The following is a 113,208-nucleotide window of genomic DNA, read 5'->3' as shown; positions in this document are numbered from 1 at the left end:
GCATTCTGCCCTTTATCACCACCCTGGCGATGCTGCTCGCGGCGCGCGGCCTGGCGCTGCTCTTTGCGGGCAACCAGTCGGTCAGCGTCGATTACGAGCGGAACTTCACCACCTTCGGACAGGGCAACCTGCTCGGCGTGCCCTACACGGCGCTGGTGCTGTTCGCCGCCTTCGCGCTCGGCGCGCTGATACTGCGCTCCAGCACCTTCGGTCGGCATGTGCTGGCCGTGGGCGGCAACGAGGAAGCCGCGCGCCTGATGGGACTCAACGTCGAGCGCATCAAGGTGCTGGTCTACACCCTGTCGGGCGCCCTGGCAGGCCTGGCAGGCGTGATTCTGGCCAGCCAGTTCGGCGCCGGGCAACCGACCGAAGGACTGGGCTGGGAACTCACCGCCATCGCTGCGGTCGTGGTGGGCGGCACCCTGCTGACCGGCGGCCTGGGGTCGGTGGGCAGTTCCCTGGTGGGTGTGCTGCTGCTGGGCATCATCTTCAACATCCTGAACTTCGAGAACGGACGCGGCACCATCAGCCTCAGCGCCTACTGGCAAAGCGTCATCCGCGGCGCGTTTCTGCTGCTGGTGGTGGTGCTGCAAAATCAGCTGACCCGGCGCCGAAGCTGACCAAAAACGGCAACGTCGGCCCTGCAAATGCAGGGCCGATTTTTGGGGCGCGTTTGCCCGCGCAGTTTTTCACGCCGCCGGGCAAACGCCGGACCGTAAGCTGAAGGAACCGGGGCAGCCGGGTTACCCTGCCCGCCCACGGATGCCATGACCGGACCAGCTGATTCTCGCCGCAATGGGGTCGCCCTGTGTCTCTCGGGCGGCGGTTACCGCGCGCTGCTCTTTCACCTTGGCGCGCTGAGGCGCCTGAACGAAGTGGGCCTGCTCACCCGGCTCGACAGCGTGTCGAGCGTGTCCGGGGGCAGTATCCTGGCGGCCTTTCTGGCGACGAAGCTGCCCTGGCCGCAGGGCGCGGCGCTCTCGACCGCCGAGTTCGACACGCGCCTCGCCATGCCGGTGCGCGCCCTGGCCCGTCAGGACATCCGGACACCCGCCCTGCTTCGGGGAATCCTGCGGGCCCTGAGCTTCGGACTCATCGGGCAAAGTGCGGTCGAGGCGCTGGCCGAGCGGCTGGAAAGTGAACTGGGCACTGCAGAGCTGACCGGCCTGCCCGTCCGGCCGGACTTCATCATCTGTGCCACTGACCTGGCCTTCGGGGTGCTCTTTACGTTTCGCCGCTCGCGACTGGGCAGTTACCGCGCCGGGTACCTCAAGGGCCCGTCGTTTCGCCTGTCACGCGCCGTGGCGGCCAGCGCCTGCTTTCCACCGATCTTCGGGCCACTGCATCCGAAACTCGATTCCCGGCAGCTCAAAGGCGGGTTGCGGCTGCCCGCCGGGGAACGCGACCGCCTCGTGCGGGGTTTGACCCTCAGCGACGGTGGCGTGTACGCCAACGACGCGACCGAGGCCGTCTGGAAGAACCACGCGACGGTCTTTGTCAGCGATGGTGGCGGTAGCCTGGACTTCGCCGAGGACACGCAGGGCCCGACGCGGCTGCTGAAGCTGCTGTCCCGCTACGTGATGATCGTCGACGCGCAGGCTCGCGCGGTCCGCAAACGCATCCTGATCGGCGCCTACCAGAACGGTACGCTTTCGGGTGCCTACTGGAGCGTGGCCGGCAGTCCTCAGCGCTATCAGCCAGGCGCGCCCGGATACGGGCCAGAGGTGGCAGAGCGGATCCGGCGGATTCGCACTGATCTCGACGCCTTCAGCAGCGCCGAAATCGCCATTCTCGAGAATCATGGGTACTTCCTGGCGGACGTGGCCCTGCGTAAACACGTTCAGGATTCCCTGCTGGGCCTTGACCTGGCCGCGCCGCTGCGCGCGCCGCATCCTGAGTGGATGCACGATCAGCGCGCACTTCGCGCTCTCCGTGGGAGCCACAAAACGGTGCTGCTGGGACGCAAAAGGTAACTGACCGGGTGGTCGGGCACCCAGGGTCGCGCCTGCCGGCAGGCCTTCACCACACGAACGGCCACTTCGTGTACCATGAACATGAATCCAGCAATTTGCTCGACGCGCGTGCCATTTCTGGCCGCGGCCCCGTGCATCCGGCTGGGTGAGCGCTTTCTCCCGGGTGAAGGAGAAAGCGCTCAGTTGCGTTCCTGTTCACGCTGAAGGTCAGCCGGACAGGCAGCTTTCCTCTGTCCGGCTGACCTTCAGGGCTGAGCCGCTGCCAGGGCGCCCGTGTCGACCGGCGCGCCCGTCTTGTCCTGCACGTCCTGCACGCTCACGCCGGGCGCGAGCTCCACGAGCTTCAGACCGTCCGGGGTCACGTCGAGCACGCACAGGTCGGTGATGATGCGGTCCACGACGCCCTGGCCGGTGAGTGGCAGGTTGCACTCACCGAGAATCTTGTGCTCTCCGTTCTTGGCAGTGTGTTCCATCAAGACGACCACCCGCTGCACGCCCGCGACGAGGTCCATCGCGCCACCCATGCCCTTGACCATCTTGCCGGGAATCATCCAGTTGGCGAGGTCGCCTGCCTCGCTCACCTGCATGGCGCCCAGAATCGCCAGGTTGATGTGCCCCCCACGAATCATGGCGAAACTGTCGGCACTCGAGAAAAAGCTCGCGCCCGGCAGGGCAGTCACGGTCTGCTTGCCGGCGTTGATGAGATCGGGGTCGACGTCGTCTTCGGTGGGAAACGGGCCGATGCCCAGCAGCCCGTTTTCGGACTGCAACACCACGTCCATGCCCGGCGGGATGAAGTTGGCCACCAGCGTGGGCAAGCCGATACCGAGGTTGACGTAGTAACCGTCGCGCAGTTCCTGCGCGGCACGCTGAGCCATTTCATTGCGGTTCCAGGGCATTACCGGACCTCTGCTTTCTGGACCTCGGCACTCTGGCGTACGGTGCGCTGCTCGATGCGTTTTTCGGGAACGGGGTTCAGCACGAGACGCTGCACGAAAATGCCCGGCGTGTGAATCTCGTCGGGATCGAGTTCGCCGACCTCCACGATTTCCTCGACTTCGGCGACTGTCACGCGACCGCTGGTGGCGACCATCGGATTGAAGTTGCGCGCGGTCTTGCGGTACACGAGGTTTCCGGCCTTGTCCGCCTTCCAGGCTTTCACCAGGGCCACGTCCGCGCGAATTCCACGTTCGAGGATGAACGTCTCGCCGTCGAAGACCTTGTGCTCCTTGCCGTCGGCCACGACGGTGCCCACACCGGTCTTGGTGTAGAAGCCCGGAATGCCCGCGCCACCCGCACGCAGGCGTTCGGCCAGCGTACCCTGCGGCACGAATTCGAGCTCGAGTTCGCCGGCCAGAAACTGACGTTCGAATTCCTTGTTCTCACCGACGTAACTGCTGACCATCTTCTTGATCTGGCGCGTGCCGAGCAGCAGGCCGAGGCCCCAACCGTCGACCCCGGCGTTGTTGCTGACCACCGTGAGGTTACGGGCACCACAGTCACGCAAAGCCAGAATCAGGGCTTCGGGAATCCCGCACAGGCCAAAGCCTCCCACGGCGAGCAGCGCGCCGTCCTCCACGAGGCCGTCAAGCGCTTCGGCGGCACTGGCGTAAAGCTTGTTCATGTCTCCTCCAGGTGGATCGTGGTCTTGATTCAAGATAACAAACGAGCGTTCGGTTGAGCGGCCGCCTCGGCCTTCAAAGGCAGCGTTCCCAGAAAATCCTCGAGGACTTCTCTGAAGCGCTGCGGCGCTTCCTGCGGAAAACCGTGGCCGCACTCCTCGAAGATCACGCAGCGGGCGTTCAGGGCCCGCGCCTGCACCCGCACCAGCTCGGGCGTGGCCAACTGGTCGAGCCCCCCACCCAGCACCAGGGTCGGCAGCTTCGGCAAGTGCGCCACCTGCCAGCGCTCCAGTGCCCGGGGATTGCCCGAGTAATGCTCCGCCTGCATGCGCCCAGCATCCACGACCAGCTGCGCAAAATTCGCGGGGCGCCCACTTGGAAACAGCGCCGAGAAGCTCGCCTCGACCAGCGCCGGGTTGTGGCGCATCAGCTCCAGCACCGGGTAGTTCTCCTCGGGCGTCTTGAGGCCGCTCAGCGGGCAGCTACCCGCCAGCACCAGGGCTGCGTAGCGCTCAGGAGCGCGTGACGCCAGCTCCAGCGCCACCGCGCCGCCCAGCGAGTGACCCAGCAGGGCGGGCATGTCGAGGCCCAGCTCCTGCACGAGCGCTTCCACGGCGTCCGCATACGCCCCGATGTCCGGCGGACAGCTCACGGGAGAGTCGGCAAAACCTGGCAGATCGGGCGCCAGCACCTCATGGCCGCCCGGTGGATGCTGCACCAGGTCACACCACCAGGCTCTGGAGGCGAAGTTGCCGTGCAGGGCGATCAGCGGCCGGCCCGCTCCGCCGCGTGACAAAGCCAGCGACGCGCCCATCAGGCTTCTCCGTCCTGCAGCAGCGCACGGAGCGCTGGCGCGAACAGTGCCGTCTCGTTCACGCAGGCGAGGTGTCCCTGCTCACTCTCGATTTCCAGGTGGGTGTGCCGCGCGCCCGCTTCACGCGTGACCTGCGCGAAGTCACGCATCTCGGCGCAGGGAAAGAACTGGTCGCCGCGCACGTTGACCGTCAGCAGGCGCACCTGTGCCTCTTGCCAGCGCCGCGCGAGTTCTGCGGGAGGGGCTACCGCGCGCAGGTCGTGGGTGGTGACGAGGCGCGCGATGTCGAGCACGTGCGCCAGCACCGCGTGCGAAGCGCGCGCCGGCAGGTAACTGGCAAGGTCCACGCCCGTGCGGCCAAAAGAAGCGTGCAGCCCGTCGGCCCCCCAACCGAACAAGGTGATCAGCCGCAGCGCCGCCAGAATGCCCCCGCTGCGCGCCACGTCATGCAGCAGCGGCGCGAACACCTCGCGCAGCACCACGCCCGCGTAAGGACTTGTCACGATGGCGGCGACACGCGGGGTCAGCTCCGGTTTTCTTGCCGCCCACTGCAGGGCCTGCATGCCCCCAAGACTCGGACCGATCACCGCGTGCCAGCGCAGCGCGCCAAACGAGCGCAGCAGGGCCCACTGCACCGCGACCAGGTCCGCGAAATCCCAGGCAGGAAAACGCGCCCCCCAGGGCGTACCGTCCGGATGCAGGGTGCCCGGTCCGGTGGTGACCACACGTGCGTCAGCAGCCTGCACGTTCGACGGGGTGTTCATGCACACCACGAAAAACCGCTCGGTGTCCACTGCCTTGCCCGGCCCGATCAGGGCGTCCCACCAGCCGGGTGCGTCGTCCCCGGCCGAGCGGCCCGCCGCGTGCGAGGTGCCGGTGTAGTAATGGCAGACCAGCACGGCATTCGTCCGCGCGGCGTTCAGGGTGCCGTACGTCTCGACGCCCAGTCGCAGGGGCACCGGCACACCACCGAGAACGGCCGTCGTTTCGAAGGTGAAAGTGTCCAGCCCGAGTGACGCCGCGGGGCTCACGGACGATGAATTCATGACCGCCTTTCCGGAATTTGCGGGCAGGCACGCTCCGGCACGACCGTCAGCGGGCAAGGCCACCACGGCGCGCGTCGCCGGAGCAAAAGAAAGGTCGGCTTGCGAGGCACGCGGCCACTGTAGGGGGTCGGTGTTACGTCACCGTAACACCGACCCCCTAGACTGCCTGCGAGGAGAAAACAATGAACAGACTGGTCATCACGGGCGTGTTGCTCGCGCTTTCGAGTGCGGGTGCAGTGAAGGTGGGCGTGCTGCTGCCCCTGTCGGGCGCCAGCAGCGTATCGGGTCAAGCAGCGCAGAGCGGCTACCGTCTGGCACTCGATGAAATCAACGCCAAGGGTGGGGTGCTGGGCAAACCCCTCGAAGTGGTCTTCGAGGACGACCAGTCGGCGGCGGCCAAGGCGGTGCCGGCCTTTGTGAAGCTGCAGACGGTGGACAAGGTGGACTTTATGGCGGGCGGCGTAGCAAGCGCCACGTCCATCGCGCTGTCGGGCCCGGCCAAACAGTATGACACCTTCATGGCCTGGATCGGCGCGGCCGCCGTGCCCGTAGAGGACGCCTTTGCCGACCACGAGTACTTCTTTCACTACCATCCGTGGTCGTACTACAACTTCCAGGCGATCAACGAGTTCTTCCGCTACCTCAAGCGCACCAAGGGCGCCAAGAACATCGCCATCGCCTATGAAGACGGTCCCTTTGGATCGGCGGGCATCAACGACACCGTCGCCGCCTTCAAGAAGGCCGGCTTCAACGTCGTCCTGACCGAGAAGTTCAAGACCGGCAGCGGCAGCTTCGGCCCGATTGTCAGCAAGGCCAAGGCCGCCAAGCCCGACATCTTCTACTGGATCGGCTACGACACCGACGCCCTGCCACTGGAAACAGAGATCAAACAGCAGGGCCTGGACGTCGGCATGGTGTACGGCACCCCACCCTCCTGGCCGGTCGGCTTCGAGAAGAACAGCCTCTCCGACGGAGTGGCGGGCCTGAGCCTCTGGCTGCCTTCCTCACCGCAGAAAGCCTCGCGCGAATTCGTAGCGGCGTACAAGAAGAAATTCGGCAACATCACCGAGGAGTACTTCGCGCCGCTCGCGTACGTCAACCTGATCTCGCTTGCCGAAGCCATCAACAAGGCCGGCAGCACCGACAAGGCCAAAGTTGCCGCCGAACTGGCCAAAACCAACATGGACACGCCGTTTGGCAAGCTGACCTTCAGCAAGAGCAACAAGATCAAGTACCAGGGCTTCAAGGGTGAGAACTGGCTGCATTTCCAGTTCCTGGGTGAAGGTCGCGCGCCGATTTATCCCATCAAGTTCGCCAGCAAGCCGCTGGTGTACCGCAAGTAAAGGAGCACGCAGAGCGCGAAGGGCGGAGCGCCAGTCGTTGTGCTCCGCCCTTCGCGCTGAAGCGGCACGCTTATGGAACTATTCCTGCAAACCTTACTGAACGGCCTGCTGCAGAGCGGAATCTACGCCCTGGTGGCTTCGGGTCTGGCGCTTGCGGTGGGCGTGGTCGGCATCGTCAACTTTGCCCACGGCGAATTTCTGATGGTCGGCGCTTTTCTGTCGTGGGGCCTGCTCGCCTACCTCGGCATGGACCCCCTCATCGCGCTGCCAATCGCGGCGCTGGCGATGTACGGTGCAGGCGCCTTCACGTACCGCACCACCATCCGGCACGTGCTGCTCGCACCGGAGCTCAACCAGATGCTGCTGACCTTCGGGATCAGCATCCTGCTGCAAAACCTCGCGCTGCTGCTGTTCGGCGGCAACACCCGCACGGTCAGCACGCCTTACCAGGGCCTGAGCGTCAGTCTGGGTGAGCTGTCAGTCGGCTTTCCCAAGCTGCTGGCCTTCGGGCTGGCCGCGGCCCTGCTGGGCGCCCTGTACTTCGTGTTGTACCGCACCACCCTGGGGCGCCAGATGCGCGCGGTGGCCCAGAACCGCCGGGGCAGCGCCCTGATCGGCATCGACGTGGACCGCGTGTACCTGATCGCCTTCGGTGTTGCAAGTGCGCTGGCGGCGGTGGCCGGGGTGCTGGTCAGCATTCTGCTGTTCGCGAGCCCCACGGTGGGCCTGGTCTTCGCGCTCAAGGCCTTCGCGATCATCGTGATGGCCGGCCTGGGAAACCTGACCGGCGTGCTGTGGGCCAGCGTGGTGCTGGGCGTCTCCGAGGCGCTCGTGCAGACGTACGTTCCCGGCGGCGGCGGCTGGAGCGACGCGGTGTTCTTCCTGCTGATCTTCGTGACGCTGGTGGGTCGCTCGTGGGGCGGGGTGCGCCGATGAAAGGGAACGTGACTCGGTCGGGAACGCCTGCGCGCCGCCACGCCGACGACTCCGGCACCCTGCGCAGCCTCGTTCCGCTGGGTGTCCTCTTCGCGCTGGCGCTGGTGTTTCCCTTTCTGCCGTTTGGGGACCGCGCCGAATATTACCTGCAGATCGCTTTTTTTACGGTTGTCGCCGGCATTCTGGCGCTCAGCTGGGACATTTTGGCGCGCAGCGGTCAGGTGTCGCTGGCACACGCGGCTTTCTATGGCCTGGGCGCCTACGGCTTCGCGCTGCTGGGCAAGGTAGTGCCGTGGTTCGTGGCGATGCCCGTGGCTGCCCTGCTGGCCGCCCTGATCAGCGTGGTGCTGGGCGCGGTGACCCTGCGCCTGAGCGGGATGTATTTCGCCATTGCCACGCTGGCCTTCACCGAAGTGGTCCGCACCATCGTCCAGAATTTGCCCGACGAGGTCGCGGGCGGCGCCAACGGCCTGCTGGTCCCGGCGCTGCTGGGCGGCAACTCACGGGCGCAGTTCTACCTGGCGCTGTTCATTCTGCTGCTGACGGTGCTGGCCAGCTTATGGGTGCGTTTCTCACGCCTGGGCTTCGCGTTCGCCGCGACCCGTCAGGGTGAGGAGGTCGCGCGGGTGCTGGGCGTACCGGTCGTGCGCTTCAAGCTGATCGCCTTCGCGCTGTCGAGTTTTCTGGCCGCCCTCGCCGGGGTGCTCTTCGCCGGCAAGACCTTTTTCATCTCACCCGGCGACACCTTCAGCATCGCCACCAGCATCGCGCCGCTCACGACCAGCATCTTCGGTGGGCTCTACACCACCCTGGGCCCGATTCTGGGCGCGGTGGTGCTGAGAATTGCCGAGGAGGTACTGCACAACTACATCAAGCAGGGGTATCTGGTGGTGTACGGCCTGGTGCTGATCCTCTCGATTCTCTTTTTGCCGCGCGGCTTGATGGGCCTGCTGCGCCGCCGGCACGGAGGTGACGTATGAGCGCGCCCACGGCTTCGACGGTGCCGCTGCTGCGCGCCCAGAATCTGGCAAAGCGCTTTGGTGGCCTGATGGCCGTGGCCGACATCAGCTTCGATCTGTACGGGGGTGAAATCCTGGCGGTCATCGGTCCGAACGGCGCGGGCAAGACCACCCTGCTCAACCTGCTTTCGGGCCTCTACCGTCCGACCACCGGGCAGCTGCAGCTGATGGGCCGCGACGTGACGAACCTCAGCATGGAGGAACGCTGCCACCTGGGGCTGGGGCGCGCGTTTCAGATCGTGCGTCCCTTTCCCGAAATGACGGTGCTGGAAAACGTCACGGTGGGCGCGCTGTTCGGCAAGAGCGGTACGTCACTGGGAACTGCGCGCGCTCAGGCCTGGGAGCTGCTGGAGTTCACCGGCCTGAGTGCGCACGCCGACAAGCCCGCGCACGAACTGACGCTGCTGCAGGACAAGCGCCTGGAAGTGGCGCGGGCCCTGGCCACCCAGCCCAAGGTGCTTTTGCTCGACGAGGTGATGGCGGGCCTGCGTCCCGGTGAATCGCAGGAAGCGGTGGAACTGGTGCGCCGGGTGCAGGCGGGCGGGGTGAGCGTGCTGTTTATCGAGCACATCATGCCGGTGGTGCGTGACCTGGCGCACCGGGTGGTCGTGATGGACGCCGGACGGGTACTGGCGCAGGGAACTTATGCGCAGGTGGTCCGTGAGCCCCGCGTGATCGAGGCTTACCTGGGCAGCGAGATGAGCAGTGAAGTGGGAGTGGAAGCGGAGGTGGCGAGTGGAGCTGGTCATTGAGAACCTGCGCGCCGGATACGGCAAGGTGCAGGTGCTGTGGGACGTGAACCTGCGCCTTGCCGAGGGCGAATTCGTGGCGGTGATCGGCGCCAACGGCGCGGGCAAGACCACCACGCTGCGCGCCGTGTCGGGTTTGCTGCGCCCTGGCGGCGGGCGGGTCACCCTGAAGGGCCAGGACCTGACGCGCCTCTCTCCTACCCAGATCGTCAAGCTGGGCCTGGGGCACGTGCCGGAAGGCCGTGAGCTCTTTCCCGGCATGACCGTGCTGGAGAACCTCGAACTGGGCGCCAGCATCCGGGATGAAGCGCGGACGCGCAAAAACGAGACCCTGGCGCAGGTGCAAGAACTCTTTCCACGCCTGGCCGAGCGGCGCTCACAACTGGCCGGTACGCTGTCCGGCGGTGAGCAGCAGATGCTGGCGGTCGGACGGGCCCTGATGAGCTGTCCCAAGGTGCTCTTGGTGGACGAGCCGAGCCTGGGCCTCTCTCCGCTCTTGACCCAGACCGTGTTCCGGGCACTCAAGGCCGTGAACGCCACCGGGGTGGGCGTGCTGCTGGTCGAGCAGAACGTCATGCAGAGTCTGCAGCTGGCCGAGCGCGCCTACGTGCTGGAAAACGGCCGGGTGGTCAACGAGGGCCTGGGACGCGACCTGCTGACGGATCCCAGCGTGCGCGAAGCTTATTTGGCTTTGTGAAGCCGCTGAATAACCCCGCAACGCTTTTATAATACCTGGGCCAATCAATACAGCGAATGAAACTTCAATTGAAGTTTCATTCGCTGTATCCTTTTCGCGGTTTCAAATAAACTGGTGAAGCTCCTATTAAAATTCGTGACTTCGCTTTTTATTTGTGGGCATGTTACACTCCGCGCAATCCAGTAGTTGTTTTCAGGAGGAGCAATGCGCATACAGGCTCTGTCCGCCGTTCTGGCACTCTCGACCCTGCTCGCTGCCTGTGGGCAGCACTCGACGGATTCTCCCGACACGGACGCCCGGGTGAATCCCCTGGCCAGCGGATACTGGGTGTCGGGCACGTACAGCAACGCCTACGGCGCGCGGTACTACCGCCTGTGGGTTCCCGCTGGATACGACGGCAGTACGGCCCGCCCCCTCATGGTGATGCTGCACGGCTGCAAGCAGGACGGCTACGACTTTGCCGCCGGCACACGCATGAACGCCCTGGCCGACTCGCGCAACTTTCTGGTGCTCTACCCCGAACAGGGCACTGCCTATAACGCTTACGACTGCTGGAACTGGTTCTATGACGCCAACCAGCACCGGGGCAGCGGCGAGCCCTCCATCATCGCCGGAATGATCAGCTGGGTAAAAAGCAACTACCGGGTCGACAACGCCCGCGTGGGTGTCGCAGGCCTCTCGGCGGGCGCGGCCATGTCGAACATCATGGGCTGCACCTATCCGGACCACATCAGGAAAGTCGCGTCATTCGCGGGCCTGATGTACCGCGCCGCCCTGAGCGCGACCGGAGCCACCGACGCCATGAACTACGGCAACATCTACGACCCCAACAGCCGGGGAACGGAATGCTCGAGCGAAATGGGCACCCGCCGGCACGTCATGCCCACCCTGGTCTTTCACGGCACGTCCGACGGCACGGTGAACATCAAGAACGCCCACCAGACAAACGCGCAGTGGGCGCAGACGAACGACCTTGCCAGCGACGGAACCGACAACGGCAACGTGGACAACACCGCCGACGCGAGCGCGAGTGCCACGGCCTGCCGCAGCTACACCCGCTACGACTACCAGGACAGTGCGACCGGCGCGGTCGTGCTGCGCAAGTACCTGATCGACGGCCTGGGACACGCCTGGTCCGGAGGCAGTTCGGGCGGCTCGTACAGCGATCCGTGCGGCCCGGACGCGAGCAGCATTATCGTGAACTTTTTCGGCTTCTGATCGATTTCGGTCTTGCACGCCCCTGTTCGCACCACTGTGGGCAGACTTGGTACCGTAGAATGAAACCGGCCTGCAGTGGCCGGTTTTTTATTTCACACGTTCCGGTCCCGGCTGGCCGGCAGGAGAAGTCATGCGCAACGCTCGTCTTGTTTCCTTGTTTGCCATGCTGTGCGCTTTCACAGCCTGCGCGCCCGCAGTCGTGACCAGACCGGCCGCCGTGCGTCCCGCGTCCGTGCCCAGAAATGTGCTGGTCAGCGAAAACAACGCACGTCTGTCGATCTCCTGCGACGGTGGCGACATGACCATCAGCGGCAACCGCAACTTCGTGACTTTCACCAGTGTCTGCGACGACATCATCGTGACGGGCAACAGCAACACCGTCACGGCCGACTCGGTGCGCCGCGTCACGGTGCGCGGCAACAACAACCGCGTGACCTGGGGCGGCAACGATCCGGTGGTCAGCAACAGCGGCAACAACAACACCGTTCGCCGCCGCTGACGTACGACGCTCCAAACTACAGAAAAGCAAGGCGCCTCACCACAGCCGTGTGGCGCCCTTCATCCGTTCGGTGTGCGGCGACCGGTTACTGGCTGCTGAACACCATCACGTGCGCTTTGCCGCGCGGGCCGTTGACCACGCTGACCCCAGCGAAGTTGTAGCGGCCATCCATGATCACGTTGCAGTGCACTGCCGAGTGCAGCCACCACTGCACCGCCCGCTCAATCGGGCCATCGACGTTCAGATAGATGATTTCCGAGAGGCTCGGGGACTGCACGCCGTACGAGGCCGCACGCACTTTGGGCGAACTGCCGTCCGCGCCGGTGTGGGTCACCCGCCCCGTGCTGGCCATGTAGAGCGCCTGGACCCGCGCGGCGGTCGAGTTGACCGGCTTGTACGCCACCGGGTCCTGCGCGGCACGCCGTCCGGTAGGGCAGTTGTACCCTTGAGCGCGAACTTCGTTGATGCGCGCCAGCAGCTGCGTTTCGACGTTGCTCTGGGCATTTGCGCTTCCCAGGAGCGTCAGCAGCGCCGCCCCGATGAGCGTGCGGTGAGTAGGCATGACGAGCGATTTTACCGTGCTGGTTAAAGAAAAGCTACAAAAGAGTTCTCATTTTCATAAATCTCGCGGTATAAGGATTCACCTTTGCCGTCCGGTTTCCTACAATAAAAGTCCGCATGACCTGGCGTGAATACGCTTCCCCACGGCGCACCCGCCCACCGCAGGTGCGCGGCGCGCTGGCCCGACCACGCCTGAGCGCCCTGCTGCACGGTGACGAACGCATCGTCATGCTGAGCGCACCTGCCGGGTACGGCAAGACCACGGCCCTTGCGGCCCACCTGCCGGACCTGGGACGCAGCTGCTGGTACACCCTGGACGCGGACGACGCCGATCCTCACGCTTTTGCCGCCGGGCTGGTCCTCAGCGCAGCCCGCCTTTCCGGCATCGAGGACGCCGAGACGCTGCTCGATGCGGGCGCCGCGCCGTACGTGGTGGTGCGCCGGCTGGTGGACATCCTGCTGTCACAGGATGTGCTGCTGGTGCTCGACGAAGCGCAGCATCTGCCTGCCGAGCTGTCACGCGAACTGCTGGCCGGACCGCGCCTGGCGCTGCTGTCGCGCACCGCGCTGAAGTTGCCTGACCTGGAGGTGTTCGAGGCGCGTTCGGAAGTGCGCCGCCTCGGCAGCGCCGAGCTGAGCTTCGATGTGCAGGAGACACAGGCGCTGCTGCGTGCTCACGCGGTCAGCGTGGACCTCGCCGCCGCGCGGCTGGCGCACTCGGTCACCGAGGGTTGGCCGATTGCCGCCCGTTTTCTGGCGCAGGCCCTCTCGGGCAGGCGCCTGCAGCTGGGCGCGCTGCGCAACCTGGAAGCCGAGCCCCCCCAGCTTTCGGCACTCTTTGCTTACCTCGCGCAGGAAGTGCTGGGGCCACTGGAGCCCACCTTGCGCGAGTTCCTGACGCGCTCGAGCGTGTTCGAGGCGCTCACACCCGAACTGCTGCAAAGTGTGCTGGGCGAAACGCACGCCGAGACGTACCTGGAGGCCCTGGCACGCAGCGGCACCTTCCTGATCCGTGAAGGCACCGCCTTCCGGGCGCACCCGCTGCTGCGCGCGCACCTGCGCGCCGCCCTGCCCCGGGAACACGCGCGCGAGCTGGCATTGCGGGGTGCAGCCTACTTCGAAGGCGCCGGGCAACCCCGCCCCGCCTTGCAGGCCCATCTGCAGGCCGGCAACACCGCGCGCGCCGGGGAGCTGCTGGTCCTGCACGGTGCGCGCTGGCTCGGACAGGGCCGGGTGAGCATGGTGGAGCGCTCGCTGGAACGCGTCGGTGAGGAAGTCATGACCGCGCAGAGCGCATTGTTCGCGCTGCTGGGGGACGTCAGGCGCCTGCAGTCACGCTACGACGAGGCGCTGCAGGCCTACGAGCGTGCCCCAGAGGCGGCCCGGGTCACCGGGCAGGCGCGGATCTACCTGGATACCGTGCAACCGGCGCGCGCCGAAGCGCTGCTCGAACAGGCCGCGCGGTTGCAGGGCGCGGACGCGCCCGAACTGCGGGTGTTGCGCGCCGAAAACGCCCTGAACGCCGGACAGCTGGAGGCCGCCGTCGAGTGGTGGCCGGAGATTGCGCAGGGAGCGCGCTTCGCCTTGCGCTCTGGCAATCTGGAACGCGCACTCATGCTGGCTCGCCGTGGGGTGCGGGGTGAAGTCGGAGGACAGCGGGCGGCGCAGAACCACCGTGAAGCCCTGCTGCTCGAAAGCCTGGTGTGCGCCCTGACCGGCGAGCTGACGCAGGCCGAGGAGAGCGCCCAGAGCGGCATCGTCGAGGGAGAGCGTCTCGAAAGCCCGTTCGTGCAGAGCCTGGCGTACGCGCGCTTCGGGCATGCGCGGCTGGCACGGGGTGACGATGTCACAGCCCGCACCAGTTACGAGCGGGCCTTGTCACTGGCTCAGGACACCGTGCCGCGCCTGATGGCCGAGCCGCTGATGGGCCTGGCCTTTCTGGATCCGCAAGGCGTTCACGCCGCGCAGGCCCTGACCATCAGCGAGGGCAGTGGAGACTGCTACATGTCCGCGCTGGTGCGCCTGACCTTCGCGCTTGGACTGCAGGAAACCCGGCATCCGAACGCCATCAAAGAACTCGAGCGCGCTCGAAGGGACTTTCAGGACTGCGGGGACGTGTTCGGGCAGGCCTGCGCCGATCTGGCGCTCTACGCGGCCGGTCAGGGCGACGCGCACCGCGCACTGCGCGCCGTGCAGGCCTATCCATTCCTGCTGTCCAAACCGAGCCTCTTCACGCCGGCCCGCACCCGCGCCGGTCGCGCGGCCCTGCTCTCGCGCCTGGCACGCGAAGCGCCTGAAATTCCTGCGTACCTGCGTTTGCTGGCGCGCGACCTGGGCTACGCTGACGTGACGCTGGAGCATCCGGGGGTGGAGGTGCGCGTGCAGCTGCTCGGCCGCCTGGGCGTGCAGCGCGGCGGCGAGGAAGTGCGTGACTGGGGCCGTGCCAAAGCACGCGACCTGCTGGCCCTGCTGGTGGTGTATCCGGAAGGAGTCAGCCGGGAAGCGGCACAGGAAGCGCTCTATCCGGACCTGGAGCCCGAAGTCGGCGAACGCAATTTCCGAATCGTGCTGCACGCGCTGGGCACGGTGCTGGAACCGGGCGGTGGCAGCGCCTACTTTCTGGAACGCGGTGAGTGGCTGCGCCTGCGCGCCTCGCCAGACCTGACCGTGGACTTGTGGGAAGCCTGGCAGGCCCTCAAGGCCCGCCCGGGCAGCGCACAGCGCGCCGAAGCGCTGCTGGCGCTGCCCGGGCGACTGGCCGGTGTGGCGCTGGCCGACGTGGAAGCCGAAGCCGAACGCTATGCTGCCCGCCTGCCCGAAGCGCTGGTAGAAGAAGCCAGCCTGGCCCTTTCCCAGGGCGAGCTCGAACTCGCCACCCGCCTGGCGGAGCGCTCGATCACCGTCGAAGGGGCGCATGAACCGGCCGCGCGCGTGCTGATGCGCGCCCATTACGCACGCGGGCACCTGGGCGGCGTGGCGCGCGCTTACCAGCACTGCCGGGAGGCGCTCCGTGCGCTTGACCTCGCGCCGATGCCCGAAACCGAAGCGCTCTACCAGGCCCTGCGCGGCTGAGCCGTGGACGACACGGTGCACTTCCGGCCAAACGGTACGGGGTGGTGCAACTCTGGCGTAACACCACGCTTTTAGACTGCGCGCATGACAGATCAGCGCCTCGCCCTGGTCACGGGCGGCACAAGCGGCATCGGACGCGCCATCGCGCAACGGCTTTCCCAGGATGGGCTGCAGGTGGCCGTGCTGGATCTGGAACGTGAGGAAGCGCGACGGGTCGCGCAGGAAGACGGCCTGACGTTCGTGGCCGCCGACCTGTCGCGCCGCGAGGACTGCCGCCAGGCCATCGAGACGGTAGTGGAGCAGTTCGGGCGTCTGGACGTGCTGGTCAACAACGCCGGTTTTCAGCACATCGACCCGATTGCCGACTTTCCCGAGGACACCTGGGACCGCATGCTCGCCGTGATGCTCACCGCCCCGTTTCTGCTCAGCAAGTACGCCTGGAAGCACCTGACCCGCAGCGGTCAGGGACGCATCATCAACATCGCCAGCATTCACGGGCACGTCGCCAGTCCGTTCAAAAGCGCCTACATCAGCGCCAAACACGGGGTCATCGGCCTGACGCGCACTGCCGCGCTGGAAGGCGGTGAAAGCGGCCTGACGGTGAACGCCATCTGCCCAGGGTACGTGCGCACCCCACTGGTCGAAAACCAGATTGCCGACCAGGCCCGCACCCGTGGCCTCAGCCCGGAAGAAGTGATCAGCAAGGTCATGCTGGAAGGAGCCGCCATCAAGCAGCTGCTCTTGCCACAAGACGTCGCGGCACTCGCCAGCTACGTCGCCTCGCCTGCCGCCTGGGGTATGACCGGTGCCGTGCTGGACCTCGATTTGGGCTGGACGGCCCGCTGAAATCGCTTCAGACCGCTGCGGGCAGCAGTCGAGCCAGCTTGCGGGCTGCACGACGCAAATTGGCGTCGGGAAGATCGGCGAGCGGCAGCCAGGTCACCTGGGGCAGTGGGCGCAGCGAGCGCAGGCGCACACCGTAGCGCAGATCGAAATGGCAGTGGGCACCCTCGTCCGGTCCGGCGGGAATGGTGTGAACGTCCATATCGATGGGCGCTTCGCTCAGAACTTCCACTTCACCGCTTTGCACACCGGTTTCCTCGGTCAGTTCGCGCAGGGCGGCCGCCAGCACACTGTCGTCACTGCTTTCGACGTGACCCCCGGGCTGGAGCAGCCGACCGAGCTTCTGGTGCTGGATCAGGCCAAGCTGTGTGCCGTCCGGGCTGAGCAGCAGCACTGAGGCAGTGATGTGACCAGGTGCAAAAGCCTGGCGGTCAAAAGGACTGGGGTGGGTTTCGGTGAAGTCGAGAACGTCTCCCAGGGCCTGAGCTTCGATGGGGTCAATGGGACGGTGGAGGCGCAGCTGACGTAACAACTGAGCGCGCAAGGCATTCTGCATAAAGAACAGATTAATCCGGCAGGCGGGCAATTGGGTGAAAAATGAGGCGCAAGCCACAACACGTCCCGGTGTGCTTTAAGCTACAGCGCGTGCAGGACACTCTTGCGGATTCTTTCTATGCCCCGCCGCCAGGCTACGGCCGCGTGCGGCTCGACGTGCAGTGGGACGGGCGGGACTTCGTCGGCTGGCAGAGCCAGGCCCGTGGGCGCAGCGTTCAGGATACCCTGCATGCCGCCCTGAGCCACCTGGGCGACGCGCGGCGGCCCGTCGCGGCCGGACGGACTGACGCGGGCGTACACGCGCTGTGCATGCCCACCCATGTCGACGTAGTGGATGGCACGCTGCGCACCAGCATAGAGCGCCTGCCCTGGGCACTCAATGCCCTGTTGCCGCGGGATTTGGTGGTCCTGGGTGCCAGCGCGGCACCAGGTTTTCACGCGCGCTTCTCCTGCCGGCAGCGCGCCTACGTGTATCGGCTGCTGCGCGCACCACACCGCGCTCCCCTGGAGGAAGGGCGGGCGCTGCATGTCGCGCGCGCCCTGGATGTGGCGGCCATGCGGATGGCGGGCACGCACTTTGTCGGTCGCCACGACTTCGCCGCCCTCGCGACGCGAGACGAGCGTCAGAGCGTGCGCGAAATCCATGAGCTTGTGCTGGTAGAGCACGGATCACTTCTCGAGGTGCACGTGCGGGGCGAAAGCTTTCTGCGCCATATGGTCCGCGCGCTCGTGGGAACCCTGCTGCTGGTCGGCGAGGGAAAGCTGGTGCCAGACGATGTCCCTGAGATTCTGGCGCGCCGTGACCGGAAGCTGGCCGGACGCAACGTCGCCCCTCACGGCTTGTACTTTGCAGGTGCCCGCTATTCGAATTCGTGACGGCGATCCAGCCGACCTGCGACGGACAATTTCAGGGTGGCGCCAACTCCGACGAGCTTGCCGATGCTTTTAGGCCGTGTCGCCCCGCACGTCAGCCTGACCGCGCGTTATGCTCCTTGAAGCGAAGGCCAGGGCAGGACAGGCATTTCGCCCCAGGAGGATCCATGACCCATCCATCGGGCCGCACACGACTTACGCGAAGCCAGATCATCGCCGTCATGGAAGCCTGCGGACCGAGACGCGATGAGCTGGTCATCGGCCTGCTCGGTTTGCAAGGGCTCAGGCCACGGCAGGTCAGCTGGCTGCTGTACGGTGACTTTGACTTCGAGCGCCAGACGCTCACCCTCATCGCGAGCAACGCCGAACCGCACGCCTGGCCCCGTTCGGCGGGTCAGGCGACCTCGGTGCCACTTGACCCGGACCTGGCCAAGGCCGTGCACAGTTATGCGCGCTACGACCGAAACGCACCGCGCCGCCCGCAAGATCCGCTGCTGAGCCAGCACCCTGGAGAAAATCGTCCCATCACGCCGGAGCAGGTCAATCACGTGGTCCGCAAAGTCAGCCGGGAAAGGCGCGCGGAGCTCGGGACCGAATTCACGGTGGCCGATTTGCGCTGGTCGTGCGCGCAGAACCTGCTCGACGAAAGCTGGCCCCTTGAGGACATCGCCACCCTGCTCGGGCATACCAGCCGCTCGGTCCAGAAATTCCTGGAACGCGGCTTTGACTGAAGGTCGGTCGGCTCAAGTGCGGGTCTGCAGGTGTACCCGAGCGCGCTCGAAGGCATGCAGCGCCTCTTCGCCGTGCAGGACCAGCCGCACGTCCAGAGCGTACACGCGCAGCCCGTCGAGAAGCGCGCGCACGCTCACCTGGGCGGCCTGCTCCAGCGGGTACCTGTAGATGCCGGTCGAGATGGCCGGAAAAGCCACGCTCTGACAGCCGTGCTGCGCGGCTAGCTCCAGGCTGGCGCGGTAGGTCGCCGCGAGCAGTTCCGCCTCGCCCTGCTGCCCGCCGTGCCAGACAGGGCCGACCGCGTGGATCACGAAGCGGACACCCTGGCGCGCCAGACCGAAAGCAGGCGAAATGACGGCCGAGCCGCTCGGACAGTGCCCGATGTCGCGGAGATAGCGCAGCAGCCCCGGTCCGGCGGCGCGGTGAATGGCGCCGTCCACCCCACCGCCTCCCGCAAGGCGGGAATTGGCGGCGGTGACCAGCGCGTCGGCCCGCTGCTGTGTGATGTCCCCCTGCAGAAGCGAGAGGGGCATGTCAGGAGTCGACGATGTGCGCGAGTTCCCGTTCGCTGACACGGTGCGCGCGGAGCAGTTCGGTTCGCACGATGGCCTCCAGATCGGAGACTGCCACATCGATGTTGTCGTTCATGACGATGTAGTGAAAGCGCTGCGCCAATCTGATGTCACGCCGGGCGCGCTGCAGGCGTTTCTCGATCTTGTCAGGGCTTTCGGTGGCCCGTCCCAGCAGGCGTGAACGCAGCTCGGTCAGGCTGGGCGGCATGATGAAGATCAGCACCGCTTCGGGCGCAAGCTCAGCCACCTGCATGGCTCCCTCGATCTCGATGTCGAGCAGCACGTGCTCACCACTGTCCAGCGCCCGTTCCAGCGGGGCACGTGGGGTGCCGTACATGTTGCCGACAAACTCGGCGTGTTCCAGAAACCCCTGTCCCTGCTCGAGTTCGGCCAGGAATTCATCGCGGGTGCGGAAATGGTAATCCTGACCGTCCACCTCGCTGGGACGCTTCTCGCGGGTGGTCCACGACACCGAGAAGTGCATGGGAATGCGCTGCATCAGCCGGGCGCAGAGTGTGTTTTTTCCGACGCCCGACGCGCCGGAAACCACGATGAGCAATCCGCGTTTTTCGGCAGGAATCTGGGCGGGTGTTTCTTCTGCTTGCATTCCCTCAAGCATAGAGGAGGCGCCGGGAAGCGCAAAGGGCAAAAAGGCAGCCTCAGCCCAACTTGGGCTGAGGCTGCCTCACGATCATCAGAGCAGACTCTTGGCGACCTTGGCAATGTTGTGCGAGGAGAAGCCGAACTTGTCGAGCAGGGTCTTGGCCGGGGCACTCGCACCGAAGCCCGTCATGGCAATCACCGCGCCGTCACTGCCGGTCCACTCGTGCCAGCCGAAGGGAGACGCCGCCTCGATGGCCACGCGCTTCACGCCGGGCGTCAGGATCGAGTCCCGGTACGCGCCGTCCTGCGCGCGAAAGAGTTCCATGCACGGCATGCTGACCACGCGCGCACCGATGCCCTCCTGGGCCAGGGCCTCGGCGGCTTCGAGCGCCACGTGCACCTCGCTGCCCGTGGCAATCAGAATGACCTTCACTTTGCCCTCGGCTTCCCGCACCACGTAGGCGCCACGCCGCACACCCTGATGGTTGCGTGGCAGAATCGGCAGATCCTGACGGGAGAACACCAGCGCGCTCGGGCCATCCTTGCGCTCCAGCGCCAGTTGCCACACGGCTGCGGTTTCGTTGGCGTCCGCCGGACGGTAGACGTGGGTGCTGGGAGTGGCGCGCAGCTGAGCGAGCTGCTCGATGGGCTGGTGGGTCGGACCGTCCTCGCCCAGTCCGATGCTGTCGTGGGTCAGCACGTAGATGACCGGCTGGTGCATCAGCGCCGAAAGACGCAAGGCAGGTTTGAGGTAGTCGCTGAACACCAGAAAGGTGCCCACATAAGGCCGCAGACCGCTGTAAAGGCTCATTCCGTTGGCAGCGGCAGCCATGCCGTGCTCGCGCACCCCGAAGTAGATGTTGCGAGGCGCAAACTGACCGATCTTGGTGAACTCTTCCCCGATGATGTTGGTCTTGGTGCTCCCGGCCAGGTCAGCACTGCCGCCGATCAATTGCGGTACCCGCTTCGCCAGGGCGTTGAGGACCGTGCCGCTGGCGTTGCGGGTCGCCATCGGCTTGCCACCCGCTTCGAAGGTCGGCACTTCGCTGTTCCAGCCTTCGGGCAGATCACCCCGCAACGCCAGTTCGATCTCGCCTGCCAGCTCCGGATGGGCCTCCTTGTAGCGGTCGAGCAGCTCGGTCCATTCCCGTTCCTGGCGCGCGCCACGCTCCCGGGCGTCCATGTGCGCCCGAACTTCGTCCGGCACCGTAAAGGGCTCCTGGTACGGCCAGTTCAGGGCCTGCTTGGTGAGCCTGACTTCTTCGGTGCCCAAGGGCTCACCGTGGGCTTTGCTGGTGCCGCTCTTGTTGGGGCTGCCGTAACCGATGATGGTCTTCACGCGAATCAAGGTCGGGCGGTCACTCTGGTGCCTGGCCGCGTGAATGGCCTGCTGAAGCGCGACCGTGTCGTTGCCGTCGTGAACCATCAGCACCCGCCAGCCGTAGGCTTCAAAGCGCTGGGAGGTTTCATCGCTGAAGCTGACGTTGGTGGGCGTATCCAGTTGGATGTCGTTGTCGTCGTACAGCCAGATCAGCTTGCCCAGCCGCAGGTGGCCGGCCAGCGAGGCGGCCTCGTGGCTGATGCCTTCTTGCAAATCGCCGTCGCTGACCAGCGCGTAGGTGTGGTTGTTGAACAGCTCGAAACCCTCGCGGTTGTAGCGGGCGGCCAGATGCGCTTCGGCCATCGCCATACCCACGGTCATCGCCGCTCCCTGACCGAGCGGACCGGTGGTGGCGTCGAGTCCGGGGGTATGAAAGAACTCCGGATGACCGGGCGTCTTGCTGCCCCACTGCCGGAAATTTCGCAGCTCCTCCAGCGGCATATCGTAGCCGGTCAGGTGCAGCAGGCTATAGATCAGCATGCTGGCATGACCCGCTGACAGCACGAAGCGGTCGCGGCCCATCCACAGCGGATTGCGGGGATTGTGCCGCAAGAAATGCTGCCACAGCACGTACGCCATCGGAGCCATGCCCAGGGGTGCGCCCGGATGGCCGCTGTTGGCTTGCTGGACCGCATCGATCGACAGCGTCCGGATCGAATTGATCGACAGGGTCTCCACATCAAGACTGGCAGGGGTCGTCATGCGGTCAGTCTACCCTCCCTTCTCATAAAAGCAGCCGCTTGTCTGTTTCAGGAAACTTCAATGTTTTCTGAATGTCCCATCCCGGCGGCCCCGAAGGGAGAGGCAAGACGGTCAGTCAACCGTGACGCGCCACCTCCTCGACCGGCGCTCCGCGCGAACGGCGTTTCTGATAGGCGCCCGTCAGGAGTTCAAGCACGTACTCGCGGGTAAAGGGCATTCCCGAGGCTTCGGCAACCGCAATTTCGCCGTCACGGTCGTACGCCAGGCGGACAAAGGAAATGCTGTAGCCGCAGTTGTCGAAGTCCAGCACCAGGTAACTCGCGAGGGTCGAGTCGAGCGGGTTGCCGACGCTGCCACAATTGATCAGCGGTCGACCCTCGACGTCGAGCAGCATGGCTTCGTGAATGTCAGCGTACACCAGGGCGTCCGCACGGTGGGGCAGCCCCACTTCCGGATTGGGTTCAAAGGATTCCAGCTGCTCCTGCAGGCTGGCATGCGGATACAGACGGTGAAAGACGCCTTTGCTGGAGGCGTGCACGAAGCGCCAGTTGAGGCCGCAGTGCCGCTCCTCGAAGCCGAAAGGCAAGGCGCCCAGGTACGACAGTTGCCCGGGCGTGAGCCGCGCGCGCGGCCACAGGTCCTGAGGGCGGTGCGAAGCGCCCGCCACCCGGGCATCCCAGTTGCCCTGCACCACCCGCGTGGCATAGGCCGCGACCCAGTCCACCGTTTCGCGTGGGCGTGGTCCTTTACCGACCAGATCGCCCAGCACCCAAAGTTCGGAAATGGAGCGCCGCTTGATGTCCTCGTGCACGGCCAACGTGGCATTCAGGTTGGCGTGCAGGTCGGCAAGAACGGCGATCTTCATGGGCACCAGTGTAGCGAGGTCAACGCGCGGTCAGGGAAGGTAGCCGACAATGTGCCTGCAGGTCTTCTTGAGCGACCGACTTCTGAGAAAAGGACGGTGAAGGACGGTGCGGATGTCATGACAAAGGAGTGGCCCAAAGGCCACTCCTGGGAAATCACGCTCGCGCTTTACTGCTGGGCGTGAATGACGATTTTGAGGGGAACGCTGACTTCCGGATGGGCCTTGTAGCTCACCGTGTACTCGCCGAGTTCCTTGATCGCCTTGGGCATTTCGAGCTTGCGGCGGTCGACTTCAAAGCCTTTGGCGGCAAGCGCTTCGGCCACGTCGGACGCGGTGACGGCGCCGTAGATCTTGCCTTCACCGGCACGAACGCTCAGGTCGATGGCCTGATCCTGCAGCTTCTCGGCCAGGGCCTGCGCGCTGGCCTTGTCCTTGGCGAGCTGCTTCTCGCGGGCCTTCACGCGGGCTTCGAGGGTCTTCATGTTGCTCGCCGTGGCGGGCAGCGCCAAACCTCGCGGCACCAGGAAGTTACGCGCGTATCCCGGCTTGACGCTCACGACTTCCCCGGTCTTGCCAAGCTTGGCCACGGGCTCAAGCAGGATGACGTTCATTTGCGCACCAGCTTGTCCGTGTAGGGCAGCATGCCCATCTGACGGGCGATCTTGATGGTGCCCGCCAGGCGGCGCTGGTTTTTGGCACTCAGGCCGGTGCGGCGACGGGGCAGAATTTTGCCCGAGTCGCTGACAAAACGGCGCAGCATCTTGACATCCTTGTAATCGGTGATTTCGAGTTCACCAATCGAGAAGGGGTCTACTTTGGGTTTGCGAGGGCGCTTGGGGCCCTTGGCACGCGGTTTGCGTTCAGTCGCCATGATTCCTTGCTCCTTGTGTCCGACTGTCCCCCACGCCGTCAGGCGTCAGGGTTAGAACGGCAGGTCTTCTTCTTCCGGCGGGAAATTGTCGAGGCCTTGATCAATATCCAAGCCGCCCGAACGGGACCCCGTGCCCACACTTCTGGCACTGCTGGTCGCATTGCCCATGGCCCCACGGGCTGCGACCGGGGTGGCTGCGGATGCGCCGGCACCCGCGCCTCGGGTCAGGACTTCGACTTTCGTCGCTTCTACTTTGGTGGAGTTGCGCTTGTTGCCTTCCTTGTCGGTCCAGGCCTCGTTCATGAGGCGTCCGGTGACCAGGAGGGGATCACCCTTTTTGAGGTTCGCGGCAGCCTCAGCCAGTTCACGCCACAGGGTCACGTCGATCCAGTGGGTTTTTTCCTGCTGCTGGCCATTGCGATCCTTCCAGCTTTCGTTCACGGCGAGGCCGAGGCCCAGCACCGCGTCTCCAGCGGGGGTGTAGCGCAGTTCGGGGTCACGGGTGAGGTTGCCGAGCAGCATGACGACGTTCCAGCCGCCGCCGAGCCTGAGGCCTCCACCCGCGTCCTGCACGGTTTCCGTGGCCGAAACCACGCTTTCGATGCGTTGCGCCTTGACGCGCACCATGCTGCGCTTGCCGCCTTCGGGCGCGTCCCAGGAGCTGTACTCCAGGGAGCCTTCCACCATCACGATGTCGCCGGACTTGAGGTTGCGCTCGCTGATCCATTCGGCAGGCTTGCCAAGGACGCTGACGCGGTGATACCAGGGCAAGCGGCGTTCACGGCCATCGTTGCCGATGACGTGGTCCTCTCCTGCCACGGTGGCCTCGAATACGGGCACGCCGCTGGGGGTGTAACGAAGTTCGGGGTCGCGGGCGAGTGCACCAACAAAATAAACGTGATTCATTCCTCGAGCCATGTCTGTGTCCTCCTGAGTGATAGGTCTGCTTGCGGTGTCTGCGTACGTGATAGGCGGGGCCCAAGCAATGAAGTGCGCTTCGTGCGCTTGCACTTCGCTCTCAGCATAAACGGGCGCTGGCCTTTCGGTCAAGCGCTGCGCAGGCTTCAGGCCTTTTTGGTCTTCCACTCGGGACGGTCGCGGACAACCAGCACGCGGCGCACGTTGTCACGCAGGCGCAGCAGGCTGGCGATTTCCTTTTCAGGGTTACCGCTCGTCTTGATGGTGTAGAACAGAAAGTATCCTTCGCGCTCCTTGGCAATCGGGTAGGCAAGGCGGCGGTTGCCGGGCTCCTCCAGATTGACCAGTTCGCTGCCCGCCGCTTTCAGGGCGTTCTCGATGTAGTCCTTCTCGGTCGAGACTTGCTCCCCGGACAGGCTGGGGTTGAGGATCAGGTTCAGGTCGTATGTTTGCATCATTCACCTCGCTTTCCGGCCAGTGCGCGGCCCTGAGGGCTCACGTGGCACAATTGGCAATTGTACCAAAAAGTGGGCAGCAAAGGAAAGAAACGGCCACGCAGAGGGCGGGTTCCGGGGCGGCCGAGGTGGAAACTCAAAAAAGTCGCGCCTGGACGTGAAAGTTCCTAAAGGAAGAGCGCAGGACCAGCACCGTAAGCCTGATACAATGCCCTCATGCCCAGCGTCTTGGTCGTGGACGACGACGCCGCGATTCTCAAACTGGTCAGCGTGATTCTGGCGCGCGCTGGCCACGAAGTGCACGCCTGCGCTCACCCGGTCGAGGCGCTCAGTCTGCTCGACCGCATCACGCCCGACCTGATCATTTCCGACGTGGTCATGCCGCACATGACCGGCTACGAGTTTCTGGAACACGTGCGCGAACGCGAAGAGCTTTCGCACCTGCCCTTTATGCTGCTCTCCAGCCATGCCGAGCGCGACGACGTGCGGCGCGGCATGAACCTCGGGGCCGACGATTACCTGCCCAAGCCCTTCACCCCGCACGACCTGACCTCTGCCGTGGACGCCCGTCTCAAGCGCATCTCCAGCAAGCCGGTGACCGCGAGCGGTCTGGAGGCACGCGGTCTGGGCACCTCCACCGTCACCTGGCGTGGAGAGCCGATACCGTGGGTCTCACGCAAAGCAATGGAGTTGTTCTTCCTGCTGCTGGAAAAACGCGAGGTCACCAGCTGGGAGGCTGCCGAGGCCCTGTGGCCCGAAAAAGACGAGGCGCGGGCCTCCAGCCTCTTTCACACCACCCTGCACCGCTTGCGCCGTTCGCTCACGCCGGAAGCGGTGGTCAGCCACAGCCGCCGCTACGCGCTGAATCCCGATCTGGCGCCCAAATACGATGCGCGCACCTTTGAGGAACGCGTCGAGCGCACGGTGGGAGGATCGCCCAGCCTGGAAGAAGTGCGCGAACTGATCGGCCAGTACGGCCGGTATCTGCCCGACGTGGACTCTGACTGGTGCAGCGACGTGCGCCGCCGCATCGACGAGAAGCAGATGTCGCTGCTGGGCCTGGCTGCCGAACTGGCCCGCAGCGCCGGAAGACCGCGCGAAGCGGCCAGTTATCATCAGCAAGCCTTGATGATCGATCCCTTCAGCGACGGCGACTGGCAGGGCCTGGCGCGCGCGCTTTCCGACCTGGGCGATCCCCGTGCCCGCCTGGCACAGCAACGCGAGCCCTGGTGGTCGACCGATCTGGCCTGAACGGCACAAATTTTTGTGCAGAACACCGATTTTTGCGCCCCCGCTACATTAAGACGATCAGCGAAAAACGCTTATAATGCTGCCGCACCGGTTCATTAAGATGCGGAAGACCTCACGGCCACTCATTGGAGGACGTTCTGCATGGAACAACGTATTTTGTTGATCGAGGACAACCCGGATATCACCCGCGTTGTCTCTTATGAACTCGAACAATCCGGTTACCGGGTACTGACGGCGCCGGACGGCGTCAGCGGACTGACCAGCGCACGTGAAAACAACCCCGACCTGGTGATTCTCGATTTGGGCCTGCCCGACTTCGACGGAGCGGAAATTGCCCGGCGTCTGCGCAAGACCAGCGCAGTGCCGATCATCATCCTGACCGCCATGGACGCCGTGGACCGTAAAGTGAATCTGCTGGAGGCCGGCGCGGACGACTACATTACCAAGCCCTTTCATCCCGAAGAGCTGGTGGCCCGCGTCAAGGTGCAGCTGCGTCATCAGCAGCACGGCGAGATCATCAGCATCGGTGCGCTGGAGATTCATCCGCAAAAGCGGCTGTGCCACTACAACGGTCACGAAGTGCGACTGTCGCCCAAGGAGTTCGACCTGCTGACCTTCCTGGCGCGTCAGCCGGGGCGGGTCTACAGTCGCGACGAGATCGAGCGCGAGGTCTGGAACGGCGAACTGCCCTCCAACAGCAACGTGGTGGACGTGCACATGGCCAACATGCGCGCCAAACTGCGAGACCTCGACGGCTACGGCATCATCCGCACCGTCCGTGGCATCGGCTACGCGTTGAAAACACCCTGAGCGGAGAACAGCAGGGCGGCCGGGGAGACTCCCCGGCCGCCCTGCTGTTCCTGGCCCCTCCACCCAGGGGCAGCCCACGAACGTTTCGTTTGTCCAGTCGCCTGTCCGGTATGGTGAGGCCATGAGCGACCAAGTCGTGCTGAAGGCGCTGGAACATGGCGTCCTGACCCTGACCCTCAACCGCCCCGACAAACTGAACGCTGCCAACGACGCCCTGCTGCTGGGCCTGACGGGCGCCCTGCGGGAAGCCGCAGACGACAGCGCCGTGCGTGTGGTGGTGATCACCGGCGCAGGACGCGGCTTCTGTGCCGGCCAGGACCTTGGTGAAGTCGGCGCGCGCGAGATGGGGTTCGCCGAGCATTTGCGCCATACCTACAACCCCCTCATCAGCACCATGCGCGCGCTGGAAAAACCGGTCATCACTGCCGTGAACGGCGTGGCTGCCGGCGCGGGCGCCAGCCTGGCGCTGGCCGGCGACATCCGGTTATGGTCGAGCGCCGTCACCTTTATCGAGGTGTTCTCCAACATCGCCCTCGTACCCGATTCGGGCAGCACCTGGATGCTGCCGCGACTGGTGGGCTACCACAAGGCTTTCGAGCTGATGGCGCTGGCCGAGCGGGTAAACGCCGAGGAAGGCCTGCGCCTGGGACTGTGTGAGCGGGTCTTTCCCGCCGAGACCTTCGCCGAGGACGTGCGCGCTTACGCCGAGCAGCTCGCTGCGCGCCCGGTGCGGGCGCTGGGACTCACCAAACGCGCCCTCAACCAGGCGCTCAGCTCCACCCTCGATGAGGCGCTGGAAAACGAAGCCCAGGCGCAGCAACGGGCGGGCGAGGATCCTGAACACCGCGAGGGCCTCGCGGCCTTCAAGGAAAAGCGGTCTGCCCGCTTCAAAGACGTTTGAGCTCCGCCATTCCACACGGTCGCCTCGAAATTCCGAACTTCCACAGCACTGCTTGAAAATGGCATGGGCGGCGCGTCGCGACACCACCAGGGCGTTTAATTACGGTAAAATGAACCTGTCCCAGCGGTTTGGGTCGGAAGATCAGGGCTCCTCGGCGTGACCGGCCAGCGGCGCCGTCGCCAAGCCTCGCCCGTAGCGCTATGGTGGACGGAGCGCGGTAAAGTGGGCCCGAAACAGGCAACCCTCTCTGAATATCGAAAGAGAGTCGGCACAACAGGGCGAAAGAGGACGCTGAATGATCGATATTCTGCTGGTAGATGACAGTGAAGCCGACGTGATGCTCACGCAGCTCGCTTTTGAAGAAGCACGGATGGCCAATCGGCTGCACGTTACGCGTGACGGCGTCGAGGCTCTGGAGTTTTTGCGCCGGCAAGGCCCTTTTCAGGACGCGCCAACACCGGACGTGATCCTGCTCGATCTCAACATGCCCCGCATGAACGGTCTGGAGGTCCTTGAGGAACTCAAGTCGCACGACGTGCTGCGCAACATTCCAGTGGTGGTGCTCACCACCTCGCAGGCCGAGGCGGACGTCTGGCGCAGCTACAACCTGCACGCCAACGCCTACATTCCCAAGCCGGTCAGCCTGCCCAACTTCCTGGACGTGGTGCGCTCCTTTGAAAACTTCTGGCTGGCAGTCGTGAAACTGTCGCCGAAAGGCTACCACCCGCCCAGCGAAAAGCACGACCTCGAACACGACACCTGAAAGCGCCTGTCCTGACGACCACTCGTGAAGAAAAAGGCGCCTCGGGTCAGACGAACAGAGTCCAGGAAAGCGCCATGAAGGCCAGCGCGTACAAAGGCACGCACGTCGACTGTCGACGTGCGTGCCTTTGTACGGCCCATGGTTTTCAGGAAGGACTGAAAGGCGGCGTACCACCGTGCGCTGCCCCCGCGGGTGTCAGGGTCCAGCCGTTCGCCTCGGGCACGATCAGGCCAGCCGTCCGCGCTTCACCGATGATGCGCGTGAGGAAGCGTTTTCCCCAACCGAACTCACGCAGCAGCTCTGCATCGTCCACCGGTCGCCCATCGTGGTGCGCGAGGTGTGCCACGAGCAGCCGCACCGCGAATTCCCCACGCTGACGCGCACGCCGGGCCGACTGGGTGAACGCACCGGCGTGCGGTGAGAACAACACGGCCAGCGCGAACTGTACGCCCAGCACGCTGGCACCCGCGCCCGTCAGCACGCTGAGCAGCAGCATCACCGGCAAGCGGCGGGTCAGCAGGTACGCCGTCGCGCCGGGCACGATCATAAAGGCAACCACCAGAATCGCTCCAACCGCGTCAAAGGCGGCCACGGTCGTGACCGACACCAGGCCCATTAGGGCGTAATGCAGCACTCCGGGCGCAAAGCCGAGCGCCGCTGCCAGCCCGGGATCGAAAGTGGACAGTTTGAGCTCCTTGTAGAAGGACGCCACGAACCACAAGTTGAGCAGAGCCACGCTGCCCATGATCTACTGATCTACAAGGACGTCGCGCCGAGGTTCACGCCGCCAATGGTCAGGTCGTAAAAAGGCGTATACGCGATTTTGCCGTACAGCACCGCGTCAAGGTCGAGGTGAACGTTGCGAAACTGCATCGACACCGCCAGTATGCCCAGGCTGAACAACGCCGGGAACACCAGCCCGATGGCCGGGATGCCCAACCCCTCTTCGCGCGACAGCAGCCTCACCTCGACGCTGGGCGTCAGACCACCGTCCATCAGGGAACGCAGGACAGCGGCTTCTCCTGGCACCCGCAGGATGTGGGCGCTCTCCCCCACCTGTAGGCTGCTCAGGGAATGGGAAGCGGTCGAGGGCAGCTCGCCGTCCTTTCCGGGAATCGGGTCGCCGTGCGGATCGATGGCCGGGTGACCCAGCCATTGGGCGATGCGCGCCTCGAAGCAGGCGGTGGTAGCGCAGCACTTCCAGTGCAATTTTCTCGCCTTCATCCGTCAGGCTGGCCCCTTGGCAGGCCGCGTGGGTCACCAGCCCCAGTTCGGCCAGCTTGCGCAGCATGCCGGTGGCACTCGCCGGGGCCACTTCCATGGCGTCGGCCAGATCCCTCCCGACGTTGCCGAACTGCCCCAACAGATAAATCTGTTTGTAATCCTCGGCGAAATGAGACAACAGACGGCGCTTCATATTCCGGATTCAGGCATGCCTAAATCCAGAGTAAAGTTGTTTGACTCGCATATTTAGGACTGCTTAAATCCTGCCGGAGCAAAGGCCAGTTCGGGATCGGTGCCTGACAACTCAAACGTGAACGCGTGCCCGTCCGGCCTGTTTCGCGGAGTACATGGCAGCGTCTGCCCGCGCAAACAGCGAGGAGGGCGTATCGTCCACGGTGGCCTGCGCCACGCCGAAACTCGCGCTCACCACCCCGGCCCGGGGATGGGACTCAGAGCGCAGCAGCTGATCCAGCCGCTGCGCGACCCGTCGCGCGCCCTCCAGATCGGTCTTGGGCAGCAGCAGCACGAACTCCTCGCCACCCCAGCGTCCAAAGCGGCTGTCATCACGCAACGCCCGTTTCACGGTGCTCGCCGTGGTGCGCAGCACCACGTCCCCGGTTTCGTGTCCGAACGAATCGTTGATCTGCTTGAAATGATCGAGGTCGAACACCACCAGCGAAAACGGCTCACCGTACACTTGCGCGCGCGCCAGATCGGCTTCCAGCCACAAGTTCAGCTGGCGGCGGTTGGGCAGCCCCGTCAGGACGTCCTCGAACGCGGTCTGCGCCTGTTGCTCGGCCTGAATCACGGCCCGCAGGTACTGACGGCACAGGTAGGCCAGCATGGCATACACGCTCAGGTACACCGCGTGCGACAGGTAAAACTGCAAGAAGCCGCTGATGGCCCCCTTCGTGACGGCCACCGGCAAGTCGCTGTAGAAGGCGAATACCCCGCCGACGGCCAGGAAAGCGGCATACACCGCCAGCGACGACAGCAACGCCGCTCGGGGAGGCAGCACCACGACGGCGACCAGATACGACAAGGGCAACCAGTAGGCGTATGGCCCGAAGTACGGTACCTGTCCGGGAGCAAGCACACTCCAGGCGAACTTCATCACGCCCACCACGGCCCCCACCACGAAGAACAGGTAACCCACCGTTCGCAGCGAACCCGGCCACAGCCGCAACGCGAGCAGCAGCCCCAGGTCCCACACGCCCAGCAGCGCCAGCCCTACCGTGTCCTGGTGCGACCACGACGCGGTCACCGCGAAGGCCAGCGTCAGCACGGCCGTCAGCACGCTCAGCAGCAGCATGGTCGTCAGGGCCGCGCGCCGGATGGGCGCCGCCGGATCGAGGGACAGGGTGGACGTGGGAAGCGCGGCGGACACGAACACCAGCATAGAAAAGGAGTTCTTACATTCTCGTGACAAGAATTTCGTCCCCTTACCCCACCGGCCAAAGGCCAAGGCGGTCAGCTCGCCACCCGGCAGCTCAGCCTGCGCTACGGACCGCGCCGCATCATCGAGGACCTCGCACCTTCGCACCTCCCGGAGAACGGCTGGTAAGGTAAGAGCAGCATGGCCGTCTCTCCGCTGCTGATCATTGACGTGCAGGGCCTCGCCTACCGCAGTTACTCGGGCCTGCAGAGCGCGCGGCGCAAGGAGGCACTTGAGCGCGGCCAGGACCCGGCGCTGCTGGGCCCGCCCGATCAGCGCGCCGCGTTGGCCTTTTTCGCGCGTGCGCTCGCGCGGCGCCTGGAAGAGCACCGTCCACGTCACGCTTACGGCGCGCTGGAAGGCGGGCGGACATTCCGCGAGGAGCTGTTTCCCGCCTACAAGAAAAACCGGGCTCCCAAAGACGAGGCGCTGCGAATTTTTCTGCAGCTGGCGCGCGAGGTGGCTGCACGCCAGCTCGACGTGGTCGAGGCGCCTGGCTTCGAGGCTGACGACGTGATCGCCTCGCTCGCCGCGCGCAACACCCGGCACGAACTGGTGATCCGTACAGGAGACCGCGATCTGTACGCGCTGGTGCGCGACGAGGGGCCGCGCGTCACCGTTTACCGCGAGGATTTGCGCTGCGTCATCGACGAGGCAGGTGTCCTGCGCGAATACGGCGTAACGCCCGCGCAGGTGCCGCTCGCCAAGATGCTGATGGGCGACGAGGGCGACAACATCCCGGGCGTGAGCGGCCTGGGCAAGGGACGCGCGGCACGGATTCTGCTGGCCTGTCCGGACCTCGACACCATCTGGCGCAAGCGCGCGGTGCTCGGCAAGGCCGAGTGGCGCGGCCTGGAGGCCTGCGGCTACGAAAGATTGCAGCTGTATCTGCAACTGACCACCCTGCGAACCGACGCGCCGCTGCGCCGGCCCGAGGGAGCGCTTTCGGCCACTCTTCGAACTTCAGCGTGACGAACGCGGGCGCTTGATCCCCAGCAGCTTTTCGCCTTTGGCGCTCAAGGCGTACTGCCCACTCACACCCTGCTTGTCGCGCCCGCCGCGCGGCGTGAGGTAGCCTTCACCGACCAGTCTTGCCATTATGAGGCGCTCGAAGCGGCTGTTGGGACGGTAGTAAGGCGCCAGGGCGGCCAGCACGTCCTCGCGCGCTACGATCAGGGGCGGTGCGCCGGGCCGAAGTGGTCCTTGCAGTTGCGCAGCGAACATCGCCTGCAGAATCACCGGCAGCAGTTCTCCCAACCGGTCGCTCCTGGTCGGCCGATCCGGCGGGCGAGTGCTTTCTTCGGTACGCTGGCGGCCCTGGGTGCTGCGCGCACTTTCCGGGCGGGCTTTGGATTTGTCAGCCGGGCTGTCCGCTGCGGGGCGGGCCGCGCTCTTGCCGGTTTTGAGGTGGGCCAGATGCGCCGGAAGACGGCCCGCCGGTTTCTTGCTGACGCTCATGCTTCACGCTATCAGAGCCGCAGGGGGCGTGTCGGCTTCTGCGCCCACCAAGCTGAAGCAGGCTCCAAACGCCGGCCGCCAAGTCGGGCGCCATCATGCGGTCGTTCACAGCTAACTGCTGGCGTCGTCCTCATTTACGGCCTGGCGAGTCCCCCTATACTAAAGACAACATGAAGATCAAGGAGCGATACACCGTTTCCTCCGCCACCCTGAACGCCGAGCAGCTTCGGGCGTTGCTGAGCGAATCGGCCCGCCTGTGCAATGTAGATCTGCAGTTCACGCAGGCAGGGCACCGGGCGCTGGCCACCTACACCTGCACCGTTCAGGGTGAAGCCCAGGACCACGAACGCTTTACCCGGCGCCTGGACCGCGAACTGGTCCGCTGACCGCCCGGCTTTCTTCCCCGCTTCGGCGGGGTTTTTCTTGACCTGCTGCGGGGGTATGGTGAGGCCGGGCGGCCTGTGGCTGCCGAACCCCCGGAGGACCGGTGAGCGACCAAAGAAACGAAGCGCCCGCCCGCGCCGACTACGCGCACTTTCTGCCGATCGGTACGCGCTGGATGGATAACGACGTGTACGGGCACGTCAACAACGTGGTGTATTACTCGTACTTCGATACGGTGGTCAACCAGTTTCTGATTTCACGTGGGGTGTTGGACTTCGCGCACGGTGAAGTGATCGGCCTGGTGGTCGAGACAGGCTGCCGGTATTTCGCCTCGCTGTCCTTTCCGGATCCGGTCACTGCCGGTCTGCGCGTCGCCCGCCTGGGCAACTCCAGCGTGCGCTACGAAGTCGCCCTGTTTCGTGCCGACGAGGCACGCGCCGCGGCGGCCGGGTTTTTTGTGCACGTGTACGTAAATCGCCATTCGCGCCGCCCCACACTTCTGCCCGATAATTTGCGCCGCGTCCTGGAAACGTTGGTGGTCTGAAGCTCAGCGGTCGGGCGACGTACGCAGGTCCCGGACCATCACCACGTGTACGGCCGCCCGGCCCAGCCATGGGGTCCACAGCGGCGACTCGCGCTGCAGGTACACCTGAAATCCGGCGCGTTCGTACAGCCTCAACGCCGCCTGGTTTTCGCAGGTGGTGGAAAGCTGCACGCCGGGTACGCCGCGTGACCGCAGCTCCTCCAGGAAGCGCGACAGCAGGATGCGCCCCAGGCCGCTGCCCCGCGCTGCGGGCAACAGGTTGATGTGCAGGTGGGCAGGGTAAAGGTCCAGCGGTGCGTGCGCGGTCGGAAAACGCAGGGCGCGCTGCCAGTAGATCAGGCTCTGGAAAGGTCTGCGGTAACGCCCGCGCAGCAATCCCGGCAGCACCCGCCGCAGCAACGTCCGCCTGAGGGCCACACCATAACGCTCACCATTCGACAGGCCGACGATATAACCCACCGTCTCGCCGCGCAGGCGTGCGGTGAAACCCAACCGGTCCTCGCCGGCAAAGTAAGGCCCGGCCCAGAGATCGGCGAACAGCAGTGCGTCGGCGAAATAGCGCGCCGCGCTCTCACCGAAAAATCCTGTCTGGTAGGCGACACGTCCGATATCTGCGAAATCCTCGGGCTGCAGGGGAAGCACCGTCGCCGCGGCAGGAAGGGGCAGTGTGGAGGCCGAATCCAAGATGACCGTCATGCTAGCGCCCGGCACGCGTGGACACCATGAGCCTGGTTTCAAGTACCGCCGACTCGGCGGGAATCAGCAGTTCGTTGCGGCGTAGAAACGACCAGAGGTTCCAGCCCATCACGCTGACCTGGCTGGCGTAAGCGCCAATTGCGTCGCGTTTGGCCCTGACCTGCGCGCGGCTCAGGGCGTGGCTGAGCGCCCGCACCTGCCCGTAGGCAGGGGGCAACGTCAGGGTGAATCCCGGAAAGAAGCCTTTGGGGAAAGGCCATTCGGGGCCGCTGTGCACCAGGTAGTACAGCAGCGACGGTGGGCGGGCGAGGCCAGGCCGCTGCCCCAGGGTGTGCCTCACCAGCGCCGTGGTCGCGCGGTGGTCGCCGTGACTGTCGAGCGGGCCGGGTGTCAGGACCACGCCAGGCCGGATGCGTGAAAGCAACTGGCCCAACTGCCGCACGAATTCCTCGCCGGTGTAGGGCGCACCGGGCCGGTAAGCGTCGACGTACGGAACGAAGTCCACGCCAGTCGACGAACTTCGGTAAGGGCGGGTGTAGTGCGAGGAAGCCAGTGCGTTCAGGCCCCGGTCGGGAAAGCCGAGGAACACCACGCGCTCAGGCGGAATGCCCAGACGCCCGGTGGCCTGGAGCGCTTCACGCTGGCGTGCCCGCGCCAGCTGCTGCTGCGCACGCTGGCGGCCTCCACGCCAGCTGCTGCTGCGCACGCTGGCGGCCTCCACGCCAGCGCCAGCGCCAGTGCGTTCCCCACGGAAAGGCGTCGCCGTTCGTCACAAAGGCCACCCAGACCTCGCGGCCACGCGCGATGGCGTCTTGCAGCACTCCCCCAGCCCCCAGGGTTTCGTCGTCGGGGTGAGGCGCGATGAGCAGCACGGCGCCACGGCGTGCCAGCACGTCCGCAGTCGACGTTTTGCCCGGTGAACGCGGCGCACGGGTCGGGATCGTTTCTGAGGAAAAAGGTCTGGCCCACCATTTGGCTGGCAGCATGAATCCTCGGCAATCTGAAAGGCGAGCCCACACCTGCTGTCTCGCGCTCTTGGGATCTGGTGACCTCGCCGAACTCCAAAGTGACGACCCCCGAAGGGGCCGGGCACAACAGGACAATGGAACGGACGACGGTGCCTGTTTCAGTAAAACCACGGGCCACAGACGGTAAATGTGATGCTTTGACGGGTATGAAGAACACCTGCAGCCTTCAAGGCGCGTCTGATAACAGCTTGAAACACAACTCAAAACCCTCCCTGGATAGGGAGGGTCAGAACGCACGTCAGCGCAAACGTCAGGCGCCGGGCTGCTTGATGTCGCGCCCCACACTGGGCGGCGGGCTGACGGGCCGCTCGCTGAGAGGCAGCAGCACCGCGTCGAGAACCTCGGCGACGTTGGCGAGGCTGTGAATGGTCAGCTCACCGCGAATGCTCTCGGGCACGTCCTGCAGGTTGGGCTCGTTGTCGGCGGGGATGATGACCGTGCGAATGCCACCCTGGTGCGCGGCGAGCAGCTTCTCCTTGACGCCGCCGATGGGCAGCACCTTGCCTCGCAGACTGATCTCGCCCGTCATAGCGATGTCCATGCGCACCGGTCGCCCGGTGATGGCGCTCGTGACGGCGGTGGCGATGGTGATGCCGGCGCTCGGGCCGTCCTTGGGGGTGGCTCCGTCGGGAAAGTGCACGTGCAGATCGAGCTTCTTGTGAAACTCGGGGTCGGCGCCGTACTTCTCGGCGTGCGCGCGCAGGTAGGCCACGGCGGCCTGCACGCTTTCCTTCATGACGTCCCCGAGGGAGCCGGTCATGTTGATCTTGCCACTTCCGGGCGTGGCGAGGGCTTCGACCACCAGCATGGTCCCGCCGACGCTCGTCCAGGCGAGGCCCTGCGCGGCGCCCACCTGCGGCTCGCGCTCCATGCGTTCGGGGCGGTGCAGTGGCACGCCGAGGTAATGCGGAACGTCGGCGGCGTCGATGACCTTCACGCCTTCCCAGGGCATTTCGAGCAGCTCGCGCGCGGCCTTGCGGGCGATCTTGCTGACCTGACGGTCAAGGTTGCGCACGCCGCTTTCGGCGGTGTACTCCTCGACCAGGCGTTCGAGCGCCGCGTCGGTGATCTCGGCGTGACCCTCGAGGCCGTGGGCCTTCAGTTGCCGGGGCACGCGGTACTTGCGGGCGATCGCCACTTTTTCCAGCATGGTGTAGCCGGGAATGGTGATGACTTCCATGCGGTCGAGCAAGGGGCGCGGAATGGTCGACAGGCTGTTGGCGGTGGTGATGAACATCACCTGGCTGAGGTCATAGGGCACTTCCAGGTAGTGGTCCTGAAAGGTGTTGTTCTGCTCGGGGTCGAGCACTTCCAACATGGCGCTCGAGGGGTCGCCGCGCCAGTCGCTGCTCATCTTGTCGATCTCGTCGAGCAGCATCACCGGGTTCACCACGGCGGCGTTTTTCATGCCCTGGATGATGCGTCCGGGCATCGAGCCGATGTAGGTCCGGCGGTGACCGCGAATCTCGGCTTCGTCACGCACACCGCCGAGCGCCATGCGCACGAACTTGCGGTTGAGCGAGCGGGCCACGCTTTTGCCAAGGCTGGTCTTGCCGACGCCGGGAGGACCCACCAGACACAAAATCGGCGCGCGGATCTCCTTGTCCTCTTCGCCTTCCTGGCCGCTGCGCAGCTGACGCACCGCCAGGAATTCCAGAATGCGTTCTTTGACGTCGTCGAGGCCGTAGTGATCGTCGTCGAGGATGTCGCGGGTGCGTTTGATGTCGAGGATTTCCTCGTCGCGGGTGCTCCAGGGCACGTCGATCAGCCAGTCGATGTAGTTGCGTACGACGGTGCCTTCGGGGCTGCCGCCCGGAGTGCGCTCGAGCCGCCCGAGTTCCTTGAGGGCTTTTTCCTTGACCTCTTCGGGCATGCCGGCGGCTTCGATCTTCTCGCGCAGCGCCTCGATTTCGGCCGGGCCGTCCTCGCCGCCACCGAGTTCCTTGCCGATGGCTTTCATCTGCTCGCGCAGGTAGTACTCGCGCTGGTTGGCGTCCATCTGCTCCTTGACACGCGCCGAGATGCGCTTGTCCATGTTGAAGCGTTCCAGATCGCGGTTCAGCAGCGCCAACACCTTCTTGATCCGCTCGGTCGCGTTGTTGGCGGCGAGCAGTTCCTGCTTGTCCTCGGTGGCCCAGGTGGCATGGTGGGCGATGGTGTCGGCAGCCAGGCCGGCGTCCTCCATGGCGCGCACGGCCTCCACCTGGTAGTTGTCCAGGCGCAAATTCTTGTTCTGACGGACATACTCTTCAAAAGCCGTCTTGGCTTCGGCGAGGATCACTTCGGTTTCGCGCACGTCGCCGAGTTCTTTGGGTTGCGTTTCGGCGCGCGTGCGCAGGTAGGCGCCGGGCACGCCGTCGAGAACGACGGCGCGCTCCTGGGCTTCGACCAGCACCTGCAGGGTGCTGTCGGGCAGCCGCACGACCTGTTTGATCACGGCCAGCACGCCGACATCGAACATCTCGCTCAGGGTGGGGTCGTCGGTGCGCTGGTCACGCTGGGTCAGCAGCAGCACGCGGCGGTCGGCGGCCTGCGCTTCGTCGATGGCGCGCTTGCTCTTGGCACGACCGACGTCGACATTGGCGGTGATTCCGGGCAGAACCACCATGCTTCTGAGGGCGACAACGGGAAGTTCCCAGATCATTTCTCTCCTTGCGACCTTCTCGAAAAAGCGGCATTACAGGCCGCAGCGTAATACAGGGCAGTGTAATACAGGGCTGAACAGTTCGGGCGAGCGGCGAAATGCTCCAGAGGTCACTTCGCGAGGGGCGGGGCGTGAAAAGGCAGTGTTCGGAGTCAGGAACGATTCTCAATAAAATAGCCCCGCCGACCTGCCTCAATTGTAAATATCGGCAGGGCGCAGGGCTGTAGTTAATGTTGCTTTATGCAGACTTCTTGAGTCCCTTTGACTCAAGTGCCTTGAGGGGCGCATCGAGATGTTCGGAATCGAACCGGAGGCGCTTGAGGTTATCGAGCGGCAGCTCGAACAGCAGGTCGGTCATGGCTTTTTCCATCACGGCCCGCAGTCCACGCGCGCCCGTACCACGCGACTTGGCGCGCTTGGCGACTTCCTGCAGTGCCGCCTCGGTGAACTCCAGGTTCACGCCCTGAAAGCCGAAGAGCGCCTGGTACTGCTTGACGATGGCACCGTTGGGCTCGGTCAGAATGCGCACGAGCGCATGTTCGTCGAGGTCGGTGAGCTGCACCACCAGCGGCAGGCGGCCCACGAACTCGGGAATCAGACCGAACTTGACCAGGTCCTCGGGAATGAAGCGCAGCTCGGTCTTCTCCTCGCCCTTGTGCTCGCGCCCGAAGCCCAGCGAACGCACATCGGTGCGGGAGCGCCCGATGTCAGAAAGACCATCGAAGGCGCCGCCCACGATAAAGAGGATGTTCTTGGTATTGACCTGCACCAGTTCCTGCTGCGGGTGCTTGCGCCCGCCCTGCGGCGGCACCTGCGCCACCGTGCCCTCGATGATCTTCAGCAGGGCCTGCTGCACGCCCTCACCCGAGACGTCACGGGTGATGCTGGTCCCCTCAGACTTGCGGGCGATCTTGTCGATCTCGTCGATGTAGATGATGCCGCGCTCGGCCGACTCGACGTCGTAGTCAGCGGCCTGCAGCAGGCGCACGATGACGTTCTCGACATCGTCCCCGACGTAACCCGCCTCGGTGAGGGTGGTCGCGTCGGCAATCGCGAAGGGCACCTCGAGCATCTCGGCGAGCGACTGGGCCAGCAGGGTCTTGCCGGTGCCGGTCGGGCCGATCAGCAAGATGTTGCTCTTGCCCAGCGGCACTTCCGGGTGCGCCAGGCGCTGGTAGTGACTGACGACCGCCACCGCCAGGGCCTTTTTGGCCTCGTCCTGCCCGATCACGTACTCGTCGAGGTAGGACTTGATGTCACGCGGCGAGGGCAATTCCGAGAGGTCGAAAGTCGAGCCGGGCTTGCTGGCGCGCACCAGCTCGTGGGCGCGGTCGGCGCACTCGTTGCAGATGAAGGCCGCGCGCGACGGCGCCTCGATCAGCTGGGCCACCTGCGGGTAGGAACGCCCACAGAACGAGCAGCGGTCAGACGCCATCGTGCACCCCGACTTCCAGGCCCAGGCCGCGCGCGCTTTTCACCACATCATCGATCAGGCCGTACTTCTTGGATTCCTCGGGCGACATGAAGTAGTCGCGCTCCATGTCGCGCAGCAGCTTGTCGCTGGGCACGTTGGTGTGCTTGTTGTAAAGCCCGATCATCTTGTCACGCAGGTACAGCACCTCGCGCGCCTGCACCTCAACGTCGGGGGTGTTGCCCCGGAAACCCGAGGAACCCTGGTGAATCATGATGCGCGAGTTGGGGGTTGCAAAGCGCTTGCCCTGGTCGCCGGACATCAGGATGACGCTGCCCATGCTCATGGCGATGCCCACGCAGATGGTGCTGATGGGCGCGCTGATGTACTGCATGGTGTCGTAGATCGCCAGGCCCGCGTACACCTCGCCGCCCGGACAGTTGATGTAAAGCTGGATCTCGCGCTCGGGGTTCTGGCTGTCGAGCAGCAGCAGCTGCGCCACGATCGTGTTCGCGACCTGACTGTCAATCGGGGTTCCCAGGAAAATGATCCGATCTTTCAGCAGGCGCGAGTAGATGTCGTACATGCGCTCGCCGCGCCCGGTCTGCTCGATCACGTAAGGAATGACGCTCATGGCCGCATTATCGCACGAGGGCGCGAAATGAAAGTGCGAACGAAAGCTTAGACCCACCCCTGTCCAGCAGCCTTGAGAAGTCTCTCATACGCGTCCCGCACCTGGTGCGTCAAAGTCTCAGGTCGACGGTCACCTACAACCCGGTCTTCATAGTTTCTTAGCGAACTCTCATTGTCAGAAAAGTGCGTCCAAGAGGCAGCGGCACCCGCTGATCCTCAGACTGCGCACCCTTCGGGAAGGGGTTAAATGTCAGGGGAGATCTATGCAGGAGAGGCTGAACAGGCAGGTCTGGGTGATGACCACCCGTGCCGACGTGGAAGACGACGATCTGACGTTCTGGCTGAGCAAATCGGTGCAGGAACGCTTCCGGGCAGGCGAATCTTTACGGACCATGAATTATCCTGATGGAACTCCACCCCGACTTCAGCGAGTTTTTGAAATTATTGCAGGACCGAGACGTCAGCCTCGTCGTCATCGGTGGCTACGCCGTATGGGCACTGTCACGTTCGATACACCGGTGATATCGATGTCTTTTACGCTGCTGACGCTGAAAATACCGAACGTCTCGCCGCTGCCCTGCACGAATTTGGTTTTTCGGACATCGAAGCTGCGCAACTCGCCCGTCCCAACGTCATGTTCCGCCTGGGCGTCAAGCCCGTTATGATCGAGTTGATCAACGAAATCAGCGGCGTGACGTTCGGCGAAGCCTATGCCGGACGCACCGAGGTCACCTTCGGCAGTTTGCGCAGGCCCATGACCGGCACGCGCGAACTGCGCAAGGACAAGGCCGCGAGCGCCCGCCCGAAAGACCTGGCCGACCTGAGCCAGCTGCCTGAAGCCTGACCTTGCCCGGATCGGGCAACAAAAAAGCGGCAACAAAAAGCATTGCCGGGAAGCAACGGCACCCAGCGATCATCCCTTATGGCTGCTGCCTTCCGGCCCTGACCAGGTTCGAGCGTCGCCGCTGCGTTGCGCCAGCAATGCGTTTAGGACTATAGCACGGGTCAGTTGCGAAGCTGCACCCGCAACTCCTGGTAACCCGAGGGCGGCGTGAAGAGCACACGGCCTGCCTCGCGGCGCCCAACGCGCAGGCGCAAGGTCAGCACGCGGCTGGCAGGGTCGTAGGCGAACGGGGTGAAGGCGCCCGCCGGACCGTCGAACGTGAGGCCGTCCATTACCAGAAACGGCTGGGTATTCGTCAGCACGGCAGGCACCCCCGCTGGAATGCTGGCCGGCGTGCAGGCCCCAGCGGTCGTGACGCTGGCCGGACCGCAGGCGTAGGCACGGTACTCGCGTAGCACGAAGGTGTGCGCGTCGGCCCAGGCATCGTTCACGCGGTCAGCCGGATTGAGGCTGGTTCTCGGTTCGACGCGGTAAACCCGGTAAGCGTAGGTGTCGATGGCCTGGCCCAGCTCGGCTGAGGGCACCAGCAGCGCAAAGCAGGGCCGCCCGCCGGGCGCGGGATAGACCGTGCAGGGTGAGCCGTTGACGCTGAGGTCGGTGCGCAGGTCGCGGGCAGCGCGCACCCGGTCGGCGACGTACGTACTGGCCTCCTGCAGTTCACGCAGTCGCGCCGCCTGCGCGCTCACCTGCGCGGACGACCGCAGGACCGAACCCTCCAGGGCGAGCAGCGCGGCACAGAGCACGCCCAGCACGGCCAGCGCCACGAGCAGCTCTGCCAGCGTCAGGCCTGAGCGCGGCCACGTGCTCATGGACACGTGCTCATGGCCGCCCGAACTCCGCGACGAAAATCACGGGGGCGTGGTCCGCGCGGGTACAGGTCAGCGTGAGGCGACGACGGCGTGGCGTGGCCCGGCCCGTGTCGACGACCATCACGCCCGGCGCGCCGCAACTGAAACCCGCCGGATCGGGGGGCAGCTGAGGCAGCACTCCCGCGTCGAACAGGGCGCGCGACTGCCACGCCGCCCGCACACCCTCCATCACCGTGCGGGCGTGAACGGTCACGTCCTGCTCCTCGCCCGAGGTGCGGTTGAGGCGGTACAGCCCGGGCAGCGACGCGAGCACCACGGTCGACACCACCCCAAAAAGCGCCAACGCCACCAGCACCTCGATCAGCGTCAGCCCGGCCTGCGGGCGCGGCGCCCTGCAAGCGGCGGCCCTTCTTGTTCCACTTTCCGTCCCCAGAGGCGGCTTGAGCCTGGTTTCGGGTCGGGGTGACATCCGGTTTCCCGAAGCTGCGCCGGGAAAAAGACGTACAGGAAAGCTCACTTCAGCACCACCTTTCCCAGCACGCTCGTGACGCGCACGGTGCGCCGCAACGAGGCGTCGCGCGACCAGCGCACCACGAAAGTCTCGGCCGAGGCGTCGGTCGTGCCGTAGGGCGGCACGAAGTAAAGCGTCTTTGTGGTCGCTGAAACCACCTCGACTCCGGCGGGCAAATCGTAAATACGCCAGAAGGACGGGTCACCCGCCCGAAAGGACGGGTGGGCGCCCGCTGCGACGCTCACCGCGCGCCGTTCACCCAGCCGCCGGACTTCGCCGCGCTGGCGCCCCAACTCATGCGCGAGCTGCTGGGCGCCCTGCATGACGCTCACACTGGCCCGCCAGCGCAGGTAATTCGGCACGCCCAGCGCCAGCAGGATACCCACCACGGCCAGCACGATCAGCAGCTCCTGCAGCGTAAAGGCAGCCTGACCCCGGCTCACCGTGGCCTCTTCACCGGGACCGCCAGCTGCCCGGTACGGCCTGCAGTTCGGGTGGCGTCAATTGGTGCCCGGCCTGCAGCAGGGCGGCTTCGTCGTAGGTCACGTTCAGCGCGCCGTGCAGCGTCGAGGGCCGGGTCACGCCGTCCGGTGCGCTGCCCTCCACCACCACCGCGCCCAGAATGTCGCTCGCGCCCTGCACGTTCAGGTGACCCATCACGTACAGCAAGCCCCGAAAACCCGACCCGTCCTCGCTACAATCCGGTCTGTTTGCGCCGTTGAGGCTCAGGTCACCTGCGACGATCACCAGTCCCTCGCCGCACAGGCCTCCGGGCAGGCTGAGTGCCGCTCGCGCCGTCGGGTCGCGTGGACCGATCCAGTGCACGCCCGGCGCGACCGGACCGCTCAGTGCGTCTGCCCGCACCGCTCCCTCGAAGACTTCACGCTTCGGGCGACCGAACACCCGCAGAAACAGCGCCTCACCGCAGTCCAGGCCGGGTCCGGCAACGGGCCACGAAAAAGCGCCGTTCTCGCCAGGCGGAGTGAGTGGCCGGGCGGTCGATGCACCCGGCACCGGGCGCCACAGTGGCGTTCCACGCGCCAGCCCCTGCGCGGTCCCGAAAGACAGCGGTGTGGCAGCCTCATTCCCATCGCCGGGCCACGTGGGCTGCACGTCGACATAACCGGAAGCCGGGTCGCCCGGTACCGCCAGGCCCTGGGCCGACACGGTCGCACCGTACGTCACGCCATCCGCCTGCAGGGCCAGCAGGTCCCCGCTCCGAAACCCGCTGGCATCGGTGAGGGGCAGGCGCAACGCCCCTGCATTCAGCGGTATGGGCGGCGCCCGCAGCGCGGACGGCACGAGGTCGACCGCGCGCCCCGCGGAAAGCCGCTCCCCACCGGGTGGCACGACCAGCGCCGCCAGCTGCAGCGCGTTGCTACCGTCTTCAGTGCGGCCCAGCACCTCGAAGGTCGAGTGGCCGATCTGCACCACGCTGCCCGAATCCAGCAGGCGGGCGTCGGCGACGTGCGCGGTGATGGGCGGCGCACCCGGCAAGACCCTGTCGGCCTCGCCCGACACCAGCGTCGTCACGCCCGCCAGCACGCCCGACCGGGTCACCGGGCCCTCCGGCCGGTTCACGCCGACACCGACGAAGCGGGCACGTCCGCGCAATACCACCTCGCCGCAGGCACTGAAGGCAGCCGGTGGTGCGACTTCCATCTGCACGGGTCGCCGCAGACGAAAATCTTGCAGCAGCGTGGTTCGCGCGCCGCTTCCATCATGACCCACCGAGCGCAGGGTCAGGGACGCGCTTTCCGGGTGAAGGGCCACCACCCGCAGTTCGGCCCGTGACCCGCTCGCGTCAGGGCCCAGCAGCAGCGTGCCGAGTTCGCCCGAACCCGGTGGGCAGGCAGCCGTGACGGACAACGGGGCACCCTGGACAAGGCAAGGCAATTCGGACACGTTGCCCGCAAAAGCCGTTTCCTGCAGACGGGCGGGAAAGCTGTTCAGGCCGCTCTCGGCGGCCATCAACGCCTGATAGGACGATAGGACTTCCGGTCGGTGCCCGCGCCATGGCGGGCGCCCTGAGCGGCAAGGGCGGCAGTCGCAAGGACGGTGGTCAGCACGACCAGCGTGAACAGCAGGACCAGCACCAGGGCCACGCCGCTTTGTTTTCTGAGGGAATACGCTCCACTGCGCTTGGCACACGTTCTCATCGGCCATCAATCTGGCATGGATTGCTGGCTCACCTTGGCGAATCTGCCTGTCGTTCCAGCACGGTGACCCCAAAGAGGGGAAGCCGCAGATGCGGAGGCCAGTGAAGTACGCCCTGTATCTGCGCTATTTATGTGGGTCATCTGAGGCTGTAAGGATTATGTAAGAAGCTGGTTAATACTCTTTAAACCAAGCAGCGGACGAGAACAGCAACGCCTAGAAGCTGCACAGCCATAAACCGCCAGACCGGACTCAATCAAATTCCTCATCCGGCGAGGCACCCAGGAGAGAATATGAAGAACCGTCGTACGCAAGGCTTCACCCTCATCGAGCTCCTCATCGTCATCGCGATCATCGGCATTCTCGCCGCCGTGCTGATCCCCAACCTGCTGAGCGCCCGCACCCGCGCACAAACCAGCGCTGCCCAAGCGTACGCTCGCGAAGCTATCACGGCCCTTGAGTCGCTGCAGAGCCAGGATAGCCGCATTACCTACTCCAACACCACACCGGCTGTCGTCACGATGACCGACGCCAACGGAGTGGCCGTCGCCATCAACGACCTTGGTGCCACTGTTGCCCCTGCGTTCGCTGGCGCCGACTTCACTCAAGCTCAGGTTGCTGCAGTTCTCAAGGCCGGCACCAACGGCATCGGCGTTGTGACCTACTACGCCAGCGGACACGCTACCGCCGCCAACCGTGTTCAAGTCAACCAAACCATCAACGGTACCGCATTCTGCAGCGAGCTGAACGTGAACACCAACGCCCTGGTTACCCGCGAAGGCGCCTGCAACGCAGGTGCGCCGCTGACCTGATTTATCACGCAACATGAGCACTCGAGTACAGGGGCGAAAGCCCCTGTACTCATTAGTGGTGGTCCGTTGTCTCGGTGGAAGCGCATACTAGAGCATTTGTCCGTAGGATAGAAGGATGAGGGCGTATTCGTTGGATTTACGAGAGCGAGTGGTGGCGGCATACCAGGACACGCCAGTGATCGCGCAAGTGGCCCGCACCTTCCGGCTGAGTGAATCAGCGGTACGCAGCTATGTGCGGGCTCACGCTGCAGGCCAGCCCCTGGCGCCAGTCCGGCACAAAGGCCGGGTACGAATCCTGGGAGAAGCCAGCCATGCTGTCCTACGAGCCCAGGTGGAGCAGTACCCCGATGCGACCCTTGCTGAGCACGTGGAGTACTACTTCGAGCAGCATGGCGTGCGGGTCAGCATCAAAACCATGGACCGCATGTTCGAACGGCTCTCAATCACGAGAAAAAAAGACCGTCCGCGCCACTGAACAGTCCCCTGAAGCTCGAGCCGCCTTTGTGAATGAGATAACTGGACTGAAGCTGCACGACCTGGTGTGCTTCGACGAAAGTGGCTTCCACACCGGGATGAGTCGCGTCTATGCCAGGGCCCCACGAAATCAGCGAGCCTTTGCCCGCGTTCCGAGAAACACCGGCAAGAACCTCACCTTGCTGTGTGCCATGAGCTCGCAGGGCTCGCAGGCGGAACTGGTGATCGAAGGAGCGGTGAATGCTGCGGTGTTCGAGTCGTACGTGGATCAGGTGCTGTGCCCGACCTTGCAAAGCGGGCAGACGGTGCTGATGGACAATCTGTCGTCGCATCAGGGAGCGAAGGTCCGAGCGTTGATCGAGGCGCGAGGCTGCCAGCTGGTGTATTTCCCGCCGTACAGCCCGGATTTCAATCCCATCGAGATGTTGTTCTCCAAACTCAAAGCCTTGTTGCGGAAAGCTGCGGCCAGGACCACGGAGACAGTGATCGAGGCTTTGGGTTTTGCTTTGCGTGCTGTGACTCCGAACGACATCCTTGGCTGGTTCCACCACGCTCTGCCCCTCTCATCCCTATGACAAATGCTCTAAGGGATAGAAAGCGTCCGGAAAAAGCGCCTGATCCGTCCGGCAGTTACGTCAAGTTGCTCGACCCAGCCTTCATCGCCCTGCCCAGTGCGATTTCTTCCACGCTACCTGCAAGGGCCGCTACTCGGCACCCAGCGCCACAAAACGTTACCGGCATCGCCAACACCGAACTAGGCAAAATGGCAGCAAACACCAGGCCGCTCACCAGCGCCAGCAGTTCTTCAGCAAAAGTAAATCTTCGAAAAACCGGAGACCGCAAGTACAGTACCAGGTCAATCTCGGCAAAGTGAACTCTAGTGTGGACAGCCTGCACCTGCTGTAGGCCACCCCTCATACGGTCTTGCGTTGAGGATCTTCCGAGGAGCATGCTGAGGCGTGCCCCCCGAAGTTCGTTTGAAGCCGCACTTGACCTCGGATGAATTGCGCAAGTGCTATCGGTGCTGTGCTCACCCTGCCGACAAGACACGCTGGCACGCCTTGTGGTTGATCTCGCAAGACAAGGCCAATCGCCACGTCGCGCAAGTCGTCGACCGTTCGCATACTTGGGTCAACGACCTGGTGCGTGCCTACAACGAAGGCGGACCCAACGCCGTACCCACCCACAAGCGTGCAGGCGAAGCACGCGGCGGCAAGAAAGCGGTCTTGGACGTCAGCGGCGTCTTGGAACTCGGGCAAGCGCTCGACACCGAGGCACCGCCAGGCGGGGGACTGTGGACGGGCGCAAAGGTCGCGGCTTGGATTGCAGCGAAGACGGGCCATCGTCCTGACCAAGCGACCGGCTGGCGATACTTGCAAAAGCTCGGTTACAGCCAGCAAACGTCGCGTCCCGCGCATCCCCAGGCGGCCAGCAAGGAAGAGCAAGCGGCGTTCCAAAAAAAATCCTCGCACTGAGTGCCAAGCTCCAAGCCGAACATCCGGACAAGGACGTGCGGTTGTGCTTTCAGGACGAGGCGCGGTTCGGTCTCAAGCCCACGTCTCGCCGTCTGTGGGCCAAGAAAGGTCAGCGACCGACGGCGCCCAGTACCGTCAAGTACCAGTGGACGTACCTGTACGCAGTCGTCGAGCCTGCGCTGGGTCGGGTGTTCTGGTTCGTATTGCCGAAGGTTGACACGTGCGTCATGAGCGTCTTCTTGCGCGCCTATGCGGCTTCACTACCCGAGAAGGTCATCGCCCTGCTCGTGCTTGACGGTGCAGGCTGGCATTCGACCAGGAAACTCAAGGTGCCCGACAACATCGTGTTGGCCGTCTTGCCACCCTACTCGCCCGAACTCAACCCAGCTGAACGCTTGTGGACCTTGGTGCGTGAGGCGACGCACCACCAGACCTTCACTGATCTCGACGCCCTCGAACAGCGGCTGTGCACTCGCTGCGTGGAACTCGATGCACAGCCACAGGTCATTTCATCCGCAACGGCCTACTTGGGCTACTACCCTGAAAGTTCATGAATGCAATACCGTATCAGGCGTACTTCCCGCTGGGCTTCCCCCCTACACGCCCATATCGCACTTCAAGCGTAAGGATAACGATTCTTACTTCAAAACCAAACTCCAGGTTAGACCTAGCCGCTTTTTTTCAGGCTGCTGCAGACGCTGGCCATGTTTGCAATGACATCACGAACTGACTTCACTCACGTCCTGATATATGGTGTATTCCTCAGCACTGGCATGAACGCGCTTGAGCCTTGCACCTCGAGGAACCAGAAACGATTATCCAAAAGATGAGATTCTTATCCATGAGATGAAAACCCCCCTAACGGGGGGTGTTTTAAATTTACGAATTATTCATACTAGGTAGGGAGGGACATGAGACATACTTCAGGCTTTTCGCTTCTGGAGCTTCTGATCGTAATCGGCATCGTTGGCGTCCTCGCTGCAATAGTCCCACTGACAATACGCAGAGACCAGATACAGACGCGTCAAGCAGCAAATCTGCTCGCCCAGCAGATTCAGCTCTCGCGCTTCGAGGCCGTAAGGCGCAACCGTTTTGCGGGCATTTATTTTCCGGCGAATGGTCTAAGCTTCATCGTCTACGAAGACACCAACAACGACCGCACCTACACTTCCAGCGGAGATACAACCATCCAAACTTACAATCTCAGGTCGGGTGATTACGCCAAAACCCAGCTCCAGCTGAGCGCAGCGGCAACTATTCTCTTCGACCCCCGTTCCTTTTTGGTCAATACTGCTGCGCCCGGTACGGTCACCACGTTCCGAATGCAGAGCACCGACAATTCCAACTACGTCTGGAGAGTCGAAGTGACCACTCAAGGTCGTGTCATCCGGGTGATTCAATGAACCAACGACAGTCCGGCTTTACGCTCCTCGAAGTGCTCGTTGCCGTCAGCTTCATGACAATTGCGTTTCTGGCCCTCGCTTATGTTTCCATCGGCAGTACACGTCTCTCGGCAACAGCCGCACAAGTGCCGGAGGCCAGGGCAATCCTGGCAAGCGAGCTTTCAAAGCTGCAACAGCGTGGTTACCAGAACCTTAATCAATGCAATATTCCACCCAACAGCTGCACCGGAGAAACATCGGCTACAGACGGCTTTCACCGGACAGCTTGGCGAATAGAGCGAGATACCGCCCTGAACGGATACGTTCGTGTAAACCTGACGACCATTTGGACAAAAGCGGGGGTGACACGACGGTTCAGTACGGCTCAACTTGTCACCTGCCTGGAAGATCCGGGCGGCACGGCGAGCAATCCTTACCCAGGGTGCCCGTTATGAAGCCCGCTGCTCGCCAGGGTGGCTTCACGCTCATCGAGATGCTCCTCGCGATGGGCCTGGTCGCCATCGTTCTCGGCTTCGTCGCCTACTTCTTTATCGAGCAACAGCACTTCACGCATGCGCAGCAGACGCGCGAGGAAGTCCAGTCGAACGTGCAGGCCGCAGTTGAACTCGTAACCGAGGATGTTCGAAATGCGGGGTCATTCGGGGTGCCGTCGGTCAGTCTACCGATCCAGCCCGCCGCCGCGCTGGTCGGTGTGGACGGTGGTACGAATCCAGACATCATTCGCGTCCGTTACCAGCGTTTTAACTATGGCACTGCTACCACGACAGGAACCTACAGCGAAGTGGACGTAACGTACAAGGTTCGCAATGACGCTCAGGGCGTTCCGACACTGTTTCGCAGCCAGACCCCCGTGAACGCAACTGACGGCTGCAGCCTGAGTACCACGATCGCCGATGGCGCCAACTGTATTGCTGCCATTCAGAACATCGTTGCATTCAACGTGCGGTACATGGTCCGCACAACCTGCCCGAACTCGCTGGGCATTCAAACTTCCGTACAAGCAACCTTTGAAGCTGCTCAGGGCAGCAGTACGTTCGGTGGAGTATGCAGCAGCGCGCGAAGCTACACGGCAGCCGACGTATACAGGGTCGAAGTGATGGTCATCGGTCGAGCGCCACTTCGGCGTGCGGCTGCCGGTGGAAACCTCTTGGCAGGTACTCAACAAACCGTTCCGCAACTTGCTGGGTTCACGTACAGATCGCTTAGCTTCACCTTCGACACTCCAAGCCTCTAGGAGCAGCAATGAAACAGAAAACCTCGGGTATTGCACTGATTGCCGCCCTAATGATTATGGTCGTCGTCGGCCTTTTGGTGAGTAGCGCCGTCGTGACTGCCAGCATTCAGAACCGGATCACCCGCAATGACGCGAACGCCACTCAGGCCTTTTTTATCGCACAGTACGGCGCGCAAGAGTACAAGACTCTCGGGTATCGCACGTATTCGTATATGATCCGTAACCTCAGCAACTACTCCGGGCTGATCTCTGCCAGCGGTGCCGGTGAGTGTGCCAACATTCTGGGCATCGGCATGGACATCAACCGCGACGGCGTGATTGATCAACGCGACCTGCGTGTAGGCATCCCAACCGCAGCTCAAACCGTGACGCTTGATGATGGCAGCTCAGGTACGTTTACCATCACACTGCTACCAGCAGGCAGGGGGATCAGAAGTGAAAGCACCTACCGTGATGCTCGCAGTGTCGTGCTCGTCGGCTGGGATGTTGAAGAGACTGGCGTGTGGAACAACGCGATTTTCGCTGGTACCGGGCAGAGTGGCAACGGCATTAACGGAAACACAAACATTTATGGGTCTGTTAACGTACGCGGCAGCAACCTGAGCATTAACGACACCGCATATGACTGCAGCGGTAACTGCGGCGTGTTCAACTCGTACTCCGGGGACGGCACGGGCTCCAGCAACCTGGGTGGCCTTTCGGAATTCAACGTTCCAGATTCTCAGCGCAACATTAATGACCTCTGCTCAAAAGTGCGTGTGTACCAAGGTGATATCAAACTCCGCGGCAGCGCCCTCATTGGCACCAGCACCAACAAGGTAAAAGGCGTATATGTCAGCAACCCGGTGGTGAGCAACGACTCCACCTCCCAAGTTGACCTTGAAAGCGCCTCGCGTATTCACTCGGAAGAAACGGGTCCTACCAAACCAGTCACCGCGTATGACCTCGCCAGCCCGACCCCGTTCCCCAACCTCGATAATGGAACGCCCTCGTACCGTACGAATCTGAACACCCTCGCAACGGATGTCACCGCCTGCCTGGCCGGACGCACGAGTGGCACTCCTCCCACCTTCGTTCTCAACAGCAGCACAACCAGCTTCAATTGCACTTCGGCCTCTGGCGCGACAATCATGGCCTATAACGCTTCTACAAACCAGCTCACCCTCAACGGCGTGGCCAAATTGAGCGGAGTGAATTTCTCCTTACAACGTGACGTGACTTACACGGGTAAAGGGAACCTTTTTCTTGAAAAACTGCCGCCCCTCACTGGCGTAGGCGGAAATGCCTTGCTCGAAGGAAATTTGATCAATGCCTCTGGGACTTTAAACACTTACCCCCAAGGCGCGTCACTTGGTCTGACAGCGGAGGGAAACATCAACGCAAATAAAAACCAGCAAAAACTGGCCGGAGCTTTTTATGCCCAAGGAAGCATGGTTATCCAGAAGCAAGCCACGGTGCTTGGAACGGTCGTCGCGAATTACTTCGACCTGACCCAAACTCCGGCGCTCGTGCAGTCGCCCATGTTGCGCTACAACCTGCCACCCGGTATGCCGGGCGCGGGCCCCACCGATTACGTATTCAATATTCGTGCCTGGGAACGGCGGTAAGTTCTACTCCAAAAGCAGCCCAGCGTATCCTCCGTGGGATGCCAATTGCAGGAGAGCAAAACCTACTGTCCTTGTTGAGCTCACAGCTAACCTTCCCGACTTGCACCCGCCGCGCGGCGTAATCCAGCTGCACCCGGGCCTTGACACGGCTAGATAGGGCACGGCGAAGCTCGACCTCAAAGCGGTCCATTCCTACGGCCATAGCATGAGCATGACGCCGCGCTTGGCTACGCAGCAATGTATTTTCTCACGCACCTCACGCGGCAATGACGGGACGCCCTGGCAAAGGTAGGGCCCCCTGCTTCACCAAGCCGGAAGCATCTCGGGAAACAGAACCGGAATTTCCAGGATGTTCTGCGCCCCAAAGTCCTTGCGGTTGTTGGTAACAAAGGCCTCTGCCCCACCCGCCACGGCGGAGGCGAGGTGAACGGCGTCTGCAGCCCTGAGGCGGTAGGCCGCGCCCAGCTGCGCGGCCAGCGCGGCGATGTCCTCGCTGGTATCGACGAGTTGCAGCCGCGAGAGCAGCAGGCGCAGCGCTACAAGCTCGGCAGTTCGCCCTTCCCGCAGGGGTTTGGACATCAGCTCGGGCAGCAGCAGCACCGAGGCGCAGTGCTGATCGCGCGGGGCCTCTGCGAGCAGCTGATGAACGCGGCGGCCCAGCGCGTGCCCCGGGACCGCCGCATAAATGAGCACGTCGGCGTCGAACGCCAGGCGCGGGTGCCGGACCGTCTCACTCACCCTGGCCTGCGCGCTGACGGCGAATGTCCTGAACCAGTTCCTCGGCATAGTCGGCGCTGAGGGAGGTGGTGTCCGGTGGCGGAACCCCCTCACGGTCGGCGCGCAGACCGGCCAGCAGCTGCTGGGCCGCTGCGGTGTTGGGCGTGTGAACACGCCGGTGGAGCCTTTCGGGATGCACCAGGGTGGCCACAACCCTGCCGTTCTGGGTAATTTCGATTTCCTCGCCCTGCTGAACACGTTCCAGAACCTGTCGCAGGTGTGTGCGGACCTCGGAGGCAGTCAGCTGGGTCATACCCTAGCGTACAAGGTGTGTACGATCAACGTACGACATGTCGACACAAAGCCTTATTGGGGATTCCATCAAAGCGGTTGCCGCCTGAAAGCGCTGAACTGGTCAGTGTGTGACCGACGGCCTCATCCAGCGCGTATCATCCGCGTATGTCCACGTCTTACGCCCTCAAGGAATGGGACGCCCAGGTGCGCGCGCTGCTCTCGGGCGAGGTGTCGCTGCTGCTGCGCAAGGGCGGCATCATGGAGACCCACGACGGCTTCGAAGTCGAGCACCGCTCGTTTTTGCTCTACCCCACCTTCCTGCACCAGAATCCGCAGGAACTGCGCTCCGAATTCGCACCCCTGCTGAGGCCCGATCCAAAGCCGGGCGTGGTAACGCTGCCCGCCCTGGCCGAGGTGCACTCGGTCTGGAAGATCGAGGATTTGCAGCAGGCGCTGGCCCTGCAGGAGCTGCAGGCCCTGAACGCGGCGGCCATCGAGCGGCGGTTTCATTACCGTGGCCGTCCCTGGCTGCACGCGCTGCTGGTGCGCGTGACGCGCCTGAGTGCGCCGCTGCACCTGACGGAAACACCCGAGATGCTGGGCTGCGTCAGCTGGGTGCCCCTCGACGACACGCCAAAGGCCCACGGCGAGCGCGTCCGGACCGACGCCGAGCTTCAGGCCCTGCACGACGAGATCGAGCGCCGCCTGGCACCACACGGCTGACGCTGTATTCGAGGTGTCGGCATGATGCCAGGACGATCAATGTTAAAGCCACTTTTCGTACTACCAACCACGCGAAGTAAATCGGCCATGGCCTCAATCATCAACGATCGAAAAGGGAGGCGCGGAGATCAAACGCACGGCCAAGTGACAATCAGTCAGGTCACTCTGGGTAAAAATCTTGATTTGTCACGAACGCTCACATACACTTTTTACGGAACTGTTTATTTTGCACTTCGGAGGAATCAATGGCTTTACGTAAATTGAGTGATCAGGTACAGCAGCTCAGCAATCCGCAACGCTCGGACGCTTTTGTCAAAATGTTTCGTTCGGCTGTTCGGGAAGGGCGTTTCGACGCTGCTTACGTTCCGGAGCGTTTCACGCTGCCCAAACAGTACGCGCGCCGGGGAGGTGACGACCGGTACTCGAAAGACTCCAAGGAGATGATTTTCGAAGTCACGCCTGCGTTCGAGCACTGGTTTGACAGCATCAACCAGGACCTTTCGAGTGGACGTCGTGCTGCTCGTGTCAAACCGAGCCTGGAAGCCTTCGAAAGTGGCGAACTTGATTTCAAGGCGCTTGCCGAAGAAACCCGCAGAAAAATGGACGCCAGCTATAAAAAAGGCCAGAGCCTCGGGAAAAGCCGTTCAAAGGCCCGACCTAAGAAAAAAACAGCCGCCAAGAAATAAACGGCTGAAAGAAGACGATGACGAATGCGTTCGTCATCGTCTTCTTCTTTGCGGCTGCTTTTCTCCCGGACGGAAAAACCGCGCAGGTGAGCAGAAGGGCAAAACCTGCCTTCGGATATGAAATCAGGCGCGGGCCGCTCACACTCCCCACGTGTGCCTGCTTAGCCTGTGAACGTGCGTGCTGTTTTGTTTCTGGGCCTGTTGCTGGTTCTGCTGGCACTGCCGGATGTGGGCGCCGACGCCCAGTCGCTGCGCAGCACCCCGGACCCGAACGTCCTGAGTTACCCCAACGTAAACGCAGAGGTCAGCAGCGACGCCACGCCCCTGCTGATGTCCAACTCACCGGAAACACCCCGGCAAAGCGGCCTGCTCTACCGTGACACCACCCAGGGCGAGGCCCGCGTGGTGGCTTACCATGCCAACGGCCTCGGGGTGCGGGCGCGCCTGGTGGTGCTGGCCCGCAACGTCAGCGCCCAGCCGGTCAGCCTGACCACCCGGCGGCGGGGCACCGCGATGACCCACGGCCCCGATCCGCTCACGGGACAGCGCACCCTGCTGCGCTACTTCGCTTCGCGCGCCCTGCCTTCCGGACTGCTCGCCCCCGGCGAGGCCAGGCTGCTCTACACTTCCGAACCGCTGCCGCTCGGCGCGGTCGCCAGCGCCATGCTCGACGTGCACAGTACCGGCGCCACCCGGATCAGTGTGGTGCTGCTCGCCTCAGACCGCCCGCTCACGCCGGAGACCCTCGATGCCCTGCCGGTGCTGACGCGTGACGCCCACCACCAGCGCGGCACCTTTCCGGGCGCCAACCGGACTTTGCGCATCGTGCTGCCCGGCGAAACCGCGCGGGTCACCCTGGGGCACGCCGATGACCTGACCCTGAGCGGGCAGGACGCGCTGAGCGGAGACCAGCAGGTACTGAGGGGCCACTTCGGGGTGCAGTACACCCTGGAGGTGCAGGGCGCCGCGAACAGCCAGCTGGGTATTTCCGCGCGAGGAGGCGCTTACCGGGGCGTGCTGAACGTCGAGGACGGCGCACGAACGGCCGCGCTGCTGGTCGGTGCGGGCGCGGCCCTGAAAGACGCCTCGACTCCGGCCCTGCTGTGGCATGCCCGCAGCGACACCCTGCGTCTGACCTTCGTGCCCGCCAACGGTTCGCACCTGCCGCTGGCCCTGCTGTTCTACCGTGGGCTGGCGAAATCCGGCTTCGCAGCGCCAGGTCCACCGCCGGGTTCCGACGACCGCTTACACTGGCGTGTCCCCTAACCCACGCCCCCGCCGAGGACCAGCACCGCGTGACCCACTCCCTGACCCCGCTTCAGTTGATGGAACTGCAGATTCCCACCCTGTTCGTCCTTGATGAGGACCAGCGGCTGCGGTTCGTTCGTGAACCGGGGTACCCGGAAGCCGAACTCGATCCGGCGCCACGGTTTTTCATGGGGCGCACGCCGCAGGGCAACACCTGGCGCTTCCGGCACGATCTGCCACCCGAACTGATCGGCGAGCTGGAGCCGCTTTGCTCGGCTGAACCGATCAGCGCGGACCTCGAAGGCGAGCCGCGCCTCGCGCCGATGATCCGGGCCGTCCTGGGCGCGTGGGCGCCGATCACGAAAGAGTACCGAGGACCGGCATACCGCCTCCCGGGCGAAGTGGTCACCCCGCAGGACCTGGACGTGACGCTGGTCACCGAGACGAACGCGGCGGCGCTGCTGCGGGCGCACTTTCCACAGAGGATCACGTCACGTTCGGGTTTCCGGGTAGGTCCGTGCGGCGCGGTGCTGGTAGAGGGCCAGGCGGTCTCCCTGTGCTACTGCGCGCGAATCACCGACAGAGCCGCCGAAGCGGGCGTCGAAACGGCGCCCACCTTTCGGGGCCGGGGATACGCGAGCGGGGCGGTGATCCGGTGGGCTGAAGCCGTCCGGCACAGTGGACGGCTGGCCTTTTATAGCACCGAATGGGGCAATTCGGCCTCGCGCGGTGTGGCCCGCAGACTGGCGGGCGTGCAGTACGGTGAGGATTGGTCGCTTGACTGACGCAGCGTTGCGTTCACCCTGAGTCGTCGGAAAAGCACGGCTGCTCTCCGTTTGGCAGTCCGGTCCCAAGTGTGCTCGCGCCCGGCATTGCGTCTTCGCTTTGCCCCACGCCACTCGGCATGACTCGCCGTTCCGGAAGCAGGGCGCCCGCGTGGACATCGGCGGCACGCGCTTCGGACGGCTCGGGCACACACGCACTTGCGGCAGTGCCAAACTGCCACAATGGTGAAGGCCGCACCACGCGCGGACAAACGAAATCGGCGCCCCGGCGCGAACCGGACAAGCCCGAAATTCCACCAGAGCGGTCCTGTCGACCGCGGAAAGCAGCAACAGTGACCATTTCATTGCAGAAAAAGCAGACCATCAGCCTCGAAAAAAGCGGTCAGTCCCTCGCCAAAATCTTCATGGGGCTGGGTTGGGACGTCGCCAAACCGAAGGGGTTTCTCGGCGCCCTGCTGGGCGGTGGGGGTGCCAGCATCGACCTCGACGCGAGCGCGCTGCTGTTCGACGCCGCAGGCTCGCTTGTCGATACCGTGTGGTTTCGTTCGCTGCAAAGTCGGGACGGCAGCGTCCGTCATGCGGGTGACAACCTCACCGGGGAAGGTGAGGGGGACGACGAACGCATTTTCGTGGACCTCACGAGACTGTCCGGCAACGTGCAGTCGATCGTGTTCACGGTGAACTCGTTTCGTGGGCAAACCTTCGACAAGGTCGCGGGTGCGTTTTGCCGCATCGTGAACGAGCAGGGTGGTCAGGAAATCGCCAAGTTCAACCTCAGCGAGCAGGGCGGACACACGGGCCTGGTGATGGTGAAGCTGGTCCGGCAGGGGGGCACGTGGCAACTGACCGCGGTGGGTGAGCGCTTCACCTTCCAGCCCGGCTCGGACGTAGTGGGGCAGCTGACGGCGGCCGCGGCACGCGCATTGTGAGTTGTGACGGCACGCTTCACTGTGTGGGGCGGGCCGTGACGCTACTCTCACAGGAGTTTCGTGGGGTACGAAACGCCCACCGCGTGTCGGGCGTACTTGATCTGTCAGGAGGAACGGCATGAGCATCACCCTTACCAAAGGCGGCAACCTTTCGCTGACCAAGACCGACGCCACCCTCACCAAGATCAGCGTGGGCCTCGGCTGGGACACCCGCTCTACCAGCGGCGACGACTTCGACCTCGACGCCAGCGCCTTTCTGCTGAATGCCAGCGGCAAGACCCGCTCCACGGCGGATTTCATTTTCTACAACCAGCTGCGCAGCGCCGAGGGCAGCGTCGAGCACGCCGGGGACAACCGCACCGGGGCAGGTGACGGCGACGACGAGGTGATCCGGGTGGATCTCGCCCTGGTCCCGTCCGACGTGGAACGCGTCGCCTTCACGGTGACCATTCACGAAGCGCAGGCGCGCCGCCAGAGTTTCGGCATGGTCGAAAACGCCTTCGTGCGCATCGTGGACGAGCGCAACAACAAAGAAGTCGTGCGCTACGACCTGCGCGAGGACGCCAGCGTCGAAACGGCGCTGATTTTCGCAGAACTCTACCGTCACGGCGGAGAGTGGAAGTTCCGCGCGGTCGGGCAGGGCTTTGCGGGCGGTCTGCAGGCCCTGTGTCATCATTTCGGCATCAACATCTGAAAATCGACCTCTGGGCGCGGGGCTGAAGAAATTTGTCTTCAGGGCGTCACGGCAGACCAAGGGAGTTTCATGTTCAAACACTTCGGTTTCGGCATCATCTTCAGCATCCTCTGCATCATTGGTGCCGGAGTGTACGGTTTCGTCACGGGTGACGTCGCCACGGCCGCGCAGTTCGCTTTTATCGCGATTGTTCTGGGCGTGATGGAAGTCAGCCTCAGCTTCGACAACGCGGTCGTGAACGCCAAGGTCCTCACCGGCATGGACCTGGTCTGGCGCCACCGCTTTCTGACCTGGGGTATCGCCATCGCCGTGGTCGGCATGCGTTTCGTGTTTCCCATCCTGATCGTGATGGCCACCGCCTCGCTGGGGTTCACCGAGGTGGTGTCGCTGGCCTTCAACAATCCCACCGAGTACAGCGAACACCTCGAAGAAGCGCACGTGCTGATCAGCGCCTTCGGCGGAACCTTTCTGGGGCTGGTGTTCTTGCATTACTTTTTCGACAAGACCAAGGATGTGCACTGGATCGGCCCCATCGAACGTCGGCTGGCACGCGCCGGCAACCTCGACAAGGTCGAGGTGTCGGTCATTCTCACGGCGCTGCTCGCGCTGGTCGCCCTGACTGTCGCGCCCGCCGAGAAGTACTCGGCGTTGCTCGCAGGCGGCCTGGGCATCCTGACCTACCTGCTCGTAAAGGCCCTGGCCGGTATGTTCGAACCGCCCGAAGATGAGGAGGGCGAGGAGGCCGACACCCGCCGGGCCAAGGTGAAAGCCGTTTCGGAGACGGCCACCAAGGCGGGCGCACTGAGCTTTCTGTACCTGGAAGTGCTCGACGCGTCCTTCTCGCTCGACGGTGTGATCGGCGCCTTTGCGATCAGCAAGGAAGTCGTCGTGATCGCCGCGGGTCTGGCGATCGGGGCGGTGTTCGTGCGCTCGATGACCTTGTGGCTGGTCGAGACCGGCACCCTCACCGAGTACCGCTTTCTGGAGCACGGCGCCCACTGGGGTATCGGCGCACTCGCCATAATCATGCTGCTCAGCATGAACCGTGCCGTGCACATTCCCGAATTGATCACCGGCCTGATCGGCCTGGGCTTCATCATCGCGGCCGTCATGTGGTCCGTGCGGGCCAACAAGAGCGACCGCGACGGTGAATCCTCGCACGCCCGCCTGAGCTGACCCGGGTAAACCGGGAGCGGCGCGGGAAGTTTCCCGCGCCGCTCTCTTTGAAGTGTCCCGCCAGACCAAAAGCGCCCTGACGCGCCGCAGGGCTCACTTGGAGCGCTTGCGGCTGCCTTACACTGGGCAAAATGAAGTGCGCATAAAGAAGTGCGCATGAAGAGGCGCCTCTCCTTGAAACTCCGGTTGAAGTCTCGGGCCGGATCTTTCGTCTCCCCTGTGTCCCCGTGTCCTGGAGTTCCCATGAAGACCGTCTGGCTCAATAAAAACTTCGCCGTGATCCGCGAATACGCGGACGCCCTCCACCGCGCCGGTTACCGGGTCCTGGTCTCACACACCAACGCTGACAGTCCACAGTTGCAGGGAGCCGCTGAGCCGCACCTGGAACCCCGCGGCCTTACCGGGGACGCCTACATTCGCTGGGCGCTGGAATTTGCCCGCTCACACCGGGTGGATGTCTTCTGGCCTGGCAAGGAACTGCGCGTATTCGCCCGCGAGCGTGCCCGCTTCGAGGCAGCCGGCGTGACCCTCATCCTTCCGGCAGGCGAAGTTATCCTCGACCACCTGGACGACAAGGCGGCCTTTCTGGCAGGGTTGCCCGATTTTCTGCGTACCCCACCTTACGGCGTGGTGACTACCTGGGCCGACATGAGCGCCGCCTTCGACATCATCAGCGAGCAGGGCTGGACACCGTGCATCAAACCGGCCCGCGGTGTGTACGGTCACGGCTTTCGTGTCATCGTGCACGAGCGGCGCCTGGAGGACTTCCTGGCGGGTGACACCATCCGCATGACCCGTGACGAGGCGCGCGGACTGTTCGCTCCCCTCGCGTCCTTTTCGCCCATGCTGGTGATGGGCTGCCTGACGGGCGTGGAGCGCAGCATTGACGTGGTCAGCTGGCAGGGCCAATTGGGAGCGGCCATCATTCGCGCCAAACTGCCGGGCCTGCACGGTTCGCAACTGATCGAGCAGCGGCCCGATCTGGAGGAGCTGGTACGCCAGGCGGTCTCCCACTACGGTTTGTCCGGGGTGGTGAACGTGCAGTTCAAAGACGGTCCGGACGGCGCGCCCTACATTCTGGAAATCAACGCGCGGCCGTCGGGGGGCAGTCACATGAGCGCGCTGGCCGGGCCGGACCTGCCCGTGTGGGCGGTGCGCCTGGCGCTTGGTGAAGCGCAGGCGAGTGACGTGCCACCTCCCGCGTACGGCGCGCGCCTGCTGAATCTGCACGTCGCGCGGGTGATTCACGGCGCACCGGAATTGGCCGGGGTGCTTTCTTGACGACCACCCGTGCCCTCCCGGGGTGGCGCACGCACGAGTTGCCCAGCGGGATTCTCGCAATTCAGGCGCCCGACGATGCGCACGCGCTCTTCACGCTGGGCCTGCGGCAGAATCCGCGCCGAGGGTTTCTGTTCGTCAGCCGCGTGCTGGGCAAGCACCTGCCGGCCCGGCCGCGCGACATGAAGCGCAGTTACGACATCCTGGCGGGGCGGGTCGAACCGGGCGCGACGGTGTGGATCGGCATGGCCGAGACGGCCACCGCCCTGGGGCGCGGCGTCTTCGAAGCGTACGCCGCCCGAATCGGTACGCCGTGCCTGTTTGTCACGACTACCCGCTACCGGCAGCCAGGCGAGGCCCTGACCTTCGAGGAGCCGCACAGCCACGCGACCACCCAGTGGCTGCATGTGCCCCTCGACGAGCATAAACGCGCGCGCTTTCTCGGGGCACGCCATGTGGTGATCGTCGATGACGAGATCAGCACTGGCGTCACCGCCGTGAACCTCGTTCGCTGCCTCGCCGGTCGCCTGCCTGCTCTCGAACGCGTCACGGTCGTCAGCCTCCAGGACTTCGCGCCACAGGACGCCTACGCCGCCGCGCCCGTGCCCGTGCCCGTCGAGCGTCAGGCCCTCTTGCGGGGACAGGTGCGCTTCAAGCCGAATCCGGCCTGGCAGCCCCAATTGCCGCAGGTCACCGGTCATGGCGGGCACCACGCGCCCGCGAGCGGCGAGCGGCTCGGAGTGTGGCCGCAAGAAGGCCTGGAGGAGCCCCTCCTTGCCGTTCAACCCGGCGAGCGGGTGCTGGTGCTGGGCACGGGCGAGTTCATGAGCGCCGCCTACGCGCTGGCCCACTCCCTCGAACAGGCAGGCGCCGACGCGTGGGTGAAGGCCACGACGCGCAGCCCCATCGTGCCGTACGGGGAACTGCTGGAACGCGCCGAGTTCGAGGACAATTACGGCGAGGGCGTCACCAACTACCTGTACCGCAGCGAAGGCGAGCGTTACGACGCCGTGTTCGTCCTCACCGAACAGCCGGGCGTCCCGCGCGGCCTGCTGAGCACGCTGCGCCGCTGGTACGGCGGGAGGATCACGTGCGTCTGATCAGCTTCGTGGACCTCGACGACACGCTCTTCTCGACCCGGCGCAAGCTGCCCGCACACCTGCAGGACACCGAGCTCGAACACGTCAGCGTGAACACCCGAGGTGAAGCGCACGGTTTTCGCACCGCGAAGCAGGCCGCCCTGTTCACTCAGCTGTGCCGCCTGGGTCCGGTCATTCCGGTGACCGGGCGCTCGGCGCAGGCCTTTGCGCGCGTGCGTCTGCCCTTCTCGCACGCGCGGGTGCTCGATCACGGCGCGACCCTGCTGGCAGCAGACGGCGCTCCGGACGCCGTGTACGCCGCACAGACCGGCGAGCGGCTCGCGCAGCATGCCCGGGACTTTTCCACGCTCGCGCAAGACCTTTCCCGGCAGGTGAGACTGCACTTCCCGGGCTTGCAGGTGAGACTGCACGAAGTGCATGGGCAGCCGCTCTACCTGGTCGTGAAGCACCCGCAGCGCCAAATGGGCGCCCTCACCGAACTCGCCCACTCGTGGCAGGAGCAGCTGGGCAGCGATTCGCGCTGGCACCTCTTCAGCAACGACAGCACCCTCACGCTGATGCAGGCTTGCGTGTCCAAGCGGGGCGCCGTGCAGCACCTCCAGACGACCCTTGATCCCCGCGGTGAAGCGCTCACGCTGGGTTTCGGGGACACGCTGTCGGACGTGGGCTTCATGGCCGCGTGCGACATCGCCCTCACGCCGGGCCGTTCGCAGATCATGCGCGTGCTGGAGGCCATGCATCATGTCCACTCCTGAGTTCCTCACGGGCACACGGCTCGTGCGCAGCACCTACGCGCCGGAGGACGTCACGTACCTGCTGCGCGAAATCCAGGCGCAGTTCGTGAGCGTCGAGGAAAAGGAACGCCTGATTCAGTCCGGCGAGCGGCATTACGGTCAGCTGCTCAGTCCCGAGCAACCACCCCGGCCCGAATACCAGGCGCTGTTCGAGCGGGCCCTGCACGAGGGCGCACCGCAACTCGCGCGTCACGTCGCGGGGCTCGCGCGCGTCGTCCATGAAGAGGTCCGTATCCGGCGCCGCGTGAACTCTGCGATCGTGCTGGTCTCCCTGGCCCGCGGCGGCACACCCATCGGCGTGCTCGTCACCCGCGCCCTGCGATCTCTGTACGGCGAAGAGGTTCACCACTACGGCGTGTCGATCGTGCGCGACCACGGCATCGATGGGGTGGCGCTCGACTTCATTCGTGCCCGCCATACCGACGGCAGCGTGATCTTTCTCGACGGCTGGACCGGCAAGGGCGTCATCGCGGCCGAGTTGCGCCGCAGCGTGAAGACGTACAACGCCACGCGCGGCAGTGCGCTGCAGGGTGAGCTGTTCGTCGTGAGTGATCCGGGCGGCGCGGCGGCCCGGTGCGCCACCCGCCTCGACTACCTGGTTCCCAACGCCATGCTCGGCGCCACCGTCGCCGGGCTCGTCTCGCGGACGGTGCTGCCCGGACCTGCCGGAGATCTGCACGGCAGTGCGTTCCTGGCGCAACTGGCGGCGCACGATGTCACCCGGCACTTCGTGGACACCGTCAGCCTGCACTTTCCCGGTCAGGCACCCCCCGAAGGAAACCGGCTGTCCGGCCAGGACGTATACAAAGCGGCGCAGACATTTCTGCACGATGTCCAACACCACGCCGGTCCACGTCCGGTCAACCACGTCAAGCCCGGGGTAGGTGAAGCCACGCGGGTTTTGCTGCGCCGCGCTCCGGAAGTGCTGATTCTTCGTGACCCCCACGCACCCGAAGTGCAGCACCTGCTGAGCCTGGCGCAAGAGCGGCAGGTGCCGGTGCAGGTCTGGCCGGGAGTGATGCCGTACAGCGCCTGCGCCCTCATTCGCAGCGTCGAACCCGATCCCTGAAGGCAGAAAGGCACCGCATGAACAACATGGCATTACAACTGGGCGCGAGTCTGTACGTTCCAGCCGACCGCAGTGACCTCGCCGAGATCGGCAACGGTCGCAAGATCACGCAGGCCCGCTCGGTGATTCTGTGCACCGAGGACGCCGTGCGAGAAGAACACCTGCCGCGCGCCCTCGCCAACCTCGAACTGGCGCTGCTGGAATTCGCGCCCCGTCAGGGCGGGCGTCCGCTGCGCTTCGTGCGGCCCCGCAACCCGGGCGTACTCGCGCAGATCCTGCGCCTGTCCGGGGTGTTCAACCTCGATGGTTTCGTGCTGCCCAAAGTCACCGCCGACAACGCCCCGGAGTACTTCAGGCTGCTGGACGGCACGCCCTTTACCTCCATGGTCACGGTGGAAACCCGCGAAGCCTTCTCGAACAGCGAAATGGAGAAACTGCGGGACGTGATTCTGGAACACCGCGCGGACGTGCTGTCGATTCGCGTGGGAGGCAACGACCTGCTGAACATCCTGGGGATGCGCCGCACGCGTGGCGTCACGGCCTACGAAACACCGCTGCGCGCGGTGATCGACCGGCTGGTGAGTGTTTTTCGGCCTTTCGGCATGAACGTCAGTGCGCCCGTGTACGACTTCACCCAGGACTTTGAGACCCTGCGGCGTGAAGTGCGAGAGGACCTGCTGCACGGCACGTTTGGCAAGACGGCCATTCACCCCGACCAGATTCCGGTGATCGAGGCAGCGTACGCGGTCAGCCTGAGCGACGTGGAAGCCGCAGAAGCCATCCTCTCCCCCGACGCGCGGGCGGTCTTCCGGATGGGTGACATGATGTGCGAACCGGCCACGCACCGCCACTGGGCCCGGCAGGTGCTGGAACGCGCCCGGGTGTACGGTACCACCACGCCGGATTTTGCCGCGGCGAGCCTGCCTGAGTTCGCCCAATGACCGGACACTCAGTAGGCGGACCGCCTTCACCTGCCCTCCCCTGCCGGAATCCTTTTGGGCTGACACGTCGTATTCCGTCATGGTTGGGCGTTACACTCGGTCCAGTTCCCCGATACCGCTTCTGTGTTCGATGCACTAGGTTCGATGCACCCCGGGGCCGGTCACGGTCGTACTTACCAAAGGAGACACCATGAGCTTCTGGAATTCCCTCAAGAACAACGTCAGCAGCCTCTCGAGCAATTTGCAGACGCAGGTATCGAAATTCAAGAACAACGACTTCGCCAATGCCAGCATGGCCGTCTGCGCGCTGATCGCGGCCGCCGACGGCAGCATCGACCCGGCCGAGAAGCAGAAGACCGCCGGCTTCATCATGTCCAGCGACGTGCTGAAGGTGTTCAATGCAAGTGAACTGAAGCAGAAATTCGACGGGTACTGCCAGAAACTCGAGGCGGACATCGATTTCGGTCGTGTCGAAGTGATTCAGGCGATCTCCAAGCTGCGTGGCAAACCCGATCAGGCGCGCGCGGTCATTCAGGTGGGCGTGATCATCGGGGGTGCCGACGGTCATTTCGACGAACTGGAACGCAAAGCCCTGCGCGAAGCCTGCAACGCGGTGGGCATCAGCCCGAGCGAGTTCGACCTGTAAGCGCGGCGTGACGCCCACTGCGCGAGGTCAGCCATGACGCTCGAACCGCACGCGACCGTCCGCAAGGCGCGCAAGCTGCTCAACTTGTACCGCAACTCCAGCGGGGGCGAGCAGGCCAAAACGCGGGCGGTGCTGCGAGAGCTGCTGGAGAAACACGGTCTCACGCTCGCGGACCTCGAACCTCACCTGCCGCGCTCGACCGACGTGACAGGCGCCGAAGCGCACCGGGCAGCCGACACGCACCTGCTGGCCCTCAGCGTCGACGACGAGGAAACCGTGAGCGCCGCCCTGGCGGCTTTGGTTGATGAGCCGGATCTCAGCGAGGACGAACGCCGCCTGATCCTCTCCCGCTTGAGCATCTCGAAACTCGTCGAGGCACTCGCGCCCGGCTGGCTGCACGCGCTCGCCGACGATGAGGTCGAGGAAACCCACCTGCTGCAGGCGGCGCGTTCGATCTCAGAAGAGACCGTGCTGGCGGTGGGCGGAATGAGCATCAAGGACACCGTGCAAGGCGTCGTGACGCGCGAGGCCAGGCGCCTCGCGCGTCCCGAGCGGGTCTTGCGGGCGCAGGATCCGCTGCACGCCGTGTACCTCGCCGAGCTGTGCCGTCTGCTGGCGCGCATTCCCGCGCGCGTCGTACAGGAAAACGCGCAGTGGACCGTGCGGGCGCACATCAGCGCACACGAGCTGGGTCAGGTGCGCGCCCTCACCGACCGCGAGGCGCTGTCACGGGCGCTGGAACGCGCCGCGCGCGAAGCGGCCCAGGCGGCGTTCGGGCCGCGCTGAAGGAAGAAAAGAGCGCGCCCGGTGGGCCGCGCTCTTTTCTTCCTTCCGGTCAGCTTTCGAAGTCCTTGCGGGCCGGAGCGCTGACCGAAGTCGCCACTTCCCGCACGGTCTCTCCCTGCACACGGTCGAGGTACTTCTGCGCGCCGTCCACCTGCTCGGCCAGCACCCGGACGTTCTGCTGCATCGCGCTGAGCGCCTGGGTCTTGTACTCGCTGATGGCGTCCATGGTGGCGTACACGTTGTCAAAAGCCCGCTTGAGTGCCTCGACGTCCACGCTGGCGTCGGCGGCCTGCTGGTAGGTCTGGGCCGTCTGCTGGCGCAGCAGCGCCGAGGTGTTCTCGATCATCGAGGACGTCGTGGCGTTGAGGGCGCCGATCTGGTCGAGCACCAGCTTCTGCTGCCCCAGGGCCTGACTGACCATCACGGCGGTGCGCAGGGCGCTGATGGTGGTGGTCGTCGCGCGGTCGACGCCCTTGATGAGTTCGAGGTTGTTCTTGCGAATCAAGTCGAGCGCCAGGTAGCCCTGCACGCTGACGGCCAGCTGTGTCAGCAGATCCTGCACTTTCTGGCGCGCGGCGAAGAGCATCTCCTCGCGCACCACGCGCGCTTTTTCGGGATCAGAGGTGGCCAGCGAGTCCACGCGGGCACTCAGGGCCTCATCGAGCTTCTGCCCCACGTAGGCGTAGCCGCGCAGCTTTTGCATCAGGCTCCAGAGCGCCACTTTTTCCTGCTCGATGGCGATGTTGTCCTTGATCAGCTCGTCCTTGCCGCTGTACAGGCTGCTGATAATGGCGTTCAGGTGCTTTTGCGCGCTTTCGTACTTCAGGAAGTAATCGCGGACCTTGTTGCCCATGGGGAAAATGCCCAGCAGTTTCTTCGGCGTCAAACCGCGGTTCGGGTCGAGGTCCTCCACCACGCGCCGCAAATCGATCAGGCCCTTGGCGACGTGCCCGGTGCCGCCCTCGGTTCCTTCCTTGAGCGCCTGCACGGGTTTTTCCAGCAGGCGGTTGGAGGTAGCGGCCGCCTTGCGAATCTCTTCGGCACCCAGGTCGTGCACGGCCTGCACTTTCTGCCTGAACACCTCGGAGTGGGCATTCTCACGCAGCACCACTTCCAGAAACGACTGAATCTGTGCGTCGAGCTTGCGGATCTGCTCGGGCTGAAGTTCCACGATACCCGCGGTCTGCTGCGGCTGCACGCTTTCGGGCGCTTCGAGTTTTTCGAGGGTGACGGGGGGTTCGAGTTTCATGGCTTCTCCTGAGGATGTTGAGGTTCAGTACGCGTGGACTTGATACAGGCGCAGCAGGATCGCGACAAGAAGGATCAGTGACAAGAGCAGCAGAAGGTTTGGACTGATCGAGGACGTCTTGCCCCGCAGCGCGTCTCGCAAACGGAGTCCTGAGGGCACGACACTCAGTGCCAGGATCCAGAGCATCCACCACCAGGTCGAAGGCAACAGACCGAACGCGAAGATCAGCACAAATACCAGCGTCTGCAAGATTACGCTGATGGTCAGCAGCTTGACGGGTTGACTGACAGTGCTCATAGGTGCCTCGCTGGGGTCGGATGGATCGGGTGGCAGGGTAGAACGAGAGTTCATATCTCGTAGGGGCTCCTGAGGAGCTGAGGATGTTGAGATTCAGTACGCGCGACAGGCTGATAGCGTTGCAGGCTCAGATTCTTAAACGTCAAATTCGCGCCGGGCACTGCGGAACTTCTCGCGAATGAACTCGTGGTTGACCAGCAGGGCCTGCCCTTCGCTGAGGGCCGTCTGGTTCAGCAGGTCCTTGCTGGCCCGCCCGAGCGCGCTGAGTTCTTCCATCAAGAGGTCATACCCCGTCTTGCCAGGCACCAGGTGCAAGGTCATCGCCTGGCTGGGCGGCAGCAGCAGGTAGCCTTCTAGGGATTCGGGCAAGAACTCCAGGGCGATCCGGCGCGCGAGGTGGGCGTTTTCGTGCTCCACGCGCCCCAGGCGGATGAGGGTATCGACTTCCTCCAGGCGCTTCAGGATGGTGTGCGTGCGTTGCAGCACCGCCTCGGGCAGGCGGCCCGCATGACGGGCGATGATCTCTCCGGCGCGTGAACTGAGCGGCTCCGGGGAAGCAGAAGGGTCTGAGCGCACCGGGGTGGGTTTCGCGCGTGCGCCACGCGCCACCGGCACTTTTTCCTGCGTGGTGCTCAGGTCGGGCAGCCGCGTCGCGCTGGGCTCGCCGGGCAGCTCCCGCCTGCTTTCCTGCGAACTCGGACCCGAGCGCCTCAGACGGCGCACCTCGGCCTGCGAAGCGAGCAGCAGCACGGTCAGCACCGCGCAGGCCAGCAGCAGCGCCCCCACCAGCAGCCAGGGTGTGGCGGTCAGCACCGCGATCGCCACGGCCGCAATGACCAGCAGGGCGAGCAGGGCAGGAAGCGGTTTCATCCTGTCTCCAGCATAGCGGGTGACCGCTGCACGAGAACCCTGATTCCAGCCTGCCGTCCGAGAGACGGACGCTCAGCGCTGCTTCCCGTGTTGGGGCATGGCAGCCGGAACAAGGGCCGCGGTGTAACGGGCCTCCCGAGAGAATGTTCACAACACCGGAAGTCTTTTTTCTCGTCGCTTGCCTCAGCCCCGTCCGGTGAAGCTTGAGGTGTTGTCTCTCGAACTTCACCGGGAAGGAGCAGGGACCCTGGCCGTGGCGCTGAAATTGGCGATCTGGCGTAAAGCGTAGAGTCGCAGGCGATTTAACGGTTCGAGCAAATTAGCCGCATTTGCTGTAGCCGCAGGCCTGGCATTTCAGGCAGCCTTCTTCCTGGACGAGCGCGTTGGTATCGCACACGGGGCACTTCTGCCCTTTGGCCGCACTTTCCGCGCTAATTCCCTCGGCGTTCAGCAGGGGCACGTCGGGCAGCTCTCCGCTTCCTCCGGCGAGCGGCGGCAGACTCACCTCGCCGCTGCGAAAGGTCTCCAGCGCCACGGCGATCAGATCGGCCTTGGAGCCGACCAGACGGCCGTTGTAACTGCCATACAGTCCGCCGTTGATGCCACGCATGGTCTTGATGAGGGCTTCGGCAGGCACGCCGTACTGCAGGGCGATGCTGACCACCCGGCCCAGCGCTTCACTGTCGGCGTTGGCCTCGTCACCCGCGCGGCCCGAGATCACCATGACTTCCACCGGTTTGCCGTGCAGATGGTTGACGGTCACCAGAAAGCTGCGTCGGTGCCCGCTGGTGGGGTCGGTCAGTTTCACCATGTCGGTGATGCCGCTCAGACGGGCGGGACGCTCGTAGACGGGTTTGCCGGGTTTAAAGGCAGGAACTTGCGGTTTGGCGTCCATCCTGACCTCCGGTTTTGGTGTCTCACTGCCCGGCGTGCCGCCGGCTTCACCCATGACTTCGGCAGCAGCTTCCTCGGTGTGTTCGGCTTTTTTCTTGCTCTTGCTGGTCGAGAGCACCTGGAACTGGCGCGAGCCGTCACGATACACCGTGATGCCCTTGCAGCCGGTCCTGAAGGCCTCGTTGTAGGCGTCCTGAACATCCTGAACGGTGGCTTCGTTGGGCAGGTTGATGGTCTTGCTGAGGCTGTTGGCCGCGTATCCTTCGGCGTCGAAAGCCCGCTGCACCACGCCCTGCATGCGCACGTGATCGACCGGTTTGATGTCGTGCGCGCACACGAACACCGCGCGCAAAGCCTGCGGTATGAACTCCAGACCCTGCACCGAACCGTGGTTGCCGCTCACGGCGTCCGTGACCTTGTCCCAGTCCCACTTTTCTTCGCCGCGTTCGTCCTGGACCGCCATGTTGGCAGCGGGCGGGTAGGTTTCGAGCAGCTCCACGAACAGCGGGTGCAGCAGCGCGCGGTACTCGCTGCCGATCTTGCGCCAGATAAAGGGCGAGAAGACGGGTTCGATGCCGCTGGAAACACCCATCAGCATGCTGGTGGTGCCGGTGGGGGCGACGGTCAGCACGGCGACGTTGCGCCGTGGTGCGTGCGGAATCTTGCCCGCGTGACGCTCGTACACCGGGTACACGCCACGCTCGGTGCCCAGGCGCTCGCTTTCCTTGATCGCCTCGTCACGCAGGGTGCTCATGATTTCGTAGATGGCGTCGCGTCCCGCTTCGCTGTCGTAGCGCAAACCCATCTTGATAAGGCAGTCGGCAAGGCCCATCACCCCGAGGCCCAGGCGGCGCAGGTCGTGGCTGGCGTTCCTGTTGTCGTCGAGCGCGAAGACGTTCACGTCGAGCACATCGTCGAGGAAACGCACGGTGGTGCGCACGTCCTCGCGGAACTCGGCGAAATCAAAAGAGCTGCCCTTCACGTAAGCGGCCAGGTTGATGGCGCCGAGGTCGCAGGGCTCACCGACCGTCAGCGGAATCTCACCGCAGTTGTGGGCAATAATGCCGTTGGCGATCAGCGAATGCGTTTCATAGACGGTTGTGTCATATACGGGTTCGATACCATCAAGAACAATCTGAGCAATTGTTGTTTCAAAGGTTTCACGATTGCTCTTCCGCTTCTTGGCGGTAATGAACTCTTCAACCTTGCTTCTCTTAGCATTAGTCAGGAAGCCGATCTTGGACACGAAGAGATCGCGGTTGGCCTTGTCAATCAGAAGCTCATAATTGTCTTTGCAATCGTACTCAGCTAGACCGCCTCGGCCATCTGGAAGAGGTCGGAGGCTAGCACAGCGCCGATGACGGATCCGGCCTGCGATTCCAAAGTTGAGCAACAGCAGCTGAACGTCCTTGAGGAGCTTAAGCGAGGAGCTGGACAGACGAACGGTGCAACTTCCCTTGGGGTCGACCCGATTGACCGTTCCATCCGCAGTGAATAGTCCCTGTAGAAACCCAACCACGACTTCGCGTGGCGCCCGGAATATCGATTCTGGGACGCGCTTCTCGGTAGCCTTGGCAGGGTTGAGGCCAAGATAACGGAAGTAACCTGCTCCGACGGCCCCGCACTTGACCTGGTACGACGCATCATGCTGCTGCGTGTTGCCCTTGAACCAGCCCCGGAACTGCTCAACTAGCGGCGAGAGTTCCTCGTAGTCGGAATACGAAAAGCTGATCCCGATGCCATCGGCTCGCACATAACCATCACCGATGATTAAGCCTAGGATTTGGCCCAATTCCTTGCTCCAGCGCTGTGGCACGTCGGCAAACTTCGCCCGAACATCCTTGCGGCCACTACGCACTTCCGAGTGACCACTGCTGCCTGCCGTGGCAATGAATTCCTGCTGAGCAACGAGCACGGCTTCTCCAAACTCATACTGATCACTCCAGAGGCCCTCACCACTCTGCAGTAGAAGCGTTTCGCCTCGATTGAGATCTTTGAGTTCCACCCATCCGTTCGGGGTCAGGAACTGGTGGTTTGCGGTCGCGCGAACTTCGTAGCCATGCTCGGTGACGATCCGATATACCTCGGCAGACCGAGAGGTCATAAAGACCGGGATACCCGGACGAACAGTAACTCCTGTCCCCTGACCAACTGAGCGGAGGTCTGAAACGACCGCTAAATCCTCTTGTGTCTCGTACAGTTCGCCGATTCGCACCAGCCCACGGCCCGTTGCAATACGGGCATCCGCTGGAAAGCACGGGTTGGTGCTGCGGATCTGGTAGCGCGGACCGAGGTCTTTGAGGGCCGAAAGTTCGTTGATGCGGTCCACGAAGATCAGCCCGGGCTCACCGGTGCTCCAGGCGTGCTGAGCGATTTCGTTCCACAGCCATTGTGCCGGGAACGCCGTCTGACCCCCCTTGAGGGTGTAGAGGGGCACACCGCGCGCGCCGTCCTCGGCGCGTTCGGGCAATTCGGGCAGGGTACCGGTGAACTTGCCTCCCTGCGGAGCCAGGTAGTACTTTCCGGGCACTTCCTGTGCTTCGATGGGCCACAGGCCCCCGTCTTGCAGGACCTTCCAGAACTGATCATCGACCAGAATCGAGATATTGAAGGTGCTGATGTCCCCTTCGCTGGCTTCACGGTCAAGGTCCTTGGCGGTCAGGAAGTCGAGCACGTCCGGGTGCGCGATGGAGATGGTGGCCATCCCAGCGCCCCTGCGCGTTCCACCTTGCCTGACGACGCGCAGCACCGGCGAGTAGACGTAACGCAGGGTGTTGACGGGGCCGCTGTCCTCGCCGCCGCGGTTGGCCCACTCCAGAAAGTTGTCGAAGATTTCGACCAGAAAGCTGACCGGCCCGCTGCTGGTGCCGCCCGAACCCTTGATGGGCGCACCCTCGGGACGCATGGCGCTCAGGTCGATGCGGGGCTCCAGGCCAAACTTGGCGTTTTCCGCCACGGTCTGCGCGGCGTCTACGATGCCGCCCATGTCATCTTGCACGGTCAGTACACCTTCGGGCAGCTCACGTACGATGCTCACGCCGTTCTGGCGCGCGAGCGCCACCAGCTCGGCTGGAATGGCGGGGCCGTACACCACGCGCGTCCAGTTGCGCAGTGCGGTGGGTTGCTTCTCGCCGTCGGGCTGGGTGGGTGGGCGCATCATGCCTTCGATGAAATCGGTGACGTCACTGTGGCTTGCGCTCATGTAGGCCCAGCCGCGTACACCGGCGTCTGCGCGCGAGGTCTTGGCCCGAGGGCGGTACACGTCGAGGTTCACGCCGTTGCCGCCGCCGACCTTGGTGACCAGGGCAAGCTTCCTGGCGACTTCCATGACTCCCTCGAAGCTGCTGGGGTCGTGCTCGGTGGCGCCCTGCACGAAGCAGTTGAGGACGTTGCCGTGCTGGGTGCCGGCACCGGCCAGGACGCGCCCACCCGGACAGAATTTTTTGTCGGCCATCAGGTCGAAAAACGCCCGGGTCCAGCCTTCACGCACGTCGGACGTCTCCGCCGAGGCCACCCACTTCGCGATTCGGGAGAACATGCCGGCGAGGTCACCATCGCCTGTCTGCATGTATTGCCGCTTGGCAATGTGGTGGGCGTTCTCGTCGAAGTTGGCAAGAGTCTGGCGCGCAGGTGAGGTCGTCATGGGTGATTCTCCTGAAGGCAAAAAGGCGGGCCACACGGCGGGAAGCCGCGCGATGACGGGAAAGACCGGACTTCAGCCCGACAGGGCTCTGTGGTGGCTACTGTACAACATGTGGCATGTGAATCCAAGTCACATACATGATGTGTTCGTTGAGCAGTCTGTCATTTCCTTTATGAAGACCTGATGAAACCGGATGCCCGTATTAAAACACGCGTGGAGGAGGGGCGCAACCGGGGGAACAGGGCCGCTCTCCTCAACCGAGCGAGCTGAATCGCCAGACGGGCTGGGGCCCTGAACGTTGGTTCAGGGCCCCAGGCGGGTGCCTCGGGAAGCGGACCCGCTCAGGACGCGGCGAGAATGTCGTCGATCGTCTGCAGCTCCGCCGTGACAAGGGCCGTGCCGTTCAGCGCGCCGACCGCGTCCTCGACCTGACTGGGGCGGCTCGCGCCGATCAGCGCCGAGGTCACCTCTTCACGGCGCAGCACCCAGGCCAGTGCCAGCTGTGCGAGCGTCTGCCCGCGCTCCTGCGCCAGGGAGTTGAGCCGCGCGATCTGCGAAAGCTTCTCGTCCGTCAGCTGCTCGGGACGCAGAAAGCGGCTGCGCGCGGCGCGCGAATCCTCGGGAATGCCGCCGAGGTACTTGTCGGTCAGCATGCCCTGCGCCAGCGGCGAGAACACGATGCACCCCATCCCTTCTTCACGCACCGTGTCCAGCAGGCCCCCTTCGGGCGTGCGGTTGAACATGCTGTACGCCGGCTGGTGAATCAGGCAGGGCGTACCGAGCTCACGCAGCACCCGCGCGGCGTCCCGGGTCTGCTCGGGCGAGTAATTCGAGAGGCCGACGTAGAGCGCCCGGCCGCTGCGCACGATAAAGTCAAGCGCCCCCATGGTCTCCTCCAGCGGCGTCTCGGGGTCGGGACGGTGGTGGTAAAAGATGTCCACATACGCAAGCCCCATGCGCCTCAGGCTCTGGTCGAGACTTGCCACGAGGTACTTGCGCGAACCCCACTCGCCGTACGGTCCGGGCCACATGTCGTAGCCCGCCTTGCTGGAAATGATCAGCTCGTCGCGGTACGGCGCGAAATCCTGGCGCAGCAGCTGCCCGAAGGTCTCCTCGGCCGAGCCGGGAGGTGGGCCGTAGTTGTTGGCCAGATCGAAGTGCGTGATGCCCAGATCAAAGGCGCGTCGCAGCGTCTCGCGCCCGGTTTCCAGGCGGTCGACTCCACCAAAGTTGTGCCACAGCCCCAGCGAAAGAGCGGGAAGTTTCAGACCGCTGCGGCCCGCGCGGCGGTAGGTCATGGTGTCGTAACGGCTGTCAGAGGCTGTGTACATGAATTCTCCCTGGTTCGGCGGGCGTACCAAAGTGCACAGGGCGTTCGCCGCAGAGCACGCTCGTCTGAAAACGGTAACATGAAACGCCGTTCAAGACGGGCCCGGCGCTCAAGCGCGGGCACTGTTCCTGCTTCACGCTCCCTCTGGAGGCTCTATGCGCCTTTTCCTGCAAATTCTCGGTGGTGTACTGGGCCTGCTGCTGGCCGTACTCATCGCCGTGCTGCTGTTTGTCTTTGTCGTGACCCGCCCCAAAACCAGCGGCGTCAGCTCGGTCCGGGGCCTGTCGGGCGAGGTGACCATCACCCGTGACCGCTCGGGCATTCCTCATATCCACGCCCGGCAAAGCGACGCCGACGCATTTTACGCGCTGGGCTTCGTGCATGCCCAGGACCGGCTGTGGCAGATGGAGTTTCAGCGCCGCATCGCCCAGGGCCGTCTCAGCGAAGTGCTCGGCAGCGCGGCGTTGGAACAGGACAAGTTCCTGCGGACCTGGGGATTTTACCGCGCCGCCCAAAGCGCCCTTCCGGCCCTGAGCAGCCGGTCGCGCGGCCTCTTGAGCGCCTACACGGCAGGTGTCAACGCCGCCATCGGCGAAGACCGGCTGCCGCTGGAGTTCCGGCTGCTGCGCTTTCGCCCCGAGCCCTGGACGGACGTGGACTCGATCGCCTGGCAGAAGCTGATGGCCTTTGATCTGGGCGGCAACTGGCAGGAAGAACTCAGCGCCCAGCATGTCGCCGAGAAGCTCGGCCCGCAAGAGATTCCCACCTTGTTTCCCCCTTATCCTCACGATGGCCCGACCATCCTGAGTGAACGCGACCGGCCACAAAGTGGCCCGGCGCCGCAGAAGGGTGGGCGCACCGCTCTTTCTTCCCAGACCCGTGAAGCGCTCGCCGCCCAATTGCAGGTGGTCGCCAGCCTGGGGTTTTTCGGCGCGCCCGACAAGGGCAGCAACAACTGGGTGGTATCAGGCCGCTTCACCAGGAGCGGCAAACCGCTGCTGGCCGACGATCCGCACCTGTCGTTGCAGGCGCCGATGCTGTGGTATCTCGCCGAACTGCGCGGGCCGGGCCTGCACACCATCGGCGCCACCATTCCCGGCCTGCCGGGCGTGGTCATCGGGCGCAACGACCGGATTGCCTGGGGCGTCACCAACACCAATCCCGACGTACAGGACCTTTTCATCGAAGGAGAGGACGCCGAGCTCAGCGAGCGCCGGGAAGTCATCAAGGTCAAGGGGCAGCAGGACGTGGTCCTCACGGTCCTTGAGAGCCCCCGTGGCCCGATCATCAGCGGGGTCGGTGGGGTCAGGCGTGAACGGGTCGCGCTGAGCTGGACGGCGCTGCAAGAAGGCGACACCACCATGGACGCCTTTGTCGGCCTGAACTACGCGCGAAACTGGCAGGACTTCGTGACTTCCCTGCGCGCCTACGTGGCCCCCATGCAGAATTTCGTGTATGCCGATGTGGACGGCAACATCGGCTACTACGCGCCGGGGCGCGTCCCCCTGCGCGAGGGCTGGGACGGCCGCCAGCCCGTTCCCGCCGGTGGGCCTCAGCGCTGGCGTGGCTTTATTCCGTTCGAGGCGCTGCCGCACGTCTACAATCCCGCCAGCGGGATGATCGTGACGGCCAACAACAAGGTCACGCCGGACGGCGATCCCTACCCGCTCGCCGACCCTTCGAACTGGGCCGCCCCCTACCGGGCGCAGCGCATTCTGGAGCTGCTGAGAAGCAAACCCAAGCTGGACCTGCCTGACATGGCCGCCGTGCAGAACGACACCCTCAGCCTGCTGTGGCGAGACCTCAAGCCCGCGTTGCTCGCTACAGTTCCCAGCAACACTCCTTCCCGCCAGGCCCTGCAGATTCTGCGGGACTGGGACGGTCGGCACACACCGGATTCGGTGGCCAGCACCATCTTCGCCGCCTGGTATTCCCGGCTCGCCGCCATGCCCAATGACGATCTCGAACAAGACGGCTACTGGAACAACCCGGTGTTCATCGCGCAGCAGCTGCGCAGCGGGGGCAAGTACTGTGCCAACCGCGCACAGGAGATTCGCAGCTGCGCAGAATTGCTCAGCACCACCCTGGCCAGCAGCACCAAAGCCCTGTCGGAAGAGCTGGGAACGGACCTGGGGATGTGGCGCTGGGAACGCGTGCACCGCACTCGCAGCAACCACGGCGCCTTGGGCGGAGTAAAGCCGCTCGGCTGGATCTGGAACCGTTCGGTCAGCGCTCCTGGAGGGCTCTTCACCGTCAACGTGGGCGGCTACGACCTTGCGAGCCTGCGTCAGACGCACGGCGCATCCTACCGCCAGCTGATCGACCTCGCCGAACCTGACAACAGCCGTTTCGTCGGCAGCCTGGGGCAGGCGGGCAATCCGATGAGCCCCCATTATGCCGATCAGCAGGAGTTGTGGCGCAGCGGAGCGTACCTGCCGATGAGCACCAGGCCACAGGACTGGGGGGCCATCCGCGTCCTGACCCTGACACCACGGCGCTGAGGCGCCTCAGGCCCACAGGCGCAAGGTCCGCTCGATCAGTTCGAGGTCACGCCGCACGGCAGCCCGACCGTGCGGCGTGACCTCGGTCAGGCGGGCATGCTGCGCGCGAAGCTGCGCGAGCAGCAACGGGTCCTGGCGCCGCAACAGGTGAGGTCCCCACGCCTGGGCCACGTCCTCGGGCAGGCCCTGGTACGCCGGGTCACTGCCGGACGAGCGCTCCAACTTCAGCACCGTGTAAGTCCAGAATCCCGGCGCGAGCCGTTCATCGGTCAGGTGGTAACCGTGCGACGACGCCCAGGCGCGCAACTGCCCCGTGGTGTCGTTGGGCTGCAGCACGAGTTGTGCGGGGAGCGCGCTGCCCGCACGGTTCAGGATGCCCAGAATGGTGCGGGCACCCAGACCGGTCAGGCTGGCACTGTGCACCTCCTGCGGGAAAATGGGGGAAAAGCCGTCTCCCAGGCGCACCTCGATTCGTTCGGTCAGCCCTGCACGCCGGACTTCACGCCGCGCGACCTCGCACGGCCCGGCAGTTTTTTCGACGATCAGGCACGCCCGCACGTCCCCACGCCGGACGAGCGCGATGGGCAGGCGGGCGTGGTCGCTGCCGATGTCGGCATGTACGGCCCCGCCCGGCGCCGCGATCAGGCCGAACGCAGCTTCGAGGCGCGCGTCAAGCACGGGACTCAAGCGGGCCGGACCTCGTCGCCCAGGCGAATACGGCCACCCTCCAGAACGCGGGCCGTGATGCCGCCGTGTCCGCGCACTGCGTTGTATCCTCCCTCGCCGAGGTTTTCCTCCATCCGCGAGCAGGGATGACACCCGCCGGTGCCTTCCAGCAGCACCTCCCCGACCCGGAAGCGGGCGTCCCTGAAGGCCAGCAGGTTGATGCCCGAAACGACCAGATTGCGCCGCAACTGCTCGGGCATGACGCTCTCCACTCCAGCCAGGGCGGCAATGACGGGAAGATGCTCGGCCTGAATCAGGGTGACCTGCCTTTTTCCCTGCCCGCCGGTCCCGTTCGCCGGAGCGCGCGCCTGAAGCTTATCGGCTTCGGTCGGTCCCGCCGACAGCGCCCGCAGGCGTGGCGGCATCAGCCGTCCGTGATCGCCGACGAGCCCCAGGCCGACCATCACCTCCACCTCAGAAACGCCCACGACGGGCGCGCGACGGGCAGTGCGCAATCCGATCCAGTCCAGCCGACCGGAACGGGGCAGGGTGGCGAGCAGTTCGGCCATCGTTTTCACGCCTTCAGGCTAGCGCGCTTGAGACGCGTGGGTTGCGCGCCTACAATGGCCCCTGTGAACACGCTCAGCGCTTCCTATCGACGCCGCCGCAAACGGGTCGGTTAGGCGTGCTGTAGCCAACCCACCCCACGCGGCGTGCCCACTTCGGCACGCGTTTTTTTTCGCCCTTGCCCTTTTGGAGAATTCATGACCACTTCCAGCCTTGATGTAAACCAGCAACTCGATCTCCTGAAGCGCGGCGCCGTTGACCTCATCAACGAGGCCGACCTGACAACCAAGCTGCAAAGCGGGCGCCAGTTGCGCGTCAAGCTCGGGGCCGACCCGACCCGGCCCGATTTGCATCTCGGGCACGCGGTGGTGCTGCGCAAGATGCGCCAGTTTCAGGACCTCGGGCACAAAGTGATCATGCTGATCGGTGACTTCACCGCGATGATCGGCGATCCCAGCGGCAAGAGCAAGACGCGCCCGCCCCTGACCCTCGAGGAGACGCGCGCCAACGCCCAGAGCTACCTGGAGCAGTGCGCGCTGGTGCTCGACATGAATCCTGAGCTACTGGAAATCCGCTACAACGGCGAGTGGCTCGAACCGATGGGCTACGAGGACGTGATCCGCCTCGCTTCGCGCTACACCGTGGCGCGCATTCTGGAACGCGACGACTTCACCAAGCGGCTGCAGGGGGGCACGCCCATCAGTCTGCACGAACTGCTCTACCCGCTGACGCAGGCCTACGATTCGGTGGCGTTGCAGGCTGACGTGGAACTCGGCGGCACCGACCAGCTGTTCAATCTGCTGGTGGGGCGCGACATTCAGCGCGATTACGGCCAGGATGCGCAGGTGGTGCTGACCACACCGCTGCTCGTGGGCCTCGACGGGGTCGAGAAGATGTCCAAGAGCCTCGACAACTACATCGGCCTGACCGACCCACCCGAGATCATGTTCGCCAAGCTGATGAAAGTACCCGATGCCCTGCTGGAAAACTACTTTACCCTGCTGACCGACCTGTCCACGGCGCGCATCGCCGATCTGCTCGCCGGTCACCCGGTGGCGGCGCACCGTGAACTGGCCCGCGCGGTCACGGGCTGGCTGCACCCCTCAGCGGACCTGGAAGCGGCCGAGGAGCGCTTCCGGGCGGTGGCGAGAGGCGTGATCCCTGCTGACCTGCCCAGGGTGCTTGTCGAGGCTTCTGAGCTCAATGAAGCAGGTCAGGTTGCGGTGGCCCGCTTGACGGTGCTGGCAGGACTCGCCACGTCGAACGGTGAGGCCCGCCGGCTCATCCAGGGCCGGGGACTGAAACTCGACGGAGAAGTGCTGACCGATCCACAGGCCCTGGTGTCACTGGGCGACGGGTTGGTCCTCCAAAAAGGCAAGGACAAATTCGCCCGGATCGAAATGGCCTGAAGCGTGTCCAGGAGCGGCCTTTTTGGCCGATTCAGAAATATCCGCTCCACAACGTTATGCACAGGCAACGCACGTTATCCACAGCGTCCCTGTGGATAAAATTCGCGCGTTGTGGATATGTGTATACGTTAAAGATGCAATAAAGAGAGGGCCACTTTGAAAGTGGCCCTCTCTTTATTGCTGTGCGGCAGCGACCAGCAAGCCATCAGGCTTTCTGCAGTCGCTCCACCCGGATCATGTTGGTGGTACCGCGCACCCCGAACGGCACACCCGCCGTGATCACGAAACGGTCGCCTGCGTCGGCCACGCGCGAACGGCGCAGCTCGTCGGTGGCGATGCGCACCATGTCGTCGGTGTTGCCGGGATCCTCGGCCTGTACGGGTACGATGCCCCAGGTCAGCGCCAGCTGGTTGCGGGTGCGCTCGTTGGGCGTGAGGGCCAGAATCGCCACCCGCGGGCGGTTGCGTGCCACCCGCATCGCCGAGCCGCCGGTGAGCGTGAAAGTGGTGATCGCGCTGGCGTTCAGCGTCTCGGCGATGTCGCAGGCCGCGTCCGCGATCGAGTCGGTGGCGAGTTCGGTATCGATGGAGCGCGCCTGCGACAGGCGGTAAAGGTCCGAGGCCTCGGCTTCGCGCGCAATGTGGTCCATCATGGCCACGCTCTCGACCGGGTAGAGGCCCGCAGCGCTCTCGGCCGAGAGCATTACCGCGTCGGTGCCGTCGAAAATCGCGTTGGCCACGTCACTCGCCTCGGCGCGGGTCGGGCGCGGCAGGTTGATCATGCTTTCAAGCATCTGGGTCGCGGTGATGACCGGCTTGGCCGCTTCACGGCAGGCACGGATCAGCTTTTTCTGAATGACCGGCACCTGCTCGGGACGCATCTCGACGCCCAGGTCACCGCGCGCCACCATGATGCCGTCGGCTTCGCGCAAAATGTCCTCGAAGCGCTCTACGGCCTGGGGCTTCTCGATTTTGGCCATCAGCTTGGCGCGTGAGCCAAAACGCGCCAGGTAGTGCCTGGCGAGCAGCATGTCGTCGCGCGAGCGGACGAACGACAGCGCCACCCAATCGACGCCCAGCTGCGCGCCAAACTCCATGTCCTCGACGTCCTTGTCGCTCATGGCGGGCACGCTGAGGTCGGCCTCGGGCACGTTGATGCCCTTGTTGTTCTTGAGGACGCCGCCGATGGCGACGCTCGTCTCGACGTCCGAACCACGCACACCCTCGACGCGCAACGCCATGTTGCCGTCGTCGAGCAGCAAGGTCATGCCGGGCCGTACGTCCTCGGCCAGACCCTTGTAGGTACTGCCCACGCGCTGCTGGTCGCCTTCGATGTCGTCCATCGTGATGATGAACTTCTGACCGGCTTCCAGCGTCACCCGACCTTCCTTGAAGCGTCCCACCCGAATCTTGGGGCCCTGGAGGTCTTGCAGGATTCCAATCGTCACGCCTTTTTTCCGGGCAATCGAACGGACGAGTTCGTAGGTTTCACGGTGATCTTCGCGCTCGCCGTGCGAGAAGTTCATGCGCACGACGTTCATTCCCGCGTCGATCATGCGCTCCAGCGTCTGGGCGTCACGGCTGGCGGGTCCCACCGTCGCGACGATTTTGGTGGCTCGATCAAAGTGTTTCATGAATTCCTTTGTGTAGGGCAGGAGCGGCGCCGAGAAGGCTGTGGGCGACGAGCCGTTCGCATCTCGCTTGCTCGGCAGGAGCTTTCGCGTTCCAGGCCAGGAGCGAACAGCCCACGCTCGCCGTTACTTGTTGAGCGCCCCACGGCCCAGAAAGACCGCTTCCCGGCCCAGCTGGTGTTCGATGCGCAGCAGTTGGTTGTACTTGGCGATGCGATCAGAACGGCTGGCGCTGCCGGTCTTGATCTGACCGGCATTGGTGGCCACCGCCAGGTCGGCAATGAAGGCGTCTTCACTTTCGCCGCTGCGGTGCGAGATCACTGCGGTATAGCGGCTGCGTTTGGCGAGTTCGATGGCGTCCATCGCCTCGGTGAGGGTACCGATCTGGTTGACCTTCACCAGAATCGAGTTGCCCACCCCACTCTGAATGCCACGGCCCAGCCGCTCGACATTGGTCACGAAGAGGTCATCGCCGACCAGTTGCACGCGGTCACCCATGGTCTGCGTGAGCAGTGCCCAGCCGTCCCAGTCGTCTTCGGCCAGACCATCCTCGATGGAGACGATGGGGTAGCGCGAGGCCCAGTCGGCCCAGAAATCCACCATCTCCTCGCTGGAGAGCACCCGGCCCTCTCCTTCCAGATGGTACTGACCGTCTTTGAACAACTCGGTCACCGCCGGGTCAAGGGCAATGGCGATGTCCTTGCCAGGCTCGTAACCGGCCTTCTCGATGGCTTCCAGCAGTACCTCCAGGGCTTCCTCGTTGCTGCCCAGGTCCGGTGCGAATCCGCCCTCGTCGCCGACGTTGGTGTTGTAGCCACGGGCGCTGAGGACTTTCTTGAGCTGGTGAAAGGTCTCGGCGCCGTAGCGCAGCGCTTCGCGGAAGGTGGGCGCGCCCACCGGCATCACCATGAACTCCTGAAAGTCAACGTTGTTGTCGGCATGCGCGCCGCCGTTGATGACGTTCATCATTGGGGTGGGCAGCGTCTTGGCGTTGTTACCGCCCAGGTAGCGGTAGAGCGGCACACCGAGCGCTTCGCTGGCCGCGCGCGCGCTCGCCAGGCTGACGGCCAGAATGGCGTTGCCCCCCAAAGTGCTTTTGTTGGGCGTGCCGTCGAGTTCGAGCATCGCGCGGTCGATGGCCGTCTGCTCCGTCGCGTCAAAGCCAGTGAGGGCCGGGCCAATAACGCGTTCAACGTTCTCGACGGCTTTCAATACCCCTTTGCCGAGGTAACGCTCTCCCCCGTCACGCAGTTCGTTGGCCTCATGCGAACCGGTCGAGGCCCCGGAGGGAACGATGGCGCGTCCCAGGAAACCGCTCTCCAGGTGAACTTCGGCTTCCACCGTCGGGTTGCCACGCGAATCGAGCACTTCACGGGCCATAATGCGTTCAATTTTCATGCGTTCCTCCCAAACTTCCTTATGGAAGTGTACCCGGGACACTATATCCGCCCCTTAAGCCTGTGTGTAGGTGGAGCACCCTGATGGACAAGCTGAAGTCCCCTCCGTGCCGCTTCAGACCCGCAGCGGGACCACCACGGCCAGATAGCCGCCATCACCCTGCGCCTTGAACATTGCCGGGGAAGTCGGGCCGGAAAACAGCAGCTCGGCGTCACCCTCGATGGGTCCCAACGCGTCCAGCACGTACTTGGCGTTGAATCCCAGACTCATGGCAGGCTCGCTGCCGTCCTGCATCACCTGCAGGGTATCCTGAGCTCGCCCGTAATCGCCTTCGGCGGCGAGTTGCAGCTTGCCCTCGGAAACCAGAAACTCGACGCGGTTGTTGGCGTTTTTGTCGGCCAGGACTGCCACGCGCGAGACGGCCTCCTTGAGGGCCGTGGCGCTCAGCATGATGCGCAGCTTCACATCGCGCGGAATGACCCGCTCGTAGTCCGGGAACTCTCCGTCCATCAGCTTGACGTTCATCTTGACGCGCTCGGTGGTGATTCCCAGGGTGCCTTCGCCGTAGGTGACCCCGACCTCACCGTCGCGCACCACCCGGATCAGCTCGTCGGCGCTGCGGGCCGGCACGATCAGGTTGCGTGTTTCGCCGTGAGCATTGAAGTCCCGCAGCGCCAGGCGAAAACCGTCAGAGGCGACCACGCGGGCCCGACCTCCGAGCTGTTCGATCTTGATGCCGCGAAACACCGCCTGAAACGCCTCGGTGGCTGCCGCATAACGCACGCTGGCCAGTGAGCGTGCCAGTTCGCGTGCGTCGTAGCTGGCGTCGCTGCGCGTGGGAAAGCTCAGCAGCGGGTAAGCTCCCAGCTCGCCGATCTGCAGTTTGAAGTTCGAGCCTCCGGACTGCACGCTCAGCTCGTTGCCGCTGAGCGACAGTTCGACCAGTTCCCCGCCCAGATTGCGCACGATCTGCGCAAACAGGTGGGCGGGCACCACAAAGGCCGCTTCCCGGTCGACTTCGGCGGGCACGAAACAGGCCATGTCGATTTCCAGGTTGGTTCCGCTGAGCGTCAGACCGCGTGGTTCGGCTTCAACCTTGAGCGATGTCAGAAGCGGATTGCTGGACCGGGAGGGCACGATGCGTTCAAGCAACCCGAGTCCCTCACTGAGTGTTTTTTTGCTGACGTTGGCACGCATGGACGTTATCTTTTCTCCTCTCTTATTTAGTTATAAAAATAGTAGTAGTAGTAATAGGAGCTGTGGAAACTGTGGATAACCCGGTTTGGAGTCGTCTGGCATGTATTCCAGCTTGTGGATAGAATTGTGGATAACTCGGCTTTGCCTGTGGATAGCCTGTGGACAAACTGCCCGGTTATCCACAGGCAAAAAAAGTTCAGGGTTATCCACAGGGTTATCCACAGCTTATCCACAGGGTTATCCACAGGGTTATCCACAGTAAGTGAAGGAGAGCACAAGCGTGGCATGAGAATCATTCCTCGATTCCCTGCAGCCGCCGACGCAGCGTTTCGATATGGGTACTCAGCTCCGGATCGCGTCCCAACTGTTCGCTGACCTTTTGGGTGGCGTGCAGCACCGTCGAGTGATCGCGGCCAAAGAACACGCCGACTTCAGGCAGCGAATGTCCGGTCAGGTCTCGAATCAGGTACATGGCGATCTGCCGGGGGACCACCACCTCGCGGACCCGTCCGCTCCCCCTCAGCGCCTCAAGCGGCACGCTGAAGTGCGCCGCGACTGCCCGCAGCACATCGGCCATCTCGATCTGCACCTCCTGCGAGGTGAACACATCGCTGAGCGCCTTGGCGGCCACTGCCTTGCTCAGGCTGACGTTGTTGAGGCTGGAAAAGGCCATGACGCGCACCAGTGCGCCCTCCAGTTCGCGGATGTTGCTGGTGACCTGCCGTGCGATCAGTTCCAGTACCTCCTGCGGAATGTTGATGCGGCGGTGTTCGGCGTTCATTTTCAGGATGGCCACCCGTGTTTCGAACTCCGGACTCTGAATGTCCGTGATGAGTCCCCATTCGAAGCGGGAGCGCAGGCGGCTTTCCAGGGTCTGAATGTCACGCGGAGGGCGGTCAGACGAGAGGATGATCTGTTTGTGGCTTTCGTACAGGGCATTGAAGGTATGAAAAAATTCTTCCTGAGTGCGCTCTTTGCCGGCCAGAAACTGAATGTCGTCGACCAGCAGCAGATCGACCGACCGGTAGCGGTTACGAAACTGTGTCATGCGGTCTTCACGAATCGCATTGATGAGATCGTTGGTGAAGCTCTCCGTCGAGACATATTCGACACGCTTTTCCGGGTGACGTTCGAGCACATAGTGACCGACGGCGTGCATCAGGTGGGTCTTCCCCAAGCCGACGTCACCGTATACGAAAAGGGGATTGTAGGTTTTGCCCGGTGACTCGGCGACGGCCAGCGCGGCGGCGTGAGCCAGATTGTTGTTTGGACCGACGACAAAATTCTCGAAGATGTACTTGGGGTTGAGGGCTTTGGCGCTGCCCGTGCCAGAAGTTGTCTGGACAACCTGGGGTGGATTTGTGCGGCGCGATGAGGAGGGATTCGGTTCGGTGGCAGGCGCCATCATGGCGTCTTGCACGGCAGGCAGCACCTCGAACGAGACCTGGGGCGAACTGGCTCCGAGTTGCCGCAACGCATCTTCGAGCAGGTCCTGATAGTGCTTGCGAAACCATTCCTGGGCGAACGAGTTGCGCACCCCCAGCACCAGGGCGCCGTCCTGCACGCCCAACGGACGCACGGGGACGAACCAGGTGTGGTACTCGACCTCGGAAATATTCTTGCGAACGTGAGTCAGCACGTTGCTCCAGATGTCCTGCGAAATAGGTGCTCCTCCTTTGCGCGTGGCTAGCGCGCATCATACCAGGGAGTCCTTGCCCGCTCGCGAGAGCCCCCACCTTGCAGTAGACTATCTTGTTATGCAAGGCGTTTGGAACGTGATGGTGGTCGGCGGCGGGCACGCCGGCATTGAGGCAGCCTGGGCTGCTGCCAAATTCGGCCCGACCGCGCTGCTCATCGGCAACCCGGCCACTATCGGCCGCATGCCGTGCAATCCGGCCGTCGGTGGGCCTGGAAAAAGCCAGCTGGTGTTCGAGGTTCAGGCGATGGGAGGCCTGATGGGCCGGATTGCCGATGACACGGCAATTCACACGCGGGTACTGAACGCTTCCAAGGGACCGGCCGTACAGTCGTTGCGGGTGCAGAACGAACGCGATGCCTATGCGGTTCGGGCCCAGGAATACGTGTTGGGCCATTCAGGAATTGACATCCTGCGTGCCGAGGCGGCCGCGCTCGAGCGCGACCATGAGCTGTGGCACGTCGTGACCACGGATGGACGGCGGTACCGCACCCGCTGTGTGGTGCTGGCAACTGGCACGTTTCTGCAAGGGGTGACCTGGTATGGCCGAACCTCGCGGCCAGAAGGGCGGCAGGGTGAGCCGCCCTCGCGCTTCCTCTCCTCTACCCTTTCGGCCAGCGGTCACCGGCTCAAGCGCTTCAAGACCGGGACGCCGCCGCGTGTACGGGCCGACTCGGTAAATTTCGATGTCCTGCAGGAAATCGCGGCCGACCCTCATCCTCGCTCGTTCAGTGGTCGTAGTGGTCCACAGGCGGCCTCTACCCCCACCTGGCAGACGCACACCACCCCCACCACCCACCGTCTGATTCAGGAAAACCTGCACGAGTCGCCCATGTATGCGGGAGATATTGCCGGTCTTGGCCCCCGCTACTGTCCGTCGATCGAGGACAAGGTCGTGCGTTTTGCCCATCATGATCGACACCTGCTGTTCGTCGAACCTGATGGGGTCAACACCAGCGAAGTGTATCTGCAGGGCTTCTCCAGCAGTCTGCCGCCTCATCTGCAGGATACGCTGGTGCGCAGCCTGCCCGGGTTTGAACGTGCGGTGATTCAACGATACGCGTACGCGGTGGAGTACGACGTCATCGACACCACGGAGTTGACCCTGAACCTGGAGTCCCGGTATTTGCCGGGCGTGTTCACTGCGGGTCAGGTCAATGGAACCAGCGGTTATGAGGAAGCGGCGGCGCAAGGCCTGGTGGCCGGTTCGGCGGCAGGCCGCCGGGCCTCAGGCCTGACCGACTGTTTTGTTTCACGTGAAACAGGGTACATCGGTGTGATGCTGGATGATCTGGTCTTCAAGGGAAGCGATGAGCCTTACCGCATGATGACCAGCCGCGTGGAACACCGGCTGCTGTGTCGGCAGGACAATGCCGATGAACGACTGGCGCCGTTGGCGCATGACCTGGGACTGATCGATCACGCGGCCCTCGCCAAGGTTCGAGATAAATATGAACGCATTCGTGGGGCGCGCCAGCAGCTGGAGCAGGTTCGCTGGCAGGGAAACAATGCGCTGGGTCTGCTGCGCCGACCCGAGTACACGCTCTCGACGTTGAGGACTGCCGGAGTAGTTCTACCCGAGCTCGATTCGGTCGAGAGCGAAAGCCTGGAAATCAACGTTAAATATGAAGGGTATATTGCCCGTGCACGTCGACAGCTGCAGGCTGAGGAACATTCGGCGGAAATGCGGCTCGACCAGCTGGACTACTCGTCGGTGGCTGCTCTGTCGACTGAAGCTCGCGAAAAGCTGGCCAAGGTGCGGCCATCCACCGTTGCCCAGGCCACCCGGGTCCCCGGTGTCCGGCGAGGCGACGTCACGGCACTGCTGGTACACCTGCGGCAAGTTGCGGGAGTTTCACGTGAAACAAAGCTATAGCGATCTGGTACGCACGTACGCCGGGACCTTGGACCTGTTCGGTCCCCAGGTGCTGAGTGAGTGGGCGACACACGAAGCCACGGCCCAGCGATATGCGGACGAGCTTCCCTCTGGCACAACCCTGCTGGACCTCGGGACTGGGGGCGGGCTGCCGGGCATGGTCATCGCTGAATCGAGACCGGACGTCACGGTCATCCTGTGTGAACGACGTGCGCGGCGGGCAGCCTTTCTGAAGTTGGCCGTCGCCAAGCTGGGATTCAGAAATGCGCATGTATTTGCGCGTGACGTTCGGCAATACCAGCAACCGGTGGAGTGGATCGCTGCCCAGGCGGTCGGTGAGCTGCCCATCCTGCTGGAACTGGTGCGGCACATCGTGCCAGCACGCTGGTTCCTGCTGACGCGCCGCCCGCGTACATGGTATGCTCCCCAGGAACTCATGGGTTTTCGCATTACCGCGCGGCGCGAACCGCTTGACGAACAGCACGATCTGGTGATCCTGACGTTCACGGCAAAGGAGGCCGCTTCTTGAAGATTGTCGGGATCGTGAATCAAAAAGGCGGCGTGGGGAAGACCACGACCGCAATCAATTTGGCCGCCTATCTGGCCGCCTCCGGCAAAACAGTGCTGCTGGTCGATGTCGATCCGCAGGCCAACGCCACGAGCGGGCTCGGTCACCGGGGCGCTTCGCGCGGGCTCTACGACGCGTTTCGCGATCCGTCGTGCTTGACCAAGGTGGTGCTTGAAACCGCGCAGCCCAACTTGTCGCTGCTGGCAGCCACGCCCGACCTGGCGGGCGCGGGAGTCGAACTCGCCGAAACGCCGTATGCCTTGCGTGACCTGTTCGCACAATTGCAGGGGTACGACGTCGTCCTGTTGGACGCGCCGCCAAGTCTGGGACCCTTGACCGTCAATGTGCTCTCGGCAGCACAGGGGCTGCTGATTCCGCTGCAGGCAGAATACTACGCGCTGGAAGGGGTGGCCGGACTGATCGACACCGTCGAGCGGGTGCGCGGTCATCTGAACCCCGGGCTGCGGGTGTTGGGAATTGTGATCACCATGTTTGACGGTCGGACCAACCTGGCGCAGCAGGTCGAGGAAAACGTCCGCGCTCACTTTGGCGAGCTGGTGTTCTGGAGCGTCGTGCCACGCAATATCCGCCTGTCCGAAGCGCCCAGCCATGCCAAACCCATCAACCAGTACTCGCCACTTTCGAGTGGTGCCGGGGCCTACAAGCGTCTGGCCGACGAGGTGATGCAACGTGTCCAAAAAGTCTAGCCTCGGTTTGGGGCGTGGCCTCGACGCCCTGCTCGCCAAACCCTCAAGCAGTGCCGGCGTCCAGACTTTGCGTGTGGATCAGATCGTGCAGGCTGAATACCAGCCGCGCCAGACTTTTGATCCGGAGGCGTTGGCCGAGCTCGCGCAGAGCATCCGCGACAAGGGCGTGTTGCAGCCATTGCTGATTCGTCCGCGAGGCGAGCGGTTCGAAATCGTGGCCGGCGAGCGGCGCTGGCGGGCGGCCCGACTCGCCGGATTGACCGAGGTGCCGGTTGTTATCCGCGATCTGGCGGACCGCGAAGCCCTGGAAATCGCCATCGTCGAGAACTTGCAGCGCGAAGATCTGGGGCCGCTGGAAGAAGCCCGTGCCTATCAGACGTTGCTTGATCAGGGGCACAACCAGGAAGGCGTGGCACGGGCCGTGGGCAAAGGCCGCTCGACCGTGGCGAACGCCCTGCGCCTGCTGGCGTTGCCCGGTGCGGCACTGCGGGCACTCGAGGCAGGGGAGATCAGTGCCGGCCATGCGCGCGCCATCCTGGCCCAACCAGAGCCGGACCGGGTATGGGCGCTCGAGCAGATTCGGACACGCAGTCTGAGTGTGCGCGAGGCCGAGGCCCTGCAGCGCGCCAAACCCGGCGAAGGCGTACGCCGGGCAGGCGGACGTCCCTGGCGACAGCTGGAACTGGATCTCAGCCGCACGGTGGGCACCCGGGTCAAGATTTCCGGTGCCGACAAAGGCAAGATCGAACTGAGCTTCGGCTCGCCCGAGGAACTCGAGCGCCTGCTGGGCCTGCTCGATCGCAGTTCGGAATTTGCCTGACACAAGGTTCTCCGACGAACTGCCGCTACGCCCGCGCCTGTGTGATGACGTCCCGTAAGGCGACGCTTTACCGCATGACCCGAAAGGTCTCGGCCGAAGCGACCCCGACCAGCGTACCTTGCTCCTTGAATACCTGGCTCATGCGTCCGCTGCCTCCACTCCCGTTCTGGGTGCGGTGCTGTGCCAGGGCGCGGGCCTTGATGTCCACCACCGGGCTGATGTCCACCGCGACGTTTGGCCGGCGGGTCTGAAACAGGTAGACGGGTGGACGGTCCTCGCCCAGCGTTCGCCAGAAGCCCAGAAAGACCCGGGCCGATCCCTGATGATCGGTGTGCAGGTAAGGCAGTGAGGGAAATTGCGGATCGAACACCAAGACGGCGTCGGGACGGACCTGCCGGAAAATTTCGGTGACACGCGGCAGAAACCGTGGATCGGCAGCCACGCCACGGTCGGGCAGTTCCAGGAAATGCACCCGGCGGTACCCGTTGATGTCCGCAGCGTCGAGCTGCTCCTGACGCCGCGCTTCGGGCAGGTTCGGTACGCCGGTGCGGTTGGGTCCTTTTTCACCCAACGAGGCCACGATGACCTGGACGTCCGCCCCAGCGTCCGCAAGGCGGCGCAGGGTTCCGCCGATATACCACTCCAAATCGTCAGGATGCGCGACGACTGCCAGCACCGTTTGCTTGCTCAGCAGGAGGCGACCTTCGCGAAGGGCGTCGTCGGCGGTGACCGTGAGGTTCACGCGAAACACGAAGTAGAGCAGGGTCCCGATCAGCGCCAGACTCGCCAGAAACCAGATGAAATTGATACCGAGACGCCGCAGGCGCCGCTGAGGAGACTTGAGAGCAACGCTGCCAACCTTCATGGTCATGATGATCACACAACTGAAGCCGGGGAAAGCAATTTCTCCCGGCTTCTTCGCAGGCTGACCTGTCATGTGCCTTCTTTGACGCTCCGCGCCCGGCCTCGCTTTTTGTGCGTGGCCGAGTAAGTGATTGCCGGGTGATTGCCGGGTCCGGGGCTCGCCGTCAGCGTTCGGCCGTTCCAGCGCCCTGTGGTCCGACCAGATAGATGTTTGGCCACGGGCGGTAGACACTCCGCAGCACCTCGCTGCGCACCACCTCGCCGCCCCGCCTGAACACACGCTGCACTTCGATCGTTGCGCCCGGCGCGGCCCAGTCGACTTGAACGCGCCGTCCCGGGGCCAGCGAGGGGTCGGTAATCAGGCGTTCCGGCGGAACCGCCTGGGTGGCCAGCACCCGTGGCGCACCGACTTCGACCGTTTCCAGGCGTGGGCGGCCGAACACCTGGATGTTCAGGCGGGCGGTGCGGTCGTCCCAGGTGGCCTGAAACCACAGCGAAGCTCCTGTGTCGTTGTCGAACTTGAGGTCGAGGTTGGGCTGGTAGATGGTGGCGTCAAGTCCCTGCGGATCGTAGTAGTGCACCTGATACGAGTGATTCTGCCGCTCGCGTACCGGCAGACCGGCCGCATACAATGCCCGGAACACTGTAGTCGAGACCTGGCAGATGCCGCCGCCCACGCCGGACGCGGTGCGCTCGCCGGCAATGACCAGCCCGGGCAGGTAACCGCGGGCAGCCGAGACCGGACCGACCATCTGATTGAAGGAAAAGGCGTTCTTGTCCAGCAGCACGTCCTGAAAGTTGCGCGTTCCCAAGTGAATGTTGGCCATGCGCGCCTTTGAAGAACCCGCGTAACTGGTGCTGCCCTCGCCCAGCAGGCTGGTAATGCCTTTTTGCAGGAAAAAATCCAGGGTGCGTGCGGGGCGGATGGTGGAGTACACCACGTTGACCCGCCTTGTGGCCGGGTCGCGCAGCGCACTCTCCACAGCGGCCAGGGTGGCGTCCAGATCCACCTTGACCGCACCGCGCATCACGAGCCGCCACTCGCCGGAAATCGGCGCGTACTCGAAGCGGGCGTCCTGCGCTTCACGTTCGAGCCGCCTGGCGAACTGCTCGACGTCCTGTCGCAAGCTGAGGGTCATCTTTGCACCGGCCCGCAAGATTTTGCTGCGTTCCTCGCTCAGGTTGAATATTTCACGCCGTGTCTCATAGATTTTCTGGCCGTTCAGGGCCGTTGGTACGGTCTCGGTGAAAACCACGCTGAGTGCAACAGCCCGTGCTGCCGGTGTCACGGCAGGGGAGGGGAGAGGGGCTGGGGCAGGCAGAGGCGCCGGGGGCACTGGCACGGGTTCTGGAGGCGCCGGTTCGCCTGGGAGCGCTGGAGGCACTGTGGGAGCGGCTTCGATGGGCAGGGCAGGCGGCTCTGGCGGCGTTTCACCGCTCTGGGCAGCGGCCGCCGGGCCAAGCAGCAGGGCAGCTCCGAGCACAAAAAGGGCGTGAAATTTCACGCCCTCAGTATTTCACGTGCCCTCAGCTGCTTCCTGAGGGATACGGTGAGGCATGGACGTTCGCGCGAAACCAAACCGTCAATGCCCCGCCGAGCGGGCAAGCTGGGATCAACCGCAACTGCGGCTGGAGGGTCCTTACTCGACCAGCAGCGGAATCAGCACCGGATTCCGGCCGGTGACCTTGCGCACGAAACGCCGCACCGCGCCGTACATGTCGTCACGCACGTCTTCCAGACGCCGTTTCTCGCGCATGCCGTTCTCGACCGCTTCCAGCGCGACTTTGCGAATCGAGTTCTCCAGATCGCGGTTCGACTTCACGAAGCCGCGCGAAATCAGCTCCACGTGCGGCGTGGGATGCAAGACCGCCGTCAGGATCAGTACGCCGTCGCTGCTCATGGCCATGCGGTCCTGAATGATATCGTCGCTGATGTCGCCGACACCGAGGCCGTCCACGTACACCGCGCCCGCCGGAACCGTGCCCGTCACCCGGAAGTCGTCGGGAGTCAGCCGGATGACGTCGCCGTTTTTGGCGATCAAGGTGCGTTTGGGTGGATGGGGCATCGCCTGCGCCAGACGGGCGTGATTGATCTGATGACGCGGCTCGCCGTGCCAGGGCAGAAAGTACTTGGGCTTCGACAGGCTCAGGACCTGCTTGAGCTCTTCCTGCGACGCGTGACCAGAGGCGTGTACCTTGTAGGTGGGCGGGTAGAAGACATCCACGCCGATTTCGTACAGGCGGTTGACGACCGTGTTGACCGCCTCTTCGTTGCCGGGAATCGGGTTGCTGGACAGAATGACAGTGTCCCCAGGATGCAGCGCGATCTTGGCATGGTTGCCAAAGGCCAGGCGCGACAGCACGCTCATGGGCTGCCCCTGCGAACCGGTGCAGATGAACAGCACCTGCGAATCCTGCAGGTCGCCCATCTCGTCCGTGGTGACCAGCGGGTCCTTCAGGTCTACATAACCTAGAGACTGCGCGACCTGCGCGTACTTGATCATGGAGCGGCCTTCCATGATCACGCGGCGGCGGTGCTTTTCGGCGGCGTAGATGATGTTCTGAATGCGGTGCGTGTGCGAGGCGAAGGTGGTGACGAAGACCCGCCCTTTGGCCTGCGCGATGACCGCTTCGAGGTTCTCGGCAATTTCCGCTTCGCTGGGCGTGAAGCCCGGCCGCTCGGCGCTGGTCGAGTCGCTGATGAGCAGCAGCACGCCGTCCTCGCCGGCCTGGGTCATCTTGCCGAGTTCGCTGGGTTTGCCGTCGGTGGGGCGTTCGTCGAGTTTGAAGTCACCGGTGTGAACCACCCGGCCGATGGGGGTGTGCAGCACGTATCCGGCGTTGTCGGGAATCGAGTGGGTCATGCGGAACAGATCGACCGTGAAGTGCTTGCCGATCTTGAGTCGCGCGTCGGTTTCCACTTCACGCAGATCGACGTCCTGCTCGCGGATGCCAAATTCACTGAGCTTCTCGCGCAGCAGGCCCAGCGTGAGCCGGGCGCCGTACATCGGGACCTTGGGCAGGCGCGGCAAAATATAGGGCAAGGCGCCGATGTGGTCTTCGTGGCCGTGCGTGAGAATCCAGCCCTTGATCATGGCGGCGTGCTGCTGCAGGTAGTCGATGCGGGGAATCAGCAGATCAATGCCCAGCATGTGGGCATCCGGAAAGGCCAGTCCGCCGTCGACCACCATGATTTCGTTCTCAAAGCGGTAGGCGAACATGTTTTTGCCGATCTCGCCCATTCCGCCGATCGGAATGACTTCGAGGTACCTGTCGCCAGGAGTGTTTTCGCTCATGGTGCTCCTTATGAGGATGGGGTCGTCCTGAGTGGATGGAAAGAGGTTGTAGGACAATGCGAGCCGCGCAATGGTGCGGCAGAACAGAAGTGATGTGAATGTCGTGCGCCTTGCGGGGCAGTCAAAACAGCCTAGCATGCGTGCGCTTGACCGAAGCGACCTCGATCGCTTTCCTGCGCTCTTGCAAAATCCGTCACAATAAACGCACACCATGTCCAAGCGTCTTGTTTCCTTTGTCCTGCTTTCGCTGACCGTGGCGCTTTCCGGGTGCCGCGAGCGCCCACAGGGTGAGCGTTCTGCCGATCCCACGGTGAGTGTTACCGCGCCCGCGCCCGTCACGGCTCCTGCCACGCCTGTCCGGCCCCCGGCTCGCGCGCCGCAGCCTGACAAGCGGCCTGACAAGCGGCCCGTAAAACCGGAATCTTCCCAGGCGAGCGCGCCGCAAGATCAGGTTCCCGCAGCCCCAGCGGGGCAGATCCTGCCGTCCGTCACGCCCGCTCCGCAGCCCGAGGAGGCAAGCAGACCCACGCCCGCTGAACCGTCAGTTGAAGCCGCGCCTGAACCCAGTTTGCCGAGCGCGCCCCAGGGCACACCCGGGCAAACCCGCCCCGAAAAAGCCCGCCCGTCAGAAGCCTCTTCTGCGCCGGTTTCGCCCGGCGTGTCCGGGCCCACCTCCTCGGCACGTCCGGCGCCCGCACCGGGCGCGCCCGTGCACGAGACCGTACCGACCGCTCCCGCGCCTTCGGCAGAGCCACCGGCCAGGCCCGTGAATCCGCAGGTCGAGGCCCCAGCGCCGACCCCCGCCGTCAAACCGCCCGAGCGGCGCGTCGGCAGTGAGTTGCGTGGTTTGTGGGTCGACGCATTCGGACCTGGCTTCAAGACGCCGCAGGAAGTCGACCAGCTCATCGCCGACGCACGGCGTATGAACGTCAACGTGCTGTTCGTACAGGTCGGCAAGCGCGGCGACTGCTACTGCAACGCCTCCAGCATGCCGCGCACCGATGATCCGGCAGTGCCCGAGGGCTTCGATCCTTTGCAGGATGTGCTGACCAAGGCGCACGCGGCGGGCCTGCAGGTGCATGCCTGGATCATCACGACCGCCATCGTGAACGTCTCGGACAACCCGGCTCCTTCTCAAGGCGATCACGTGTTCAACACCAACGGTCTCTCGGCGAGCGCTGACGCCAACTGGCTGATGTTGCGTCAGGACGGTGAGGCGCGCGCAGGCAACGACTACTTCCTGGATCCCGGCCATCCGGAGGCCAGTGAGTACATCGCCGAGATGTACCTCAGCGTGGTGCGCAACTACGATGTCGACGGCGTACAGCTCGACCGGGTCCGCTACCCGGACGCTGGGGGGGTTCCGACATGGGGGTACAACCCGGTGGCCCTGGAGCGCTTTCGGCAGGAACTTGGCATCACCGGAATCCCACGGCCCACTGACCCGGCCTGGATGGCGTGGCGCCGCGAGCAGATCACCAATCTGGTGCGGCGCATCTACCTGGGGGTGAAGGCCATCCGGCCAGAAGTCTGGGTGGACGTCGCCACCATCACATACGGCCCCGGACCGCGCACCATCCAGGCGTTCGAGGCTTCCCGCGCCTACACCGAGGTGCTGCAGGACTGGGCACAGTGGGCCCGTCTGGGCTACTTCGATCTGAACGTGCTGATGAACTACAAACGTGACGACGTGCCCGACCAGGCCCGCTGGTACGACGAGTGGAACGCATTTGCCGTCAAGCACCGCGGAACGCGCCTGGTGGCCGCCGGCAGCGCCATGTACCTCAACAAGCCGCTTGGGACGCTGCATCAGGTGAACGGGGCGCTGGACGCCGGGCTCGACGGCTGGGTTGGCTACTCGTACCGCACCAGCGACACCAGCGTCAATTCGGGTGCCCGAACGACGGCCCAGGCACTGCCCGACCTGACGGCGCGTTTTGTCAGCGCTGGTGGTCCCTTCGGGCAGGCACACCCCTGGAAGCGGCCCGATACCCGCGCCCTGCGGGCAGTCGAAGGCCGCGTGACCTGGGCAGGTGAAGCGATTCCCGGTCAGTCGCTGGGAGGGCGCAGCGTCGAGCTGTACGTGAATGGCCGCGTCTTTGCCCGAACGCAGACGGATGGCCAGGGCCGTTATGGCTTCGTGTTCACCCCTCCCGGACCCTTCGAGGTCCGCACTCCAGGAGCCGCGCCCCTGAATGCACAGGCGGAAAGCGGCCGGGTGGCCGAGCTGCCAGTCATGACGCTGCCCTGAAGAGGGTGCAAAAAGAAGAGGGCTGCCAGCCCTCTTCTTTTTGCACTGCTCATCTGTTCAAGTCCGGTCACGACACCGGGTCAGCTGGCCGGACGTTGATCAAAGCGCCCGCGTCTTCGGCGCTGAGGGGACGGGCGATCAGATAACCTTGCACCTCGTCGCTGCCGAGCGTGCGCAGGGTCTGCAGCTGCTCGCGCGTTTCGACGCCCTCGGCGACCACTTTCAGCTGCAGTTCGTGCGCCAGCGCGATGATCGAGCGCACCACCGCCACCCCGACCTCGTCGAGGGACCACACGAACGACCGGTCGATTTTCAGTACATCCACCGGCAAATGGCGCAGGTAAGAGAGGCTCGAGTAGCCCGTTCCAAAGTCATCCATGGCAAAACGCACGCCCAGAGCGCGCAGTTGCGCCATCACACGGCGTGAGGCTTCGAGGTCACTCATCAGGCTGCTCTCGGTCAGTTCCAGTGTCAGGGCCTCACCGGGTAACTCGTGCCGTGCGAGGGTCTGCTGCACCATTTCGGCAAAGTGATCGTGCCGAAACTGCACCGCCGAGATGTTCACGGCCACCGTCAGGTGCGCCTGGCCCCCGCTTCGCCAGCAGCGCAGCTGCCTCAGTGCCTCGTTCAGCACCCACTGCCCGATTTCCACGATCAGGCCGCGCTCTTCGGCGATCGGAATGAACTGCGCGGGGGACACGACGCCCTGCTTGTGCGATTGCCAGCGAATCAGGGCCTCGAAGCTGCTCGGCGCTTCCCCGGCGGTGCGCACCACCGGCTGGTATTGCAGCACGAATTCCTGACGGGCCAGCGCGCCCTGGAGTTGCGCTTCCAGATCGAAACGCTCGCTCGACTCCGTCTCGATGGCGGCATGGTAATACCGGTGGGTGCTGCGTCCCTGCTGTTTGGCCTGGTACATCGCGAGGTCGGCAAAACGCAGGGCCTGTAAGGCGTCGCGTGTATCGGCGGGCACCAGCGCAATTCCGATGCTGGCCGTGACCATCAACTGCTGTTCTCGCGCCGTGTAGGGCTGCGTCAGGCGTGACAGGATGCGCTGCACCACGACCTCGACCGCGGCGGTGTCCTGCAGGGGACCCAGCACCACTACGAATTCGTCACCACCCACGCGTACGAGCAGGTCGCTGGGGCGAATACAGCCTGCAATTCGCGCAGACGCTTCCAGCAGTAAGGCGTCGCCGACTTCGTGACCGAAGGTGTCGTTGACCAGCTTGAACCGGTCGAGGTCCACGAACAGGACCGCCACGGTCTGCTGGCGTGCCAGCGCGTCTTGCACCAGTTGCGGAATCTGGGCGTGCAGCTCGCGGCGGTTGAGTACACCGGTCAGGTCGTCCCGCCGCACCTGCTGCCGAAGTTGCTGCCGCAGACGTTCACCGTGTAACTCGGAAACCAGAAAGCGAAAGAGGGCCAGCACCGCCACGATTCCCGCGCCGATGTCAAGGTGAGGCGCTGGCGTGTCGTGCTGGTGATGCGAGAGTGCCAAAGAGGCGGAAACGACCAGTGCCCCGTAGGGCAGCATGTGCAGCAGCACGGTCGCAACGCCCGAGATGGCAGCCTGGGCACGGGCGGTGATGAGCAGCGAGCCACGTGTGTGCTGGGCAACATGCGCCGCCAGACCGAACAGCAGCGCAGCCCCACTCCAGGTGACGTCGATCAGGTCGCCGACGCTGTAGCGGTCCTGACTGACCAGATAACCGTACCCAACCGATCCCGTCAGAAAGAGCAGCAGCCCCAGCCCCAGGAGGCCCTGGTAGGCGCGCGCGCTTTCCCGTGGGCTCCAGAGTGCCAGCACGAAGGCGACGACGATCATCAGCAGGTCAGTGAAAGGGTAAGAGATGGCGACCAGCAGCGCGAAGGGCTGTCCGGCGTAACGCTGCCAGATGGTCGTGACGTATTCGAGCCACAGGACACTGCCAAATGTCACGAACAGCATGCCGACATCCAGCACAAAGGTCAGGCGCTGCAGACGACCGGGTGGCGCGCGAAAGAAGTGCAGAATGCCCACCACAAACAGCAACGGCAGGGACAGAAAGCCCACGTCGGCAAGCGACGGAAAGGTTGGAGCACCACGCAGGTCAAGCACCGTGAAGACCGCCTGACCAGCGGCCCAGGTCAGCAGACCAGCGGCCAGATACGCCCAGGCACGCCGCAGGTGGTGGCGGTGCGCCTGGGCGGCCTGGACGGTCAGGATGCCGGCCACCAGGTAAGGCATCAGAAAAAAGAGGTTTCCGATCAGCTTGCGCGAAGTTCCTTCACTCGGGGCGCTGACGAGCCAGACGGCGTGAGCGACCACCAGACCGAACAGCAGGATCAGCAGGACACGCTGAACGCCTTCCGGAGAGGTCGGCGTGAGGAGACGTCTGGGGGCAAATCTTTCAAGGATCGACACAATCTACCTGCCGCAGTGTAGAGACCCGGGGGTCACAGGCCTCTTACAAAGCGCAGGCACAGTGTGCAACGAAAGTGCGCAACGGCAACAGGAGAGACGGGCCCAACCGACGATCCGGCCAACCACCGGGCTGAAGTCCTGTCCGAGACGCGAGTGTGCATAAGCGGCGCGGTGGCATAAGTGAGAGGACGCGCTTCTCGGACAGTCCGCGTTGGTCGCAGACGCACACCCACGAGGACATGGACAGGCCCATGGGACCGATTCCCACGCCGCCCTCAGCCTGAAGGCCGAGAAGAAACTTATCAGCGAACTCGACCACTTCGAACGCTGCAGCAACTGACTCAGGATCAAGGCAAACCAAAAAGACGGGGAGTGCATCGGTCGGTCCGGACGCTTTTCTGGCGAGGTGCCCGGGGTACCGTTTTCGCTGGCATCTTCAGCCGTGACGTGAACAGGAAAACCCCATTATGACAGTTCGATTCGGATGACTTGCACGCCGTTCTCGACGCGTACCTCCAGGATTTCGGGAGAGGAACGCTTTGGGATGACGCTGAGTGCGCCGCTGCGTTCCATCCTTGCTTCCTTCACGGACGCTGGGTCGTCGGTGCTGCCAGCTGATCGGAGGTCCTCGTCCAGGTCGTCGCGCGTGACAAGTAATTTCCGCATCGCGTCCGCCTGGAGTTCCCCGTTCTGGATGAGCAGCGTCGCGTTCCCCTTGACGAGCTTTCCGAAGGCACTTGAGTGAAACGAGAGGAACGACAGGACCCAATGCATTCCGACAAGCACGAAGCCCGCCACGACCGTCGGAAGGAATGGAGCGCTGCCGTTGATGGCACGGCTCGCGACAGAACCGAGCATGATGGCGAGAATGATGTCCATCGCGGTGTTGCGGCCGAAGAAGCGTTTCTGTCCGACACGGACGGTGACAATTGTGGCGAGGAAGATCAGCAGGGCCCGCAGGGAAACCTGGAGAATCGTGAGGTCTCTGGGTTCCACGTCGAGGCCCAGCAGGGCACGGATCGCTTCGAGTGCGTCGGTCATCCTTCATGGTGTCGCTGGCTGTTGAGGAAGCGGAGAGAAAAGGTAACGGCGTGTTCAGCGCACATTGAGGGTTGCGCACGTCCGCGCCCGGGCTCCAGCTGCCCTCAGGGTGCAATCACCAGGGCTGCTGCGCCCCGGTGTTTGCTGCCGCCCGCTTGCGGTCGATTCAGGCACATCCCCTGGGAGTTCCAATCCTCCGCAGGGACTCCAAGCAAGGCCACGGACTCTCACTGTCCTCTTTCTGCATCCGGCTCACTCCAATCCGTGAGCGTGTGCACGAGCATATAGGAAGCGAGCAGCAGCAGCAGATAGGTTCGGTCAGGGCGGAAGCACAGCGCGCCACATCCGGCAGACAGGAACAGATAAGCCGGGAAGCTGGCGTTCTCGATTCTTCTGTGGTCCTGCCAGGAAATCAGAGGTGTACCGCGCAAAGGAAATGGATAGGCGGTGTGACTTCCCACCAGGAAGCCGCTGGCGGCCAGAAGGATGGAGATCACCGTGGTGCGCCGGCGCAGCGGGAGCAGCAGTGGTGCGAGCAGCATCACCCCCGAGGCGGCAAAATCAATCCTGGCGTGCGCATAATGTGAAATCAGCCCAACGCCAGGGATGCTCACGGCGCACTTCCTGCTGCAACTTTCGGAGGCCAGCCACGCACCCTGACGACCCGGGCGTAATGCGCCAGCGGAACACCCAGGGTGAGCAGACCCAACGGTTCGTGCAGTGTGCAGGAAAGCTCACGTATCTCTGCGCGCTGTAATGGCCACGGCTCGTGTTGAACGTCCTCCCGCCATAACCCTCCATTCCAGCCGACGGTAAACAGGACACGGCGTTCGGTCAGCCAGTACTCCAGCGTACCGGGGTGCGCGTGAAAGACCCGACCGACAGGCCGGTACATCAGGGCGCAGGCACGCCTGACATCGCTCCGGCGGACGCTTCCAAACTGGAGCCATCCCTCCCGAGCGTGCAGATGAATATCCGCCGCGAAATAAGGCAAGCAGTACAGCCAGCGTGCCCCGAGCACCGAGAAACCGCTCGCCGCATCCAAGCTGAACGTCCAGATCCCGGGTACGCCATTCACCCGGACATAGGTGCGTACATTCACCTGACCGTAGGACAAGCCCAAGGGAATCCCGCGTGGACGAAAGCCGGTCACGGCGAAGGGAAGGACTCCCAGCCACGCCTGCCCCTCAAAGGTGTCGAGGTCCACTCCGCCTGGCAGACAGCGGGCCAGGGACGCTGACCGGACCGGCCAGTGCATGAACAGCAGGTCCCGCCACTCCATGTGCATTATCCAGGGGAACTTCACCTTCGGCATTCCCTGGACACTAGCGTGCAGGCTCCCGCTCTGTTTGCCAGTTCAGTAAGGATCCGTTTGGACAGCAGGACAGAGGAGAAGCGCTTGCGTATTTCAGCCTATTCGTTCCGGTTGCAGCGGTCCCGTCTTCTGGCCGGTGGTCTTTGGCGCTTGATCGTGCATGCCGTATTCCAGCACCTGCATTACCCCCTTGCCAGTGTCGACCAGGCGGCACCAACGCGCTTTGGCGTTCAGTATGGAAGGCTGCCCTTGGCCGTTTCACCATCCTGTTTGAAGACCGGAGGATCTCGCGATGATCCTGTCCATGTCCTCATTTCCCTTGATACCCTCGTTGCACGCGGGTGTCTTTTGGGGTCGTAGGGTATGCAAGGCGAAACGAAAGAACCTCGGCCGGGCCGAGGTTCTTGTTTGGTACGGAAGGGCAGACTTGAACTGCCGACCTCACGCTTATCAGGCCCAGGCAAGGCACCTGCCCCAACCACTACCGTTGTGGCTGATCATCGAGTTTTTCCTGTCCAGAACGCCTTCTTCAGTTTTCCTTGTTGCCCACCTCTGCCCATGCCGTACCCTGACTTCCCATGCGTGTAGTGGCGCGTAGTGGCAGTGCCACTACAGCGTGTTTGCAAAGGAGAAGGAAAGGAGGCCCTGCTGCTGCTTGCCCGCTCCAGGCCCTGCCCATCTACAGGTGTGGTGATGAAGCGCTCCCCAAAGCCCGTGATCAGCTACTGTCCCTTCTGAATGGCCTGCTGGGCAGATGGCAGATAATGACGCTTCGTGGCTGGCCGCGCCGTCCTAAACTTTGGTCCTTCAGTGCGCGTTCTCACCACCTGAATCGTGTGTAACGACGGGAATGGATGAAGTGAGTTTTTTCAACTTGAATTCAGATATGGGAACAATCATCCGCGTTTCTGAGAGCCGAACTTGAGGTAAACAATAAGGCTTGGAGTTTGCGGGTCCTGGTCGTTGATCGAAGCCTCGCGCTTCACACGCCACTGGTCTCATAAGGTACCCATTCTTCTTATGCAATGATTGATTTATGCTCATGGCATCGGTCAAATACAATTCAAGTCACTTTATTTCCTGATAGGTGAGATGAACTTCTGAGTTTCGGTTAAAGTAGAAGTTGGCGCAAAAGCACTTAAAAGCGTATTATTACAATCTATCTTGAGATGGTCGCGATTCCCGTACAACCGAAGCATTACAGGAGGTGGGCGGATATTCAATACCAGTATACAGGCGCTCCGCGCTGCGTAAATGTTGAAAATAGCGTCAAATGTACAGAGACATCGTACTTTGAGTAGTAAGACCGTAACGGGCCAATCTCGAATCACTCTCGACAGGAGAAAATAAAATGAAGCGATTTTCTGCACTTTTGATCAGCGGTGCCCTCACCCTCGCAGCCTGTGGGCAGATGGCCGATACTCAACTTCCCTCCAACAACCCTCCTGGTCAGGGCGGCACCGCTCCTGGCCAGAACCCCGGCAATAACAACACCGGCAGCGTGAGCCTCGACCTGAACGCCGAAGCAATGGCGGACATCAAGGTCACGGCCAGGAACGCCACCACCGGTCAGATGTACCAGGATGTCTCCAAGCTGCCCGCCGGCACCTACGTGCTGGTCTTCACGAACATCAAGACCAACGTGACCGTGGAAGTCCGCGTGGACGTCCAGATCAACAAGACAGTGACCGTGCAGGTGCCCGAAAAAGTCAAGGGTGGCCAGAATGACGGCGGCCAGACCAATACCGGCAGCGTGAAGATCGACGCGAGCGTCGACGTGATGGCGGACATCAAGGTTACCGCCAAGAACGTCACCACCGGCCAGACGTACCAGGATGTCTCCAAGCTGCCCGCCGGCACCTACGTGCTGGTCTTCACGAACATCAAGACCAACGTGACCGTGGAAGTCCGCGTGGACGTCCAGATCAACAAGACAGTGACCGTGCAGGTGCCCGAAAAAGTCAAGGGTGGCCAGAATGACGGTGGCCAGACCAATACCGGCAGCGTGAAGATCGACGCGAGCGTCGACGTGATGGCGGACATCAAGGTTACCGCCAAGAACGTCACCACCGGCCAGACGTACCAGGATGTCTCCAAGCTGCCCGCCGGCACCTACGTGCTGGTCTTCACGAACATCAAGACCAACGTGACCGTGGAAGTCCGCGTGGACGTCCAGATCAACAAGACGGTGACCGTGCAGGTGCCCGAAAAAGTCAAGGGTGATGGACAGCAGACCAACACGGGCAGTCTGAAGATCGACCTCAGCGCCGAACTGCAGAAGTTCATCAACGTGACCGTCAAGAATGTCAACACCGGCACCGAGATCGCGAAGGAGAATTACAACAACCTGCCGATCGGAACGTACGTCGTGATCTTCAAGAACATCCAGACGAACATCACTGCGCAGGTGAACGTTGAAGTGAAGGCGAACACGACCGTCAATGTTCAGGTGCCCAGCAACGTCATGCCTGTCTCCCTGCAGTGACGGATGATTGACCGGGAAGCCACAACAGCGCCGACGGGACGCTACCCCCAAATACAGTGACTTTCCCGGATCAAGGCGCGGATGACCGAACGGTCATCCGCGCCTTTCCTACGTCTGTGGAGTGGTTGGGATGAGCTTTTCAAACACGCCGTAGCCTGACTGGCACAATGACACGAGCCTGCTGAACCGCTGGAACTCCGCTTCAACCTCAGGACCATAGCCAAGGTAGCCACACGCAAACTCAACCAGGTACTCCGCCCTGTACATGCTGTACCCTTGACGGCGCATGGCAGGGACAGTCATTTCACCTGCATCCAGCAAAAGCAGATAACTATCCGGCGTATCCATACGGCTCCCATAGCGCTTCTGAATGTCCTCGGGCACCCAGTAGAGCATCTCGTTCTGGGGCCAGACGAGCCAAAGATGATCGGTCGCCAGATCTTGCCGATCAAAGGGCTCGTCATCCGGAACTTCGTCCTCCTCCGGCATCTCGAAACGCGGGCCATCCAACGCGCCGTCCGAAAGTCTTTCCCATTCTTCTCGTGGGATGACGCAGCGTAGGTCTCCCCAGGTCTCACTTCTGGCGACAGCCCGGCGAATACGTGCAAGTTCAACCGCCCGACCTACTGGGAACATGACCATGTAGCCGTCGGGAAACGAACACATGACGACTGGTCGCTGCTGTTCTGTTGTCCGTCTGGCATACCATTCCCGGCTGGAAATGTAACAGCTCCAATGACAGCCAGTAATTCGAGGTATTTGGCGAACACTGGCATGGTACGGTTGAGTCACCGATCATGCACGATCTTGCTGCCATGCTCGAATCGTCACCACCCCTGCTGAATGCGAGGTTCCATCATGTGACCTCGGTGCTCCCCGAAGCTCAGCAGGTGACGACTGTTATTGCCAGCGCCTGTGCCCGCGAAGCGCTACAGGCGATGGAGCGGTCAGGATACTCGCAAGTACCAGTGGTGACTGAGACGAAGGGGCGCGTCATTGGGGTCTTCTCGCACCGTTCGTTTGCAAGGCAGGCGTTGGGGTATGCCCAAGATGCGAAGCTCAGGTCAGGCGTTGCGCTCGGAGAGGCACCCGTTGAAGAACTGATGGAGACTCCGAAATTCGTTGACCTCTCGGCTCCACTGCACGAAGTCCTCCCGTACCTCCAACAGCACGACTTCGTACTCGTCGGTACGAAGGAGCGGCTTGTCGGTATCCTGACCGCCTCAGACGTGATGACGTACCTCTACAGTGTGGCCGTACCCTTCCTGCTCGTCCAGGAAATCGAACTCGCCTTGCGTGACCTCATTCAAAAGAGTGTGGTACCCGACATTCTCGCTGAGTGCAGCAGACGTGCCCTGAGCAGCTTGTACCGCGAGGATCGTCTGCCGATCACCCTCGAGGCCATGTCCTTTGGCGATTACGTGACCATCATCAAAGCGCCACTCAACTGGCCTCACTTCTCTGGTGCCCTCGGTGCGGACAGGAACCGGGCATCAGTGAAACTGGAGCCGATCGGCGGGCTGCGGAACGATGTTTTTCACTTCAAGCGGCCCATCACCAGTGAAGACACTGAAAGGCTCAGTGCCTGCCGCGATTGGCTCAAGATGCGCCTGGAGCTCATCGAAGATCGGTCGGCAGCCTGATATGACGAAGCCTGCCACAGTAGCCCTGACAGCGCTCCAGCGCGCATTCCTCGAGAGGGCACTCTACGCACCCGCAGGCAGCGTCAATCTGCTTTCCGCCCCAGCCGGTACGGGCCGGACGTCCACAACGTTTGCCTTGGCGGGTCAGCTGGTGGCCATGACGGGCGCCCCTGTGCTCCTGATTGCGCATCAGAGAACCGTGGAACAGTACGCGGAGAGAAACAAAAACGCCGGAGACCAAGCGACGATTCTCCCGTCTCGTCGTGCATGGCTTGAGTACACTGTGCAGGCTCCTGCGGTTCTCACGGACGGCTTCCCTGGCGGTCTTGTCGTGCTTCCAATTGTGCTGCTTCGCAATGCCGAGATTGAGCAAGTGCTCCTGAGTACGGCGTGGCACACGATTATTGCTGATGACCTTTCTCCGGCAGGATCTCACTTTCTGGAAGTTCTGCGCGACATGAGGCAACGTCATCCTGATATGTGTCTTGTCATGGCACAGGGGGGAGCTTCTCTTTCGAAAGAGACGTACACGCTTGCTGACACACTGGCACAAGACGGGTTTTCGCCGATCAGCCTAACTCGCTGGACAGTCAGCAACGATTCAAAAGTGGCGGACGTGAGGTCTGTACCGTTCATGCCGCATCCCACTGAACTTGAGTTCAGGCGCAGGGTCCAGAAGGACCTCGTTCAGCCTCTTGATCAGCTCGGCTGGAACGAGGAAGCCATGGCGCTTCAACGGCGCCTCCACTCGAGTGTGTACGCGACGGAAGCGGTCCTACGGAGGCTATGGCCATTGCGGAACTATGTTGCCCACTCTGGTACAGCACCCAATGTCACAAGCGACCACGTGCGTTCGGCAATCAGTGAATCCCCTACTACCGACAGGCGGGTTCCGTCGCGGGCCGTCCACGTGTCAGAGCTCTTTCAATACGTGCTGTCGCCGGTCCGGGAGCTGATCGCCCTGCTGGACGAGGTGGCTGAGGACGCCAAGCTCGCTGCACTCCTGCGCCTCCTGCATACACCGCCTTCCCTGCCGATGATCGTGCTCACCGACTTCCGTGAGACGCAGGAGTACCTCCAGAGCGCACTCGGTACCAATTCGTCAGAAACAGAGCCTGATTTGCCGGCCATCCTCGTGCAGACCGTCGATACCGAGACGGCAGACGTTCCTTCGGAAGGGAAGCGAATTGTTCTGTACGAGGCAGCACTTCTGTCCCGCACGGTCAACGTCGGTGGCGATGCGAAATGGTTCGTACTGGTGGATCAGGCGTCAACGGAAAGATTTCGGCGAGTGATGCCGTCGTACGAGCTGGTGGAGTCGGTCGAGGTGATCTCCTCAGGCTCTTCAGGTCAGGCTGCCCCTCATCCCGGTCGCTGATACCAGGCTGCTCCATTGCTGTGGGTGACACCACACCCGTCCATTTTCCCGGGCTTCATCTCGCTTTCCCAGCCTGAGGCACTGCGCCAGAGTTCCTGAGCCAACGGATACCACAGGATCCGCTACAACAGCCGAGACCCACCCATGGACTCCAACCCAGCGGACCAAGGAGGTTTGATGGCACGCCCTTCGCAGCCCCAGCTCAACTTGTATGTATTCGCCTTCCTGAAGGTCACGGCGGAGCTCTATCCAGAAGTCCTCAACGATCTGCATCGTCTCGTGTTGCCTGCCTTCAAGGCCGCCGAGGAAAAGGTCGTGTTGAGGGGGCCGACGACATCAGGACCCGCAGGCGCCACCAGCACCGAGGGACGAAAGCCGTCACTGCCGCTTCTGATGGTCAACCACGGCTGGGTGGAAAAGCCGCCGCTGGAGGACGACCATCTGCACGGTGACCTTGTCGCCGCCCTCGACGCCTGGCAGTCGAAGTACCACCTGCGTGCCCTCAACGGCAGGACCGACTGGGTACGGTACTTCGCCCTCGAAACCCTGCATGCATGGCTGCAGTACGGCGTGCCCGACAGACTCCGCTGGGACGTCTACGCGCTTGACCGCGAACTGCAGGATGACATCAAGGCCGTGACGCCACGAGTAAGGCAGGTGAAGAAACGCGAAGCGTGCCCGGATCCCGCCACGCATCTGATTCTCGCCATCCCTCGTTTCGACCCGCACACCATGAACCAGCCGCAGTACCTGGAAGCGCTCGGTCAGCAACTGCTCTCACTCCTGCGGGCGGACCTGCAGGAAGCGCAGCGCACGTACCTGCAGAAGCAGGAATTCACCCGGAAGAGGCCCAAGGACTACACGGATCTCGACTACCGACAGTTCGCCCGCTGCCAGGTCGGAGGGCAAACCTGCGTGGAAGTCGCCCGGGAGGACTACGGGTACGGCCGCAAGCCGAAAATGCCACGCTTTGACACTACTGTCGAGGACAGGAACCGGACACTGTCGGAACTGCTTGGACTCGAGTTCCGTCCCGAACGTGACACAACCGCCAGACGCACACGCAGGAGGAACGAATCGGTGTAAGCGGCGGTCCTCGGACTATCCGGCTTACAACCCGGTCCGGCACCCTGAGTGCAGGAGGTGACGTCATGGTCAACCACATGAGTACGACAGACACCAGCCTGCAGGATGCGCTGGTGTACACGCCGAAGGAACTTCAGGTCCTGCTGAAGCTGAGCAAGAACACGGTATACGGACTGCTGATATCCGGGACCCTCCGCAGCATTCAGATCGGGCGCAAGAGGCTGATTCCCAGGGGGGCGGTCGAGGACTACCTCAGGGGAGGCGAGAGGGCAGAGGACCCGCCTCCCGAACGGAACCGCAAGGGCAAAACCTGACTCCAGCAAGGCAGTTGATCCAAAGAGAGGACGTGCAACTGCACGTCCTCTCTCTTTGCTGTCAGACACCCGCACTCCTGAGAAAGGGCATACCCATGCGCAAACCCCACCCACAGTTCGCCCGTATCCGGGCACTGTACAACGCCTTCCTGTCAGGATCCTCCACGCCCGACCTGCGCGGGCGGCTGTCCTACAGCGAGCACAACATGATCGTCCTCGCTCAGGTCCTCGCAGAGGTCCGCAATGCGCCTTGGTTTCATGACGCCCTGCAGCTGGAGGCCACCCATCCTCACCGGCTCAAGCGCCTCGCCTTCGAGTACTACATGGAAAACGGAGGGCGCTGGCCGGGACCGATTGATCGCCATGGACAGTCCAGAAATCTGGCACGCACTGCCTGGAAAGACGGGCAGGGTTGGGCCGCCCGGCTCTTCGTCGCGACCTGGCCTACCGCACACGTCACCCTCGACTTCACGTCTCTCGGAGCAGAACTTGGCCAGTACTGGGGCAATGGTCCTGAACATCTCTTTGACCCGGCAATCCGGAACATCCTGAAGAGCGAACTTTCCACCGTCATCCAAGGGCCCTACTGGGCCACCCTGGATGTTTCAGATGACGGGAAACTCCATTTGCACGTCCTGTGCGGCCTGCAACCACTCCCGGCAGGAGCACGCCTTCAGGTGATCACTTCGCCCGAGGATTTCTGCGCGAAGTTGCGTTACTGCTTCAAGTCACCACTTCCGATCCCCGGTAATGCACGGGGCCGCGATTTGCCCAAAACCCGGATGCAGGTGGAAGCGGCCATGGAGATGGCAGGGCTCTTCCTTGCTTGCCGGGAACAGCGGGAACAGGATCATCGGCTGAGTGCCAGAGGACCAGAAAGCACCACGGCAGGGAGAAGCGCCGGAAGGTGCGCCAATGCCCCACAGATCAAGTACACAAAGTGCGTGCCCAGAAGCATGCCGGAAGCGTGCTTCGCTCATCGCCTGAAGTTGCTGGTTCTCGAGTCTAGTGTCTCCGCATTTTCTGCTGTCGAAAGCTAGAGCCAGGAGCTGCGCGGGAGTGGCCCAGTGTCGGCTGTGATGCTCGGGGATCAGGAAAGGAAAGCCGTCTTCAGACCTTCCTCCCTGATCCCCGGGATTACCTCTCACCGTAAGAAGGGGTGGAAGCCACCGTGGAAATGGAATCGAGGAAATCCCGGGACCATCCCCAGTCTGAGCACAACCGCGCTGTGGAAGACCGAATGCAGGAGAGAGGATCCGTTCTGCCGTGCGCCTCTGGGGGCCGGGTGTTTCAGAAGGCCCCTTCGACCGTTCGAAGCTCGATTAACCTGGGGTGGCTTCAGATCGACCACTGCGGAGAAGGTGGCCATTAGGGGATCCGGCGGGGTGAAGTTTCCAGAACAACTGCGACGGGTGACACCCCGGGAGGTACTGCCTTCCGACAGCCCGAAGGTTCAGAATTCCTGCATCCCAGCGCGAGTTTTCATGTTGTGGATCCCGAGCGGTTGAGGGGGAAGTGCCTCTCATCCCCTGCTCGTTTCTCAGGTGATGGTGGAAATCCCGGCTTGACCCCCTGCAGTTCGGCCTGCCGGGCAGGCCCAGAATTTCTGGGCTGTTACAGGTCGTAGTCAGCACCGTGTTGGGCAAGCCAGGTCTTCCTGTCCTGGTAATCAGGCAGGAGGGTTTCGAGGCGTGCCCAGAACTCGGGGCCGTGGTTGGGGTGATCGAGGTGGGCCAGTTCGTGCATCAGGACGTACTCGGCGATGCGGCGGGGGAGAAGGGCAACCCTCCAGTGGAAGTGCAGCCTGTGGTTTCGGCCGCATGATCCCCAACGGTACCCGAGGTCCTGGACAAGCACGCTCTGCGGCCGCACCTTCAAGCGGGGAGTGTGGTGCTGCAGCTGGTCATCCAGCCATTCGCGTAGGTGCTGCGTGTACCAGGCGAGAAACGCTGCGCGCCCTTTGTCCTGTTGATCCCGGCGAAGTTGGAACCAGCCTCCCTTCAGGCACAGGGCTGGAAGGTTCTCGCCTTCTGCCAGCTTCAGGCGGTACGTTTTCCCGGCGTACCAGAACCCTTCCCCTGGGACGTACTCCCTGGTTCTGGTCGGGCGGTACTGCACGCGCTTGAGTTCCAGTTTCTCGTACACCCACGCTCGGCGGGATTCGACCAGCTGCCGCAGGCGTTCCTCGGGAGCACCAGCCGGGGTGAGCAGCAGGAGCTGACCGTCACGTTCGACGGTCAGCTCAACGGTCTTGCGGCGGGTACTTTCCCGGACCAGGATGCTCAGGTCGTCGCACTGGAGGGTCCACTCGCGTCCATGAGGCGTGAGTGGAGGTGGCGTGCCAGGTGCATCAGTTCGTCTGCGGTGGTGTCGCACTTGTCGAAGGGTACCAAGTTCCGGTCATCGAGGTAGGTGATCAGCCACCCTCGGGTCGCGTCCCGCATGACCGGATTCCGCCAGAAGTCGGTCATCGAGATGCGCTGCGTCAGGGTGGTCACCATGTGCACTGTCATTCTGGCGAGTTCCTGCTGCCGTTCCGGGTCGGCTGGGTGTTCCTGCGCTTCGAGCAGCAGGCTGTAGAAGGGCGCCTGGCTTTTCGGGTCGAGGCCGCTGGTATCAACCGGCCGTCCCGCCTGGATTTCGCGGATGAACGCCTCCAGCGCTTCCGCCAGGGCCTCCCAGCTTTCGTGGTACTGGGAGATGAGCTGCTCCAGCTTTTCGCTCAGCGAGCGGTAGTACACGGGGTCCTCGTCGAAGCGAGTGCGGATATGGTGCCTGGCGGCGTGCTCCATGCTGGCTGCCTGGGTGCGCTTCGAGGTGTAGGTCTTGACCTCCTTGCCGAAGTTCGGGTCGAGCACTTCCACAGAAGGCACCTTGATGCTCACCCCGTGTGCTTCCACGTACTGGGCGATCAAGGCACGGACCTTCGCTCCCGCACCGAGCAGTACCGGATGGGTGTCCTGGTAGACGCTGCGGGCCGTCTCCTCGATCTGCGACAGGCGGGAAGCGTCCGCCACGTACGGCAGGCCCTCCGGCCTGGGAAGCACCGCGTCAAGGGAACTCAGGAAAGCCGAGAGCTTCACCTTGAACTCCGAGCGCAGCTTCACGTCCGCCAGCACGTTCACGCAGGCTTCCCGGTCGGTCAGCTCGACATTCCGGTTGATCAACAGCGCCTTCACCGCCTGATGGGCGGCCTCCAGGACAGGGAGGGTGTCCTTGACCGATGTGATGGCCCCCTGAATGTCGGTGGCGGTGTAGGCGGCAAGAGCCTGCGCGAGGTGTTGACCCACCCCGAAGTAATCCACCACCAGACCGTACGTTTTTCCGGGAGCCGTGCGGTTCACGCGGGCGATGGCCTGCAGCAGCTCGTGGTTGCGGATGTTGCGGTCCAGATACAGCACCTGCTCGATGGGGGCGTCAAAGCCGGTCAGCAGCATGTTCTTGACGATCAGCAGCCGTAAGGGGTGGGATTCGTTCTTGAAATTCTCGATGTGTGTGTTCTGCGCTGCCGTGTCCGTCCACTTCGCCCAGGACTGGTCGTCATGCTGGCCGCCCGAGATCACCACCGCGAACTGCGTGGCCCGCAGTTTCTCCAGCTGGGGATGGGCGGCGACCAGCGCGCGGGTGCGGGCATCCAGCTTGCCCAGCTTCTCGGGCGGCATGCTGAGGAAGACAGAGTCGAGCTGCTCCAGGTCGCGCACCAGTTCCCGCTGAGCTTCCCGGAAGGCTTCCTCGTAACGCACGGCGGCCAGCCGGCTGGCCGCGACCACCTGGCCTTTGAAGCCGCCCGGCAGGATGCTGCTGGCGTAATGCAGCAACATGTCGCTCGCCTTGAGGCCGATCAGCTTCGGCGCTTCGAGGATGTCGCCCAGCGTGCCGTACTTGGCCTGCAGGCGCTGCTTTTCCGAGGAGCTCAGTTCATCGAAGAAGTCCTCGAACAGGCCGTCCATGGTCTGGCCGTCCTTGAGCGCCGCCTTCGTGACGCGGCCCTCGTAGCGGATCGGCACCGTCGCGCGGTCCTGCTGGCTCTCCAGGATCGTGTACGTGTCGATGAAGGGGCCGAAGATCTCGTGGGTCTTCTTCTTCGCGGCCTGGACGATGGGCGTTCCGGTGAAGCCGATCAGCGCCGCGTTGGGCAGGGCGGCCCGCAGGTTGGCATGCTGGGTGCTGGTGTGCGAGCGGTGCGCTTCATCCACCAGCACCAGGATGCTGGCGCTGTCATTCAGGACGGCGTTGCCGAGGTCGAGCTGACCTTCGTCGTCTTCACTCAGACGGAACTTCTGCACCATCCCGAAGACAAAGCCCGCTCCTTGCTGACGCAGCGCGTCCTGCAGCTCCTTCACGTTTTTTGCCCGGGTCACCGGCTCACCAGTGGCCCGTGCTGTGCGTGACAGCTGGCCTTCCAGATCACGCCGGTCGGTGATCACCACGATCTTGAAGGCGCGGAGTTCGGGCATGGTCCTCAAGGCGCGAACCAGGAAGACCATGGTCAGGCTCTTCCCGGAACCCTGGGTGTGCCACACGATGCCGCCTCGCCCGTCCACTTCCGCACCCAGCAGACGGGTCTCGCCTGCCTCCAGTCGGACGAGGGCTTTCCGGACCGCGCGGTACTGCTGGTAGCGGGCCACGATTTTCTTTTTCGCGTCGGTCAGGATGAAGTTCTCCAGCAGATTCAGCATCGTTGAGGGGCGAAGGATACCCGCCACCAGTTGCTGCTGCGCGTGCAGCTGCGGCTTGCCTCCCAGCTCGGTGCGCACCTGGTCCGAGGTCAGGGGGAAGGTGTCCTTCCATTCCAGAAACTGGTCGGCTTCGGCTCCCGCAGTGCCCAGCACGGCTTTGTAGAAGCTGGTGGCGACCAGCAGCTGCACGGTGTGGAAGAAACGCTGCACGCCTTCCGGCTCGGCGCTGCCGCGCAGGTCCTGGTAGAGACGCAGCTGCTCTACCGCCAGCTCCAGTCCGTCACGCACGTTGGGGCTCTTGCACTCCACCACGGCGATGGGAATGCCATTCACGAACAGCACCACATCCGGAATGATGTAACCCTTGCCGCCCGCGTAGCCGGGTGGGTCCACCCGGAACTGATTGATCACCAGCAGGTCGTTGCGGTCGGGGTGTCCGAAGTCGATGAACCTGACGGTGTGCCCTTTGCCGTCTGGTCCGGTGACCTGCACACCGGAGAGCAGCATGTCCGTCACCAGCGCGTTCGTTTCCAGCAGCCCGCCCACCGGGAGGCGGGTGAGCTGGGACACCGCCTCCGAGACGTGGGTCGACTCCAACCAGGCGTACTTTGGCCTGTTGATGCGCTCCACCGCTTCCTGGAGCCTGCCGAGCAGCAGGGCCTCCTTGAAGCTCTCGCGTTCGGTGAAGGCGGGCACGTCCTTGTCACCCTGGAGGTGCGTCCAGCCCATGCGGGTGAGCTGCTCGATCAGTGGAAACTCGACTTCGTGGTACTCCGGTCCGTGGGTCATGCACGCTCCTGGGAAGGTGGTTCGGCGGTGCGGTAGGCTTGCCCTTTGCGCCGGGGAGCCTCCGGGTAAAGCAGTGTCAGTCGTCCGGTTCCTACGAGCCGTGGGATGTACTGGTTCCCGAGCGTCACGGGCGAGCGCCCGAGAACGCGGCCCAACTCGACCAGTGTGAGGTAGCGGCCACTGCAGGCACGCAGAATGGCCTGCTCCATCTCGTCACGGTTCCGCACCCGCTTTCTCAGCGGCGCTTGGTCTTGTGGTGGATGTTGCCGGGCTTCATCCACTGCAACAGGAATTTCATCCACTGCAAGCTGGGCTTCATCCACCGCAACGGTGTGGTCATCCTGCAGAAGATCAGACCTCCCGCCGACGCCCAGCTGCGCCGCTTCCCACAAGCTGAGCATGGTGCTTTCGCGCGCTTCGCTGAGGTGGTACCTGGTCCAGCGCCCCGCGCCCTCGGGATGCAGCATCCTGCGGTTGGCAAGGCTGCCCAGCATGCTGGTGATGTCCGCCGAGTGAAGGCGCGTGATGCCCTGCAGCCGCTCGTTGGTGACGAAGCCCTCCACGTCGGCGGTGACCAGGGCAAGCCGCTCGTCGTGACTGAGGGCATCGAACTCGGCTCCAAACCGTTCGCGGAGCGCTTGTGCTGCCGAGTCCGGCAGCAGGCTCTGCATGGTGAGCTTCAACGTCACCGTGTCTGGCCGGACGTCCTCGAGCAGGTTCGGGGCGCGCCAGTGCTGGTCGTGCCAGGCACCCAGAATTTTCGGAATGCCCGACCCGGCCCGCTCACCTGCGCCCATCATCAGGAACATGCGGTGCAGGCTGTTGTTGCGCGGGTCGGTGTGGCCGCCTTCCAGCACCTGCTCCAAGGGAAGGCGCAGGGTCCCGGGATTCCTGAAGCTGAATCCGTCGCGTTCCTTGAGGATCACCACGCCGCCGCTTCCCCCATAGTCGGCGTGGGCAAGAGCGTTTGCCAGCGCCTCACGCAGTGC

General features: G+C 63.6%; 110 protein-coding genes, 1 tRNA gene, 1 other RNA gene and 2 pseudogenes (2 of these 114 cut by a window edge). 58 read left to right on the top strand and 56 right to left on the bottom strand.

The window, feature by feature from the left end:
* Together DEIPE_RS09905 and DEIPE_RS09900 are read left to right on the top strand one after the other, a co-directional pair.
* Positions 1–620 carry the 3' portion of an ABC transporter permease gene (locus tag DEIPE_RS09905; protein WP_015235827.1) on the top strand. 376 nt of this gene lie to the left of the window's left edge, so the window shows 620 of its 996 coding nt (coding positions 377–996); its start codon lies off the left edge, out of view; its stop codon occupies positions 618–620.
* A 147-nt stretch (positions 621–767) separates the two neighbouring features.
* Positions 768–1,973, top strand: a complete 1,206-nt coding sequence (locus DEIPE_RS09900) for a patatin-like phospholipase family protein (protein WP_015235826.1) — start codon at positions 768–770, stop codon at positions 1,971–1,973.
* 245 nt (positions 1,974–2,218) lie between these two features.
* Here DEIPE_RS09900 and DEIPE_RS09895 read toward each other — a convergent pair whose 3' ends face one another.
* Genes DEIPE_RS09895 through DEIPE_RS09880 form a run of 4 tightly spaced genes read right to left on the bottom strand, consistent with a single transcriptional unit; the run spans position 2,219 to position 5,455 of the window.
* Positions 2,219–2,872, bottom strand: a complete 654-nt coding sequence (locus DEIPE_RS09895; protein WP_015235825.1) for a CoA transferase subunit B — start codon at positions 2,870–2,872, stop codon at positions 2,219–2,221.
* Positions 2,872–3,597: a CoA transferase subunit A gene (locus DEIPE_RS09890; RefSeq protein ID WP_015235824.1), complete on the bottom strand. Its 726-nt coding sequence runs from the start codon at positions 3,595–3,597 to the stop codon at positions 2,872–2,874. The genes DEIPE_RS09895 and DEIPE_RS09890 overlap by 1 nt, the downstream gene beginning before the upstream one ends.
* A gap of 29 nt (positions 3,598–3,626) precedes the next feature.
* Positions 3,627–4,409, bottom strand: coding sequence for an alpha/beta fold hydrolase (locus DEIPE_RS09885; protein WP_015235823.1), 783 nt, complete (start codon positions 4,407–4,409; stop codon positions 3,627–3,629).
* On the bottom strand, positions 4,409–5,455 hold the full coding sequence (locus tag DEIPE_RS09880; RefSeq protein WP_015235822.1) for an alpha/beta fold hydrolase: 1,047 nt from the start codon (positions 5,453–5,455) through the stop codon (positions 4,409–4,411). Before DEIPE_RS09880 ends, DEIPE_RS09885 begins: the two co-directional genes overlap by 1 nt.
* 182 nt (positions 5,456–5,637) lie before the next feature.
* On the opposite strand from DEIPE_RS09880, the gene DEIPE_RS09875 reads away from it, so the two are divergent.
* The 7 genes from DEIPE_RS09875 to DEIPE_RS22200 all read left to right on the top strand — a co-directional run bounded on the left by DEIPE_RS09875 (position 5,638) and on the right by DEIPE_RS22200 (position 11,916).
* Positions 5,638–6,798, top strand: a complete 1,161-nt coding sequence (locus tag DEIPE_RS09875) for an ABC transporter substrate-binding protein (protein WP_015235821.1) — start codon at positions 5,638–5,640, stop codon at positions 6,796–6,798.
* A 72-nt stretch (positions 6,799–6,870) separates the two neighbouring features.
* Entirely contained in the window at positions 6,871–7,734 is an 864-nt protein-coding gene (locus tag DEIPE_RS09870; protein WP_015235820.1) for a branched-chain amino acid ABC transporter permease, read from the top strand.
* Positions 7,731–8,714: a branched-chain amino acid ABC transporter permease gene (locus DEIPE_RS09865; protein ID WP_015235819.1), complete on the top strand. Its 984-nt coding sequence runs from the start codon at positions 7,731–7,733 to the stop codon at positions 8,712–8,714. Before DEIPE_RS09870 ends, DEIPE_RS09865 begins: the two co-directional genes overlap by 4 nt.
* Positions 8,711–9,505, top strand: coding sequence for an ABC transporter ATP-binding protein (locus tag DEIPE_RS09860; protein WP_015235818.1), 795 nt, complete (start codon positions 8,711–8,713; stop codon positions 9,503–9,505). The genes DEIPE_RS09865 and DEIPE_RS09860 overlap by 4 nt, the downstream gene beginning before the upstream one ends.
* Positions 9,489–10,199 (top strand): ABC transporter ATP-binding protein, encoded by a 711-nt coding sequence (locus tag DEIPE_RS09855; RefSeq protein WP_015235817.1) that lies wholly within the window; start codon positions 9,489–9,491, stop codon positions 10,197–10,199. Before DEIPE_RS09860 ends, DEIPE_RS09855 begins: the two co-directional genes overlap by 17 nt.
* Before the next feature lie 204 nt (positions 10,200–10,403).
* Positions 10,404–11,417 carry an extracellular catalytic domain type 1 short-chain-length polyhydroxyalkanoate depolymerase gene (locus DEIPE_RS09850; protein ID WP_015235816.1) on the top strand — a complete coding sequence of 338 codons (1,014 nt, stop codon included), beginning with the start codon at positions 10,404–10,406 and terminating at the stop codon, positions 11,415–11,417.
* A 130-nt stretch (positions 11,418–11,547) separates the two neighbouring features.
* On the top strand, positions 11,548–11,916 hold the full coding sequence (locus DEIPE_RS22200; RefSeq protein ID WP_015235815.1) for a DUF3060 domain-containing protein: 369 nt from the start codon (positions 11,548–11,550) through the stop codon (positions 11,914–11,916).
* A gap of 85 nt (positions 11,917–12,001) precedes the next feature.
* Here DEIPE_RS22200 and DEIPE_RS09840 read toward each other — a convergent pair whose 3' ends face one another.
* Positions 12,002–12,478: a CAP domain-containing protein gene (locus tag DEIPE_RS09840; protein WP_015235814.1), complete on the bottom strand. Its 477-nt coding sequence runs from the start codon at positions 12,476–12,478 to the stop codon at positions 12,002–12,004.
* 116 nt (positions 12,479–12,594) lie between these two features.
* Here DEIPE_RS09840 and DEIPE_RS09835 point away from each other — a divergent pair, with 116 nt between their 5' ends.
* Positions 12,595–15,549 carry an AfsR/SARP family transcriptional regulator gene (locus DEIPE_RS09835; RefSeq protein WP_015235813.1) on the top strand — a complete coding sequence of 985 codons (2,955 nt, stop codon included), beginning with the start codon at positions 12,595–12,597 and terminating at the stop codon, positions 15,547–15,549.
* Positions 15,550–15,633: 84 nt separating this feature from the next.
* Positions 15,634–16,395: a 3-hydroxybutyrate dehydrogenase gene (locus DEIPE_RS09830; protein ID WP_015235812.1), complete on the top strand. Its 762-nt coding sequence runs from the start codon at positions 15,634–15,636 to the stop codon at positions 16,393–16,395.
* A gap of 7 nt (positions 16,396–16,402) precedes the next feature.
* Here DEIPE_RS09830 and DEIPE_RS09825 read toward each other — a convergent pair whose 3' ends face one another.
* Positions 16,403–16,948 carry an NUDIX hydrolase gene (locus DEIPE_RS09825; RefSeq protein ID WP_015235811.1) on the bottom strand — a complete coding sequence of 182 codons (546 nt, stop codon included), beginning with the start codon at positions 16,946–16,948 and terminating at the stop codon, positions 16,403–16,405.
* A gap of 41 nt (positions 16,949–16,989) precedes the next feature.
* Between DEIPE_RS09825 and truA the strand changes: the two genes are divergently transcribed.
* Entirely contained in the window at positions 16,990–17,823 is an 834-nt protein-coding gene (gene truA, locus DEIPE_RS09820; protein WP_015235810.1) for a tRNA pseudouridine(38-40) synthase TruA, read from the top strand.
* 164 nt (positions 17,824–17,987) lie between these two features.
* Positions 17,988–18,551, top strand: coding sequence for a site-specific integrase (locus tag DEIPE_RS09815; protein ID WP_015235809.1), 564 nt, complete (start codon positions 17,988–17,990; stop codon positions 18,549–18,551).
* A gap of 12 nt (positions 18,552–18,563) precedes the next feature.
* On the opposite strand, the gene DEIPE_RS09810 is transcribed toward DEIPE_RS09815, so the two are convergent.
* The 8 genes from DEIPE_RS09810 to rpsF form a co-directional block, all read right to left on the bottom strand.
* Positions 18,564–19,085 (bottom strand): macro domain-containing protein, encoded by a 522-nt coding sequence (locus DEIPE_RS09810; RefSeq protein WP_015235808.1) that lies wholly within the window; start codon positions 19,083–19,085, stop codon positions 18,564–18,566.
* 1 nt (position 19,086) lies between these two features.
* The gene (gmk, locus tag DEIPE_RS09805) at positions 19,087–19,731 is read right to left on the bottom strand and encodes a guanylate kinase (RefSeq protein ID WP_245557523.1); all 645 of its coding nucleotides are present in this window, start codon (positions 19,729–19,731) and stop codon (positions 19,087–19,089) included.
* Positions 19,732–19,818: 87 nt separating this feature from the next.
* A complete protein-coding gene (gene tkt / locus DEIPE_RS09800) occupies positions 19,819–21,810 on the bottom strand; it encodes a transketolase (protein WP_015235806.1) in 1,992 nt (663 codons plus the stop codon).
* Positions 21,811–21,925: 115 nt separating this feature from the next.
* The gene (locus tag DEIPE_RS09795; protein WP_015235805.1) at positions 21,926–22,675 is read right to left on the bottom strand and encodes a metallophosphoesterase family protein; all 750 of its coding nucleotides are present in this window, start codon (positions 22,673–22,675) and stop codon (positions 21,926–21,928) included.
* 167 nt (positions 22,676–22,842) lie between these two features.
* Positions 22,843–23,286 (bottom strand): 50S ribosomal protein L9, encoded by a 444-nt coding sequence (gene rplI, locus DEIPE_RS09790; protein WP_015235804.1) that lies wholly within the window; start codon positions 23,284–23,286, stop codon positions 22,843–22,845.
* Positions 23,283–23,546, bottom strand: a complete 264-nt coding sequence (gene rpsR, locus DEIPE_RS09785) for a 30S ribosomal protein S18 (RefSeq protein ID WP_015235803.1) — start codon at positions 23,544–23,546, stop codon at positions 23,283–23,285. The genes rplI and rpsR overlap by 4 nt, the downstream gene beginning before the upstream one ends.
* Before the next feature lie 51 nt (positions 23,547–23,597).
* Entirely contained in the window at positions 23,598–24,464 is an 867-nt protein-coding gene (locus DEIPE_RS09780) for a single-stranded DNA-binding protein (protein WP_015235802.1), read from the bottom strand.
* A 146-nt stretch (positions 24,465–24,610) separates the two neighbouring features.
* Positions 24,611–24,919 (bottom strand): 30S ribosomal protein S6, encoded by a 309-nt coding sequence (gene rpsF / locus DEIPE_RS09775; protein ID WP_015235801.1) that lies wholly within the window; start codon positions 24,917–24,919, stop codon positions 24,611–24,613.
* Between the two features lie 216 nt (positions 24,920–25,135).
* Here rpsF and DEIPE_RS09770 point away from each other — a divergent pair, with 216 nt between their 5' ends.
* From DEIPE_RS09770 to DEIPE_RS09755, 4 genes are all read left to right on the top strand, one after another.
* Complete coding sequence (locus DEIPE_RS09770; protein WP_015235800.1) at positions 25,136–26,170, top strand: AfsR/SARP family transcriptional regulator; 1,035 nt, start codon at positions 25,136–25,138, stop codon at positions 26,168–26,170.
* A 141-nt stretch (positions 26,171–26,311) separates the two neighbouring features.
* Positions 26,312–26,980: a response regulator transcription factor gene (locus DEIPE_RS09765; RefSeq protein ID WP_015235799.1), complete on the top strand. Its 669-nt coding sequence runs from the start codon at positions 26,312–26,314 to the stop codon at positions 26,978–26,980.
* 121 nt (positions 26,981–27,101) lie between these two features.
* Positions 27,102–27,881 (top strand): enoyl-CoA hydratase-related protein, encoded by a 780-nt coding sequence (locus DEIPE_RS09760; RefSeq protein WP_015235798.1) that lies wholly within the window; start codon positions 27,102–27,104, stop codon positions 27,879–27,881.
* 295 nt (positions 27,882–28,176) lie between these two features.
* Entirely contained in the window at positions 28,177–28,644 is a 468-nt protein-coding gene (locus DEIPE_RS09755; RefSeq protein WP_015235797.1) for a response regulator, read from the top strand.
* Positions 28,645–28,789: 145 nt separating this feature from the next.
* On the opposite strand, the gene DEIPE_RS24485 is transcribed toward DEIPE_RS09755, so the two are convergent.
* The 4 genes and pseudogenes from DEIPE_RS24485 to DEIPE_RS09740 form a co-directional block, all read right to left on the bottom strand.
* Positions 28,790–29,389 carry a metal ABC transporter permease gene (locus DEIPE_RS24485; RefSeq protein WP_052326678.1) on the bottom strand — a complete coding sequence of 200 codons (600 nt, stop codon included), beginning with the start codon at positions 29,387–29,389 and terminating at the stop codon, positions 28,790–28,792.
* Positions 29,390–29,400: 11 nt separating this feature from the next.
* Positions 29,401–29,868: a FeoA family protein gene (locus DEIPE_RS23935; protein WP_052326677.1), complete on the bottom strand. Its 468-nt coding sequence runs from the start codon at positions 29,866–29,868 to the stop codon at positions 29,401–29,403.
* A 73-nt stretch (positions 29,869–29,941) separates the two neighbouring features.
* A pseudogene (locus DEIPE_RS24970) lies at positions 29,942–30,061 on the bottom strand (metal-dependent transcriptional regulator); the annotation flags it as partial.
* Positions 30,062–30,172: 111 nt separating this feature from the next.
* Entirely contained in the window at positions 30,173–31,255 is a 1,083-nt protein-coding gene (locus DEIPE_RS09740; protein WP_157448830.1) for a GGDEF domain-containing protein, read from the bottom strand.
* A gap of 189 nt (positions 31,256–31,444) precedes the next feature.
* Here DEIPE_RS09740 and DEIPE_RS09735 point away from each other — a divergent pair, with 189 nt between their 5' ends.
* Positions 31,445–32,275 carry a 5'-3' exonuclease gene (locus tag DEIPE_RS09735; protein WP_015235795.1) on the top strand — a complete coding sequence of 277 codons (831 nt, stop codon included), beginning with the start codon at positions 31,445–31,447 and terminating at the stop codon, positions 32,273–32,275.
* Here the strand turns inward: DEIPE_RS09735 and DEIPE_RS09730 are convergent.
* Positions 32,267–32,761 carry a hypothetical protein gene (locus tag DEIPE_RS09730; RefSeq protein WP_015235794.1) on the bottom strand — a complete coding sequence of 165 codons (495 nt, stop codon included), beginning with the start codon at positions 32,759–32,761 and terminating at the stop codon, positions 32,267–32,269. The genes DEIPE_RS09735 and DEIPE_RS09730 overlap by 9 nt on opposite strands.
* Positions 32,762–32,931: 170 nt before the next feature.
* On the opposite strand from DEIPE_RS09730, the gene DEIPE_RS09725 reads away from it, so the two are divergent.
* Positions 32,932–33,147, top strand: coding sequence for a hypothetical protein (locus DEIPE_RS09725; protein WP_015235793.1), 216 nt, complete (start codon positions 32,932–32,934; stop codon positions 33,145–33,147).
* A 101-nt stretch (positions 33,148–33,248) separates the two neighbouring features.
* The gene (locus tag DEIPE_RS09720; RefSeq protein ID WP_015235792.1) at positions 33,249–33,689 is read left to right on the top strand and encodes an acyl-CoA thioesterase; all 441 of its coding nucleotides are present in this window, start codon (positions 33,249–33,251) and stop codon (positions 33,687–33,689) included.
* A gap of 3 nt (positions 33,690–33,692) precedes the next feature.
* Here the strand turns inward: DEIPE_RS09720 and DEIPE_RS09715 are convergent, their stop codons facing one another.
* The 6 genes from DEIPE_RS09715 to clpP form a co-directional block, all read right to left on the bottom strand.
* Complete coding sequence (locus tag DEIPE_RS09715) at positions 33,693–34,385, bottom strand: GNAT family N-acetyltransferase (protein WP_015235791.1); 693 nt, start codon at positions 34,383–34,385, stop codon at positions 33,693–33,695.
* A 1-nt stretch (position 34,386) separates the two neighbouring features.
* Entirely contained in the window at positions 34,387–35,091 is a 705-nt protein-coding gene (locus tag DEIPE_RS09710; RefSeq protein WP_052326676.1) for a PIG-L deacetylase family protein, read from the bottom strand.
* Positions 35,021–35,278 carry a PIG-L family deacetylase gene (locus tag DEIPE_RS25265; protein WP_157448829.1) on the bottom strand — a complete coding sequence of 86 codons (258 nt, stop codon included), beginning with the start codon at positions 35,276–35,278 and terminating at the stop codon, positions 35,021–35,023. The genes DEIPE_RS09710 and DEIPE_RS25265 overlap by 71 nt, the downstream gene beginning before the upstream one ends.
* A 385-nt stretch (positions 35,279–35,663) precedes the next feature.
* Entirely contained in the window at positions 35,664–38,057 is a 2,394-nt protein-coding gene (lon, locus tag DEIPE_RS09705) for an endopeptidase La (protein ID WP_015235790.1), read from the bottom strand.
* A gap of 238 nt (positions 38,058–38,295) precedes the next feature.
* Complete coding sequence (gene clpX, locus DEIPE_RS09700; protein WP_015235789.1) at positions 38,296–39,492, bottom strand: ATP-dependent Clp protease ATP-binding subunit ClpX; 1,197 nt, start codon at positions 39,490–39,492, stop codon at positions 38,296–38,298.
* Positions 39,482–40,102 carry an ATP-dependent Clp protease proteolytic subunit gene (gene clpP / locus DEIPE_RS09695; protein WP_015235788.1) on the bottom strand — a complete coding sequence of 207 codons (621 nt, stop codon included), beginning with the start codon at positions 40,100–40,102 and terminating at the stop codon, positions 39,482–39,484. Before clpP ends, clpX begins: the two co-directional genes overlap by 11 nt.
* Positions 40,103–40,579: 477 nt before the next feature.
* Here clpP and DEIPE_RS09690 point away from each other — a divergent pair, with 477 nt between their 5' ends.
* Complete coding sequence (locus DEIPE_RS09690) at positions 40,580–40,945, top strand: hypothetical protein (protein ID WP_015235787.1); 366 nt, start codon at positions 40,580–40,582, stop codon at positions 40,943–40,945.
* A gap of 39 nt (positions 40,946–40,984) precedes the next feature.
* Here the strand turns inward: DEIPE_RS09690 and ffs are convergent.
* The 6 genes from ffs to DEIPE_RS23930 all read right to left on the bottom strand — a co-directional run bounded on the left by ffs (position 40,985) and on the right by DEIPE_RS23930 (position 44,484).
* Positions 40,985–41,083: signal recognition particle sRNA small type (gene ffs / locus DEIPE_RS21805), an RNA gene on the bottom strand.
* Between the two features lie 23 nt (positions 41,084–41,106).
* Positions 41,107–41,814 carry a prepilin-type N-terminal cleavage/methylation domain-containing protein gene (locus DEIPE_RS09685; protein ID WP_015235786.1) on the bottom strand — a complete coding sequence of 236 codons (708 nt, stop codon included), beginning with the start codon at positions 41,812–41,814 and terminating at the stop codon, positions 41,107–41,109.
* Positions 41,815–41,824: 10 nt separating this feature from the next.
* A complete protein-coding gene (locus tag DEIPE_RS09680) occupies positions 41,825–42,283 on the bottom strand; it encodes a PulJ/GspJ family protein (RefSeq protein ID WP_015235785.1) in 459 nt (152 codons plus the stop codon).
* A 44-nt stretch (positions 42,284–42,327) separates the two neighbouring features.
* A complete protein-coding gene (locus tag DEIPE_RS09675; RefSeq protein WP_015235784.1) occupies positions 42,328–42,768 on the bottom strand; it encodes a pilus assembly FimT family protein in 441 nt (146 codons plus the stop codon).
* 10 nt (positions 42,769–42,778) lie between these two features.
* The gene (locus tag DEIPE_RS09670; protein WP_015235783.1) at positions 42,779–44,296 is read right to left on the bottom strand and encodes a hypothetical protein; all 1,518 of its coding nucleotides are present in this window, start codon (positions 44,294–44,296) and stop codon (positions 42,779–42,781) included.
* Positions 44,296–44,484, bottom strand: a complete 189-nt coding sequence (locus DEIPE_RS23930) for a hypothetical protein (RefSeq protein WP_015235782.1) — start codon at positions 44,482–44,484, stop codon at positions 44,296–44,298. Before DEIPE_RS23930 ends, DEIPE_RS09670 begins: the two co-directional genes overlap by 1 nt.
* 291 nt (positions 44,485–44,775) lie before the next feature.
* Between DEIPE_RS23930 and DEIPE_RS25520 the strand changes: the two genes are divergently transcribed.
* The 9 genes from DEIPE_RS25520 to DEIPE_RS09625 all read left to right on the top strand — a co-directional run bounded on the left by DEIPE_RS25520 (position 44,776) and on the right by DEIPE_RS09625 (position 51,487).
* On the top strand, positions 44,776–45,294 hold the full coding sequence (locus DEIPE_RS25520) for a prepilin-type N-terminal cleavage/methylation domain-containing protein (RefSeq protein ID WP_015235781.1): 519 nt from the start codon (positions 44,776–44,778) through the stop codon (positions 45,292–45,294).
* Between the two features lie 115 nt (positions 45,295–45,409).
* The gene (locus DEIPE_RS24475; RefSeq protein WP_041230612.1) at positions 45,410–45,769 is read left to right on the top strand and encodes an IS630 transposase-related protein; all 360 of its coding nucleotides are present in this window, start codon (positions 45,410–45,412) and stop codon (positions 45,767–45,769) included.
* Between the two features lie 28 nt (positions 45,770–45,797).
* Entirely contained in the window at positions 45,798–46,343 is a 546-nt protein-coding gene (locus tag DEIPE_RS09655) for an IS630 family transposase (protein ID WP_041230820.1), read from the top strand.
* A 492-nt stretch (positions 46,344–46,835) separates the two neighbouring features.
* Positions 46,836–47,243 (top strand): winged helix-turn-helix domain-containing protein, encoded by a 408-nt coding sequence (locus tag DEIPE_RS09645; RefSeq protein WP_157448751.1) that lies wholly within the window; start codon positions 46,836–46,838, stop codon positions 47,241–47,243.
* A gap of 35 nt (positions 47,244–47,278) precedes the next feature.
* Entirely contained in the window at positions 47,279–47,797 is a 519-nt protein-coding gene (locus DEIPE_RS09640) for an IS630 family transposase (RefSeq protein WP_041230670.1), read from the top strand.
* 357 nt (positions 47,798–48,154) lie between these two features.
* Positions 48,155–48,646, top strand: a complete 492-nt coding sequence (locus DEIPE_RS09635) for a GspH/FimT family pseudopilin (protein WP_015235780.1) — start codon at positions 48,155–48,157, stop codon at positions 48,644–48,646.
* The gene (locus DEIPE_RS23110; protein WP_015235779.1) at positions 48,643–49,080 is read left to right on the top strand and encodes a type II secretion system protein; all 438 of its coding nucleotides are present in this window, start codon (positions 48,643–48,645) and stop codon (positions 49,078–49,080) included. Before DEIPE_RS09635 ends, DEIPE_RS23110 begins: the two co-directional genes overlap by 4 nt.
* Positions 49,077–49,880: a PilW family protein gene (locus tag DEIPE_RS09630; RefSeq protein ID WP_015235778.1), complete on the top strand. Its 804-nt coding sequence runs from the start codon at positions 49,077–49,079 to the stop codon at positions 49,878–49,880. The genes DEIPE_RS23110 and DEIPE_RS09630 overlap by 4 nt, the downstream gene beginning before the upstream one ends.
* Before the next feature lie 8 nt (positions 49,881–49,888).
* Positions 49,889–51,487 carry a pilus assembly PilX N-terminal domain-containing protein gene (locus DEIPE_RS09625; protein ID WP_015235777.1) on the top strand — a complete coding sequence of 533 codons (1,599 nt, stop codon included), beginning with the start codon at positions 49,889–49,891 and terminating at the stop codon, positions 51,485–51,487.
* A gap of 303 nt (positions 51,488–51,790) precedes the next feature.
* On the opposite strand, the gene DEIPE_RS22190 is transcribed toward DEIPE_RS09625, so the two are convergent.
* Both DEIPE_RS22190 and DEIPE_RS09615 read right to left on the bottom strand, forming a co-directional pair.
* The gene (locus tag DEIPE_RS22190; protein ID WP_052326674.1) at positions 51,791–52,225 is read right to left on the bottom strand and encodes a type II toxin-antitoxin system VapC family toxin; all 435 of its coding nucleotides are present in this window, start codon (positions 52,223–52,225) and stop codon (positions 51,791–51,793) included.
* On the bottom strand, positions 52,218–52,517 hold the full coding sequence (locus DEIPE_RS09615) for a type II toxin-antitoxin system Phd/YefM family antitoxin (protein ID WP_015235775.1): 300 nt from the start codon (positions 52,515–52,517) through the stop codon (positions 52,218–52,220). The genes DEIPE_RS22190 and DEIPE_RS09615 overlap by 8 nt, the downstream gene beginning before the upstream one ends.
* 146 nt (positions 52,518–52,663) lie before the next feature.
* On the opposite strand from DEIPE_RS09615, the gene DEIPE_RS09610 reads away from it, so the two are divergent.
* The 14 genes from DEIPE_RS09610 to DEIPE_RS09545 all read left to right on the top strand — a co-directional run bounded on the left by DEIPE_RS09610 (position 52,664) and on the right by DEIPE_RS09545 (position 65,353).
* Positions 52,664–53,221: a DUF1802 family protein gene (locus DEIPE_RS09610; protein WP_015235774.1), complete on the top strand. Its 558-nt coding sequence runs from the start codon at positions 52,664–52,666 to the stop codon at positions 53,219–53,221.
* Positions 53,222–53,466: 245 nt separating this feature from the next.
* Positions 53,467–53,907, top strand: a complete 441-nt coding sequence (locus DEIPE_RS09605) for a hypothetical protein (RefSeq protein ID WP_015235773.1) — start codon at positions 53,467–53,469, stop codon at positions 53,905–53,907.
* Between the two features lie 174 nt (positions 53,908–54,081).
* A complete protein-coding gene (locus DEIPE_RS09600) occupies positions 54,082–55,173 on the top strand; it encodes a hypothetical protein (protein WP_157448827.1) in 1,092 nt (363 codons plus the stop codon).
* Positions 55,174–55,202: 29 nt separating this feature from the next.
* Positions 55,203–55,940 carry a GNAT family N-acetyltransferase gene (locus DEIPE_RS09595; protein ID WP_015235771.1) on the top strand — a complete coding sequence of 246 codons (738 nt, stop codon included), beginning with the start codon at positions 55,203–55,205 and terminating at the stop codon, positions 55,938–55,940.
* Between the two features lie 332 nt (positions 55,941–56,272).
* Positions 56,273–56,869, top strand: a complete 597-nt coding sequence (locus DEIPE_RS09590) for a TerD family protein (RefSeq protein WP_015235770.1) — start codon at positions 56,273–56,275, stop codon at positions 56,867–56,869.
* Between the two features lie 118 nt (positions 56,870–56,987).
* Positions 56,988–57,563: a TerD family protein gene (locus tag DEIPE_RS09585; RefSeq protein ID WP_015235769.1), complete on the top strand. Its 576-nt coding sequence runs from the start codon at positions 56,988–56,990 to the stop codon at positions 57,561–57,563.
* A gap of 69 nt (positions 57,564–57,632) precedes the next feature.
* Positions 57,633–58,739 (top strand): DUF475 domain-containing protein, encoded by a 1,107-nt coding sequence (locus DEIPE_RS09580; protein ID WP_015235768.1) that lies wholly within the window; start codon positions 57,633–57,635, stop codon positions 58,737–58,739.
* A 243-nt stretch (positions 58,740–58,982) separates the two neighbouring features.
* Positions 58,983–60,020, top strand: a complete 1,038-nt coding sequence (locus DEIPE_RS09575) for an ATP-grasp domain-containing protein (RefSeq protein WP_015235767.1) — start codon at positions 58,983–58,985, stop codon at positions 60,018–60,020.
* Positions 60,017–61,117 (top strand): phosphoribosyltransferase domain-containing protein, encoded by a 1,101-nt coding sequence (locus DEIPE_RS09570; RefSeq protein ID WP_015235766.1) that lies wholly within the window; start codon positions 60,017–60,019, stop codon positions 61,115–61,117. The genes DEIPE_RS09575 and DEIPE_RS09570 overlap by 4 nt, the downstream gene beginning before the upstream one ends.
* Positions 61,108–61,872, top strand: coding sequence for an HAD family hydrolase (locus DEIPE_RS09565; protein ID WP_015235765.1), 765 nt, complete (start codon positions 61,108–61,110; stop codon positions 61,870–61,872). Before DEIPE_RS09570 ends, DEIPE_RS09565 begins: the two co-directional genes overlap by 10 nt.
* Positions 61,859–62,980, top strand: coding sequence for a cysteine protease StiP family protein (locus tag DEIPE_RS09560; protein ID WP_015235764.1), 1,122 nt, complete (start codon positions 61,859–61,861; stop codon positions 62,978–62,980). Before DEIPE_RS09565 ends, DEIPE_RS09560 begins: the two co-directional genes overlap by 14 nt.
* 26 nt (positions 62,981–63,006) lie before the next feature.
* Entirely contained in the window at positions 63,007–63,921 is a 915-nt protein-coding gene (locus DEIPE_RS09555) for an HpcH/HpaI aldolase/citrate lyase family protein (RefSeq protein ID WP_245557522.1), read from the top strand.
* 190 nt (positions 63,922–64,111) lie between these two features.
* Positions 64,112–64,567 (top strand): tellurite resistance TerB family protein, encoded by a 456-nt coding sequence (locus DEIPE_RS09550; protein ID WP_015235762.1) that lies wholly within the window; start codon positions 64,112–64,114, stop codon positions 64,565–64,567.
* Between the two features lie 33 nt (positions 64,568–64,600).
* Positions 64,601–65,353, top strand: coding sequence for a hypothetical protein (locus tag DEIPE_RS09545; protein ID WP_015235761.1), 753 nt, complete (start codon positions 64,601–64,603; stop codon positions 65,351–65,353).
* 49 nt (positions 65,354–65,402) lie between these two features.
* Here the strand turns inward: DEIPE_RS09545 and DEIPE_RS09540 are convergent, their stop codons facing one another.
* The 5 genes from DEIPE_RS09540 to mgrA all read right to left on the bottom strand — a co-directional run bounded on the left by DEIPE_RS09540 (position 65,403) and on the right by mgrA (position 73,637).
* Positions 65,403–66,602: a toxic anion resistance protein gene (locus DEIPE_RS09540; RefSeq protein ID WP_015235760.1), complete on the bottom strand. Its 1,200-nt coding sequence runs from the start codon at positions 66,600–66,602 to the stop codon at positions 65,403–65,405.
* A 24-nt stretch (positions 66,603–66,626) separates the two neighbouring features.
* Positions 66,627–66,953 (bottom strand): hypothetical protein, encoded by a 327-nt coding sequence (locus tag DEIPE_RS09535; protein WP_157448826.1) that lies wholly within the window; start codon positions 66,951–66,953, stop codon positions 66,627–66,629.
* An 81-nt stretch (positions 66,954–67,034) separates the two neighbouring features.
* A complete protein-coding gene (locus tag DEIPE_RS22185; RefSeq protein ID WP_015235758.1) occupies positions 67,035–67,769 on the bottom strand; it encodes a hypothetical protein in 735 nt (244 codons plus the stop codon).
* Between the two features lie 319 nt (positions 67,770–68,088).
* Positions 68,089–72,306 (bottom strand): intein-containing adenosylcobalamin-dependent ribonucleoside-diphosphate reductase, encoded by a 4,218-nt coding sequence (locus tag DEIPE_RS09525; protein WP_015235757.1) that lies wholly within the window; start codon positions 72,304–72,306, stop codon positions 68,089–68,091.
* Positions 72,307–72,647: 341 nt separating this feature from the next.
* Positions 72,648–73,637 (bottom strand): L-glyceraldehyde 3-phosphate reductase, encoded by a 990-nt coding sequence (mgrA, locus tag DEIPE_RS09520; protein ID WP_015235756.1) that lies wholly within the window; start codon positions 73,635–73,637, stop codon positions 72,648–72,650.
* A gap of 154 nt (positions 73,638–73,791) precedes the next feature.
* Here mgrA and DEIPE_RS09515 point away from each other — a divergent pair, with 154 nt between their 5' ends.
* The gene (locus tag DEIPE_RS09515) at positions 73,792–76,137 is read left to right on the top strand and encodes a penicillin acylase family protein (protein WP_015235755.1); all 2,346 of its coding nucleotides are present in this window, start codon (positions 73,792–73,794) and stop codon (positions 76,135–76,137) included.
* Positions 76,138–76,143: 6 nt separating this feature from the next.
* On the opposite strand, the gene DEIPE_RS09510 is transcribed toward DEIPE_RS09515, so the two are convergent.
* Both DEIPE_RS09510 and DEIPE_RS09505 read right to left on the bottom strand, forming a co-directional pair.
* On the bottom strand, positions 76,144–76,824 hold the full coding sequence (locus tag DEIPE_RS09510) for a tRNA (adenine(22)-N(1))-methyltransferase TrmK (RefSeq protein ID WP_015235754.1): 681 nt from the start codon (positions 76,822–76,824) through the stop codon (positions 76,144–76,146).
* Positions 76,821–77,381: an MOSC domain-containing protein gene (locus tag DEIPE_RS09505; protein WP_015235753.1), complete on the bottom strand. Its 561-nt coding sequence runs from the start codon at positions 77,379–77,381 to the stop codon at positions 76,821–76,823. The genes DEIPE_RS09510 and DEIPE_RS09505 overlap by 4 nt, the downstream gene beginning before the upstream one ends.
* Before the next feature lie 186 nt (positions 77,382–77,567).
* On the opposite strand from DEIPE_RS09505, the gene tyrS reads away from it, so the two are divergent.
* Complete coding sequence (gene tyrS / locus DEIPE_RS09500) at positions 77,568–78,779, top strand: tyrosine--tRNA ligase (protein WP_015235752.1); 1,212 nt, start codon at positions 77,568–77,570, stop codon at positions 78,777–78,779.
* Positions 78,780–78,984: 205 nt separating this feature from the next.
* Here tyrS and pyk read toward each other — a convergent pair whose 3' ends face one another.
* The 4 genes from pyk to dnaA form a co-directional block, all read right to left on the bottom strand.
* Positions 78,985–80,412, bottom strand: coding sequence for a pyruvate kinase (gene pyk / locus DEIPE_RS09495; protein ID WP_015235751.1), 1,428 nt, complete (start codon positions 80,410–80,412; stop codon positions 78,985–78,987).
* Positions 80,413–80,535: 123 nt separating this feature from the next.
* Positions 80,536–81,807, bottom strand: a complete 1,272-nt coding sequence (gene eno, locus DEIPE_RS09490; RefSeq protein WP_015235750.1) for a phosphopyruvate hydratase — start codon at positions 81,805–81,807, stop codon at positions 80,536–80,538.
* 114 nt (positions 81,808–81,921) lie between these two features.
* Entirely contained in the window at positions 81,922–83,004 is a 1,083-nt protein-coding gene (gene dnaN, locus DEIPE_RS09485; protein ID WP_015235749.1) for a DNA polymerase III subunit beta, read from the bottom strand.
* A gap of 292 nt (positions 83,005–83,296) precedes the next feature.
* On the bottom strand, positions 83,297–84,643 hold the full coding sequence (dnaA, locus tag DEIPE_RS09480) for a chromosomal replication initiator protein DnaA (protein ID WP_015235747.1): 1,347 nt from the start codon (positions 84,641–84,643) through the stop codon (positions 83,297–83,299).
* A 118-nt stretch (positions 84,644–84,761) separates the two neighbouring features.
* On the opposite strand from dnaA, the gene mnmG reads away from it, so the two are divergent.
* Genes mnmG through DEIPE_RS09460 form a run of 4 tightly spaced genes read left to right on the top strand, consistent with a single transcriptional unit; the run spans position 84,762 to position 88,671 of the window.
* Positions 84,762–86,576, top strand: a complete 1,815-nt coding sequence (mnmG, locus tag DEIPE_RS09475) for a tRNA uridine-5-carboxymethylaminomethyl(34) synthesis enzyme MnmG (protein WP_041230817.1) — start codon at positions 84,762–84,764, stop codon at positions 86,574–86,576.
* Positions 86,560–87,105, top strand: a complete 546-nt coding sequence (locus DEIPE_RS09470; RefSeq protein ID WP_015235745.1) for an RsmG family class I SAM-dependent methyltransferase — start codon at positions 86,560–86,562, stop codon at positions 87,103–87,105. Before mnmG ends, DEIPE_RS09470 begins: the two co-directional genes overlap by 17 nt.
* Entirely contained in the window at positions 87,102–87,851 is a 750-nt protein-coding gene (locus DEIPE_RS09465) for a ParA family protein (protein ID WP_015235744.1), read from the top strand. The genes DEIPE_RS09470 and DEIPE_RS09465 overlap by 4 nt, the downstream gene beginning before the upstream one ends.
* Complete coding sequence (locus DEIPE_RS09460; protein WP_015235743.1) at positions 87,835–88,671, top strand: ParB/RepB/Spo0J family partition protein; 837 nt, start codon at positions 87,835–87,837, stop codon at positions 88,669–88,671. The genes DEIPE_RS09465 and DEIPE_RS09460 overlap by 17 nt, the downstream gene beginning before the upstream one ends.
* A 67-nt stretch (positions 88,672–88,738) precedes the next feature.
* Here DEIPE_RS09460 and DEIPE_RS09455 read toward each other — a convergent pair whose 3' ends face one another.
* From DEIPE_RS09455 to DEIPE_RS09445, 3 genes are all read right to left on the bottom strand, one after another.
* On the bottom strand, positions 88,739–89,542 hold the full coding sequence (locus DEIPE_RS09455; protein ID WP_157448825.1) for a PIG-L deacetylase family protein: 804 nt from the start codon (positions 89,540–89,542) through the stop codon (positions 88,739–88,741).
* A 157-nt stretch (positions 89,543–89,699) separates the two neighbouring features.
* The gene (locus DEIPE_RS09450) at positions 89,700–91,040 is read right to left on the bottom strand and encodes a VanW family protein (RefSeq protein ID WP_041230816.1); all 1,341 of its coding nucleotides are present in this window, start codon (positions 91,038–91,040) and stop codon (positions 89,700–89,702) included.
* Positions 91,041–91,175: 135 nt separating this feature from the next.
* A complete protein-coding gene (locus tag DEIPE_RS09445) occupies positions 91,176–92,831 on the bottom strand; it encodes a ribonuclease J (protein ID WP_015235740.1) in 1,656 nt (551 codons plus the stop codon).
* A gap of 211 nt (positions 92,832–93,042) precedes the next feature.
* Here DEIPE_RS09445 and DEIPE_RS09440 point away from each other — a divergent pair, with 211 nt between their 5' ends.
* Positions 93,043–95,082, top strand: coding sequence for a glycoside hydrolase family 10-like protein (locus DEIPE_RS09440; RefSeq protein ID WP_015235739.1), 2,040 nt, complete (start codon positions 93,043–93,045; stop codon positions 95,080–95,082).
* A gap of 67 nt (positions 95,083–95,149) precedes the next feature.
* On the opposite strand, the gene DEIPE_RS22180 is transcribed toward DEIPE_RS09440, so the two are convergent.
* The 5 genes from DEIPE_RS22180 to DEIPE_RS09415 form a co-directional block, all read right to left on the bottom strand.
* Positions 95,150–97,489: a putative bifunctional diguanylate cyclase/phosphodiesterase gene (locus DEIPE_RS22180; RefSeq protein WP_015235738.1), complete on the bottom strand. Its 2,340-nt coding sequence runs from the start codon at positions 97,487–97,489 to the stop codon at positions 95,150–95,152.
* Positions 97,490–97,954: 465 nt separating this feature from the next.
* Positions 97,955–98,530 carry a DUF421 domain-containing protein gene (locus DEIPE_RS09430; protein ID WP_015235737.1) on the bottom strand — a complete coding sequence of 192 codons (576 nt, stop codon included), beginning with the start codon at positions 98,528–98,530 and terminating at the stop codon, positions 97,955–97,957.
* Positions 98,531–98,757: 227 nt separating this feature from the next.
* Positions 98,758–99,144 (bottom strand): hypothetical protein, encoded by a 387-nt coding sequence (locus DEIPE_RS09425; protein WP_015235736.1) that lies wholly within the window; start codon positions 99,142–99,144, stop codon positions 98,758–98,760.
* Positions 99,141–99,812 carry a YqjF family protein gene (locus tag DEIPE_RS09420; RefSeq protein ID WP_052326672.1) on the bottom strand — a complete coding sequence of 224 codons (672 nt, stop codon included), beginning with the start codon at positions 99,810–99,812 and terminating at the stop codon, positions 99,141–99,143. The genes DEIPE_RS09425 and DEIPE_RS09420 overlap by 4 nt, the downstream gene beginning before the upstream one ends.
* A 442-nt stretch (positions 99,813–100,254) precedes the next feature.
* Positions 100,255–100,333, bottom strand: a tRNA-Leu gene (locus tag DEIPE_RS09415).
* Positions 100,334–101,196: 863 nt separating this feature from the next.
* On the opposite strand from DEIPE_RS09415, the gene DEIPE_RS09410 reads away from it, so the two are divergent.
* Positions 101,197–102,330: a hypothetical protein gene (locus tag DEIPE_RS09410; RefSeq protein ID WP_015235734.1), complete on the top strand. Its 1,134-nt coding sequence runs from the start codon at positions 101,197–101,199 to the stop codon at positions 102,328–102,330.
* Positions 102,331–102,438: 108 nt separating this feature from the next.
* Here the strand turns inward: DEIPE_RS09410 and DEIPE_RS09405 are convergent, their stop codons facing one another.
* Positions 102,439–102,996: a hypothetical protein gene (locus DEIPE_RS09405; RefSeq protein WP_015235733.1), complete on the bottom strand. Its 558-nt coding sequence runs from the start codon at positions 102,994–102,996 to the stop codon at positions 102,439–102,441.
* Positions 102,997–103,127: 131 nt separating this feature from the next.
* Here DEIPE_RS09405 and DEIPE_RS25515 point away from each other — a divergent pair.
* From DEIPE_RS25515 to DEIPE_RS09380, 6 genes and pseudogenes are all read left to right on the top strand, one after another.
* Positions 103,128–103,310: pseudogene (locus DEIPE_RS25515) on the top strand (hypothetical protein); the annotation flags it as partial.
* A 123-nt stretch (positions 103,311–103,433) separates the two neighbouring features.
* A complete protein-coding gene (locus tag DEIPE_RS23105; protein WP_041230815.1) occupies positions 103,434–103,973 on the top strand; it encodes a CBS domain-containing protein in 540 nt (179 codons plus the stop codon).
* A gap of 1 nt (position 103,974) precedes the next feature.
* Complete coding sequence (locus DEIPE_RS09395; protein WP_015235731.1) at positions 103,975–105,351, top strand: hypothetical protein; 1,377 nt, start codon at positions 103,975–103,977, stop codon at positions 105,349–105,351.
* A gap of 177 nt (positions 105,352–105,528) precedes the next feature.
* Positions 105,529–106,437, top strand: coding sequence for a hypothetical protein (locus DEIPE_RS09390; RefSeq protein WP_015235730.1), 909 nt, complete (start codon positions 105,529–105,531; stop codon positions 106,435–106,437).
* Positions 106,438–106,514: 77 nt separating this feature from the next.
* The gene (locus tag DEIPE_RS09385) at positions 106,515–106,751 is read left to right on the top strand and encodes a helix-turn-helix domain-containing protein (RefSeq protein WP_052326779.1); all 237 of its coding nucleotides are present in this window, start codon (positions 106,515–106,517) and stop codon (positions 106,749–106,751) included.
* 95 nt (positions 106,752–106,846) lie between these two features.
* Entirely contained in the window at positions 106,847–107,791 is a 945-nt protein-coding gene (locus DEIPE_RS09380; RefSeq protein WP_015235728.1) for a hypothetical protein, read from the top strand.
* A gap of 574 nt (positions 107,792–108,365) precedes the next feature.
* Here the strand turns inward: DEIPE_RS09380 and DEIPE_RS09375 are convergent.
* The 3 genes in view from DEIPE_RS09375 to DEIPE_RS09365 are tightly spaced (each overlapping or abutting the next) and all read right to left on the bottom strand, a layout consistent with a single transcriptional unit that may run on beyond the window.
* Entirely contained in the window at positions 108,366–109,127 is a 762-nt protein-coding gene (locus DEIPE_RS09375) for a M48 family metallopeptidase (RefSeq protein WP_015235727.1), read from the bottom strand.
* Positions 109,034–112,219, bottom strand: coding sequence for a type I restriction endonuclease subunit R (locus tag DEIPE_RS09370; RefSeq protein WP_015235726.1), 3,186 nt, complete (start codon positions 112,217–112,219; stop codon positions 109,034–109,036). Before DEIPE_RS09370 ends, DEIPE_RS09375 begins: the two co-directional genes overlap by 94 nt.
* Positions 112,216–113,208, bottom strand: the 3' portion of a protein-coding gene (locus DEIPE_RS09365; protein WP_015235725.1) for an ATP-binding protein. It continues 933 nt past the right edge of the window; only the last 993 of its 1,926 coding nucleotides appear in the window; its start codon lies beyond the right edge, outside the window; its stop codon occupies positions 112,216–112,218. The genes DEIPE_RS09370 and DEIPE_RS09365 overlap by 4 nt, the downstream gene beginning before the upstream one ends.

It is taken from the genome of Deinococcus peraridilitoris DSM 19664 (assembly GCF_000317835.1).
GTDB classification, from domain to species: domain Bacteria; phylum Deinococcota; class Deinococci; order Deinococcales; family Deinococcaceae; genus Deinococcus_A; species Deinococcus_A peraridilitoris.
The sequence above is the reverse complement of the archived record's forward strand: the minus strand, read 5'-3'. Positions and strand labels throughout refer to the sequence as shown.

Coding starts and splice junctions, on each gene's coding strand:
- DEIPE_RS09900 (WP_015235826.1), top strand. CDS start 768: ATGACCGGACCAGCTGATTCTCGCCGCAATGGGGTCGCCCTGTGTCTC.
- DEIPE_RS09895 (WP_015235825.1), bottom strand. CDS start 2,872: ATGCCCTGGAACCGCAATGAAATGGCTCAGCGTGCCGCGCAGGAACTG.
- DEIPE_RS09890 (WP_015235824.1), bottom strand. CDS start 3,597: ATGAACAAGCTTTACGCCAGTGCCGCCGAAGCGCTTGACGGCCTCGTG.
- DEIPE_RS09885 (WP_015235823.1), bottom strand. CDS start 4,409: ATGGGCGCGTCGCTGGCTTTGTCACGCGGCGGAGCGGGCCGGCCGCTG.
- DEIPE_RS09880 (WP_015235822.1), bottom strand. CDS start 5,455: ATGAATTCATCGTCCGTGAGCCCCGCGGCGTCACTCGGGCTGGACACT.
- DEIPE_RS09875 (WP_015235821.1), top strand. CDS start 5,638: ATGAACAGACTGGTCATCACGGGCGTGTTGCTCGCGCTTTCGAGTGCG.
- DEIPE_RS09870 (WP_015235820.1), top strand. CDS start 6,871: ATGGAACTATTCCTGCAAACCTTACTGAACGGCCTGCTGCAGAGCGGA.
- DEIPE_RS09865 (WP_015235819.1), top strand. CDS start 7,731: ATGAAAGGGAACGTGACTCGGTCGGGAACGCCTGCGCGCCGCCACGCC.
- DEIPE_RS09860 (WP_015235818.1), top strand. CDS start 8,711: ATGAGCGCGCCCACGGCTTCGACGGTGCCGCTGCTGCGCGCCCAGAAT.
- DEIPE_RS09850 (WP_015235816.1), top strand. CDS start 10,404: ATGCGCATACAGGCTCTGTCCGCCGTTCTGGCACTCTCGACCCTGCTC.
- DEIPE_RS22200 (WP_015235815.1), top strand. CDS start 11,548: ATGCGCAACGCTCGTCTTGTTTCCTTGTTTGCCATGCTGTGCGCTTTC.
- DEIPE_RS09840 (WP_015235814.1), bottom strand. CDS start 12,478: ATGCCTACTCACCGCACGCTCATCGGGGCGGCGCTGCTGACGCTCCTG.
- DEIPE_RS09835 (WP_015235813.1), top strand. CDS start 12,595: ATGACCTGGCGTGAATACGCTTCCCCACGGCGCACCCGCCCACCGCAG.
- DEIPE_RS09830 (WP_015235812.1), top strand. CDS start 15,634: ATGACAGATCAGCGCCTCGCCCTGGTCACGGGCGGCACAAGCGGCATC.
- DEIPE_RS09825 (WP_015235811.1), bottom strand. CDS start 16,948: ATGCAGAATGCCTTGCGCGCTCAGTTGTTACGTCAGCTGCGCCTCCAC.
- truA (WP_015235810.1), top strand. CDS start 16,990: ATGAGGCGCAAGCCACAACACGTCCCGGTGTGCTTTAAGCTACAGCGC.
- DEIPE_RS09815 (WP_015235809.1), top strand. CDS start 17,988: ATGACCCATCCATCGGGCCGCACACGACTTACGCGAAGCCAGATCATC.
- DEIPE_RS09810 (WP_015235808.1), bottom strand. CDS start 19,085: ATGCCCCTCTCGCTTCTGCAGGGGGACATCACACAGCAGCGGGCCGAC.
- gmk (WP_245557523.1), bottom strand. CDS start 19,731: ATGCAAGCAGAAGAAACACCCGCCCAGATTCCTGCCGAAAAACGCGGA.
- tkt (WP_015235806.1), bottom strand. CDS start 21,810: ATGACGACCCCTGCCAGTCTTGATGTGGAGACCCTGTCGATCAATTCG.
- DEIPE_RS09795 (WP_015235805.1), bottom strand. CDS start 22,675: ATGAAGATCGCCGTTCTTGCCGACCTGCACGCCAACCTGAATGCCACG.
- rplI (WP_015235804.1), bottom strand. CDS start 23,286: ATGAACGTCATCCTGCTTGAGCCCGTGGCCAAGCTTGGCAAGACCGGG.
- rpsR (WP_015235803.1), bottom strand. CDS start 23,546: ATGGCGACTGAACGCAAACCGCGTGCCAAGGGCCCCAAGCGCCCTCGC.
- DEIPE_RS09780 (WP_015235802.1), bottom strand. CDS start 24,464: ATGGCTCGAGGAATGAATCACGTTTATTTTGTTGGTGCACTCGCCCGC.
- rpsF (WP_015235801.1), bottom strand. CDS start 24,919: ATGCAAACATACGACCTGAACCTGATCCTCAACCCCAGCCTGTCCGGG.
- DEIPE_RS09770 (WP_015235800.1), top strand. CDS start 25,136: ATGCCCAGCGTCTTGGTCGTGGACGACGACGCCGCGATTCTCAAACTG.
- DEIPE_RS09765 (WP_015235799.1), top strand. CDS start 26,312: ATGGAACAACGTATTTTGTTGATCGAGGACAACCCGGATATCACCCGC.
- DEIPE_RS09760 (WP_015235798.1), top strand. CDS start 27,102: ATGAGCGACCAAGTCGTGCTGAAGGCGCTGGAACATGGCGTCCTGACC.
- DEIPE_RS09755 (WP_015235797.1), top strand. CDS start 28,177: ATGATCGATATTCTGCTGGTAGATGACAGTGAAGCCGACGTGATGCTC.
- DEIPE_RS24485 (WP_052326678.1), bottom strand. CDS start 29,389: ATGGGCAGCGTGGCTCTGCTCAACTTGTGGTTCGTGGCGTCCTTCTAC.
- DEIPE_RS23935 (WP_052326677.1), bottom strand. CDS start 29,868: ATGAAGGCGAGAAAATTGCACTGGAAGTGCTGCGCTACCACCGCCTGC.
- DEIPE_RS09735 (WP_015235795.1), top strand. CDS start 31,445: ATGGCCGTCTCTCCGCTGCTGATCATTGACGTGCAGGGCCTCGCCTAC.
- DEIPE_RS09730 (WP_015235794.1), bottom strand. CDS start 32,761: ATGAGCGTCAGCAAGAAACCGGCGGGCCGTCTTCCGGCGCATCTGGCC.
- DEIPE_RS09725 (WP_015235793.1), top strand. CDS start 32,932: ATGAAGATCAAGGAGCGATACACCGTTTCCTCCGCCACCCTGAACGCC.
- DEIPE_RS09715 (WP_015235791.1), bottom strand. CDS start 34,385: ATGACGGTCATCTTGGATTCGGCCTCCACACTGCCCCTTCCTGCCGCG.
- lon (WP_015235790.1), bottom strand. CDS start 38,057: ATGATCTGGGAACTTCCCGTTGTCGCCCTCAGAAGCATGGTGGTTCTG.
- clpX (WP_015235789.1), bottom strand. CDS start 39,492: ATGGCGTCTGACCGCTGCTCGTTCTGTGGGCGTTCCTACCCGCAGGTG.
- clpP (WP_015235788.1), bottom strand. CDS start 40,102: ATGAGCGTCATTCCTTACGTGATCGAGCAGACCGGGCGCGGCGAGCGC.
- DEIPE_RS09685 (WP_015235786.1), bottom strand. CDS start 41,814: ATGAGCACGTGGCCGCGCTCAGGCCTGACGCTGGCAGAGCTGCTCGTG.
- DEIPE_RS09680 (WP_015235785.1), bottom strand. CDS start 42,283: ATGTCACCCCGACCCGAAACCAGGCTCAAGCCGCCTCTGGGGACGGAA.
- DEIPE_RS09670 (WP_015235783.1), bottom strand. CDS start 44,296: ATGGCCGCCGAGAGCGGCCTGAACAGCTTTCCCGCCCGTCTGCAGGAA.
- DEIPE_RS23930 (WP_015235782.1), bottom strand. CDS start 44,484: ATGAGAACGTGTGCCAAGCGCAGTGGAGCGTATTCCCTCAGAAAACAA.
- DEIPE_RS25520 (WP_015235781.1), top strand. CDS start 44,776: ATGAAGAACCGTCGTACGCAAGGCTTCACCCTCATCGAGCTCCTCATC.
- DEIPE_RS24475 (WP_041230612.1), top strand. CDS start 45,410: ATGAGGGCGTATTCGTTGGATTTACGAGAGCGAGTGGTGGCGGCATAC.
- DEIPE_RS09635 (WP_015235780.1), top strand. CDS start 48,155: ATGAGACATACTTCAGGCTTTTCGCTTCTGGAGCTTCTGATCGTAATC.
- DEIPE_RS23110 (WP_015235779.1), top strand. CDS start 48,643: ATGAACCAACGACAGTCCGGCTTTACGCTCCTCGAAGTGCTCGTTGCC.
- DEIPE_RS09630 (WP_015235778.1), top strand. CDS start 49,077: ATGAAGCCCGCTGCTCGCCAGGGTGGCTTCACGCTCATCGAGATGCTC.
- DEIPE_RS09625 (WP_015235777.1), top strand. CDS start 49,889: ATGAAACAGAAAACCTCGGGTATTGCACTGATTGCCGCCCTAATGATT.
- DEIPE_RS09615 (WP_015235775.1), bottom strand. CDS start 52,517: ATGACCCAGCTGACTGCCTCCGAGGTCCGCACACACCTGCGACAGGTT.
- DEIPE_RS09610 (WP_015235774.1), top strand. CDS start 52,664: ATGTCCACGTCTTACGCCCTCAAGGAATGGGACGCCCAGGTGCGCGCG.
- DEIPE_RS09605 (WP_015235773.1), top strand. CDS start 53,467: ATGGCTTTACGTAAATTGAGTGATCAGGTACAGCAGCTCAGCAATCCG.
- DEIPE_RS09585 (WP_015235769.1), top strand. CDS start 56,988: ATGAGCATCACCCTTACCAAAGGCGGCAACCTTTCGCTGACCAAGACC.
- DEIPE_RS09580 (WP_015235768.1), top strand. CDS start 57,633: ATGTTCAAACACTTCGGTTTCGGCATCATCTTCAGCATCCTCTGCATC.
- DEIPE_RS09575 (WP_015235767.1), top strand. CDS start 58,983: ATGAAGACCGTCTGGCTCAATAAAAACTTCGCCGTGATCCGCGAATAC.
- DEIPE_RS09560 (WP_015235764.1), top strand. CDS start 61,859: ATGTCCACTCCTGAGTTCCTCACGGGCACACGGCTCGTGCGCAGCACC.
- DEIPE_RS09555 (WP_245557522.1), top strand. CDS start 63,007: ATGGCATTACAACTGGGCGCGAGTCTGTACGTTCCAGCCGACCGCAGT.
- DEIPE_RS09550 (WP_015235762.1), top strand. CDS start 64,112: ATGAGCTTCTGGAATTCCCTCAAGAACAACGTCAGCAGCCTCTCGAGC.
- DEIPE_RS09545 (WP_015235761.1), top strand. CDS start 64,601: ATGACGCTCGAACCGCACGCGACCGTCCGCAAGGCGCGCAAGCTGCTC.
- DEIPE_RS09540 (WP_015235760.1), bottom strand. CDS start 66,602: ATGAAACTCGAACCCCCCGTCACCCTCGAAAAACTCGAAGCGCCCGAA.
- DEIPE_RS09535 (WP_157448826.1), bottom strand. CDS start 66,953: ATGAACTCTCGTTCTACCCTGCCACCCGATCCATCCGACCCCAGCGAG.
- DEIPE_RS22185 (WP_015235758.1), bottom strand. CDS start 67,769: ATGAAACCGCTTCCTGCCCTGCTCGCCCTGCTGGTCATTGCGGCCGTG.
- DEIPE_RS09525 (WP_015235757.1), bottom strand. CDS start 72,306: ATGACGACCTCACCTGCGCGCCAGACTCTTGCCAACTTCGACGAGAAC.
- mgrA (WP_015235756.1), bottom strand. CDS start 73,637: ATGTACACAGCCTCTGACAGCCGTTACGACACCATGACCTACCGCCGC.
- DEIPE_RS09515 (WP_015235755.1), top strand. CDS start 73,792: ATGCGCCTTTTCCTGCAAATTCTCGGTGGTGTACTGGGCCTGCTGCTG.
- tyrS (WP_015235752.1), top strand. CDS start 77,568: ATGACCACTTCCAGCCTTGATGTAAACCAGCAACTCGATCTCCTGAAG.
- pyk (WP_015235751.1), bottom strand. CDS start 80,412: ATGAAACACTTTGATCGAGCCACCAAAATCGTCGCGACGGTGGGACCC.
- eno (WP_015235750.1), bottom strand. CDS start 81,807: ATGAAAATTGAACGCATTATGGCCCGTGAAGTGCTCGATTCGCGTGGC.
- dnaN (WP_015235749.1), bottom strand. CDS start 83,004: ATGCGTGCCAACGTCAGCAAAAAAACACTCAGTGAGGGACTCGGGTTG.
- mnmG (WP_041230817.1), top strand. CDS start 84,762: ATGCAAGGCGTTTGGAACGTGATGGTGGTCGGCGGCGGGCACGCCGGC.
- DEIPE_RS09455 (WP_157448825.1), bottom strand. CDS start 89,542: ATGACCATGAAGGTTGGCAGCGTTGCTCTCAAGTCTCCTCAGCGGCGC.
- DEIPE_RS09445 (WP_015235740.1), bottom strand. CDS start 92,831: ATGAGCGAAAACACTCCTGGCGACAGGTACCTCGAAGTCATTCCGATC.
- DEIPE_RS09440 (WP_015235739.1), top strand. CDS start 93,043: ATGTCCAAGCGTCTTGTTTCCTTTGTCCTGCTTTCGCTGACCGTGGCG.
- DEIPE_RS09430 (WP_015235737.1), bottom strand. CDS start 98,530: ATGACCGACGCACTCGAAGCGATCCGTGCCCTGCTGGGCCTCGACGTG.
- DEIPE_RS09420 (WP_052326672.1), bottom strand. CDS start 99,812: ATGGAGTGGCGGGACCTGCTGTTCATGCACTGGCCGGTCCGGTCAGCG.
- DEIPE_RS09410 (WP_015235734.1), top strand. CDS start 101,197: ATGAAGCGATTTTCTGCACTTTTGATCAGCGGTGCCCTCACCCTCGCA.
- DEIPE_RS09405 (WP_015235733.1), bottom strand. CDS start 102,996: ATGTGTTCGTTTCCCGACGGCTACATGGTCATGTTCCCAGTAGGTCGG.
- DEIPE_RS23105 (WP_041230815.1), top strand. CDS start 103,434: ATGGAGACTCCGAAATTCGTTGACCTCTCGGCTCCACTGCACGAAGTC.
- DEIPE_RS09395 (WP_015235731.1), top strand. CDS start 103,975: ATGACGAAGCCTGCCACAGTAGCCCTGACAGCGCTCCAGCGCGCATTC.
- DEIPE_RS09390 (WP_015235730.1), top strand. CDS start 105,529: ATGGCACGCCCTTCGCAGCCCCAGCTCAACTTGTATGTATTCGCCTTC.
- DEIPE_RS09385 (WP_052326779.1), top strand. CDS start 106,515: ATGAGTACGACAGACACCAGCCTGCAGGATGCGCTGGTGTACACGCCG.
- DEIPE_RS09380 (WP_015235728.1), top strand. CDS start 106,847: ATGCGCAAACCCCACCCACAGTTCGCCCGTATCCGGGCACTGTACAAC.
- DEIPE_RS09370 (WP_015235726.1), bottom strand. CDS start 112,219: ATGACCCACGGACCGGAGTACCACGAAGTCGAGTTTCCACTGATCGAG.